The 110,286-nt window shown below is 70.7% G+C and carries 102 protein-coding genes (2 of these 102 cut by a window edge); 45 read left to right on the top strand and 57 right to left on the bottom strand.

What is annotated here, in order from left to right; genetic code table 11:
* The 7 genes from F0Q34_RS07120 to F0Q34_RS07090 form a co-directional block, all read right to left on the bottom strand.
* Window positions 1-11, bottom strand: the 5' end (the start) of a protein-coding gene (locus F0Q34_RS07120; protein WP_149811476.1) for a DUF2093 domain-containing protein. Its footprint begins 211 nt before the window's first position; only the first 11 of its 222 coding nucleotides appear in the window; its start codon is at window positions 9-11; its stop codon lies off the left edge, out of view.
* The gene (locus F0Q34_RS07115) at window positions 11-988 is read right to left on the bottom strand and encodes an SMP-30/gluconolactonase/LRE family protein (RefSeq protein ID WP_149811475.1); all 978 of its coding nucleotides are present in this window, start codon (window positions 986-988) and stop codon (window positions 11-13) included. Before F0Q34_RS07115 ends, F0Q34_RS07120 begins: the two co-directional genes overlap by 1 nt.
* Window positions 989-1,061: 73 nt before the next feature.
* The gene (locus F0Q34_RS07110) at window positions 1,062-1,568 is read right to left on the bottom strand and encodes a YdcF family protein (RefSeq protein WP_149811474.1); all 507 of its coding nucleotides are present in this window, start codon (window positions 1,566-1,568) and stop codon (window positions 1,062-1,064) included.
* Window positions 1,565-2,815, bottom strand: coding sequence for a class I SAM-dependent methyltransferase (locus F0Q34_RS07105; RefSeq protein WP_149811473.1), 1,251 nt, complete (start codon window positions 2,813-2,815; stop codon window positions 1,565-1,567). Before F0Q34_RS07105 ends, F0Q34_RS07110 begins: the two co-directional genes overlap by 4 nt.
* 168 nt (window positions 2,816-2,983) lie before the next feature.
* The gene (locus F0Q34_RS07100) at window positions 2,984-3,361 is read right to left on the bottom strand and encodes a DUF3140 domain-containing protein (RefSeq protein WP_149811472.1); all 378 of its coding nucleotides are present in this window, start codon (window positions 3,359-3,361) and stop codon (window positions 2,984-2,986) included.
* Window positions 3,358-3,861, bottom strand: coding sequence for a hypothetical protein (locus tag F0Q34_RS07095; RefSeq protein ID WP_149811471.1), 504 nt, complete (start codon window positions 3,859-3,861; stop codon window positions 3,358-3,360). Before F0Q34_RS07095 ends, F0Q34_RS07100 begins: the two co-directional genes overlap by 4 nt.
* 88 nt (window positions 3,862-3,949) lie before the next feature.
* Complete coding sequence (locus tag F0Q34_RS07090) at window positions 3,950-4,276, bottom strand: TIGR02300 family protein (RefSeq protein ID WP_149811470.1); 327 nt, start codon at window positions 4,274-4,276, stop codon at window positions 3,950-3,952.
* Window positions 4,277-4,376: 100 nt separating this feature from the next.
* Here F0Q34_RS07090 and aroA point away from each other — a divergent pair, with 100 nt between their 5' ends.
* Together aroA and cmk are read left to right on the top strand one after the other, a co-directional pair.
* Window positions 4,377-5,732 carry a 3-phosphoshikimate 1-carboxyvinyltransferase gene (gene aroA, locus F0Q34_RS07085; protein WP_149811786.1) on the top strand — a complete coding sequence of 452 codons (1,356 nt, stop codon included), beginning with the start codon at window positions 4,377-4,379 and terminating at the stop codon, window positions 5,730-5,732.
* Complete coding sequence (cmk, locus tag F0Q34_RS07080; protein WP_206667964.1) at window positions 5,729-6,364, top strand: (d)CMP kinase; 636 nt, start codon at window positions 5,729-5,731, stop codon at window positions 6,362-6,364. The genes aroA and cmk overlap by 4 nt, the downstream gene beginning before the upstream one ends.
* 93 nt (window positions 6,365-6,457) lie before the next feature.
* Here cmk and F0Q34_RS07075 read toward each other — a convergent pair whose 3' ends face one another.
* Both F0Q34_RS07075 and F0Q34_RS07070 read right to left on the bottom strand, forming a co-directional pair.
* A complete protein-coding gene (locus F0Q34_RS07075) occupies window positions 6,458-9,034 on the bottom strand; it encodes a penicillin-binding protein 1A (RefSeq protein WP_149811469.1) in 2,577 nt (858 codons plus the stop codon).
* A 143-nt stretch (window positions 9,035-9,177) separates the two neighbouring features.
* Complete coding sequence (locus tag F0Q34_RS07070) at window positions 9,178-10,050, bottom strand: VOC family protein (protein ID WP_161600791.1); 873 nt, start codon at window positions 10,048-10,050, stop codon at window positions 9,178-9,180.
* A gap of 181 nt (window positions 10,051-10,231) precedes the next feature.
* Between F0Q34_RS07070 and F0Q34_RS07065 the strand changes: the two genes are divergently transcribed.
* On the top strand, window positions 10,232-11,032 hold the full coding sequence (locus F0Q34_RS07065) for an alpha/beta hydrolase (RefSeq protein WP_161600790.1): 801 nt from the start codon (window positions 10,232-10,234) through the stop codon (window positions 11,030-11,032).
* Window positions 11,033-11,110: 78 nt separating this feature from the next.
* Here the strand turns inward: F0Q34_RS07065 and F0Q34_RS07060 are convergent, their stop codons facing one another.
* The 5 genes from F0Q34_RS07060 to F0Q34_RS07040 form a co-directional block, all read right to left on the bottom strand.
* Entirely contained in the window at window positions 11,111-11,536 is a 426-nt protein-coding gene (locus F0Q34_RS07060; protein ID WP_149811466.1) for a hypothetical protein, read from the bottom strand.
* A gap of 121 nt (window positions 11,537-11,657) precedes the next feature.
* A complete protein-coding gene (locus F0Q34_RS07055; protein WP_149811465.1) occupies window positions 11,658-13,250 on the bottom strand; it encodes an ABC transporter ATP-binding protein in 1,593 nt (530 codons plus the stop codon).
* Window positions 13,251-13,499: 249 nt separating this feature from the next.
* Entirely contained in the window at window positions 13,500-14,534 is a 1,035-nt protein-coding gene (locus tag F0Q34_RS07050; RefSeq protein WP_149811464.1) for an ABC transporter permease, read from the bottom strand.
* A gap of 14 nt (window positions 14,535-14,548) precedes the next feature.
* Window positions 14,549-15,646 carry a microcin C ABC transporter permease YejB gene (locus tag F0Q34_RS07045; protein WP_149811463.1) on the bottom strand — a complete coding sequence of 366 codons (1,098 nt, stop codon included), beginning with the start codon at window positions 15,644-15,646 and terminating at the stop codon, window positions 14,549-14,551.
* 36 nt (window positions 15,647-15,682) lie between these two features.
* Complete coding sequence (locus tag F0Q34_RS07040) at window positions 15,683-17,563, bottom strand: extracellular solute-binding protein (protein WP_149811462.1); 1,881 nt, start codon at window positions 17,561-17,563, stop codon at window positions 15,683-15,685.
* Window positions 17,564-17,754: 191 nt separating this feature from the next.
* Here F0Q34_RS07040 and F0Q34_RS21740 point away from each other — a divergent pair, with 191 nt between their 5' ends.
* Window positions 17,755-19,113 carry a calcium-binding protein gene (locus F0Q34_RS21740; RefSeq protein ID WP_161600789.1) on the top strand — a complete coding sequence of 453 codons (1,359 nt, stop codon included), beginning with the start codon at window positions 17,755-17,757 and terminating at the stop codon, window positions 19,111-19,113.
* A gap of 22 nt (window positions 19,114-19,135) precedes the next feature.
* On the opposite strand, the gene hisN is transcribed toward F0Q34_RS21740, so the two are convergent.
* Together hisN and F0Q34_RS07025 are read right to left on the bottom strand one after the other, a co-directional pair.
* The gene (gene hisN / locus F0Q34_RS07030; RefSeq protein WP_174242014.1) at window positions 19,136-19,906 is read right to left on the bottom strand and encodes a histidinol-phosphatase; all 771 of its coding nucleotides are present in this window, start codon (window positions 19,904-19,906) and stop codon (window positions 19,136-19,138) included.
* Window positions 19,906-20,442, bottom strand: coding sequence for a c-type cytochrome (locus F0Q34_RS07025; protein ID WP_149811460.1), 537 nt, complete (start codon window positions 20,440-20,442; stop codon window positions 19,906-19,908). Before F0Q34_RS07025 ends, hisN begins: the two co-directional genes overlap by 1 nt.
* A 173-nt stretch (window positions 20,443-20,615) precedes the next feature.
* Between F0Q34_RS07025 and F0Q34_RS07020 the strand changes: the two genes are divergently transcribed.
* Window positions 20,616-21,488 carry a prephenate dehydratase gene (locus tag F0Q34_RS07020; RefSeq protein ID WP_149811459.1) on the top strand — a complete coding sequence of 291 codons (873 nt, stop codon included), beginning with the start codon at window positions 20,616-20,618 and terminating at the stop codon, window positions 21,486-21,488.
* Between the two features lie 41 nt (window positions 21,489-21,529).
* Here F0Q34_RS07020 and F0Q34_RS07015 read toward each other — a convergent pair whose 3' ends face one another.
* Window positions 21,530-22,186: a glutathione S-transferase family protein gene (locus tag F0Q34_RS07015; RefSeq protein WP_149811458.1), complete on the bottom strand. Its 657-nt coding sequence runs from the start codon at window positions 22,184-22,186 to the stop codon at window positions 21,530-21,532.
* A 149-nt stretch (window positions 22,187-22,335) separates the two neighbouring features.
* Here F0Q34_RS07015 and F0Q34_RS07010 point away from each other — a divergent pair, with 149 nt between their 5' ends.
* Complete coding sequence (locus F0Q34_RS07010) at window positions 22,336-22,761, top strand: DUF3830 family protein (RefSeq protein ID WP_149811457.1); 426 nt, start codon at window positions 22,336-22,338, stop codon at window positions 22,759-22,761.
* 10 nt (window positions 22,762-22,771) lie between these two features.
* On the opposite strand, the gene F0Q34_RS07005 is transcribed toward F0Q34_RS07010, so the two are convergent.
* Together F0Q34_RS07005 and F0Q34_RS07000 are read right to left on the bottom strand one after the other, a co-directional pair.
* Window positions 22,772-23,212: a GNAT family N-acetyltransferase gene (locus F0Q34_RS07005; RefSeq protein WP_149811456.1), complete on the bottom strand. Its 441-nt coding sequence runs from the start codon at window positions 23,210-23,212 to the stop codon at window positions 22,772-22,774.
* Window positions 23,213-23,295: 83 nt separating this feature from the next.
* Window positions 23,296-26,145 carry an SLBB domain-containing protein gene (locus F0Q34_RS07000; protein ID WP_241665373.1) on the bottom strand — a complete coding sequence of 950 codons (2,850 nt, stop codon included), beginning with the start codon at window positions 26,143-26,145 and terminating at the stop codon, window positions 23,296-23,298.
* 86 nt (window positions 26,146-26,231) lie between these two features.
* Between F0Q34_RS07000 and F0Q34_RS06995 the strand changes: the two genes are divergently transcribed.
* From F0Q34_RS06995 to F0Q34_RS06940, 12 genes are all read left to right on the top strand, one after another.
* Window positions 26,232-27,944 carry a heparinase II/III family protein gene (locus F0Q34_RS06995; RefSeq protein ID WP_241665372.1) on the top strand — a complete coding sequence of 571 codons (1,713 nt, stop codon included), beginning with the start codon at window positions 26,232-26,234 and terminating at the stop codon, window positions 27,942-27,944.
* A gap of 16 nt (window positions 27,945-27,960) precedes the next feature.
* The gene (locus F0Q34_RS06990; protein WP_149811454.1) at window positions 27,961-28,884 is read left to right on the top strand and encodes a hypothetical protein; all 924 of its coding nucleotides are present in this window, start codon (window positions 27,961-27,963) and stop codon (window positions 28,882-28,884) included.
* Window positions 28,881-30,125, top strand: coding sequence for an O-antigen ligase family protein (locus tag F0Q34_RS06985; protein WP_149811453.1), 1,245 nt, complete (start codon window positions 28,881-28,883; stop codon window positions 30,123-30,125). Before F0Q34_RS06990 ends, F0Q34_RS06985 begins: the two co-directional genes overlap by 4 nt.
* Window positions 30,115-30,747: a sugar transferase gene (locus F0Q34_RS06980; protein ID WP_206667963.1), complete on the top strand. Its 633-nt coding sequence runs from the start codon at window positions 30,115-30,117 to the stop codon at window positions 30,745-30,747. Before F0Q34_RS06985 ends, F0Q34_RS06980 begins: the two co-directional genes overlap by 11 nt.
* A gap of 69 nt (window positions 30,748-30,816) precedes the next feature.
* Window positions 30,817-32,064, top strand: a complete 1,248-nt coding sequence (locus F0Q34_RS06975) for a DegT/DnrJ/EryC1/StrS family aminotransferase (RefSeq protein ID WP_241665371.1) — start codon at window positions 30,817-30,819, stop codon at window positions 32,062-32,064.
* 7 nt (window positions 32,065-32,071) lie between these two features.
* A complete protein-coding gene (locus tag F0Q34_RS06970; protein WP_149811452.1) occupies window positions 32,072-33,328 on the top strand; it encodes a glycosyltransferase family 4 protein in 1,257 nt (418 codons plus the stop codon).
* On the top strand, window positions 33,325-34,515 hold the full coding sequence (gene wecB, locus F0Q34_RS06965; RefSeq protein ID WP_149811451.1) for a non-hydrolyzing UDP-N-acetylglucosamine 2-epimerase: 1,191 nt from the start codon (window positions 33,325-33,327) through the stop codon (window positions 34,513-34,515). The genes F0Q34_RS06970 and wecB overlap by 4 nt, the downstream gene beginning before the upstream one ends.
* Entirely contained in the window at window positions 34,515-35,666 is a 1,152-nt protein-coding gene (locus F0Q34_RS06960) for a glycosyltransferase (protein WP_161600788.1), read from the top strand. Before wecB ends, F0Q34_RS06960 begins: the two co-directional genes overlap by 1 nt.
* A gap of 122 nt (window positions 35,667-35,788) precedes the next feature.
* Window positions 35,789-37,756, top strand: a complete 1,968-nt coding sequence (locus tag F0Q34_RS06955; protein WP_149811449.1) for a polysaccharide biosynthesis protein — start codon at window positions 35,789-35,791, stop codon at window positions 37,754-37,756.
* Window positions 37,757-37,799: 43 nt separating this feature from the next.
* Window positions 37,800-39,239: a nucleotide sugar dehydrogenase gene (locus tag F0Q34_RS06950; RefSeq protein WP_149811448.1), complete on the top strand. Its 1,440-nt coding sequence runs from the start codon at window positions 37,800-37,802 to the stop codon at window positions 39,237-39,239.
* Window positions 39,240-39,293: 54 nt separating this feature from the next.
* A complete protein-coding gene (locus F0Q34_RS06945) occupies window positions 39,294-40,451 on the top strand; it encodes a DegT/DnrJ/EryC1/StrS family aminotransferase (RefSeq protein WP_149811447.1) in 1,158 nt (385 codons plus the stop codon).
* A 128-nt stretch (window positions 40,452-40,579) separates the two neighbouring features.
* The gene (locus F0Q34_RS06940) at window positions 40,580-41,821 is read left to right on the top strand and encodes a matrixin family metalloprotease (protein ID WP_149811446.1); all 1,242 of its coding nucleotides are present in this window, start codon (window positions 40,580-40,582) and stop codon (window positions 41,819-41,821) included.
* A 108-nt stretch (window positions 41,822-41,929) separates the two neighbouring features.
* Here the strand turns inward: F0Q34_RS06940 and F0Q34_RS06935 are convergent, their stop codons facing one another.
* Both F0Q34_RS06935 and F0Q34_RS06930 read right to left on the bottom strand, forming a co-directional pair.
* On the bottom strand, window positions 41,930-42,799 hold the full coding sequence (locus tag F0Q34_RS06935) for an aldose 1-epimerase family protein (RefSeq protein WP_149811445.1): 870 nt from the start codon (window positions 42,797-42,799) through the stop codon (window positions 41,930-41,932).
* The gene (locus F0Q34_RS06930) at window positions 42,796-43,761 is read right to left on the bottom strand and encodes a ketopantoate reductase family protein (protein ID WP_241665370.1); all 966 of its coding nucleotides are present in this window, start codon (window positions 43,759-43,761) and stop codon (window positions 42,796-42,798) included. The genes F0Q34_RS06935 and F0Q34_RS06930 overlap by 4 nt, the downstream gene beginning before the upstream one ends.
* Window positions 43,762-43,798: 37 nt before the next feature.
* On the opposite strand from F0Q34_RS06930, the gene F0Q34_RS06925 reads away from it, so the two are divergent.
* The 4 genes from F0Q34_RS06925 to F0Q34_RS06910 all read left to right on the top strand — a co-directional run bounded on the left by F0Q34_RS06925 (window position 43,799) and on the right by F0Q34_RS06910 (window position 48,667).
* Complete coding sequence (locus F0Q34_RS06925) at window positions 43,799-45,796, top strand: potassium transporter Kup (RefSeq protein WP_149811444.1); 1,998 nt, start codon at window positions 43,799-43,801, stop codon at window positions 45,794-45,796.
* On the top strand, window positions 45,774-46,421 hold the full coding sequence (locus F0Q34_RS06920; RefSeq protein WP_241665368.1) for an acetyltransferase: 648 nt from the start codon (window positions 45,774-45,776) through the stop codon (window positions 46,419-46,421). Before F0Q34_RS06925 ends, F0Q34_RS06920 begins: the two co-directional genes overlap by 23 nt.
* Window positions 46,422-46,501: 80 nt before the next feature.
* A complete protein-coding gene (locus tag F0Q34_RS06915) occupies window positions 46,502-47,875 on the top strand; it encodes a GDSL-type esterase/lipase family protein (RefSeq protein ID WP_149811443.1) in 1,374 nt (457 codons plus the stop codon).
* 30 nt (window positions 47,876-47,905) lie between these two features.
* Complete coding sequence (locus F0Q34_RS06910; protein ID WP_149811442.1) at window positions 47,906-48,667, top strand: alpha/beta fold hydrolase; 762 nt, start codon at window positions 47,906-47,908, stop codon at window positions 48,665-48,667.
* A 135-nt stretch (window positions 48,668-48,802) separates the two neighbouring features.
* Here F0Q34_RS06910 and F0Q34_RS06905 read toward each other — a convergent pair whose 3' ends face one another.
* From F0Q34_RS06905 to F0Q34_RS06890, 4 genes are all read right to left on the bottom strand, one after another.
* A complete protein-coding gene (locus tag F0Q34_RS06905; protein WP_149811441.1) occupies window positions 48,803-49,474 on the bottom strand; it encodes an amino acid ABC transporter permease in 672 nt (223 codons plus the stop codon).
* 14 nt (window positions 49,475-49,488) lie between these two features.
* A complete protein-coding gene (locus F0Q34_RS06900) occupies window positions 49,489-50,169 on the bottom strand; it encodes an amino acid ABC transporter permease (RefSeq protein ID WP_149811440.1) in 681 nt (226 codons plus the stop codon).
* Window positions 50,170-50,180: 11 nt separating this feature from the next.
* Window positions 50,181-50,927 carry an amino acid ABC transporter ATP-binding protein gene (locus F0Q34_RS06895; protein WP_149811439.1) on the bottom strand — a complete coding sequence of 249 codons (747 nt, stop codon included), beginning with the start codon at window positions 50,925-50,927 and terminating at the stop codon, window positions 50,181-50,183.
* A 144-nt stretch (window positions 50,928-51,071) separates the two neighbouring features.
* On the bottom strand, window positions 51,072-52,688 hold the full coding sequence (locus F0Q34_RS06890) for a bifunctional metallophosphatase/5'-nucleotidase (protein ID WP_149811438.1): 1,617 nt from the start codon (window positions 52,686-52,688) through the stop codon (window positions 51,072-51,074).
* A gap of 150 nt (window positions 52,689-52,838) precedes the next feature.
* On the opposite strand from F0Q34_RS06890, the gene F0Q34_RS06885 reads away from it, so the two are divergent.
* The 10 genes from F0Q34_RS06885 to F0Q34_RS06840 all read left to right on the top strand — a co-directional run bounded on the left by F0Q34_RS06885 (window position 52,839) and on the right by F0Q34_RS06840 (window position 59,490).
* Entirely contained in the window at window positions 52,839-53,753 is a 915-nt protein-coding gene (locus tag F0Q34_RS06885; RefSeq protein WP_149811437.1) for a sulfite exporter TauE/SafE family protein, read from the top strand.
* Window positions 53,750-54,559: a TIGR02186 family protein gene (locus tag F0Q34_RS06880; RefSeq protein WP_149811436.1), complete on the top strand. Its 810-nt coding sequence runs from the start codon at window positions 53,750-53,752 to the stop codon at window positions 54,557-54,559. Before F0Q34_RS06885 ends, F0Q34_RS06880 begins: the two co-directional genes overlap by 4 nt.
* A complete protein-coding gene (locus F0Q34_RS06875; protein ID WP_149811435.1) occupies window positions 54,560-55,039 on the top strand; it encodes a universal stress protein in 480 nt (159 codons plus the stop codon). It begins immediately after the preceding gene.
* A gap of 97 nt (window positions 55,040-55,136) precedes the next feature.
* Entirely contained in the window at window positions 55,137-55,706 is a 570-nt protein-coding gene (locus F0Q34_RS06870) for a NifU family protein (RefSeq protein WP_149811434.1), read from the top strand.
* A gap of 137 nt (window positions 55,707-55,843) precedes the next feature.
* Window positions 55,844-56,449 carry an imidazoleglycerol-phosphate dehydratase HisB gene (gene hisB / locus F0Q34_RS06865; protein ID WP_149811433.1) on the top strand — a complete coding sequence of 202 codons (606 nt, stop codon included), beginning with the start codon at window positions 55,844-55,846 and terminating at the stop codon, window positions 56,447-56,449.
* Window positions 56,446-56,874 carry a DUF2628 domain-containing protein gene (locus F0Q34_RS06860; RefSeq protein ID WP_149811432.1) on the top strand — a complete coding sequence of 143 codons (429 nt, stop codon included), beginning with the start codon at window positions 56,446-56,448 and terminating at the stop codon, window positions 56,872-56,874. Before hisB ends, F0Q34_RS06860 begins: the two co-directional genes overlap by 4 nt.
* Entirely contained in the window at window positions 56,871-57,524 is a 654-nt protein-coding gene (hisH, locus tag F0Q34_RS06855; protein WP_149811431.1) for an imidazole glycerol phosphate synthase subunit HisH, read from the top strand. The genes F0Q34_RS06860 and hisH overlap by 4 nt, the downstream gene beginning before the upstream one ends.
* A 1-nt stretch (window position 57,525) precedes the next feature.
* On the top strand, window positions 57,526-58,095 hold the full coding sequence (locus F0Q34_RS06850; protein WP_149811430.1) for a GNAT family N-acetyltransferase: 570 nt from the start codon (window positions 57,526-57,528) through the stop codon (window positions 58,093-58,095).
* 10 nt (window positions 58,096-58,105) lie between these two features.
* Complete coding sequence (gene hisA, locus F0Q34_RS06845; protein ID WP_149811429.1) at window positions 58,106-58,831, top strand: 1-(5-phosphoribosyl)-5-[(5-phosphoribosylamino)methylideneamino]imidazole-4-carboxamide isomerase; 726 nt, start codon at window positions 58,106-58,108, stop codon at window positions 58,829-58,831.
* A gap of 95 nt (window positions 58,832-58,926) precedes the next feature.
* On the top strand, window positions 58,927-59,490 hold the full coding sequence (locus F0Q34_RS06840; RefSeq protein WP_149811428.1) for a DUF1269 domain-containing protein: 564 nt from the start codon (window positions 58,927-58,929) through the stop codon (window positions 59,488-59,490).
* Window positions 59,491-59,517: 27 nt separating this feature from the next.
* On the opposite strand, the gene F0Q34_RS06835 is transcribed toward F0Q34_RS06840, so the two are convergent.
* The 13 genes from F0Q34_RS06835 to F0Q34_RS06775 all read right to left on the bottom strand — a co-directional run bounded on the left by F0Q34_RS06835 (window position 59,518) and on the right by F0Q34_RS06775 (window position 73,377).
* Window positions 59,518-60,108: a malonic semialdehyde reductase gene (locus tag F0Q34_RS06835; RefSeq protein WP_149811427.1), complete on the bottom strand. Its 591-nt coding sequence runs from the start codon at window positions 60,106-60,108 to the stop codon at window positions 59,518-59,520.
* Window positions 60,109-60,269: 161 nt separating this feature from the next.
* Complete coding sequence (rpsA, locus tag F0Q34_RS06830) at window positions 60,270-61,991, bottom strand: 30S ribosomal protein S1 (protein WP_149811426.1); 1,722 nt, start codon at window positions 61,989-61,991, stop codon at window positions 60,270-60,272.
* A 311-nt stretch (window positions 61,992-62,302) separates the two neighbouring features.
* Window positions 62,303-63,172 (bottom strand): tryptophan synthase subunit alpha, encoded by an 870-nt coding sequence (gene trpA / locus F0Q34_RS06825; RefSeq protein ID WP_149811425.1) that lies wholly within the window; start codon window positions 63,170-63,172, stop codon window positions 62,303-62,305.
* Complete coding sequence (gene trpB, locus F0Q34_RS06820; protein ID WP_241665367.1) at window positions 63,169-64,413, bottom strand: tryptophan synthase subunit beta; 1,245 nt, start codon at window positions 64,411-64,413, stop codon at window positions 63,169-63,171. Before trpB ends, trpA begins: the two co-directional genes overlap by 4 nt.
* Before the next feature lie 170 nt (window positions 64,414-64,583).
* The gene (gene ahcY / locus F0Q34_RS06815) at window positions 64,584-65,894 is read right to left on the bottom strand and encodes an adenosylhomocysteinase (RefSeq protein WP_149811424.1); all 1,311 of its coding nucleotides are present in this window, start codon (window positions 65,892-65,894) and stop codon (window positions 64,584-64,586) included.
* A gap of 114 nt (window positions 65,895-66,008) precedes the next feature.
* Window positions 66,009-66,632, bottom strand: coding sequence for a hypothetical protein (locus F0Q34_RS06810; RefSeq protein WP_149811423.1), 624 nt, complete (start codon window positions 66,630-66,632; stop codon window positions 66,009-66,011).
* A gap of 49 nt (window positions 66,633-66,681) precedes the next feature.
* Window positions 66,682-68,538 carry a phosphoenolpyruvate--protein phosphotransferase gene (gene ptsP, locus F0Q34_RS06805; RefSeq protein ID WP_149811422.1) on the bottom strand — a complete coding sequence of 619 codons (1,857 nt, stop codon included), beginning with the start codon at window positions 68,536-68,538 and terminating at the stop codon, window positions 66,682-66,684.
* On the bottom strand, window positions 68,528-68,896 hold the full coding sequence (locus F0Q34_RS06800) for an HPr family phosphocarrier protein (RefSeq protein ID WP_306419382.1): 369 nt from the start codon (window positions 68,894-68,896) through the stop codon (window positions 68,528-68,530). The genes ptsP and F0Q34_RS06800 overlap by 11 nt, the downstream gene beginning before the upstream one ends.
* Window positions 68,897-68,931: 35 nt before the next feature.
* Window positions 68,932-69,387: a PTS sugar transporter subunit IIA gene (locus F0Q34_RS06795; protein WP_149811421.1), complete on the bottom strand. Its 456-nt coding sequence runs from the start codon at window positions 69,385-69,387 to the stop codon at window positions 68,932-68,934.
* Window positions 69,388-69,400: 13 nt separating this feature from the next.
* Window positions 69,401-70,390, bottom strand: coding sequence for an RNase adapter RapZ (gene rapZ, locus F0Q34_RS06790; RefSeq protein ID WP_241665366.1), 990 nt, complete (start codon window positions 70,388-70,390; stop codon window positions 69,401-69,403).
* Entirely contained in the window at window positions 70,387-70,833 is a 447-nt protein-coding gene (locus F0Q34_RS06785; protein ID WP_149811420.1) for an HPr kinase/phosphorylase, read from the bottom strand. The genes rapZ and F0Q34_RS06785 overlap by 4 nt, the downstream gene beginning before the upstream one ends.
* 126 nt (window positions 70,834-70,959) lie before the next feature.
* Window positions 70,960-72,645, bottom strand: a complete 1,686-nt coding sequence (locus F0Q34_RS06780) for a stimulus-sensing domain-containing protein (RefSeq protein WP_149811419.1) — start codon at window positions 72,643-72,645, stop codon at window positions 70,960-70,962.
* Between the two features lie 30 nt (window positions 72,646-72,675).
* Window positions 72,676-73,377: a response regulator transcription factor gene (locus F0Q34_RS06775; RefSeq protein WP_120007191.1), complete on the bottom strand. Its 702-nt coding sequence runs from the start codon at window positions 73,375-73,377 to the stop codon at window positions 72,676-72,678.
* 133 nt (window positions 73,378-73,510) lie between these two features.
* On the opposite strand from F0Q34_RS06775, the gene F0Q34_RS06770 reads away from it, so the two are divergent.
* The 6 genes from F0Q34_RS06770 to F0Q34_RS06745 all read left to right on the top strand — a co-directional run bounded on the left by F0Q34_RS06770 (window position 73,511) and on the right by F0Q34_RS06745 (window position 81,854).
* Window positions 73,511-74,245, top strand: a complete 735-nt coding sequence (locus F0Q34_RS06770; RefSeq protein ID WP_241665365.1) for a HugZ family pyridoxamine 5'-phosphate oxidase — start codon at window positions 73,511-73,513, stop codon at window positions 74,243-74,245.
* 222 nt (window positions 74,246-74,467) lie between these two features.
* On the top strand, window positions 74,468-76,078 hold the full coding sequence (locus F0Q34_RS06765; protein WP_149811775.1) for a phosphoenolpyruvate carboxykinase: 1,611 nt from the start codon (window positions 74,468-74,470) through the stop codon (window positions 76,076-76,078).
* A 71-nt stretch (window positions 76,079-76,149) separates the two neighbouring features.
* Entirely contained in the window at window positions 76,150-76,329 is a 180-nt protein-coding gene (locus F0Q34_RS06760) for a DUF2256 domain-containing protein (RefSeq protein WP_149811418.1), read from the top strand.
* Between the two features lie 396 nt (window positions 76,330-76,725).
* Window positions 76,726-78,927 carry a polyribonucleotide nucleotidyltransferase gene (gene pnp, locus F0Q34_RS06755; protein ID WP_149811417.1) on the top strand — a complete coding sequence of 734 codons (2,202 nt, stop codon included), beginning with the start codon at window positions 76,726-76,728 and terminating at the stop codon, window positions 78,925-78,927.
* 141 nt (window positions 78,928-79,068) lie between these two features.
* Window positions 79,069-80,469: an NAD(P)H-dependent flavin oxidoreductase gene (locus F0Q34_RS06750; RefSeq protein WP_149811416.1), complete on the top strand. Its 1,401-nt coding sequence runs from the start codon at window positions 79,069-79,071 to the stop codon at window positions 80,467-80,469.
* Between the two features lie 254 nt (window positions 80,470-80,723).
* Window positions 80,724-81,854, top strand: coding sequence for a 2-aminoethylphosphonate--pyruvate transaminase (locus F0Q34_RS06745; RefSeq protein WP_149811415.1), 1,131 nt, complete (start codon window positions 80,724-80,726; stop codon window positions 81,852-81,854).
* Window positions 81,855-81,941: 87 nt separating this feature from the next.
* Here the strand turns inward: F0Q34_RS06745 and F0Q34_RS06740 are convergent, their stop codons facing one another.
* Window positions 81,942-82,637 (bottom strand): exopolysaccharide biosynthesis protein, encoded by a 696-nt coding sequence (locus F0Q34_RS06740; protein ID WP_241665364.1) that lies wholly within the window; start codon window positions 82,635-82,637, stop codon window positions 81,942-81,944.
* A gap of 174 nt (window positions 82,638-82,811) precedes the next feature.
* Here F0Q34_RS06740 and F0Q34_RS06735 point away from each other — a divergent pair, with 174 nt between their 5' ends.
* A complete protein-coding gene (locus tag F0Q34_RS06735) occupies window positions 82,812-83,429 on the top strand; it encodes a DUF1194 domain-containing protein (protein ID WP_149811414.1) in 618 nt (205 codons plus the stop codon).
* Window position 83,430: 1 nt separating this feature from the next.
* On the opposite strand, the gene F0Q34_RS06730 is transcribed toward F0Q34_RS06735, so the two are convergent.
* The 5 genes from F0Q34_RS06730 to F0Q34_RS06710 form a co-directional block, all read right to left on the bottom strand.
* Complete coding sequence (locus tag F0Q34_RS06730; RefSeq protein WP_206667962.1) at window positions 83,431-84,555, bottom strand: mechanosensitive ion channel family protein; 1,125 nt, start codon at window positions 84,553-84,555, stop codon at window positions 83,431-83,433.
* Window positions 84,556-84,727: 172 nt separating this feature from the next.
* Complete coding sequence (locus tag F0Q34_RS06725; RefSeq protein WP_149811413.1) at window positions 84,728-85,243, bottom strand: GNAT family N-acetyltransferase; 516 nt, start codon at window positions 85,241-85,243, stop codon at window positions 84,728-84,730.
* A gap of 106 nt (window positions 85,244-85,349) precedes the next feature.
* Complete coding sequence (locus F0Q34_RS06720) at window positions 85,350-86,768, bottom strand: esterase-like activity of phytase family protein (protein WP_149811412.1); 1,419 nt, start codon at window positions 86,766-86,768, stop codon at window positions 85,350-85,352.
* 100 nt (window positions 86,769-86,868) lie between these two features.
* Window positions 86,869-87,894, bottom strand: coding sequence for a YihY/virulence factor BrkB family protein (locus F0Q34_RS06715; protein ID WP_149811411.1), 1,026 nt, complete (start codon window positions 87,892-87,894; stop codon window positions 86,869-86,871).
* 108 nt (window positions 87,895-88,002) lie between these two features.
* The gene (locus tag F0Q34_RS06710; protein ID WP_149811410.1) at window positions 88,003-88,719 is read right to left on the bottom strand and encodes a GNAT family N-acetyltransferase; all 717 of its coding nucleotides are present in this window, start codon (window positions 88,717-88,719) and stop codon (window positions 88,003-88,005) included.
* 122 nt (window positions 88,720-88,841) lie between these two features.
* Here F0Q34_RS06710 and F0Q34_RS06705 point away from each other — a divergent pair, with 122 nt between their 5' ends.
* Window positions 88,842-89,648, top strand: coding sequence for a ferredoxin--NADP reductase (locus F0Q34_RS06705; RefSeq protein ID WP_149811409.1), 807 nt, complete (start codon window positions 88,842-88,844; stop codon window positions 89,646-89,648).
* A gap of 71 nt (window positions 89,649-89,719) precedes the next feature.
* Here F0Q34_RS06705 and F0Q34_RS06700 read toward each other — a convergent pair whose 3' ends face one another.
* Window positions 89,720-91,315: a catalase gene (locus F0Q34_RS06700; RefSeq protein WP_149811408.1), complete on the bottom strand. Its 1,596-nt coding sequence runs from the start codon at window positions 91,313-91,315 to the stop codon at window positions 89,720-89,722.
* 217 nt (window positions 91,316-91,532) lie between these two features.
* Between F0Q34_RS06700 and F0Q34_RS06695 the strand changes: the two genes are divergently transcribed.
* The gene (locus tag F0Q34_RS06695) at window positions 91,533-91,898 is read left to right on the top strand and encodes a hypothetical protein (RefSeq protein WP_149811407.1); all 366 of its coding nucleotides are present in this window, start codon (window positions 91,533-91,535) and stop codon (window positions 91,896-91,898) included.
* 35 nt (window positions 91,899-91,933) lie between these two features.
* Here the strand turns inward: F0Q34_RS06695 and F0Q34_RS06690 are convergent, their stop codons facing one another.
* The 4 genes from F0Q34_RS06690 to mbfA form a co-directional block, all read right to left on the bottom strand.
* The gene (locus F0Q34_RS06690; RefSeq protein WP_149811406.1) at window positions 91,934-93,370 is read right to left on the bottom strand and encodes a chlorohydrolase family protein; all 1,437 of its coding nucleotides are present in this window, start codon (window positions 93,368-93,370) and stop codon (window positions 91,934-91,936) included.
* Between the two features lie 433 nt (window positions 93,371-93,803).
* Entirely contained in the window at window positions 93,804-94,655 is an 852-nt protein-coding gene (locus F0Q34_RS06685; protein WP_161600787.1) for a DMT family transporter, read from the bottom strand.
* 371 nt (window positions 94,656-95,026) lie between these two features.
* The gene (locus F0Q34_RS06680; protein ID WP_149811404.1) at window positions 95,027-95,524 is read right to left on the bottom strand and encodes a nucleoside deaminase; all 498 of its coding nucleotides are present in this window, start codon (window positions 95,522-95,524) and stop codon (window positions 95,027-95,029) included.
* 41 nt (window positions 95,525-95,565) lie between these two features.
* Entirely contained in the window at window positions 95,566-96,522 is a 957-nt protein-coding gene (gene mbfA / locus F0Q34_RS06675; RefSeq protein WP_149811403.1) for an iron exporter MbfA, read from the bottom strand.
* Window positions 96,523-96,803: 281 nt separating this feature from the next.
* Here mbfA and F0Q34_RS06670 point away from each other — a divergent pair, with 281 nt between their 5' ends.
* On the top strand, window positions 96,804-97,028 hold the full coding sequence (locus tag F0Q34_RS06670; protein WP_149811402.1) for a zinc-finger domain-containing protein: 225 nt from the start codon (window positions 96,804-96,806) through the stop codon (window positions 97,026-97,028).
* Between the two features lie 121 nt (window positions 97,029-97,149).
* Window positions 97,150-100,014: a DNA polymerase I gene (gene polA, locus F0Q34_RS06665; RefSeq protein WP_149811401.1), complete on the top strand. Its 2,865-nt coding sequence runs from the start codon at window positions 97,150-97,152 to the stop codon at window positions 100,012-100,014.
* 267 nt (window positions 100,015-100,281) lie between these two features.
* Here polA and purH read toward each other — a convergent pair whose 3' ends face one another.
* Together purH and F0Q34_RS06655 are read right to left on the bottom strand one after the other, a co-directional pair.
* A complete protein-coding gene (gene purH / locus F0Q34_RS06660; RefSeq protein ID WP_149811400.1) occupies window positions 100,282-101,859 on the bottom strand; it encodes a bifunctional phosphoribosylaminoimidazolecarboxamide formyltransferase/IMP cyclohydrolase in 1,578 nt (525 codons plus the stop codon).
* A gap of 83 nt (window positions 101,860-101,942) precedes the next feature.
* On the bottom strand, window positions 101,943-103,085 hold the full coding sequence (locus F0Q34_RS06655) for an ABC transporter substrate-binding protein (RefSeq protein WP_149811399.1): 1,143 nt from the start codon (window positions 103,083-103,085) through the stop codon (window positions 101,943-101,945).
* 76 nt (window positions 103,086-103,161) lie between these two features.
* Between F0Q34_RS06655 and F0Q34_RS06650 the strand changes: the two genes are divergently transcribed.
* Window positions 103,162-105,315 carry a TonB-dependent siderophore receptor gene (locus F0Q34_RS06650; protein ID WP_161600786.1) on the top strand — a complete coding sequence of 718 codons (2,154 nt, stop codon included), beginning with the start codon at window positions 103,162-103,164 and terminating at the stop codon, window positions 105,313-105,315.
* Window positions 105,316-105,358: 43 nt separating this feature from the next.
* Here the strand turns inward: F0Q34_RS06650 and F0Q34_RS06645 are convergent, their stop codons facing one another.
* From F0Q34_RS06645 to F0Q34_RS06620, 6 genes are all read right to left on the bottom strand, one after another.
* A complete protein-coding gene (locus tag F0Q34_RS06645; protein WP_149811397.1) occupies window positions 105,359-106,354 on the bottom strand; it encodes a tripartite tricarboxylate transporter substrate binding protein in 996 nt (331 codons plus the stop codon).
* A gap of 14 nt (window positions 106,355-106,368) precedes the next feature.
* Window positions 106,369-107,727 carry an LLM class flavin-dependent oxidoreductase gene (locus tag F0Q34_RS06640; RefSeq protein WP_149811396.1) on the bottom strand — a complete coding sequence of 453 codons (1,359 nt, stop codon included), beginning with the start codon at window positions 107,725-107,727 and terminating at the stop codon, window positions 106,369-106,371.
* Between the two features lie 88 nt (window positions 107,728-107,815).
* The gene (dmeF, locus tag F0Q34_RS06635; RefSeq protein ID WP_149811395.1) at window positions 107,816-108,736 is read right to left on the bottom strand and encodes a CDF family Co(II)/Ni(II) efflux transporter DmeF; all 921 of its coding nucleotides are present in this window, start codon (window positions 108,734-108,736) and stop codon (window positions 107,816-107,818) included.
* Between the two features lie 9 nt (window positions 108,737-108,745).
* Window positions 108,746-109,018 carry a metal/formaldehyde-sensitive transcriptional repressor gene (locus F0Q34_RS06630; RefSeq protein ID WP_149811394.1) on the bottom strand — a complete coding sequence of 91 codons (273 nt, stop codon included), beginning with the start codon at window positions 109,016-109,018 and terminating at the stop codon, window positions 108,746-108,748.
* Between the two features lie 65 nt (window positions 109,019-109,083).
* A complete protein-coding gene (locus tag F0Q34_RS06625) occupies window positions 109,084-109,596 on the bottom strand; it encodes a GNAT family N-acetyltransferase (protein WP_149811393.1) in 513 nt (170 codons plus the stop codon).
* 10 nt (window positions 109,597-109,606) lie between these two features.
* Window positions 109,607-110,182: a helix-turn-helix domain-containing protein gene (locus F0Q34_RS06620; RefSeq protein ID WP_149811392.1), complete on the bottom strand. Its 576-nt coding sequence runs from the start codon at window positions 110,180-110,182 to the stop codon at window positions 109,607-109,609.
* A gap of 99 nt (window positions 110,183-110,281) precedes the next feature.
* On the opposite strand from F0Q34_RS06620, the gene rmuC reads away from it, so the two are divergent.
* Window positions 110,282-110,286 carry the 5' end (the start) of a DNA recombination protein RmuC gene (gene rmuC, locus F0Q34_RS06615; protein WP_149811391.1) on the top strand. The gene runs 1,312 nt beyond the window's last position, so 5 of the gene's 1,317 nt are visible here — the first part of the coding sequence; the start codon lies at window positions 110,282-110,284; the stop codon falls past the right edge of the window.

Raw genomic sequence — 110,286 nt, 5'->3', positions numbered from 1 at the left:
CCTTCGCTCATCAGCCGCCCGCCACGCCCTGAACCGTCAGCATGACGGAATAGACGGAGCGTGAGGCCGCCATGAACAGCCGGTTGCGGTTGCGCCCGCCGAAGCAAAGATTGGCGCAGCGTTCCGGCAGGTCGATATGGCCGAGCGCCGCGCCGGCGGCGTTGAACACCCGCACGCCGTCGAACTCCGCGCTGCCCATGCCCCAGCCGCACCAGAGATTGCCTTCGGTGTCGACGCGGAAGCCATCCGGCGTTTCCCCCGGCTCGCCCTGCACGACCGTGCGGCGGTTGGAAACCCGGCCATCCTCCGCCACGTCATAGGCGACGATGCGGCGCGGCTCGGCGCGGCTTTCCACCACGTAAAGGAGCTTCTCGTCCGGCGAGAAGGCGAGGCCGTTCGGCCCGGCCAGCTCATCCGTGACCATGCTCAGCCTGCCGCTCTGCCCGTCGATGCGCCAGACGGCCTGGGGCAGCTCCGGCTCCGCCTTGTCCCCCTCGACATGGCCGGAAATGCCGAAGGGCGGATCGCTGAACCAGATCGAGCCATCCGACTTCACCACCACGTCGTTGGGGGAGTTCAGCCGCTTGCCCTCGAAATTGTCGGCCAGCACGGTGATTCGGCCGTCATATTCGGTGCGGGTGACGCGGCGCGTCAGGTGCTCGCAGGTGACCAGGCGGCCCTGGCGGTCGCGGGTGTTGCCATTGGCGTAGTTGGCGGATTCGCGGAACACGGTGACGGCGCCGCTGCGCTCGTCCCATCGCAGGATGCGGTCATTCGGGATGTCGGACCACAGCAGCGCGCGATGATCGCCGAACCACACCGGGCCTTCCGCCCAGCGGCAGCCGCCGGCGAGCTTCTCCACGGTGCCGTTCATGGCGCGGAACCGCAGGAAGGAAGGGTCGAAGGCGCGGAAGCGCGGCTCGGGATAGCGCTGGCTCGGCTCCCACGGCGTTTCGTTCCGGCCTTCCCAGGCGATGGGGTGGCTCATGCGGCGTCTCCTGGACTGTCCCTTTGCGGCGAAACACTGGCATGGCCCCGCCGATCCGGCCAGATCGCGGCGATCAGCGGCGGAACAACCGTTCCGCCCCGGCCAGCATGGCGTCATAGGGCAGGGCGGCGCCTTCCCGCAGGCGCCAGTACCAGCGTTCCATCAGCCCATGCGCCGCTTCCGGCGGCGGCACAGCCCCGGCGGGCAGGCCGAACAGGCGCAGAAGCATCCGGCAGCGCGGCAGGTGGTAGCCGCTGCTGCAGGCATAGACCGGCCCCTGGTGGCCGCGCAGCATGGCGGCGCAGGCCCGGGCGGATTCCAGCGTGTCCCGGGCGGTGGCTTCCTCCCGGATGGCGTCTCCCGGCACGCCGAGATCCTGCAGCAGCCGGCGCATCACCTCCGATTCGGGCGGGCCGTGGCGGCCCTGGCCGCCGGTCGGAATGTAGAGGGGGCCTGGCAGCGTGCCGCCGAACGCCACGGCGGCCATGACGCGGCGGCGCATGGTCAGGCTGGGGCCGCCATCGGCGCGCACGGCGGCGCCGAAGATGATGATGACGGGGCGGGCGGCGGCCCCGCTCATCCGCCCCGTGCCGTCGCGGGCGCCGCCAGCAACAGCCGGTTCAGCGGCTCCAGCGCATCGCGCAGCAGGGCGAAGTCGCGCCGGAAGCTGTCCTCGCGGATGCCCCGCCCGGCCAGCACCGCGCCAATGGCGCCGATGCTGCGCGTCCCGTCCACCAGGGGCAGGATGGCGGAAGCCAGGCGCGGCATCGGCACGCCGAGGCGCAGCCCGTCATAGCTGACGCGCAGCACCCCGTCGGCCGGGATGCCCTTGCCCAGCGCGGCGCCATCCAGTTCCCGCAGCAGGGGGATGGCGTTGTCGTCGGACCAGTCGGGCAGCGGCGCCGGGTCGCGCGTGCAATAGGCGATGTGGATGCCCATATTGCCGCAGATCGCTTCCGCCAGGGCGGCGCGGGCCAGCGGGTCCAGCCCGGCGGTGCGGGCCCGCAGCTTCGGGTCGTTGAGGTAGCGGTCCGGGTCGTAGCGCAGCGGCTCCACGAAGCAGCGCAGCCGCAGTCCCGCCCCCTCGATCAATGCCGCCAGCTGCGGCACGGTGAAGGACACGTCGCGCGGGTTGAGCAGCAGGTCGTACAGCCCCGCATCGCCGCCATCGAGATGGTCGGTGATCCAGGCGTTGCGGCGCAGCCAGGCCGTCTCGGGCGCCTGCTTCCACAGCCGCCTCGCGATCTCGACGCGGGCCGGCGGGGCTTCCGAATCGGGCGCCAGCAGGCGCAGCGCGTCCTGCAGCATGTAGACGCCGGTGCGGCCATGCGGCGCATACACCATCAGCCCGATGCCGCCCCCCGGCGCCAGCGCGCCCGCCAGCGCGGCCAGGCCTGCCGCCGGGTCCGGCAGGTGGTGCAGCACGCCGCAGCAATCGATGTAGTCGAACTGGCCGAGGCCAAGCTTGGGCAGGTCCAGCAGCGAGCCCGATTCGAAGCGGATGTTGGACAGGCCACGCTGTGCCGCCCGCGCCTCTGCCACCTGCCGCGCCGCGGCAGAACGGTCCAGCCACACCACCTCGCCGGGGCGGCCGGCCCAGGCCATCTGCTGCGCCAGCATCATCGTGCCGTCGCCGCTGCCACCTCCTGCCATCAGCGCACGCAAGGGGGCCGAGGCGGGGCGGCGCGCGCCGAAGATCCAGTGGTCGATCTCGCGCAGGTGGCTGGGGCTGCCGACGATCAGCCGCTTCGCCTCATCGCGCGGGTCGCGCTGCGGATAGGGATAGGCTTCGTACTGGCTGGCGAGGCGGGCATCGGTGGCATCCATGGCCTTCCGCATTAGGCGATGCGCCCCGCCCTTGCCAGGGGGCGGGGCCAGGGGCCATCTGCCGGCCATGCCAACCATCCCGACCCTGTCCCGCATCATCCTGGTGCTGCTGGTGGTCAGCGCCCTGGTGCGGATCGCCGCCTATGCCTGGGGCTATTGAGCCGCGGCTCAGTCCCGCAGCGGATCGTGGCCCCAGTTCATCAGCGATTTGCGCCAGCGCGTATCCGTGACATCCCCGCCGGGGCGCTGCCTGATGTGCCGGTGGACATAGCCGATGACCTTGCGCATCGCGGCGTAGTCATCCGCGTCGAGATCGACCTTCTTCTTGGCTCTCAGCGCCAGGATGCGCTCGCCCATCCGGTGGCCCACCGCCTCGCCATCGCCCCTGCCGGTGACCTTCTCCCCCTCAGCGGTCATGCCAACGGAGCGGCTGTCCTCGCTGGCGAGCCATTCGCGCAGCATGGCGGGGGGCATGTTCACCACCTTCTTGAACTCGGCCAGCGTTTCGGCCCGGTTATCCCCCTGGTCATTCCCGGCGCCGCTCATGCGGCGCGGCCCAGCGCGTGGGCAAGCTGCGACTTGTTCATGCGGGAACGGCCGGGAATGCCGCGCCGACGCGCCTCGGCCATCAGGGATTGCTTGGTGTCGCCGCCGCGCCGCGCGCTGGCGGCCTTGCGCGCCACGTCGGGCGGCTGGGCGCTGAACTGCTTGCCCTTGCGGCTGTCGGCCCGCTTCCTGGCGGTGGAGCGGGCATATTCCTCGTCCGAGAGCTTGTCGCGCGCCTTTTTCGGCAGGTATCGCTCGCCCGTCTTGCCGCTTTCCTGGCCGGATCTGGTGCCCCAATCCTCCTCCGTCCATTGTTGGAGGTGGTTGTCGGCGCTCTTGCCGCCCTGGTAGCCGCCGCCTTCCTTCTTGTATTCGGCGCTGGCCATCTGCGCCTTGCGCGCCGACCATTGGCCGGGCTTGCCACCCTTGTCACCCTGGGTGACGGCGCGCTTCACCTTGTCCCACAGCTTGGGGTCGGCTTTTTTCGCCGTGGCGGCCATGCGTCGCTGCTCCACCTGATGCGTGGAGCCAGAACGCCAGGGGCCGGAAGCCGGTTGCCGCGCGGGAAATGCGCCCGCGCGGCGCCGATCAGTTTTCTTCCTCGCGGTCGGTCTCGACCTCGATCTCGGCGTCCAGATCGTCCTCGGCATCCTCGAGGTCGTCGGCATCCTCCAGGGCGTCGTCGTCGCTCACATCCTCGATCTCGACATCGTCATCCGTGTCGGGATCGGCGGCGACAGGCACCCGCTTCTTCACCTTCTCCTCCACCGGCGCGGCGGCGCGGCGGGCGCGGGGCTGCTCAGCCGGTTGCTCGGTGCCGCATTTCGGGCATGCGGCCGGCTGGCGCGTCATGTCGTAGAACTTCGCACCGCAGGCGACACAGGTGCGTTTCAGACCCAGTTCGGGCTTGGCCATCAGCGTGATTATCCCGGGAAAGGCGGGCCAGGGACGGGCCGGCCGAGAAGCACCGGCGCATTGCCACGCACCCCGGCCCCATGTCAAACCCTTGCGCATCATGGGCCACCACACCTCCGCGCGTCCGCTGCGCGCTTCCCGCCCGCCGCAGGGCCTGTCCGGCCGCCTGCGCGTCGCCGGCGACAAGTCGATCAGCCATCGCGCGCTGATGTTCGGCGCCCTGGCCGTTGGCCGCACCGAGATCACCGGCCTGCTGGAAGGCGAGGACGTGCTGCGCACCGCCGCCGCCATGCGCGCCCTCGGCGCCACGGTGGAGCGGCTGGGGGAAGGGCACTGGATCGTCGCCGGGCGCGGCGTCGGCGGCCTGACCGAGCCGGCCGACGTGCTGGACATGGGCAATTCCGGCACCGCCGCGCGGCTGATCTGCGGCCTGCTGGCCGGCCACCCGATCTTCGCCGTGCTGACTGGCGACGCCTCTCTCCGCTCCCGCCCGATGAAGCGGGTGATGGAGCCGCTGGCGGCCTCCGGCGCGCGCTTCACCGGGCGGGCCGGCGGGCGGCTGCCGCTGGCGGTGGAAGGCGCCGCCGAGCCGATGCCGCTCGACTACACCCTGCCCATGGCCTCGGCGCAGGTGAAGTCGGCGGTGCTGCTGGCGGGGCTGTGCGCGCGCGGCACCACCCGCGTCGCCGAGCCGCAGGCCAGCCGCGACCACACCGAGAACATGCTGCGCCATTTCGGCGCCACCGTGCGCGTCACGTCGCAGGGCGAGGGGCGGCTGATCGAGCTGGAAGGCCAGCCGGAGCTGGTGGCGGCGCCAGTGGTGGTGCCGGGCGACCCGTCCTCCGCCGCCTTTCCGCTGGTGGCGGCGCTGATCGTGCCGGGCTCGGCGGTCACGGTGGAGGGCGTCGGGCTGAACCCGCTGCGCACCGGCCTGTTCACCACGCTGCGCGAGATGGGCGCCGAGCTCGTCGTGTCAAACGAGCGGGTCGAGGGCGGCGAGAAGGTGGGCGACATCACCGCCCGCTCCGGCGCGCTGCGGGCCGTGGACGTGCCGGCCGCCCGCGTGCCCTCCATGGTGGACGAATACCCGATCCTGGCGGTCGCCGCCGCCTGTGCCCGGGGCACCAGCCGCTTCCGCGACCTCAGGGAATTGCGCGTCAAGGAAAGCGACCGCGTCGCCGCCACCGTGGCCCTGCTGGAGGCGAACGGCGCCAGCGTCACGGTGGAAGGCGACGACATGCTGGTGCATGGCACGGGCGAGGCGCCGGCCGGCGGCGGCACGGTGGCGACGCATATGGACCACCGCATCGCCATGAGCGCGCTGGTGCTGGGCCTCGTCACCCCGCAGCCGGTGGCGGTGGACGATGCCAGCTTCATCGACACCTCCTTCCCCGGCTTCGCCGCGCTGATCAACCGCCTCGCCGGGGCGGAGGCGCTGGGAGACCTGCCGGCGTGAAGCCCGGCCTGGTGATCGCGGTGGACGGCCCGGCGGCGGCCGGAAAGGGCACGCTGGCGCGGCGCCTGGCGGCCGATCTCGGCCTGCCCTATCTCGATACCGGGCTGCTCTACAGGGCCACGGGGCGGCGCGTGCTGGATGCGGGCGCCGACCCGCGCGACGTCGTGGCGGCCGAGGCCGCCGCCCGCGCCCTCGCCCCTTCCGACGTCACCCGCCCCGACCTGCGCGGGCCGGAGGCCGACATGGCCGCCAGCGCCGTCGCCGCCATCCCGGCGGTGCGCGCGGCGCTGCTGGAATGGCAGCGCGAATTCGGCCGCGCCCACGGCGCCGTCCTGGACGGGCGCGACATCGGCACGGTGGTGTTTCCCAAAGCGCCGCTGAAGCTGTTCGTGACCGCCAGCGCCGAGCAGCGGGCGCATCGCCGCTGGCTGGAACTGCGCGGCCGCGGCGTCACCGCCGACCTGCAGGCCGTGTTGTCCGAGTTGCGGGCGCGCGACGCGCAGGATGCCGGCCGCGCCGTGGCGCCGCTGAAGCCCGCCGCCGACGCGTTGACGCTGGACACCACCGAACTGGATGCCGAGGCCGCCTTCCAGGTGGCGCGCCGCCTGGTGGCGGAACGCCTCGGCCTCTGACCCCGCTGGCCATCCGGACGGGATGGCCGCCTTTCCACATGAAGGCAGGGCGCCGGCCGGATCACCCGGCGCCCTGCACCTGAACGGCCCGCCTTAGTACAGGCCGCCCAGGCTGTTGTCCGTGCCGCTCGGGGTCGAGGTGGAGATCTGGTCTTCGCCGATTGGCGGGCGGGCGGCGTTCTCGGTGCCGGGGCGGAAGGCTTCCAGGATGGTCTGGCCGCTGTCGATCCGCGTGCGCACCAGCGCCACGCCGGGCGGGGCGCGGAACGGCACCGGCGGGCTGTCCTTCAGCGCCGCCTCCACCACGTCGTGGAAGACCGGCGCGGCATTGGTGCCGCCAACCTCGCCGGAACCGAGCGAGCGTGGCTCGTCGAAGCCCATCCAGACCGCCACCACGACATCCGGCGTGAAGCCCACGAACCAGTTGTCCAGGTAATCATTGGTGGTGCCGGTCTTGCCGGCCACCGGGCGGTTCAGGCCCTCGCCGGCGCGCCGGCCGGAGCCGTACTGCACCACGCCCTGCAACAGCGACACCATCTGATAGGCGGCGATCGGATCGGTGACCTGCCTGCGCTCATCGACGAGGCGCGGCGGCTCCTCCTCCGGGCCGCTGCCGCAACCGTCGCAACGGCGGTTGTCGGCGCGCCAGACCATCTTGCCGAAGCGGTCCTGCACCGTGTCGATCAGCGTGGGCGTCACTTCCTTGCCGCCATTGACAAAGGAGGCATAGGCTGCCGCCATCCGCATCACCGTGGTTTCGCCGGCGCCCAGCGCCATGGACAGCACGCGCGGCATGTTGGGGATGACGTGGAAGCGCGCCGCGGCATCGGCCACGCGGTCGATCCCCACCTCCTGCGCCAGCCGGATGGTGACGAGGTTGAGCGATTGCTGCAGCGCGGTGCGCATGGTCACCCAGCCGCGCGGCTGGCCGCTGTAATTGCCGGGCTTCCACAGCCCCTGCGGCGTCATGATCTCGATCGGCCCGTCCAGCAGGCGCTGGTTGGGCGGGATGCCCATCTCCAGCGCCGGCAGATACACGAAGGGCTTGAAGGCGGAGCCGGGCTGGCGCAGCGCCTGGGTCGCGCGGTTGAACCACGACTTCTCGAAGTTCCAGCCGCCGGCCATCGACATCACGCGCCCGGTGGCGGGATCGAGGGCGACAACCGCGCCCTCCACCAGCGGGATCTGGCGCAGCGAAACCCGGGCCGGGCCATTCCCGGCGCCGCTTCCCCGCGGCTCCACCAGCACCACGTCGCCCGGCTTCAGCACGTCCTGCATGCGGCGGGGCAGGGCGCCGAGGCGACCCTGGCTGTTCACCGGCCTCGCCCAGCCGGACACGTCGGACAGCGCCAGCGTCCCCTGGCGCGGCTGCGCCTGGGCCCGGCCATCGGGGCGCTCCAGCCACGCTACCCGCGCCTCGCCTGGCTGGACGGACAGCGCCACCGCCAATTGCCACTCGGGCAGGGCGCCGGCCGGGCGGTTGACCTTTTCCAGCGCCGGCATCCATTCGGTGCTGTCGGCGGAAATGCTCGCCACCGGGCCGCGCCAGCCGCCGCGCCGGCGGTCATAGGACATCAGCCCGGCCCGCAGCGCCTTCTCGGTTTCCCCCTGCAGCACCGGGTCCATGCTGGTGCGCACCACGAGGCCGCCCATGGTGGTCTGGTCCTGGCCGAAGCGGGCCACCAGCTCGCGCCGCACCTCCTCGGTGAAATACTGGCCGGTGGCCAGCAGGTCGGGGCGGACGCGGCCGCGCGGCACGATCGGCTCCTGCTTGGCGGCATCGGCCTCGGCGCGGCTCACCACGCCATCCTCCGCCATGCGGTCCAGCACCCAGTCGCGCCGCGCCTTGGCCGCCTCGGGGTAGCGGGAAGGGTTGTAGTTGTTGGGCGCCTTGGGCAGCGCGCCGAGGAAGGCCATCTCGCCCAGCGTCAGCTCGTCCAGGCCCTTGTTGAAATAGTTCATCGCCGCGGCGGCGACGCCATAGGCCTGCTGCCCCAGGAAGATCTCGTTCAGGTAGATCTCCAGGATCCGCTCCTTGGGCATGGCGGATTCCAGGCGGAAGGCCAGGATTGCCTCCCGCACCTTGCGCATCACCGTGCGGTCATTGCCCACCAGCATGTTCTTGGCGACCTGCTGGGTGATGGTGGAGGCGCCGAGGGCGCGGCGCCCGGTCAGCAGGCCTTCCACGTTCATCACCATGGCGCGGCCGAGCGCCAGGAAGTCGACGCCGGGATGGCTCCAGAAATTCTGGTCCTCGGCGGACACGAAGGCGGCCTGCAGGCGCGGCGGAATGGCGGCGATCGGCAGGAAGACCCGGCGCTCCGTCGCCAGTTCCGCCATCAGGCGCGAATCGGCGGCATAGATGCGGCTCATCTGCGGCGGCTGGTAGTCGGCCAGCCATTCATGCTCCGGCAGATCGCCCGCGGCCTCGCGGTACAGCCCATAGGCGCCCAGCGAGGCGATCACGCCGCCGGCCACCACCACCACCATGCCGAGGCCGGTCAGCCGCACGATCCAGCGCCCGATGCCGCGCCCGCCGCCGCCTGAGCCGGCGCGGCCCTTGCGTGGCGGCCTGGGCGGCCGCCCCGGCGGCGCGGCTTGCGGGGAGGAGGATGCGGGAGCGCGGCTCCCCACCAGGGGACGGTCAGCGCGGAGATCATTCGGTGCCATGGCGCGCTTCCCTTACACCGATGGCCGGCGGGAGGCGAAGCACCGAGTGATGATGCGACGCACATCGGCGTGTATTCCGCGCCCGGCACAAGGCGGGGCGCGTTCCCGCCGGCGAAGATGTTGCTTTCCGTTACTTTTTCATGTCAGCGCGCGGTTTCCAGCCGCAGCAGGTTGCCCGAGGGATCATGCGCCTCGCGCCCGCCGCCCGCCGGATCGGCGGCCAGCAGCGCCGCCCTGGCCTGGCGCTCCGCCGCCGCCTCCGTGGCGCGCAGGGACAGCCAGGCGAGGCCGCCCAGCCCGGCCGGCCGCATGCCGGCGCTGTTCCAGGCATTCAACGCCAGATGATGATGGTATCCGCCGCTGCCCAGCCAGCTGGCCTTCGGCACGCGCTGCGTCACCTCCAGCCCCAGCGCGCGGTAGAAGGCTTCGGTGGCGGCAAGGTCGCCGGCGCGCAGATGCACATGGCCGATGCGGGTTTGCGCCGGGTCCAGCGCGGCGCCCGGGGCCTCCGACAGCAGGGCCTGGAGGTCCAGCCGCTCGGTCATCATGGCCAGCCCGCCGGCCGCGTCGCGGGGCCAGGCGTCGCGCGGGCGGTCGGCATACACCTCGATGCCATTGCCTTCCGGGTCGGACAGGTAGAGCGCGTCGCTGACCCCATGGTCAGACGCGCCCTGCAGCCGCAGCCCGAGGCCAAGGGCGTGATGCAGCCAGCCCGCCAGCGCGGCACGGTCCGGCAGCAGGAAGGCGGTGTGGAACAGGCCGGGCTCGTTTCCGCGCCCGGGCGCGGCGCCGGGGCTGGGCAGCAGGCGCAGCGCCGCGGCCTTCAGGTCGAAGCGGAGCGCGCCCGGCACGGCGTCGTCCGCCACCGGCTCCGCACCCAGCAGCGCCGTGTAGAAGGCTGCCAGCTTGTCGATGTCCCGGGCGGCCAGGGCCAGCTCCGCCACGCAAAGCGGCGCGGCTTCGGGAGGAAGATCCCCGGCTGGGGAAGGGATCGCGGCTTTTCCGGCGTCGGACATGGGGCGCCTCCGGTTGCTGAGGCCTTGATGTGGGGTCGGGGGACGGCAAAGGGAATGTCCGGCCCGGACTGCCGGCTTCATGGGCGAAATGATATGTTGCGCTGCAACATATCCCTGGCATGGGCAGGGGCATGACCGTAATGTCGCGTCCCATGCGCCTTCTGCCCCGGCTGCCCCGCTGATGCCTGACATCCTGCCGCCCTCATCCCCGCCCGGAGCACCCCTGCGCTTCGCGGCCGGCGCCGCCATTCCCGGCAACCCCACCCTGATGTTCCTGCATGGCGCCGGCTGCGGCGCCTGGGTCTGGGACGAAGGCTTCGCCGCCCGCTGCGCCGTGGCCGGGCTGGCCAGCCTGGCGCCGGACTTCACCCGCCGCCGCCGCGGATCGGAGGCCGGGCTGGCCGACTACCTGGCCGAGGCCCGGGCGCTGCTGCGGGGCATCGAGGGGCCGGTGGTGCTGGTGGGCCATTCCCTGGGTGCCCTGGTGGCGCAGCACCTGCTGCTGGAGCCGAACATCCGTGGCGCGGCGCTGCTCACCCCCGTGCCGCCGGAAGGGCTGTGGCTGTCCAGCGCCCAGCTGGCCCTGGCTGACCCATCTTTGTGGGCCGAGGCCGCGCGAATGGACGCCCCGGTGGGCAGCGCGCCGCTGGAGCTGGCCACCTCCCTGTTCGGCGCCGGCATGCCGGGCGCCGAGGCGCGCCGCTTCCTGGCGCGGATGGGCGGCGAATCGCGGGCCGCGCTGCTGGAGGCGCAATGGCCGCAGCCCGTGCCGATGGGCTGGCTGCATGGCCGCCCCATGCTGGTGCTGGGCGCCGCGGAGGACCGGCTGATCACCCAGGACGCGGTGCATCGCTGCGCCCTCTGGCATGGCGTCGCGGCCGAGATCCTGCCCGGCCATGGCCACCTGCTGATGCTGGAACCTGGCTGGGAAAAGGTGGCGGACCGCATCGCTGCCTGGGCGGCTGCCCTGCCGGCGCGCTGAGCCGGAACCAGGCCAGCCGGCGTGGCGGCATTGCCGGGAATGGAAGCCTTCCCGGACAGGCGCGCCGGGATCAGGCGCTCAGGGACCGTCCTCGGCCGCGCGGGCGCGCACAAAGGCCCGCCAGTCATGCTTGCGGGTGGCGGCATGGCGCTGGCCGTCGGGCCGCTCCACATACAGCGTCAGCGCGCCCTTGGCCCACAGCCCGTCGAAGATCTGCTCATCCGACAGGGCGAACACGGCGCTGCGCTCGAACACCGCGTCCTTCACCCGGGGATGCACCTTCCACAGCCACCAGACGATGCCGGCCGACATCAGCGCCATGCCAACATGAACATTGGCCAGCAGCATTCCCAGGATGGCCACCGTCACCAGCCCCAATGGCCAGACGATGTTCTCGGAATAACGGTAAACCGGCGAGCCGGGCGTGTTCATCTTGCGGATGTGCACGCCGAGCTGAAGGCGCTTTGACTCGATCTGCTGCCGCAGAAGCTCGAACTCGTTCATGCCTGGGTGTCGTATCCTGCCTTGGGGCATGACCGCCTGGGTGACATCACCGCCAAGCACGGATCATGCGGTCGAACAAAGGCATGGGGCATGCCCCGCCCGCAATGTGACGGATCGTGCCCTATGCCGGCGCGCCATCGGGAAAGGCGGCGCGCATCAGCGCCCTTGTATAGTCGGCGGCGGGCGCGCGCATCACCGCATCGGCTTCCCCCGTTTCCACCACGCTTCCGCCCTTCAGCACCATGATCCGGTGTGCCATGGCGCGCACCACCCGCAGGTCGTGGCTGATGAACAGGTAGGCGAGGCGGTGCCTTGCCTGCAGGCCGCGCAGCAGATCCACCACCTGCGCCTGCACCGAAACGTCGAGCGCGCTGGTCGGCTCGTCCAGCACCAGCAGGCGCGGCTGCAGCACTAGAGCGCGGGCGATGGCGACGCGCTGCCGCTGCCCGCCGGAAAATTCATGCGGGTAGCGCTGCGCCGTGGCGGGATCGAGCCCGACTTCCTCCAGCGCGGCGGTGACCCGCTTTTCCCGCGCCGCGCGGGACAGCTCGGGCGCATGCACCGCCAGCCCCTCGCCGACGATTTCCGCCACGCTCATGCGCGGCGACAGCGAGCCGAACGGGTCCTGGAACACGACCTGCATGCGCGCGCGCAGTGGCCGCAGCGCCCGGCGCGTCAGGCCCTGGATCGGCTGGCCCTCGAACCGGATCTCGCCTTCCGAGCGTTCGAGCTGCAACAGTGCCAGACCCAGCGTGGTCTTGCCGCTGCCGCTTTCGCCCACCAGCCCGAGCGTCTCGCCTTCGCGCAGCTCGAGCGACACGCCATCCACCGCCCGCACCGCGCCCACCTGGCGGCGCAGCAGGCCGCGGCGGATGGGGAAATGCACCTTGACCGCCGAGGCCTCCAGGATGCGCGGCGCGTCCGGCGCCACCGGGGCGGGGCGGCCGCGCGGCTCGGTGGCCAGCAGCATCCTCGTGTAGTCGTGGCGCGGCGCCGCCAGCACCGTGCCCGCCGGGCCCTGCTCCACCACCTCGCCATGGCGCATCACCACCACGCTGTCGGCATGGGCGCGCACGATGGACAGGTCATGGGTGATCAGCAGCATGGCCATGTTGAGCCGCCGCTTCAGCTCGCCCAGCAGGTCGAGGATCTGCGCCTGGATCGTCACGTCCAGCGCCGTGGTGGGCTCATCCGCGATCAACAGCTTCGGGTCATTGGCCAGCGCCGCCGCGATCATCACGCGCTGGCGCTGCCCGCCGGAAAGCTGGTGCGGAAAGGCATCCAGGCGCTCGGCCGGGCTGGGCAGGCCGGCGCGCTCCAGCAGCTCGATGATCCGCGCCCGCAGCGCCGCGCCGCGCAGCGGCCGGTGCAGGCGGATGGCCTCGCCCACCTGGCGCCCGATGCTGTGCAGCGGGTTCAGGCTGGTCATCGGCTCCTGGAACACCATGCCGGCGACGCCGCCGCGCAGCCGCCGCAGCTCGGCCGGGCCGGCGCGCAGCACATCGGTGCCGTCCAGCAGGATGCGGCCCTTCGGGTTGGCGCCGGCGGCCGGCAGCAGCCGGAGGCAGGACAGCGCCGTGACGCTCTTGCCGCTGCCGGATTCGCCGACCAGCGCCACCGTTTCCCCCGGCTTCACCGCGAAGGACACGTCCCGCACCACCGTCTGGCCGCGAAAGGACACGGACAGGTCCTCGACGCGCAGGATGCCGGTCATGCGCCGGGGGCTCCGCCCCTGGACCCCGCCGGGGTGGTTGAACCACCCCGGACCCCGACATCTGATGGCGCCGGTACTGAACGGTTGGCGCGGCGGCGGGGCGGGAGAAGGTTTATGATCATGGTCTCCGTCAAGGCTGGCACTGCATTGGCGGGGTGATGCGCAGGAATGTCGGGGCCTGGGGTGGTTCAACCACCCCGGCGGAGCGAGTCCGGGCAAGGCGGCGCCTTTCCTGGTCCCGGCCAATCGTCATCGCGCGCCCCCCGGCAGCTTGCGCGGATCGAATGCATCCCGCACCGCCTCGCCCACGAAGATCAGCAGCGTCAGCACGCCGCCCAGCACCACGAAGGCGGTAATGCCAAGCCAGGGCGCCTGGAGGTTGTTCTTGCCCTGGCTGACCAGTTCCCCCAGCGAGGGGGAGCCGGGCGGCAGGCCGAAGCCCAGGAAGTCCAGGCTGGCCAGGATGGTGACCGAGCCGGACAGCAGGAAGGGCAGAAAGGTCAGCGTCGCCACCATGGCGTTGGGCAGGATGTGGCGCCACATGACGCGCGTGTCGGACACGCCCAGCGCCTTGGCAGCGCGGACGTAATCGAGGTTGCGGCCGCGCAGGAACTCGGCGCGGACCACGCCGGTCAGCGACATCCAGGAAAACAGCAGCAGGAACAGCAGCAGGGTCCAGAAGCCCGGCTCGATGACGCTGGCCAGGATGATCAGCAGGAAAAGCTGCGGCATGCCGGACCAGATCTCGATGAAGCGCTGGAAGCCGAGATCCACCCAGCCGCCGTAATAGCCCTGCACCGCCCCGGCCGCGACGCCGATGACGGAGGAGGCGATGGTCAGCGCGAAGCCGAACAGCACCGAAACGCGGAAGCCATAGATCACCCGCGCCAGCACGTCCCGCGCCTGGTCGTCCGTGCCGAGCGGGTTCTTCCAGGAGGGCGGGGACGGTGCCGGCTGGCCGAGGTCGCGGATGATGGTGTCGTAGCGGTAGGGCAGGGGCGGCCACAGCACCCAGCCACCCTTGGCCGCGATCTCCTCCCGCAGGGCGGGATCGTGCCACATGGCGGCGGTGGGGAAGCCGTCCTCGATGATGTCGCTTTCGGCGTATTCCACCGCGACGGGGAAGAACCAGCGATCCTCGACCCGGGCCAGCAGCGGGCGGTCATTGGCGATCAGTTCCGCGAACAGGCAGCACAGGAACAACAGCAGGAAGACCCACATCGACCACCAGCCGCGCCGGTTGGCGCGGAAATTGGCCAGCCGGCGCTGCGTGATCGGGCGCATCCAGGCCGCCCGGCTCATCGCCTGGCCTCGAAATCGATGCGGGGGTCGATCAGCGTGTAGGTGACGTCGCCGACGATCTGCATGACAAGGCCCAGCAGGGTGAAGATGTAGAGCGTGCCGAACATGATCGGGTAGTCGCGCCGGATCGCCGCCTCGAAGCCGAGCAGGCCGAGCCCGTCCAGCGAGAACACGATCTCCACCAGCAGCGCCCCGGTGAACAGGATGCCGATAAAGGCCGCCGGGAAGCCGGCGATGATCAGCAGCATGGCGTTGCGGAACACATGGCCGTACAGCACGCGGTTCTCGTCCGCCCCCTTGGCGCGGGCGGTCAGCACGTATTGCTTGCCGATCTCCTCCAGGAAGGAGTTCTTGGTCAGCATGGTGAGGCCGGCGAAGCCGCCGATCACCAGTGCCGTGGTCGGCAGCACCATGTGCCAGGCATAATCCAGCGCGCTCTGCCAGAAGGGCCAGTCGGCGCTGCCGGAGGAGCCGAGCCCGCGCAGCGGGAAGACCTGCAGGAAGGAGCCGCCGGCGAACAGCACCACCAGCAGGATGGCGAACAGGAAGCCCGGCACGGCATAGCCCACCAGCACCACGCCCGAGGTCCAGGCATCGAAGCGCGTGCCGTCCCGCACCGCCTTGTGGATGCCGAGCGGAATGGAGACGAGATAGATGATCAGCGTGGACCAGAGGCCGAGGCTGACGGAGACCGGCAGCTTCTCCAGCAGGAGATCGATCACCTTGCGGCCCTGGAACAGGCTTTCGCCAAAATCGAAGGTGAGATAGCCCTTCAGCATGGTCCAGAAGCGTTCATGCGCCGGCTTGTCGAAGCCGAAGGCCCGCTCGATCTCGGCCACCACGGCGGGGTCCATGCCGCGCGCGCCGCGGTAATTGCCGGCGGGCCCGTCACCGCCCTGCGGGCTGGCGGTGAACTCGCCCTGCCCCTCGCCCGAAACGCGGCCGATCACGGTGCCGCCCTGGCCGCGCAACTCGGCCAGCATCTGCTCCACCGGCCCGCCGGGGGCGAACTGCACCACGACGAAGTTGATCAGGATGATGCCGAACAAGGTCGGCACCAGCAGCGCCAGGCGCCGGAGCAGATAGGCGCCCATGCGCTACACGATCCCCGGGCCGGTGGGCGGCCGCATCTAGTTGGCGGTGCTGCGGTCGGCGGGCAGGGCGCGGTCGCGCGCCGCATCCACCCACCAGCTCTGGATGTCGAGCGCGTAGCGCGGATTGCGCTCCGGCTTGCCGAACTTGTCCCACCAGGCGAGCCGGAAGGAGCGGCTGTGCCAGTGCGGGATGACGTAGTGGCCCCAGAGCAGCACGCGGTCGAGCGCGCGGGTGCGGTCGATCAGCGCCTGCCGGTCGGGGGCGGACACCACCAGCTCCACCAGCGCGTCGATGATCGGGTCGCTGATGCCGATGGTGTTGCGGCTGCCCGGCTCCTTCGCCTTGGCGGAGGTCCAGAAATCGCGCTGCTCATTGCCGGGGGACAGGCTTTGCGGGAACACCTCGGTGGTCATGTCGTAGTCGAAGGCATCCATCCGCACCTGGTACTGCGCCGGATCGACGGTGCGCGGCCGCGCCTCGATGCCGAGCCGCTGCAGCGCCTGGATATAGGGCAGGGCGACCCGCTCGAAGGTGGGGCCGTTCATCAGGATCTCGAAGGTGAAGGGCTCGTTCTTCTCGTTGACGAGGCGGCGCTCCTTCACCGTCCAGCCGGCTTCCTTCAGCAGGGCCAGGGCACGGCGGGCATTTTCACGGTTGGCATTGCCGCCATCCGAGCTGGGCACGCGGAACTCCGTGGTGAACAGCGACTCCGGCAGCCGGCCGCGGAAGGCCGACAGCACCATCAGCTCCCCCTCGGAGGGCAGGCCCGTCGCCGCCAGCTCGGAATTGGAGAAATAGGAGGTGGTGCGCGTGTAGGAGCCGTAGAACAGATTGGCGTTCATCCACTCGAAGTCGAACACCAGCCCCAGCGCCTCGCGCACTCGCACATCCTGGAAGATCGGCCGGCGCAGGTTCATGGCGAAGCCCTGCATGCCGGTCGGCAATTCGTGGCGGATCTCCTCCCGCTTCACCTTGCCGGATCGCACGGCGGGGAAGTCGTAGGCGGTGGCCCAGTCCTTGGCCACGTTCTCGGTGCGCAGGTCGATCTGCCCGGCCTTGAACGCTTCCAGCGCCACGGTGGTGTCGCGGTAATATTCGTAGCGCATCACATCGACATTGTGCGTGCCCCTGCGGGTCGGCAGGTCGCGGCCCCAGTAATCGGCCACGCGGCGGTAGGTGATGCTGCGCCCCGGCTCAAAGCTCTCGATCCGGTAGGGGCCGGAGCCGAGCGGAACGGTGAGGCCCGGCTGGGCGAAATCCTTGTTCGCCCACCAGTGCTGCGGCAGCACCGGCATCTGCCCCAGGATCTGCGCCAGCTCGCGGTTGCCGTTGCCGCTGAAGCGGAAGGTGACGCGGTGGTCGCCTTCCGCCACCACCTCGGCCACGTCGCCCCAATAGGCGCGGTAGAAGGGGCGCCCGCTTTGGCGCAGGGTGTTGAAGGTCCAGGCCACATCGGCGGCGGTGATCGGCTTGCCGTCATGCCATCGGGCCTTCTCGTTCAGGATGAAGGTCACGCCCCGGTTGTCGCGCGGCAGCTCCGCCTGGATGGCGATGTGGCCGTATTCGGTGGATGCCTCGTCGCCGCTCGGCACCATCAGGGTGTCATAGAGGAGGGTGGTGCCGACGGCGGGCGTGCCGCGCAGGATATAAGGGTTGAAGCTGTCGAAGCTGCCCAGCGCCGTCAGCGTCATGCTGCCGCCCTTGGGGGCCTCGGGATTGACCCAGGGCCAGTGCTTGAAATCGGCCGGCAAGGCGGGCTCGCCCAGCAGGGACAGCGCATGGGTGCGGCGCGGCGCTTCCGCGGCGGCTGGTGCCGCCTCGGCGGCAGGCTGGGTCGCGACCTGCGCCTGGGCGCGGGTCAGCATGGAGCCCGAGGCGAGGGCAAGGCCAGAGGTCAGCAGATGTCGGCGGCGCATGGCCCTAGGATGAGGGTTCCGCCCGGCCGCGACAACCATCCCGTGGCGACGCTTGCGTTTTGCAATGCGCCAGCGCGGTGAGGCATGGATATGCTGCCCTTGATGTTGATTTTTGTTGTATGAACTCAACCCATGAGTTTTTAGAGTGAGGGCTGGGCGTGGCTGTTGTTCGTTCGGGCACCAGGTTTTCGATGGATTTCGCCGCCAGCGATATCGGCGGCTGGGCCTGGCTGCTGCCCACGATCCGCAGCCCCGACCGCTTCGCGGGCGATTACCGGGTGGCCGGCAATCCCGGCGGCTTCACGGAATTCCTCGGCCGCGACATCGCCTATGACTGGCAGGGGCTGCCGGTCAGCGGAACGGTGAACGCCTACCGCGAAAGCCAGGATGGCGCGCTGATCGTGGAGGTCAGCAACCTTTCCATTTCCGTCCAGCAGCTGAATTCCTGGACGGTGCGCAACGCCACGGACGAAGCGATGCGCACCATGCTGGCCGGGCCGGACCACATCACCGGCTCCCCCTTCGGTGACCGCCTCCGTGGGTATGGCGGGGATGACGTCATGCTGGGCGGCGCCGGCGATGACATGCTTCGCGGCGATGCCGGAAACGACCTGCTGGATGGCGGAGCGGGCCGGGATGTCGCGGTGTATGACGGGGCGGCGGCCGATTACGCCGTGATCGTCGCGCCCGGCGTCACGGGCGTTGTCGCCGCCCGCCCCGCGCAAAGGCTGCAGGACGGGATCGACAAGCTGCTCTCGGTGGAGGTCCTCGGCTTTTCCGGGGGCTGGGACGTCCAGGCGGTCGGGCCCGTCAATTTCCGGCCGCTATCCTACATCGCCTCCCATCTCGATCTGGGCATGGCCTTCGGGCTCGATGCCGGGGCCGCTTTCGATCATTACCTTTACCATGGCTGGGACGAAGGGCGGGCGGTCAGCTTCCTGCCCCTCAGCTATGTGGCCAGCCATGCCGACCTGATGGCGGTGCTGGGAGCCGATGCCGATGCGGGAGCGCGCCATTTCATCCAGGCCGGCCGGTCGGAAGGCCGCCATGTCGGCTTTGACGGGCTGGACTACATCGCCGCCTCCAGCGACCTGATCCGCGCCTTCGGCACCGATGCGGAGGCGGGGGCCGGGCACTACATCCAGTTCGGCCGGATGGAAGGCCGCCCGACCCATTTCAACAGCCTGGACTACATCGCGTCCCACCACGACCTGATCCACGCCTTCGGCACCAACCAGCAGGCCGGGACGCGGCACTACATCGCGAATGGATGGCAGGAAGGGCGCAAGGTCAGCTTCGACGGGCTGGGCTACATCGCCTCCCACCGCGACCTCGCGCTGGTGCTTGGCACCGATGCGGAAGCCGGGGCGGTGCACTACATCCGCTACGGAGCGGCCGAGGGCCGCGCGACGCATGATTTCGACGCGCAGCAATACTTGGCCAATTATGCCGATCTGCGCGCGGTCCTCGGCGCCGACCAGCACCAGGCGACCCTGCACTGGATCCGCCACGGCCTGGCGGAGGGCCGCAGCGACGACTTGTTCGGCTGAACGGCAATGGGCGGCGTAGCGCTCAGCCCAGCAGCGCCACCGCTTCCGGCAGCAGGGCGGGATCGCCCACCGCGATGACCTGGCCCGGCCCGTCCAGCCGCAGCGGCTGGCCCTGCCAGTCGGTCATGGCGCCGCCGGCGGCTTCCACCACCGGCGCCAGCGCCACCCAGTCCCAGGGCTTCAGGTCGGATTCCACCACGATGTCCACCAGGCCCAGCGCCAGCAGGCCATAGGCATAGCAATCGCCGCCCCAGGTGACGCGCCGGCAGCTCTGCTTCAGCCGGGCGAAGCGCGGCGCTTCCGCCGGCGTGAACATCTCGTGGCTGGTGCAGGACAGCTCGGCCTCGGCCAGGGCGGCGCAGCGGCGGGTGTGCGGCGTGCCGCCCATCGGGCTGCGGAAGCGCAGGCCTTCCCCGGCGGCGCCGATCCAGCGCTCCCCCGTCGCCGGCTGGTCGATCAGGCCCAGCACCGGGCGGCCATGGCGCATCAGCCCGATCAGCGTGCCGAACACCGGGCGTCCGGTGACAAAGGCGCGGGTGCCATCGATCGGATCGACCACCCAGACGAACTCGGCCCCGGCGCGCTCCTCCCCGTATTCCTCACCGATCACGCCGTGATCGGGGAAGCGTTCGGCCAGCAGGGCGCGGATGGTGCGCTCGGCCGCGCGGTCGGCCTCGGTCACCGGGCTGGCATCGCCCTTGGCCTCGACCAGCAGGCTGGAACGAAAAAGGGGGCGGATCACCGCCCCCGCCGCATCGGCCGCCGCCTCGGCGGCGGCGATGAGGTCCTGCATCACGGGAGCGGCTGCGGGCTGTCCGACAGCGAGCGCAGATAGGCGACCACGTCGGCGCGCTGCTTGACGTCGCGGATGCCCGCGAAGGCCATGCGGGTGCCGCGGATGGCCTTGGCCGGAGCGGCCAGGAAGGCGTTCAGCGACTCGTAGTCCCACGGCTTGTCGGCCAGCGCCTTCATGGCCGGGGAATAGTTGAAATTGTCCAGATGGCCATGGTGGTTGCCGACCACGTTGTACAGGTTGGGGCCGACCTTGTTGGCGCCGCCCTGTTCAAAGGTGTGGCAGGAGGAGCAAAGGCGCCCCGCCACCTGGCGTCCCGTATCCACGCTGGCGGCGGCCAGCAGCGGCGAAACCGCCTCCAGCTCCGGCTCGGCGGCCGGTGCGGCGCCCGTGGTTTCCCCCACGCCCTCAATGGTGATCGCGGCTGTTTCCAGGCGCTTCGGATGAATCACCGTTTCACCGACGAAGCCCGCCACCATGAACACGACGCCCGCCGTCAGAACGGCCGCGAACGCCTTGTTGACCTCCAAGCTCATGCTGCAGACCTCATCCCTGAACGTAGTCGTCCACGATCCAAACCGACCGGAGGGCGCATTTGCACGCGACCTTGGCCTCCACTAGAAGCGCAGGGACCATAAGGGGTGGCGGCTGGCGCATCAATACGCTGCGCCGCACGCTCGGCCCGAACCCAGCATGGATGACCCGCGCAATGATCGATGGCGGCAAAGGTGTGATCGCTTTCCAGGGCGTGCCTGGCGCTTATTCCGATCTGGCGTGCCGCAGCGCCTATCCCGGCTGGAGCACCTTGCCCTGTGCCTCCTTCGAGGCGGCGATGGAGGCGGTGCGCGAGTCGCGGGCCGATCTGGCCATGCTGCCCTGCGAGAACTCGCTGGCCGGCCGGGTGCCGGACATCCACCGCATGCTGCCCGATTCGGGCCTGTTCGTGGTCGGCGAGCATTACCAGCGCGTCGAGCACTGCCTGCTGGCGCACAAGGGCGCCACGCTGGAAGGGCTGAAGCGCGCCCACAGCCATCCCGTGGCGCTGGGCCAGGTGCTGAACCTGCTGCGCGAGCGCAAGCTCCAGCCGGTGATCGAGGCCGACACCGCCGGCGCGGCCAAGCAGCTGGCGGAAGCGCACAGCCTGGAGGACGCCGCCATCGCCTCCTCCCTGGCCGGCGAGATCTACGGGCTTGAGATCCTGCTGCGCAATGTCGAGGACGCGGCGCACAACACCACCCGCTTCTATGTCATGGCGCGGCAGCCGCGGATGCCTCCGGTCGGGGCGCCGGACTCGGTCACCACCTTCGTGTTCCGTGTCCGCAACATCCCCGCGGCGCTGTACAAGGCGCTGGGCGGCTTCGCCACCAACGGCGTCAACATGACCAAGCTGGAAAGCTACATGCTGGACGGCCATTTCACCGCGACGCAGTTCCTGTGCGACGTGGATGGCCATCCGGAGCACCCGCCGCTCAAGCGCGCGCTGGAGGAGCTGGCCTTCTTCTCGCGGGAGCTGAGCATCCTGGGCACCTACCCGGCGCATCCCTACCGCCTGGGCCAAGCCGCGACGCAGGCCGCGGAATAACGGGGAGGGGCGCGCGCCCCTCCCCCCTTCGCATCCCCGGCTCAGGCCGGCTCCTTTTCCCGCTCGGCCATCATCGCCTTGAAGGCGGGGCGGGACTGGCAGGCGGCGATCCAGGCGCCGACCGCCGGGTATTTCGCGAACAGGCCGGCATCGGCCTGGGCGTAGCGCAGGATCTCGGCGGTGTTCAGGTCGGCCACGGTGAAGCGGCCGCCCACCAGCCAGCCACCGCCCGCCCGCAGCGCCGCTTCCAGCGCGGCGAGGGGGCGCGCCAGCGTGGCCGCAGCCGCCTCGGCGCGGGCCATGTCATGCTTCGGGCCGGCCGGGCGGTGGGTCTGGATCTGCAGGCTGAACGGCTCCACCTCGGTCGCCGCCCAGAAGCCCCATTGCGTCATCAGCGCATCCTCGGCCGCGTCGCGCGGGGCAAGCTCGCCGCCATGCTTGCGGGCCAGGTGCAGGTTGATCGCCAGCGACTCGAACAGCACCAACCCGTCATCGACCACCACCGGCACGCGCCCGTTCGGGTTCAGCTTCAGGAAATCGGGGGAAGCGGTGTTGAACGGCGCATCCGCCGCCCGCGGGTCCGGCAGGCGGTAGGACTGGATCACCGGCACATGCTCGAAGGGAATGCCCAGTTCCCGGGCCAGCCACACGGTGCGCGTCGCGCGGGAACGCAGCACGCCATAGATCTTCAGCGCCATTCTCGGCCTTTCCTGCCTGCATCGGGAAGGCCAGCCTGCTCCCGCCCGCCCCCGGCGGCAACACCCCTCAAGGCGCCGGGGAAGGGGGGCCTCGCCCCGCCTGGCGCTTTCTGGCAAGCAGGACGCTCCATTCGCTTCGGGAGCCCGGCATGGCCGACATCGCCATCGACATCGGCGGAGAAACCTTCCACGCCTTCTTCGAGGACAAGGACGCGCCGCAGACCTGCGCCCGCTTCCGCCAGCTCCTGCCCTACCAGGACCGCATCATCCATGTGCGCTGGAGCGGCGAGGCCTGCTGGATCCCGATGGGCGACCGGGACCTGTCCATCGGCTATGAGAACGCCACCTCCTATCCGGCGCCGGGGCAGATCATCGTGCATCCGGGGCAGATCACCGGCGTGTCCGAAACGGAGATCCTGGTGGCCTATGGCCCCTGCTGCTTCGCCAGCAAGGCGGGGCAGCTCGCCGGCAACCATTTCCTGACCATCCGCGAAGGGCTGGACCGGCTGGCCACGGTGTGCCGCTCCGTGCTGTGGGACGGCAACAAGCCGATCGTGTTCCGCGCCGGAAGCTGAGCCGCCCGCCTCAGCGGAGCTTGCGCATGAAGCGGTGCGGGATGCCGGCATCGAGGTATTCCCCGCCTTCCGCCGCATAGCCGAGCTTCTCGTAGAACGGGATGGCGTGGGTTTGCGACTCGAGCACGAACTCACGCACCCCGGCCAGCGAGGGCTCAGCCTCGATCGCCCGCATCAGCGCGGCGCCCGTGCCGGTGCCGCGCGCTTCCCGCCGCACCGCGACGCGGCCGATCTTGGCCGTGGCACCCGCATCCTTCAGCAGCACGCGGGCGGTGGCGACCGGCCGCCCGTCGCGCAGCGCCAGCAGGTGCAGGGCGATGTCGTCATGCTCGTCGATCTCGATGTCGGCCGGCACGTTCTGTTCCCGCACAAAGACGTCCATGCGGATCTCCATGCAGGCGGCGCGCTGTTCGGGCGCCGTGGCGCGCCCGATGGTCAGGGTGGTGCTCATCCCCGGGGGCATGCACCGAAGCGGCGCCGTGGAAAAGGGGAGGGGCGCCCCCTGCGGCCGAACCCGCATCATTTCCCCCTGGCTCAGCGCGAGGATGAGCGGGTGATCACCGACAGCGCCGCGGCGCTGAGGGAAAGCTGCCCCAGCGTTTGCGTCAGGTCGCGGATGAAGCCCCAGGTCTCGTAGGGGCTGGGGTCCTGCGGCACCACCACCAGGCTGCCCGGCGGGATGGGCGGCCCGCCAGCCTGCCAGGCGCCGAGCCCGGCCGGCACGCTTTGCCCGTTCGGCAGCACCACAAAGGCCCGCGCCCCGTCGGCGAAGCGCTGCGCCCCGCCCGAGGCGCGGACATATTCATTCGCCTTCCAGCCCGTGGTGAACTGAAGGCTGCCGGGGTTCAGCACGGCGCCCACCACCGTGACCTCGTTGGGGCGCTTCGGGATGGCGATCAGGTCGCCCGGCTCCAGCAGCACGTCGAGTTCCGGCCGGGCGGCGAGGATGACAGGGTTGGCCTCCACCACCATGCGGCCGGCGGCGCGCGCCTCGCGCAGCGCGCCGGCCATTTCCCGCCCCGCCGTGATGGCGCCGCCGAGATCGAGCCCGCCGGCCTTGCTGCCCGCCACCGCCTGCCCGGCGGCGACCTGGATCAGGCTCTGCTCCAGTTCCCGCGCGGTGCGGTTGAAGCCATCCTGCTGCTTCTGCCGGACGCTTTCGCGGGAAAACACGGCACCATAAGGATAGGCCTGCGGCGACAGCCCGCCGGCCCGGGCGATCAGCTCCGACAGGCGCTCGCCCCGGCGGATGTCGTAGATGCCCGGGCGCAGGAACTCGCCCATCAGCGTCACCGGGCCGCTGTCGCGGTCGCCGAAGCCGCGCGGGATGCGGATGCCGTCGCGCGGGGACAGCCGCACGGCGGCGAAATTGCCCGAGCGCAGGTCCAGCAGGGTGCGTTGCAGGGCGATCGCCCCGGCCTGCTCCAGCGGCTCGCGCGAAAGCTCCACCGCCGACAGGTCCGCCGTGTCGGTGTGCCCGCCCGCCGCCGCCAGCACCTGGTCCAGGCCGGTGTTGTCCAGGATCGGATACAGCCCGGGCAGCCGCGCCTCGCCCGACACCAGCACCGCCTGATCCAGCAGAAAGGGCAGCAGCGCCGGGTAGTCCAGGAACACCTGCGGGCAGGGCGGCGCGCCGAGATCGGGGAAGCCGGCGCCACGCACATGGGCGAAGCGCACGGGGGAGGAGCGCGCGGCGATGGCCAGGGATTGCAGCGCCGGGCATTCGGCGGCGGCCGCCATGGCCCCGGGACCGGCCGGGGCCAGCTCGCCGCGCAGCGCCCGCTGCACCGGCGGGCTGGCCAGCCACAGCACGTCGGTTTGCGACAACAGGATGACCTCGTCATCCTCGCGCAGCGGCAGCTCGGCCTGGCCTTGCAGGAGCCGGCCCAGGTCGAAGGCGCCGAAGCGCCGCACCCGGGTGGCGGGGTCGACCCGCCAGACCGCGCCCAGCCGTACATAGGGGTCGGGCCGCACCAGCCGCGAATCGGCCAGCAGCGCCCGCAATCCGCCGCCATGGGCGGGGCGCAGCATGGGCTGCGCCACATGGCCGACCACCCGCACCTGCCCGGCCGCCACGTTCAGCGCCGCCTGCGCCACCACCGCGTCGCCCCGCCGCAGCCGGGCCTGGAGGCCGATCTCCGACAGGCTGCGGCGGCCGCCATTGTCGGTGCCGTGCAGCAGGAAGCGGTTGCCGGCGGGGCGCAGCGCTTCCCCCGCCAGCCGCAGCAACGCCGCCAGAGGCTGCGACGCGGTGCCGGCGGGCAGCTCATAGATGCCCGGCCGCGTCACCTCGCCGGCCATGGCGATGGTGGGGCCGAGCGGCGGCACCACCACCCGCTCGCCTTCGCGCAGCCGCAGGTCGGGCTGGCCCGGCTCGGAGCCGATGACGCTGTAAAGGTCGATCACCCGGCTGCCGCGCGGCCCTTCCACGCGGATGGCGCGCAGGGAGCCGCTGCGCTTCACCCCGCCCGCCTGGGCCAGCACGTCCAGCACCGAGGCCAGGGCGGGCAGGGATTGCAGGCCGGGCCGCACCACCTCCCCCGCGACGAACACGCCGATCTGCCGCAGCTGCCCCACGGACACAAAGGCTTCCGAACCGCCCAGCTCGCGCGCGACCCGCTCCTCGATCTCCACACGCAGCTCGCGCAGGGCGCGGCCGGCGGCAGGAAAGGGAGCGAGGTCGGGCAGCAGCACCGTGCCGTCCCGGGTGATGCGCAAGGTCTGGTTCTGCCGCGTGCGGCCGCGGATCGACACCAGGATCTCGTCGTCGCGGCCCAGGATGTAGTCGTCAGGCAGGCCGCCCGATGCCGGCGGGGCGGCCGGCGCAGCCAGCAGGTCGCGGAAGGTGTCGTAGCCGAATTGCCGCAGCGGCGGTCCCGGCGGCAGCCCGGTGGCGTCCAGCCTGGTGGCGAAAAAGGCTTCCACGGGGGAAAGCGGATCAGCCAGGGGCTGCGGGAAGGGCGGAACCGCCGGGCGCTGCGGAGGCGGCGCCGCCCCGCTGGGCAGGGCCTGGGCCGGCAAGGGCGGAGCGGCCGGCATGGGCGCGTCGCGGGGGCCCGCGGCCTCCATGATCCGCTGCATGATGTCCTGCTGCAGGGCGGGCGGCAGGCTCGGCAGCGGCATGCCTCCCGGCAGGGGGACCGGCAGGGTGGAAGGCAGGGCAGGCGGCGACAACCATGGGCTCGGCACCGCGCCGCCCGGAGCGGGCTGGGCATGGCCCGGCGCGACCTGGCCCGCCAGCAGCATCCCCGCCATCAGCAGGCGGGCGAGGCGCGGCGGCCGGAAGGCCCGGGATGCGGCCGGCGCCCCGTTCTGGAACAGCCTGGCCGATGCGGCGGGGCGGGACACGATTTCGACGCCACCTTGATGATCGAGCTGCGTCATGCCGCTCGCAAAAACGTGATTGTTATCTTACCATTTCGTTTATGGTGATCCAAGAACGCAATTCACCCAGGGCGCGAATGCTACTGATGGTCGATGCCGCGCGGCGGATCGGCCCCCGTCCGCTGGCGTTCTATGCGCTGCACCGGCTGAGCCACGCCGCCGGCCTGCCGCAGCGGCGGCTCCGCGCGGCTCCCTGCTCATGGCCGGCCGGCGACCTGCTTCCGACGACGCTGCCGCCTCCGCCGCTGCTGACGCCGGGGGACATGGCACGGCTGCGCGCCGCGCTGGCCGCCCTGCCGCCCGTCCGTTGGCACGGCTCCTTCGATGCCACGGCGCCCGCCATTGGCATGGACCTGTTTCATCCCGGCGATGTGCGTCCGGTATGGGAGGCCAACCGCCTCGGCTGGGTGCCGCTGCTGGTGCAGGCCGCGCGGCTGTGGCCGGAGGAGGGCCACCGCGAAGCCCTGGCCGCGCGGCTGCGGGAATGGAGCCTGGCCAATCCCGCCTTTCGCGGCCCCAACTGGGCCTGCGGGCAGGAAGCGGCGCTGCGCGTGCTGCATCTGGCCCTGGCTCTGGTGCTGGCGGGCAATGCCGGGCATCCGCCGGACGCAATCCGGCACCTGCTGCGGCGCCATGCGCGTCGCATCGCCGCCACCCGCGCCTATGCCCGCGCGCAGGACAACAACCATGCGATCAGCGAGCCTGCCGGCCTGCTGGCCTGCGGCTGGCTACTGGGTGAGCGCCGCATGGCGCGCGGCGCGGCGCGGGACCTGTCCGCGGCGCTGGCGCGGCTGGTGGCGCCGGATGGCGGCTTCGCGCAGCTTTCCACCGGCTATCACCGGCTGCTGCTGGACACCCTGTCGGTGGTCGAGCTGTTGCGCCAAGCCCTGCGCCAGCCCCCCCTGCCGTCGCCCTTCGCCACCCGCGCCATGGCGGCGGCGCGCTGGCTGGCGCGGCTGGTGGCGGATGATGGCGGGCTGCCGCGACTCGGCCACCAGGATGGCTCCGCCCTGGCCGACCTGTCCTGCTGCGGGGAAGCGGATGCGCGGGGCAGCGCCGAGCGGGCGCTGCGTCTGTTCGCCGGCGAATCGGCCGGCTTCGGGGCGGAGCCGGGCTGCCTCTGGCTCGGCCTGCCCGCCGCACCGGCCATGCCCCGCCCGGCCGCCTGGCGGGCCAGCGGCAGCATGGGCTGGGAAAGCGCCGGCGCCCGCGCCCTGCTGCGCGCCGGCCCGCTGCGCTTCCGCCCCGGCCAGGCCGACCTGCTGCATTTCGAATTGTGGGACGGGAGCCGGCCGATCCTCGCCGATGGCGGCACCGGCGCCTACAACCCGGCCGCGGCGGAGCGCTGGTGGCTGGATTACTTCCCCGCCGCCGCCGCGCACAACACGATCACCTTTGACGGGCGGGAGCCGATGCCGCGCCTGTCCCGCTTCCTGCTCGCCCGCTGGCCCCGCCTGTGGGCGGTGGCGGGGGGCGCGGCGCTGCGCGACATGCATGGCAACGGCCACCGCCGCGCCATCCGCGCCGAAGGCCGCGTCTGGACGGTGGAGGACGAGGTTTCGGGCCGCTTCCACAGGCTGGAGCTGCGCTGGCGCCTCGGCCCCGGCGCCTGGCGGCTGGAGCCGGATGGGGCCAGCGGGGCCGCGCGGTTGCGGCTGGAAGCCGACGCGCCCTTTCTCCTGGCGCTGGAGCAGGGCTGGGAAAGCCCGGCCTATGGGGTGGTGCGGCCCTGTTCGGTGTTGGTGGCGCGCATCGCCGCGCCGGTGCGGCAGTTGCGCACCACCGTGATGTTGCCGTGACCGGCACGCCGCGCTGATGCCGCTCGACCAGCTTCTGCGGGGCGTGCTTCGGCTGTGGCGCTGGCTGCTGCCAGCGGTGCTGCTGCTGCTCGGCGCCGGCGGCGCGCTGATCCTGAACTGGCCGCGCGCCCATCTGGCCGAGGCGGTGGTGGCGCCGGCGGAAACCAGCGGCGTCGCGGTGTCCACGCTGATCTCGGCCAATGCGCTGTCCCCCGGAAGCCTGCTGGACACGCGGCCCAGCGGCAATTTCGCCATCTACCTGTCGGCGCTGCGCAGCCCGGAAGCGGCGGCGATGCTGGCGCGCGACACCGGCATCCTGACCGACCTGGCAGCGCGGCAGGCGGCGGGGCCGCTGGCGCCGGTGAAGCAGGCCCTCGGCCTGAACCGCGCCCCGGACGCGGATGACGTGGAACGCTGGCTGGAGCGCAACCTCGCCGTGACGCAATCCCTGGCCTCGGTCACCTGGACCCTGGCGCTGGCGCATCCGCGGCGGGAGGCGGCGCTGGATACGCTGCTGCGCCTGCACGCCTTCGCCGAGGCACGGGTGCGGCAGGACCTGCTGGCCCTGGCGCAGCGCCGCATCGCCGCCCTGGAGGCAAGGCTGGCGCAGGAGCGGGACATCTACCTGCGCACGCCGATGTTCGAGCTGCTGGCGCAACACCAGCGCGTCGCCCTGGTGTTGCGCGCCGATGAGGTGGTGGCGGCCCGCCTGGTGTCGGGCCCGGGCGCGCCGCTGCGGCCTTCCCTGCCGAACCGGCCGCTGCTGCTCGCCCTGCTGGCGGTGGCGGCGCCGCTGGCCGGCCTGTTCCTGGCCGGCTGCTGGGTGCTGCTGCGCGGTTCCCGCCATTCCGGGGGAAGCCGTTGGCCGGCTTCCGGCGCGGCGCGTGGCGAGGTTCGCCGGGATGCCCCCCCGGATGCCGCGCGGGCACCTGGCCGATGAAGAACGGGCAACCGCTGGGCGCCATCCGCGTCGATGCCGCAGGCATCGGCAGCCTGGCCGGGCTGGCGGGCGCGGCGCTGCATTTCGCCGGTGCGCTGAAATCCACCCCGCCGGGCGCCGCCTTGCCGGTGGACCTCACGCTGCTGGCCGCCGCGCTGCTGCCGCCGCTGCTGGCGGTGCTGCTGCTGACCCGCCGCTGGTGGCTGCATGGCGCGCTGGCCCTGCCGCTGGCGGGCGCCGCGCTGCTGTGGCTTTGGCTGGTGCTGGCCGGCGTCTGGAGCCGCTCGGCGGTGATCCTGCCGCAGAAGCTGCCGGAAATCGTGCTGGTGGCGCCGCCGATGCTGGTGGCCGGCATGCTGCTGGGCGCCGATGCGTCGGCCCGGCGCTGGCTGGTGCGGGCCACGCTCGGCGCCGGCCCGCTGGTGGCGGCGTCGGTGGCCTGGGGGCTCGCCACCGGCAACATCGTGCTGGGCGGCATGGTGGGTGCCCAGCCCGACCTGCTGCGGGTCCAGTACCAGCTGGCCGGGCTGGCCATCGCCTGCGCCGCCGGGCTCGGCGCGGTGCGCATCGTGGAGGCGCCGGCCTGGCCGTCCCGCCTGTTCTGGAGCGCCTACACCCTCGGGCTGGCCGCCGCTGCCCTGCTGCCGGGCGGCCGGATGGGGCTGATCTCGCTCGGCCTGTCGGTGCTGCTGACGCCGGCGCTGCGCTGCTGGTCCGCCGGCCGCACCGGGCTGGCGCTGCGCTGGAGCCTGGCGGCCGCGCTGGCCGCCATGCTGGGGGCGGGGCTGCTGCTGCTGCAATTCCAGGCCATGGAGGGGCTGCGCACGCTGGAACGGTTCACCGAAGGCGGGATGGAAGCCTCGGCCCGGCCGGCGCTGTGGCGGGCGGCGCTGGACTGGGCGGGCGCGGCGCTGCCGCTCGGCCTGGGAACGGGCGGCTTCACCATCGCCGCCGGCCATGGCGAGCGGCGCGGCCTTTATCCGCACAACCACGCGCTGGAAGCCTTCGCCGAGGGTGGGCCGCTCGGCCTTGTTCTGTGGCTGTGCTGCTTTGGCGGCGGGGCGGTGCTGCTGCTGCTGCGGGCGCGGCACGCGGCGCCGGCGCGGGTGGCGCAAATCGCCGCCCTGGTGCTGCCGGTGGGCCTCGCCGCCATGGTTTCGACAGATCTCGGCAACCGGATGGTCTGGTTCGCCCTGGGTCTGGCGCTTTCAACGGGAATGGTGGCGAAGCGTGTTGCATGAAGGCTGGTACCGCCGCCGCGGCAAGCGGCTGGTGGATGTGGCGGGTGCCTTGCTCGGCCTCGTGCTGTTGTCGCCCCTGCTGCTGGGCACGGCTGTGGCGGTGCGGCTGGCGCTGGGGCGCCCGGTGCTGTTCCGGCAGGAACGCGCCGGGCAGGGGGGCGGCCCCTTCACCCTGCTGAAGTTCCGCTCCATGCGGGATGGCCCCGGGGAGGACGCGGCGCGGCTGACGCCCTTTGGCCGCCGGCTGCGCGCTTCGGCCCTGGATGAGCTGCCGCAGCTGTTGAACGTGCTGCGGGGGGAGATGAGCCTTGTCGGCCCCCGCCCGCTGCCGGTGGCCTATGCCGCGCGCTATTCCCCCCGGCAGCGGCTGCGCCTGATGGCGCGGCCGGGACTGGCAGGCATCGCTCAGGCGGCGGGGCGGAACGCCCTGCCCTGGGAGGAGCGGCTGGAGATGGACGCGACCTATGCCGAGGCGCTGTGCTTCCGCACCGATTGCCGGGCGCTCCTGGGCACGTTCGGCATCCTGCTGAGCGGGCGCGGGGTTCATGCGCCCGGCCATGTCACCATGCCTGATTTTCAACCTTTCATTGATAATTCTCCGGAAAAGTCCAGCAGAAAATAGTAACTTCTGGTTGATTTGTTGACTTGTCGGATCATCCGGAACCTGTTTCGCTAGTGTCATCAATTCAGCGTGAAGCAGGTCATGGTGGCCATCTCCCTCCGCAGCGGCAGCGACGATCGGCAGCGGGCAGGGGATGCTTCCGCCACGGCGGTGCTGGTGTTCCCGAACCGCTCCCACCCCGCCAAGGCGCCAAGGCTGCGCCTGCACCTGTCCCCGCCCAGCCTGGTGGGGGGCGAGCTGGCGGTGCTCAGCCGGACCCTGACCGATGGCTGGATCGCCCCCGCCGGGCCGGTCCCCGAGCAGTTCGAGCAGGCTGTGGGGGAGGCGGCGGGCTTCGCCCACACCGCCGCCGTCGCTTCCGGCACGGCCGCGCTGCATCTCGGCTTCCGCGTGCTGGGGGTGGAGCGCGGCGACGAGGTCTGGACCCAGAGCCTGACTTTCGTGGCGACGGTCGCGCCCGCCGTGCAGATGGGCGCCCGCCCGCGTTTCCTGGACGTTTCCCCCGAAAGCTGGACGCTGGACCCCAACCTGCTGGAGGACCAGTTGCAGAAGGCCGCCACCAAGGGCCGCCTGCCGCGCGCCGTGGTGCCGGTGGACCTGTATGGCCAGCCCTGCGACCTGGACGCCATCCTGGCGGTGTGCGGCCGCTGGGGCGTGCCGGTGCTGTGCGACAGCGCCGAGGCGCTGGGCGCGCGCTACCGGGACCGCCCGGTGGGCAAGGGCGCGGCGCTGGCCGCCTTTTCCTTCAACGGCAACAAGATCATCACCGCCGGCGGCGGCGGCGCGCTGGTGTCGGACGACCCGGCGCTGATCGCCCGCGCCCGCCACCTGGCCACCCAGGCCAAGGAAACCGCGCCGCACTACCAGCACGAGACCACGGGCTATTCCTATGGCCTGTCCTCGGTGCTGGCGGCGGTGGGGCTGGCGCAGATCGGCGCGCTGGAAGCCCGCGTCGCGGAACGCCGGCTGGTGTTCGACCGCTATGCCGAGGCGCTGTCGGGCCTGCCCGGCGTCAGCCTGATGCCGGAGCCCGCCTGGGCGCGATCCTCCCGCTGGCTGTCGGTGATCCAGATCGACCCCAAGGCGTTCGGCACCACGCGGGAAGCGGTGCGGCGCGCCCTCGACGCCGCGCAGATCGAGAGCCGCCCGGTGTGGAAGCCGCTGCACATGCAGCCCGCCTTTCGCGGCGCCCGGTTCCATGGCGACGGCCTGTCGGGCCGGCTGTTCGAGCGCGGCCTGTGCCTGCCCAGCGGCAGCATGACCGCCGAGGAGCAGGCGCGGGTGACCGATGTCATCCGCGCCTGCTGCAAGGGCTGAGGACGCCATGCGCCTGCTTTACCTGCACCAGCATTATTCCGCGCCCGAAGGCGCCACCGCCACGCGCAGCCATGCCCTGGCCCACGCGCTGATCCGGCGCGGCCATTCCGTGACGCTGGCCTGCGGCCGCTATGAGGGGGCGGTGACCGGGCTGGAGGGCGGGTTCCGCCATGGCCGGCGCGAAGGCGCATCGGAGGGCCTGCGCTTGGTGGAGTTCGACATCCCCTGCGGCAACGCCCAGGGCTTCGCCGCCCGCGGCGCCGCCTTTGGCCGCTACGCCGCCCGGGCGGCAAGGCTGGCGCTGGCGGGCGAGTGGGACCTGGTGATCGCCTCCTCCACGCCGCTGACGGTGGCGCTGCCGGCGCTGCTGGCCCGCCGCCTGCGCGGCACGCCCTTCCTGTTCGAGATCCGCGATCCCTGGCCGGAGCTGCCGCGCGCCATGGGCGGCGTGCCCGGCTGGGCGCTGGCCGGCATGGAGCACCTGGCCAACGCCGCCTGCCGCCGCGCCGCTGCCGTGGTGGCGCTGAGCGAGGGCATGGCGCAAACCGCGCTGAACCGCGGCGCCGCACCGGAGCAGGTGCATGTGGTGCCGAATGGCTGCGACCTCGACCTGTTCGGCCCGCACATCCCCGCCTGGCGCCCTGTGGAGGCCGCGCCGTGGGAGATGCTGGCTGTCTATGCGGGTGCGCATGGCCGCGCCAACGGCCTCGAACAGGTGCTGGACGCCGCCGCCCTGCTGATGGCGCGCGGCGAGCACCGCATCCGCCTGCTGCTGGTGGGGGAGGGCAGCGAGAAGCCGCGCCTGCAGGCCGAGGCCACGGCGCGCGGGCTGCACAACGTGTCCTTCATGCCGCCGCTCGGCAAGCGCAGGCTGGCCAGCCTGCTGGCCGGGGCGCAATGCGGCATCCATTGCCTGGCGCCGGTGGCCGCCTTCGCCGAATGGACCGCGCCCAACAAGCTGATGGACTACCTGGCCGCCGGGCTGCCGGTGGTGTCCAACCTGCCCGGCCAGGGCGAGCGGCTGCTGGCGTCGCAGGGCCCGATGGGTCCCTGCGGAATGGCCACGCCGCCGGGTGATGCCACCGCCCTGGCGGATGCGCTGGCCTGGATGGCGGCCAATCCTTCGCAGCGCCTCGCCATGGGCCATGCGGCGCGGGACCAGGCGGTGCGCCGCTGGGACCGCCGCCTGCTGGCCCGCCATTTCGTCGCCGTCGCGGAAGCGGCCGCGCGACCTTCTCCCCTGCCATCCCTGGTTGCCGCATGAGCCTGCCCGAACTGCACCTGGTCGCCGCCGCGCGGCCCAACCTGCCGAAGCTGGCGGCGCTGTGGCATGCCCTGGCGGCGCAGCCCCGCTTCTGCCGGCCGGCGCTGCTGCACACCGGCCAGCACCAGGACCCGGCGATGTTCGGCGCCCATCTGGCCGATCTCGGCCTGCCGCAGCCGGACGTTTCGCTGGGCGTGCTGGCGGGTGGCGGCCACGCGGCGCTGACCGGCCACACCATGATGGCCTGCGCCGAGCTGTGGTCGCGCCGCCGCCCGGCCCTGGTGGTGGTGGCGGGGGATGTGGATGGCACGCTGGCCGCCGCCCTCGCCGCCCGCAAGCTCGGCATCCGGGTCGCGCATCTGGAGGCGGGGCTGCGCTGCGGCGACCGCGACATGCCGGAGGAGATCAACCGCCGCGCCGTTGATGCCATCAGCGACCTGCTCTGGGCGCCGGATCACGACACGGCCGCCCGCCTGGTGGCGGAAGGGCACGATCCCCGCGCGGTGCGCGCCGTCGGCAACGCGATGATCGACACGCTGCTGGCCCGCCTGCCCGCCGCGCTGGCGCAGGAACTGCCGCAGGGCCTGGGCGAGCATCTTTCCGCGGGCGGCTATGGCGTGGTCACGCTGCACCGCGCCGCCAATGTGGATGACCCCGCCGCCCTGTCGGTGCTGCTGGCGGCGCTGTCCCGCGTCACCGCGCGGCTGCCCCTGGTCTGGCCGGTGCATCCGCGCACGGCGGTGCGGCTGAAGCAGTTCGGCCTGGCCGTGCCGCCGGGGGTGCGGGTGCTGCCGCCGCTCGGCTACCTGGATTTCGCCGGGCTGCTGGCGCGCGCCTGCCTTGTCGCCACCGACAGCGGCGGCGTGCAGGAGGAGGCGGCGGTGCTGGACGTGCCCTGCCTGACGCTGCGCCCCTCCACCGAGCGCCCGGCGACGCTGCGATGCGGCGCCAACCGCCTGGTCAGCGCGGCCGCCCTGCCGGAGATGGTGGGCGAGGTGCTGGCCGGTGGATGGCCGGCGACCCAGCCCATCCCGCTGTGGGACGGCATGGCCGGCGCGCGCATGGTGGCGCATCTGCGCGAGGTGCTGGAGCCGCCGCCCACCCCCGTCACCCTGCGCGAAGCGGTGGCGGCGGCCAGCGCCTTCGCCGCCGGCCGGCCGGCGGTGGCGTTGCAGGGCGGGCATTGATGCCCGGTTCCGCCACCGCGCCGCTGGTCTGCATGCTGTCGGCGGCGCATCCGCCGGCCGATGTGCGGGTGGTGGCCAAGGAAGGCGCGGCGCTGGCCGAGGCCGGCTGGCGCGTGCTGCATCTGTGCCCGGCCAACGGCGCCGCGGCGCCGGGCAGCCATGCCGGCGTCGCCATCCGCACCTATGCCCGGGGCGGCGGCTGGCGCGGGCGGCTCGGCAACATCCCGGCCCTGGCGCGGCGCGCGGCGGCAAGCGGCGCCGCCGTGCTGCATGCCAGCGAGCCGGATGCCTGGCTGGCCGCCATCCTGGCCGCCCGGCGCAGCGGCGCGCGCGTGGTGCTGGATGTGCATGAGCATTACCCTTCCCGCCTCGACGGCCGGCTGCCGAAGCCGCTGCGGCCGCTGGGCCGCGCCGCCATCCGGCTGGCCTGCCGCGCCCTGTCGCGCCGCGCCGACGCGGTGGTGGTGGCCAAGGACGGGCTGGATGGGGACTTCGCCGATCCGGCCCGCATCGTTCCCGTGCGCAACTACGCGGCGGCGGAGCCGGTGGAGCCGCGCCGGCACGGGCCGGGGCCGCTGACGCTGGTGCATCTGGGCGCGCTGGGCCGGTCGCGCGGCGCCCTGGAGATGCTGGAGGCCCTGGCGCTGTGCCCCGGGGAAACCCGGCTCAGCCTGATCGGCCGCTTCACCGACGGGTCGGAGGCGGATTTCACCCGGCGCGCCGCGCAGCTCGGCCTGGAAGCGGCGGTGGCGCGGCATGGCTGGATGCCCCACCGCGCGGCGCTGGACCTCGCCGCCACGGCCGATATCGGGCTGGTGCTGTTCCAGCCGGGGGTGGAGAACCACCGCCTCGCCCTGCCGCATAAGCTGTTCGACTGCATGCTGGCCGGCCTGCCGGTGATCGCCCCCGCCTTCGCGGAGGAGGTGGCGGCGGTGATCCGCGAGGCTGGCTGTGGCCTGCTGGTGGACACCGCCGACCCCGCCGCCATCGCCGGCGCGGTGCGCGAACTGGCCGATCCGGGGCGCCGCGCCGCGATGGGCGCCGCCGGCCGCGCCGCGGCGCTGGGCCGCTTCGGCTGGGGGGCGGAGGCCGCGCGCCTGGTCGGGCTGTACCGGCGCCTCGCCCCGCTGCCGGATGAAGCCGCCGCATGATCGGCGGGGGCGCCACCCTGCCGCGCCGCGCCGCCGGTTCCCGTGGCGGCCGCCGGGCCGGAAGGAGGCAGGCCACACGGCATGCTTCACCGGGCCGGGCCGGGCGCCTATACGCGGCCATCATGGCCCTTCCCCGCATCCTGCTGAACCTCGGCCTCGATTCCCTGCTGGCCGCCCTTGCCCTGCCTCCCGCCTTGTGGATGGCCTCCCCCGGGCAATGGCCGCCCGCCTCCTGGTGGGTGGCGGCCATTCCCGGCGCGGTGGCCGCGCTGCTGGTGGCCGGCCTGCCGGTGCGGCTGCCTCAGCAATACTGGCGCTTCGCCGGTTTGCGGGACCTGGTCGCCGTGGTCGGGGCGGGGATCGGCGGGGCGCTGCTTTTCGCCCTGGGGCTGCACGCGGCTGATGGCTGGGCGCCGGACAACGTGGCCTTTCCGCTGATCCACGCCTTCAGCCTGACCGCCTTTCTGCTGGCGCCCCGCATCCTGGCGCCGCTGAAGCAGGCGCACCGCGTCGGCCAGCCTTCCGAGGAACCGTCCCGTCCGGTGCTGCTGGTGGGCACGGGGGATGCCGCCGACCTGTTCATCCGCGCCCTGCAGCAGCAGCGCACGCCGGATTACCGGGTGGTCGGCATCCTGGCGCGCTGGCCGCGCTCGGCCGGCCGGCGCATCCATGGCCATCCGATCCTGGGCGGGCTGGAGGAGGCGGGCGACGTGCTGGAGCGGCTGCGCGCCGAGAACCGGGTGCCTTCCGCCATCGTGCTGGCCGATCCGGACCTGCATGGCCCGGCGCTGGAGGAACTGCTCGACGCCGCCGACCGCAACGGCGTGGTGGTGAAGCGCGCCCCGCGGCTGACCGCGCTCGATCCGGCCCGGCGCCAGACCCAGGTGGCGCGGCGCGTCGACCTGCGGCCCGTGGCCATCGAGGACCTGCTGGACCGCCCGCAGGTGCCGCTGGACCGCGAGGGCATGGCGCGGCTGGTGCAGGGCCGCCGCGTGCTGGTGACCGGCGCCGGCGGCACCATCGGGGGCGAGCTGGCGCGGCAGGTGGCGGCGCTCGGCCCGGCGCAGCTCGCCCTGCTCGACCATGGCGAGTTCGCGCTCTACGGCATCGACCTGGAGCTGGCCGAAAGCCATCCCGGCGTGAAGCGCCGCGCCCTGCTGGCCGATGTGCGCGACGCTGCCCGAATCGCCCGGCTGATGGAGGATGTGCGCCCCGAGCTGGTGTTCCATGCCGCCGCGCTGAAGCATGTGCCGATGGTCGAGAACGACCCGCTGGAAGGGCTGCTGACCAACGCCCTCGGCACGAGGGTGGTGGCCGACGCGGCGCGCGCGGTGGGCTGCCTGGCCATGGTGTTCATCTCCACCGACAAGGCGGTGAACCCGACCAGCGTGATGGGCGCCTCCAAGCGGCTGGCCGAGATGTACTGCCAGGCGCTGGACGTGCAGGCCCGCCACCATGCCCAAGGGGGCAGCCAGGGGAGTGGCCAGGGGGGTATCCAGGGCAACACCATGCGCTGCATCACGGTGCGCTTCGGCAATGTGCTGGGCTCCACCGGCTCGGTGGTGCCGCTGTTCCGCCGCCAGCTGGAGCGCGGCGGCCCGCTGACCGTGACCCATCCCGACATGCGCCGCTACTTCATGACGGTGCGGGAAGCGGTGGGCCTGGTGCTGCAGGCCAGCGTGGTCGGCGCCGAGGACAGGCAGGACCAGCCGCCCGAGCTGGCCGATGGCGGCATCTTCGTGCTCGACATGGGCAATCCGGTGAAGATCGTGGACATGGCGCGCCGCATGGTGCGCCTGGCGGGCCTCCGGCCGGACGAGGACATCGAGATCCGCTTCACCGGCCTGCGGCCGGGCGAGAAGCTGTACGAGGAATTGTTCCACGGCCAGGAGCCGCCGCGCCCGACGCAGTTCCCGGGCCTGCTGGTGGCGACGCCCCGCACCGCGGATGCCGCCCTGGTCGGGCGCGCCATCGACGAGATCGCCCAGGCGGCGCGCCTGGGCCATGCCAAGGCGGCGCTGGCGCAGCTTGCCCGGCTGGTGCCCGAATTCGACCACAACCCCGGCACGGCGCCGGCGGCGAAGGCCTGAACATGCCTCTGCCGGCCCGCCCTGCCTCAATGGATGTTGAGACATGGAAGGTCCGGCCTTGCCCGCGCGCTGGTGGGGGCGCGCCCGCGCCCTCGACCCTGCCGCCCCGCTCGCCCCGGCGCTGATCGAGCGGATCGAGAGCCGCGCCGCGCGCATCGGCGTGGTGGGGCTGGGCTATGCCGGCCTGCCGCTGGCGCTGCGCTTCGCCGAATGCGGCTTCGCCGTGTCCGGCTTCGACATCGACCCGGCCAAGCGCGCCGCCATCGCCGCCGGACGCAGCCCGGTGCACGGCATCGAGGATGCGCGCGTCGCCGCCGCCGGCATCGCCGCCGAGCATGACGCCGCCGCCATCGCCGATTGCGACGCCATCCTGATCTGCGTGCCGACCCCGGTCGGGCCGCACAAGGAGCCGGATCTCGGCCCGGTGCGCGACACGGTGGCGGCGCTGGCGCCTTACCTCCGCCCCGGCCAGGCCATTGCCCTGGAAAGCACCACCTATCCCGGCACCACGGAGGAATTCGTCATTCCGGCCCTGCGGGCCGCCGGGCTGGCGGTGGGCCGCGACGCCTTCGCCCTTTACAGCCCCGAGCGCGAGGACCCCGGCAACCCGGAAGGCACGGTGGGCCGCGTGCCCAAGCTGGTGGCCGGCCACACCCCGGACTGCCTGGAGGTCGCCCGGGCGCTGTATGGCCCGGTGGCGGGCAGGCTGGTGCCGGTGTCATCGCTGAAGGCGGCGGAGCTGGTGAAGCTGTACGAGAACGTCTTCCGCGCCGTGAATATCGGGCTGGTGAACGAGCTGAAGCGGATCAGCCACGCCCTCGGCCTCGACGTGCATGAGGTGATCGACGCCGCCTCCACCAAGCCCTTCGGCTTCATGCCGTTCCGCCCCGGCCCCGGCCTCGGCGGCCACTGCATCCCGGTGGACCCCTACTACCTGGCCTGGAAGGCGCGCGAGCTGGGCGTGCCGAGCGACTTCGTGGAACTGGCGGGGCGGGTGAATGACGCGCAGCCCGGCTATGTGGTGGGGCGGCTGCGCGATGCCCTGGATGCGCGCGGCAAGGCGCTGCGCGGCGCCCGCATCCTGCTGGTGGGCCTGGCCTACAAGCCCGGCGTACCCGACACCCGCGAAAGCCCGGCCGCCGAGATCTTCCGCCTGCTGGAGGAGCGCGGCGCCCGCATCGCCTATCACGATCCCCTGGTGCCGCAATTCCCGGCCACGCGCCGGCTGAACGGCGCCGCGCCCCCGCTGCGCAGCCAGCCGCTGACGGAGGATCTGGTGGCGGCGCAGGATGCCGTGCTGATCGTGACGCCGCAGCCCGGCATCGATTTCGCGGCGCTGCGGCAACAGGCGCGGCTGATCATCGACACCCGCGGCGTGTACCGCGATGCGGCGGTGCGGACCGCGCCCCCGTTGCCGGCTGAAACGTCCGGTGATTTCACAGGAATGGGCGAACCGGCCTATCACGCCGTCATTCAGGCCTGATCCCCCGGCTCATCCGGGCGGACCGGGCGCCTCCTTTCCGGAGCGATCCGCAGAATGCCCGACACCACCCCACGCCCGATCAACCTGTTCGACATGAAGGCGCAGCAGGCGCTGATCCGCCCGGAAATCGACCGCCGCATCGCCGCCATCCTGGACAGCGGCGCCTTCATCAACGGCCCCGATGTGGCGGAGCTGGAAGCGATGCTGGCCGGGTTCTCCGGTGCGAAGCATGCCGTGGGCGTGTCCTCCGGCACCGACGCGTTGCAGATCGCCATGATGGCGGAAGGCATCGGGCGCGGCGACGCGGTGTTCCTGCCCGCCTTCACCTACACCGCGACGGCCGAGGTGCCGCTGGTGCTGGGCGCCACGCCGGTGTTCGTCGATGTGGCGGAGGACAGCTTCAACATCGACCTCGGCGACCTGAAGCGGCGCATCGCGCTGGTGAAGGCGGAGGGGCGGCTGCGCCCGCGCGCCGTGGTCGGCGTGGACCTGTTCGGCCGCCCCGCGGACTGGCCCGCCATCCAGGAGATCTGCCGCGCCGAGGGGATGTTCGCCCTCGACGACGCGGCCCAAGCCTTCGGCGCGTCGCTGGACGGCAAGCGCCTCGGCCAGTGGGCCGACGCTGCGGCGCTGAGCTTCTATCCCACCAAGACGCTGGGCTGCTATGGCGATGGCGGCGCCATCCTGACCAATGACGGCGACCGTGCCGAGCTGTATCGCTCCCTCCGCACGCATGGCGAGGGCAAGACCCGCTACGCCGTGGAGCGCACCGGCATGAATGGCCGGCTGGACACCATCCAGGCCGCCATCCTGCTCTGCAAGCTGCCGCTGCTGGAACAGGAGCTGAAGAACCGCGCCCGCATCGCCGGCTGGTATGCCGAACGGCTGCGCGGCCATGTGGCGGTGCCGGGCGAGCAGGACGGCGCCACCAGCGCCTGGGGCCTGTATTCCGTGCTGCTGCCCGATGCCGGCCGGCGCGAGCGGGTGCAGGCGGCGATGAAGGAGCGCGGCGTGCCGAGCGCCATCTATTACCCGAAGCCGCTGCACCACCAGCCGGCCTATGCCGGCGCCCATGCCGAGGGGCTGCGCCAGGCGCCGCCGCTGCCGGTCAGCGAGGCGCTGTGCGGCCGCATCCTGGCCCTGCCCATGCATCCCTATCTGGACGAGGCGCAGGTGGCGCGGGTGTGCGAGGCCCTGATCGCCGGGCTGTGATGCCCCCCAGCATCCCGTTCCCCGGCATCCTGCCCCTGTGGCGGGGCGCCGGAACGGGTTCCGCCCGCCGATCTTGATGCGAAGGCCCGCCCCCGGGCGCGCCCTGACGGGAAGGAAGCAGCCACATCATGGCCTATGCACTGACGGGCCAGCGCTGGCCGGACGCGGTGGTCACCTGGTCCCTGGCGCCGCCAGCCGCCGCCACGGACGGCTATCCGGCGTTGACCGCCCCGCTCGACGACGCGCGGGAACAGGCGCAGCTGCATGATGCCCTGGCGGACTGGAGCGAGATCTCGGGGCTGAGCTTCGTGCAGGTGCCGGACAATGGCGCGGCGACGCCCGACATCCGGATCGGCTTCTTCGATACCACCAATGGCGGCCGCGACCTGTCCGGCGACCGCAGCGTCGGCTACAGCTATTGGCGCTATGAGGGCGGGACCCTGCTGCCCGGCGTGCTGGTGGTGGCGCAGGACCTCGCCTACTGGCCATGGAGCACCTCCCCCGACGGGGAGATCCTGTATTCCGGCGGCTTCACCCTCCGCCAGGTGCTGGCGCATGAGGTGGGCCACGCCATCGGCCTGAACCATTCCGACACGCCGGACGACCTGATGTATGCGCGGACCGGCTCGGCTAATCGATCGCTTTCGCCCGATGACGTGGCGGGCGCGCGGGCGCTGTATGGTACCCCGTATGATGGCGAGGCCCCGCTGCCGCCCGGAATTGCGGCCGGGCCGGGTGGCGTGGCGCAGGGCGCGGCGGTGCAGTTTTCCGCCGCCGGATACCTGGCGGCGCAGCCGGACGTGGCCGCCGCCGGAATGAATCCCCGCATGCATTTCGAGGCCACGGGCTGGCGCGAGGACCGCGATCCGTCCGCCGATTTCGACCTTCGCCATTATCTGGCGCGCAACCCGGACGTGGCGGCGGCCGGCAACAACCCGTTCACCCATTACCTCCTGCACGGGCGGGAGGAAGGGCGCCAGGCCGCCGCCGCCGTGGGAACGGTGGCGGAGGACGGCTTCGATGCCGCCTATTACCTCCTCGCCAATCCCGACCTGGCCGGGAGCGGCGGCGATGCCCGTGCCCATTACACGGCCTTCGGCTGGCGGGAGGGCCGCGATCCGAACGGTTATTTCGATGCCTCGGCCTATCTGGCGAACAATGCCGATGTCGCGGCCGCGGACATGGACCCGCTGCAGCACTACATGGCGCATGGCTGGCGGGAAGGGCGCGGCGGCAACCCGGATTTCAACGGCGCCGCCTATCTCGCCGCCAATCCGGACGTGGCCGCGGGGGGCGTGAATCCCCTGCTGCACTACATGCTGTTCGGCCTGTATGAGGGCCGCGCGGCGGGGGCGGAATGGGGCGCCTAGAGCGTGGCCGCAGAGGGCTGGAACAGCCGGAACGCGAGCCACGCGACGCGATAAGGATTCGTGGGGCGATCACCGCTTCCGCCGGCCGTAATTACGCCCCGGCGCCGCTCAGGCCTCGATCGCCACGGACCAGGTGAAGGCGCGGCTGGCGCCGGGCGGCAGGGCGATCACGCCCGGCTTCCGGCTGAACTCGCCATCCCATCCGGCGGGGCTGGCCGTGCCGTGCCAGGGCTCGATGCACAGGAAATCCGCGCCATCCGGCTTCGACCAAAGGCCAAGGTCGCGATATCCCTCCCAGGACACCACCAGGGCCGGGCCCCCCTTGGCGGCGTAGCGCACCGACCGGCTGGCGACGCCCGGGAAGATCAGGGCGTCGCGGGCGAAAAGCCCCGGCGCCAGGGGCAGCGCCCGCTCCTGGAGGGGGGAAGCTTCCGCCGGCCCGAGCAGCCCGCCGGACAGGTAATGCACGCCGCCGGACTCGTTCTCGGCGAAGAACAGGCTGTGCGCCTCCTTGGCCAGGTCCGGGCGCAGCGGCCAGCGAAAGGCCGGATGCGCGCCGAGGCTGAAGAACAGCGCCGAAGCGCCCGGATTACGCACCGTGACGGTGCAGCGCAGCCCGGCCGCGCTGGCGGCGTAATCCACCTCCAGCCGGAAGGCGAAGGGGAACAGGGCGCGGCTTTCCGCGTCATCCTCCAGCGCCAGCCCGGCCCGGCCCGCTTCCCGCGTGGTCCAGGCGAAGCGGCGGTCGCGCGCGAAGCCATGCTGGGTCATGCGATGGGCATGGCCCTGGTGGCGCAGCGTGTCTTCCGCCAGCTTGCCGACGATGGGAAACAGGATGGGCGCGTGGCGCGGCCATTCGGGGCCGGCATCCCAGAGGTATTCCGTGCCATCCGCCCCGCGCAGCCCGCACAGCTCCGCGCCGTCGGCCTTGATGGTGGCGAACAGGCCGCCCCCGGCGATGTCGTGGCGTCCGGTCATGCGGGCTTTTCCTCGGCGCGCCGCTGCTCATAGGTCTTGGCGTGCAGATAGGCCACGGCGTGCAGGGTGGTGTCGAGGCCGGCCTCCCCGGCTTCCTGCAGCAGGAAGCCCAGGATGGGATCGGCCTCGATGCGGTTGCCGGCCTCCAGGTCGCGCAGCATGGAGGCGGTGTAGCGGCTCTCCGGGTCGGACAGCAGGGCGCGGTATTCCGCCAGGAATTCCGGCGTCATGGGGAAGCCGCGATGGGCGGCGATGGCGGCGTTGCGTTCCAGCAGGGTCAGCATGAAGGCGGTGCCGCCCGGCGCGCGGGCGATCTGCCCGGTGGAGCCGCGCAGCAGCACCGTGCCCGCCGCCACCGTGCCCAGATGCACCAGCTTGGCCCACAGCACATGGCGGATGTCGGGCACCGCCTTGGCCAGCAGCCCGCCCCGGCGCGCCAGCTCGGCGAAGGCGGTGGCGCGCGGCGACAGGGTGCCGTCCAGCTCCCCCAGGGTCAGGCTGCGCCAGTCGGACAGGTTGCGCACCACGCCCGCGGAATCCAGCGTGGCGCGGATCTTCGCCACCCCGCCCAGCACCGCCGCCTCCCCGAAGGCGGCCTGCAGGGTGGCGATGTGGCCGATGCCGTTCAGCACCGGCAGGATCGCCGTGTCCGGCCCGATGGCGGGGCGGAGGGCGGCGATGGAGTCCTCGAGGTCATAGGCCTTGCAGCTCAGCAGCACGACATCCCAGCCGGGCCGGACCTCGTCGGCCAGCAGGGCGGTGACCGGGCGCCGCCAGGTGCCGAAGACCGGGCATTCGATGGACAGCCCGTCGCGCTGAAGCTGCTGCTGCCGGCGCGGCCGCACCAGAAAGGCCAGCTCGGCCCCGCCCTCGATCAGCCGCGCGCCGAAATAGCCGCCAAGCGCCCCCGCGCCGAGAACCAGCACCCGCATCGCCTGCCCCCCATGTCCGGCCCCGATCATGCCCCGCCCCGGGCCCCCTGCCGAGAGGCTTTCGCGGATGCGGCCCGGCGGGAGCAGCGCGCGGCGTGACGCCGCATGCCCCGGCGATGCCTCTTGCACCGCAGCACCGCCGCGCCCTACTCCTTGCCGCCGGCATCAACACGGCACGGCAGTGACGAATCAGATCCATCATCCGGGCGCTAAGAACACCTTGGCTCCCGGCCTTCTGCTCGGCGTGCTGGGGGTGGTGTATGGGGATATTGGCACCAGCCCCCTTTATGCCCTGCGCGCCTCGCTGCTCCACTTCTCGGCCGACGGCCTGGAGCGGTGGGAGATCCTGGGCGTGCTCAGCCTGATCTTCTGGTCGCTGGTGCTGGTCGTGACCGTGAAATACGTGCTGCTGATCCTGCGCGCCGACAATCGCGGGGAAGGCGGCATCCTGGCGCTGATGGCCCTGGCGCAGCGCGTCGGGCGCGGCCAGTCGGGGCGGCACCTGGTCATGCTGATCGGCATCGCCGGCGCCTCGCTGTTCTTCGGCGACGGCATCATCACCCCCGCCATCTCGGTGCTGTCGGCGGTGGAAGGGCTGAAGGTCATCTCCCCCGCCTTCACCGACGCGGTGATCCCGATCTCGCTCGCCGTGCTGCTGGCGCTGTTCCTGGTGCAGTACAAGGGCACCCACAGCATCGGAAAGGTGTTCGGCCCGGTCACGGCGCTGTGGTTCGGCAGCCTTGGCGTGCTGGGGCTGGTGGAGATCGTGCGGGAACCGGCGGTGCTGGCCGCGCTGTCGCCGCACTACGCCATCGAGTTCTGCTTCCGCTACCACCTGGCTGCCTTCATCGCGCTCGGCTCCGTGGTGCTGGCGGTGACGGGGGCGGAGGCGCTGTATGCCGATATGGGCCATTTCGGCGCGCGGCCGATCCGGCTGGTCTGGCTGTGGGCGGTGCTGCCCGCCCTGACGCTGAACTATTTCGGCCAGGGCGCGCTGCTGCTGGCCGACCGGGCGGCGCTGGAGAACCCGTTCTACCTGCTGGCCCCTGAATGGTTCCGCCTGCCGCTGGTGGTGCTGGCGACCGGGGCCACCATCATCGCCAGCCAGGCGATGATTTCCGGCGCCTTCTCCATCGCGCGGCAATGCGTGCAGCTCGGCTTCCTGCCGCGGATGACCATCACCCACACCTCCGAAACGGAGGAAGGGCAGATCTACATGCCGCAGGTGAACATCGCGCTGCTGATCGGCGTGGTCATCCTGGTGCTGTCCTTCCACGATTCGGACAGCCTGGCCGCGGCCTATGGCATCGCCGTGACCGGCACCTTCCTGTGCACCACCTGCCTTGCCGGGCTGGTGTTCCGCCGGCAGTTCGGCTGGTCGCGTCCGGCGGTCGCGGCGGTGGTCGCGCCCATGCTGGCGCTGGATGCGGCCTTCTTCATCTCCAACGTGCTGAAGGTGCCGGATGGCGGCTGGGTGCCGCTGCTGCTGGGCGCCTGGCTGTTCACCGTGATGCTGACCTGGCGGCGCGGGCGGGACCTGCTGTTCGCCCGCTTCCGGCAGGACAGCCTGCCGCTGAAATCCTTTCTGGCCCGGCTGCCGCAGTCGCGCACCATCCGTGTGCCTGGCATCGCCGTGTTCATGACCAGTCAGGCCGACTACGTGCCCAACGCCCTGCTGCACAACCTGAAGCACAACAAGGTGCTGCATGAGCGGGTGCTGTTCGTCACGGTGGAGAACCTCGACGTGCCGCAGGCGCCGCAGCGGCGGGAGGTGGCGGAGCTGGCGCCCGGCATCCACCGCGTCATGCTGCGCTACGGCTTCCAGGAAACGCCCAACATCCCGCGCGAGCTGGAAGCGCTGCGCGAATACGGCGTCGCCTTCGAGCCGATGCAGGCCAGCTACTTCCTGGGCCGCGAAACGCTGGTGGCCGCCTCCGTGCCGAAGATGGCGGGCTGGCGGCAATGGCTGTTCTCGGCGATGAGCCGCAACGCCATGCCGGCCACCGAGTTCTTCCGCATCCCCAGCGACCGGGTGGTCGAGCTTGGCGTCCGCATCGCCATCTGAGGCGCTGCCGCGCCTGCTGCTGATCGGGGCGGGCGGGCATGGCCGGGCGGTGCTGTCCGCCCTGCGCGATGCCGGCTGGCCCGAGCCGGCGGGGGTGCTGGATGATGGCGGCGGCGCCCTGCCGGGGGTGCCCTGCCTCGGGCCGGTGTCGCGCGCCGCCGCGCTGTGGCGGGACGGGCTGCGGGCGGCGCATGTGGCGCTGGGCCGCAACGCGCTGCGCCGGGACATCGGCGAATCGCTGCTGGCCATCGGCTTCGCCTTGCCGCCGATCCTCCATCCCTCGGCCGTGCTGGCGCGGGACGCGGCACTGGGGGAAGGCGGCGTCGCCATGCCGCGCGCGGTGCTGGGCGCGGCGGCGCGGGCCGGGCCGCATGCCATCCTGAACAGCGGCTGCATCGTCGAGCATGATTGCGTGATCGGCCCCGCCTGCCATGTGGCGCCGGGCGCGGTGCTGGGCGGCGGGGTGCGGCTCGGCGCCGGCGTGCTGATCGGCCTCCAGGCCGGGGTGGGGCCGGGCCTGCGCATCGGGGATGATGCCATTGTCGCCCTGGGCGCCGCGGTTGTGGCCGATGTGCCGGCCGGCGCCACGGTGGCGGGCGTGCCGGCGCGGCCCCTGCCGGGCTGATCCGGGCCGCTTCGCAAGCCGCCCAGCGCATGGAATGCTGCGCCCACGCCCACAAGGGGCGGAACGCAGGAGGAAGCGGCATGAACCGCAGGGAATTGGCGCAGGGCGCCGTGCTGGCCACCGTGCTGGGGCTGGCGGGTGGAACGGCAGAGGCCCAGGGGCAGGCGCAAGGCCAGGGGCAATCGCGGCCGGGCGGCCAGGAAGGCTGGGTGACGGCCTGGACCGGCTCGGCGCAGGGGCCCTACCCGGTGGGCAATCCCTCGGCCCAGCCCAACCAGTCCTTCGCTTTTCCCCAGCCGGAGGAAGGCGCGCGCGACCAGACCTTCCGCCTCGTGCTGCGCCCGGACCTTTGGGGCCGCCGGGCGCGGTTGCGCTTCTCCAACGCCTTCGGCACCCGCCCGCTGCAACTGGCCGGGGTGCATGCCGGGCTGCAATTCGGCGGCGCGGCGCTGCTGCCGGGCAGCAACCGGCCCGTGCGCTTCGGCGGCGCCGATTCCGTCACCGTGCCGCCGGGCGGGCAGGTATGGTCGGACGCGGTGGAGCTGCCCTTCGCCGCCGAACCCGATTCGGCGCTGCTGATGGGCCGCAAGATGGCGGTTTCCTTTCACGTCGCCGGGCCGTCCGGACCGATGACCTGGCATGCCAAGGCGCTGCAAACCTCCTATGTGACCCCGCCCGGCGCCGGCTCGCGCGGCGCGGAGGAGGGCGAGGCGAGCTTCCCCTTCTCCACCGCCTCCTGGTTCTTCCTCGACGCGGTGGACATGACGGCGCCCGCCGGCACGCCGGTGGTGCTGTGCTTCGGCGACTCGATCACCGACGGCACCGCCTCCACCATGAATGGCGATGACCGCTGGCCGGACGTGCTGTCCCGCCGGCTGCACGCCACCCTTGGCAACCGGGTGGCGGTGGTGAATGCCGGCATCGGCGGCAACCAGGTGGTCGGCCCGGCGGAATACGGGCCGCAGAAGCCCTTCCCCGGCGGGCCCTCGGCGCTGGCGCGGCTGGAGCGGGACATCATCTCGCTGTCCGGCATCCGCGCCGTGGTCTGGCTGGAAGGCACCAACGACTTCAGCCGCAACGGCAATGCCAGCTTCGAGGCGGTGCGGGACGGCATGCGCCAGGGGGTGGAGCGGCTGCGCGCCGCCATCCCCGGCATCCGGGTGGTGGGCGCCACGGTGACATCGGCGCTGGGCAGCACCAGCGCCGCCCATGGCCATGCCGAGCAGGACGGGAAGCGGAAGGCGCTGAACGCCTTCATCCGCGAGGGCGGGCTGTTCGACGCGGTGGTGGATTTCGACGCCGCCACGCTGGACCCCGCCACGGGCGGGCTGCGGCCGGAGATGGTGCCGGATTCCACCATCGGCGGCCCGGGCGACAAGCTGCACCCCAACCGTGCCGGTTATCTGGCGATGGGAATGGCGGTGGAGCCGCGGGCGGTGCTGCCGCCCGCTTGATCCGGCGGGCCGGGAGCCAATCTGCCATTTATGCCCCTCGAATCCCGGCCCATCCTGTTCGCGCTGCATTTCCTCGGTGGCAGCGCGCGCGAATGGCAGGAGGTGGCGGAGCACCTGCCGCCCGCCCTGGCCTTCGCGCCGCTGGACCTGCCCGGCTTCGGCGACGCGGCGGGAATGGGCGGCCATGATGTCGCCGCCATGGCCGCCTGCATCGCCGGGCAGATCCGCGCCCGCTCCCCGCGCCGCTGGTGGCTGGCCGGGCACAGCATGGGCGCCAAGGTTGCCACCGCCATCGCCCGCCAGGCGGAGGATGGCGCGCCCGGCCTGTCCGGCCTCGCCGGGCTGGTGACGCTGGCCGGCTCGCCGCCCTCGCCGGAACCGATGGCGGAGGAACGCCGCCGCCGCATGCTGGGCTGGTTCGCCGGGCCGGCGGAACAATCCTGCGCCGAGGCGGAAGGCTTCATCGACGCCAGCACCGCCGCCCCGCTGCCGGAGAAGCTGCGCGCCCTTGCGGTGGAGGACGTGCTGCGCGCCGACCGTGCCGCCTGGACGGCCTGGCTGGAGCGCGGCAGCCGGGAGGATTGGTCCCGCCGCATCGGGCTGCTCAACGCCCCGGCGCTGATCCTGGCGGGGGAGAAGGATGGCGACCTCGGCCTGGACGCGCAGCGCCGGCTGATGGCGCCGCATTTCGCCGACCCGAAGCTGGCCGTGGCGCCGGGGGCGGCGCACCTGCTGCCCCTGGAAGCGCCCCGCTGGGTGGCGGAGCGGATCGCGGGCTTCGTCCGGGTCTAGCGTCCTGCCCGCGAACGCCGCGGGAAGGACGCCAGGGCATTTTCCATCCGCCCCGGCTAACGCCCCATGCCCTGGTTCGCCGTTTTTTCCGGCACCTTCACCCGATCAGGCGATCCCACCCAACCGGGATCTGCTTCAGCGCCCCGCCATGGCCCGGTTCTCCAGCCGCGACACCAGCCGCACCAGCGGCCACAACAGCAGGAAATAAGCGATGGCGGCGGCGACGATGGGCGTCGCGTTGTAGGTGGCGTTCTGCGCCTGCCGCGCCTGGAACAGCAATTCCGGCAGCGCCACGACGGAGGCGATGGAGGTCAGCTTCACCACCTCCAGCGTGTTGCTGACCAGGTCGGGCAGCACGTTGCGCACCGCCTGGGGCAGCACGACATGGGCCAGCGCCTGGCCACGCGTGAGGCCGGTGGAGCGCGCCGCCTCCATCTGGCCGCGCGGCACGCTTTCGATGCCGGCGCGCAGCACCTCCCCGTAATAGCTGCCGGTGTTGAGCAGGAAGCCCAGCGCGACCGCGCCCCAGGCGCCGACATCGATGCCGGCGAAGGGCAGCCCGGCATACAGGAACACCAGCAGCACCAGCGGCGGGATGGCGCGAAAGAAATCGGTCCAGCCCGCCGCCAGCAGCCGCACCCACCACGGGCCGGAGGTGGCGAGCAGCGCCAGCGCCACGCCGCCCGCCAGCCCCAGCGGCACCGTCATCGCCGACAGCGCCAGGGTGTAGGCGAAGCCGCGCCACAGGATCGGCCAGGCCTGGGTCACGATGTCCCAGTTGAGGAAGGCGAACAGGAAGTCTTCCATGAGCGTGCGACCCCTTACCGCTTCCAGGCGAAGCGCGTCTCGATCCAGCGACCGAGGGCGACAACGGGAACAAACAGAACCAGATAGGCGATCGCCCCCAGCGTCAGCGGCGAAGGGTTGGCCGAGAAGGACATGGCGCTCTGCGCGGCGCCCAGGATCTCCGCCACGCCCACCACGGAGCCGAGGGCGGTGCCCTTGGTGATGGCGATGGTGCGGTTGGTCAGCGGCGGGATGGTGATGCGCAGCGCCTGCGGCAGCACCACCATGCGCAGCGTTTGCAGGAAGGTGAGGCCGGTGGAGCGCGCCGCCTCCCACTGGCCCTTGGGCACGGCGGTGATGCCGGCCCAGAAGATTTCCTCGGCGAAGGCCATCAGCACCAGGGTCAGGGACAGCCAGGTGGCGGCAAAGCCGGACACCGACATCCCCGCCGCCGGCAGGCCGAAGAACAGCAGCACGATGATGACCAGCGGCGGCAGGGCGCGGAAAACGTCCACGGTGAAGATGATCAGCCAGTTCAGCGGCCGGATGCCGAAGGAACGCAGCACCGCCAACAACAGCCCGAGGGCGAGGCCGCAGACCACGATCAGCAGCGCCAGCACCACCGTCAGCGCCAATCCCTGCGCCACCAGCGGCAGGTATTGCGCCATCACCTTAAGGTTGAAGAAGGAAAAGATGAAATTGTTCAGGCCATCCATGGCGGGCGGCCTCAGTGCCGGTCGATCTGGCGGATGAAGGCCCGGGTGCGCTCGTGTTGCGGCGCCTCGAAGATCTGCGCCGGCGGGCCTTCCTCCAGCTTCTGGCCATCGGCCATGAACACCACGCGGTCGGCGGCGGCCTTGGCGAAGGCCATCTCGTGGCTCACCACCACCATGGTCATGCCGTCCTGCCGCAGCTCCCGCATCACGTTCAGCACGCCGCCCACCAGCTCGGGGTCGAGGGCGGAGGTCGGCTCGTCGAACAGCATCACGCGCGGCTCCAGCGCGATGGCGCGGGCGATCGCCACGCGCTGCTGCTGGCCGCCGGAAAGCTGCGCCGGGTAATGGTCCATCCGCTCGGCCAGGCCGACGCGGTCGAGCGCGCGGGCGGCGACCGTGGCCGCCTGGTCCTTGTTCTGGCCCAGCACCTTGCGCAGCGCCAGCATCACGTTCTGCCGCGCCGTCATGTGCGGGTACAGGTTGAAGCTCTGGAACACCATGCCGATGCGGCGGCGGGCGGCGTTGATGTCGGTCTTCGGGCTCAGCAGCTCGATCCCGTCCACCTGGATGGAGCCGTCATCCGGCTCCTCCAGCCGGTTCAGGCAGCGCAGGAAGGTCGATTTGCCGGAGCCCGAGGGGCCGATCACGAAAACCAGCTCGCGCTCGGCGACGCTGAGATCCACGCCTTTCAGCACCGCCAGCCCGCCGAACCGTTTCCAGACGCCGCGGGCGTCGATGATGGGGGCCGTGCTGGTCATCAGCTCTCCTGGGTATGGGTCGGATGCCGGTCATAACCGTGCCGGGAAAGGCGCGGAATGGCCAAGCACAAGGTTTTTCGGATTCCGGCCCGGGTGCCGGGCGCCGCTGGGCGCGGAAGCCGGACGCATCCCGCCGCGGCGGCGTCAGCCACCCTGGCGCCGTTCGATCCGCCCGTCGAGCCGGGAACGGGACGCACCGCCCATCCGGATATAGGCCGCCACCACATCCTCCAGCGGCGGGCCGTTGTCATAGGCGTCGAGCGCCTTGTCGCGGAACGGCGTGTAGCCATCGCCGCCGCGCCGGTTGAAGTTGTTGGTCACCACGCGATAGGCCCGTTCCGGGTCGAGCGGACGGTAGCCATCGCCCTCGCGCACGCTGATGGCGGTGACCCGCCGCCCGGCCGGCGCGCCGGGGTCGAAGCCGTAGCGCAGCCCCGCCACCTGGGCGAAGCCGCCGCCATTCTGCTCGTAGCGGCTGAGCCCGATCTCCAGCGCTTCCCGCAGGTCGCCGCCGCGGATGGTCATGGTGGCCAGGGTGTTGCCGAAGGGCAGCACCTCCAGCACGTCGCCCAGCGACACGGCGCCCTGCGGCAGCCCGGCGCGCAGCCCGCCGCCATTGGTGACCGCGATCTCGGCGCCCGGCACGGCGGCCAGCATGGCATCGGCGACAAGGTTGCCGAGGCCGCATTCGCCCTTCCGGCAATCATTGTTGGGCAGGGCCACCGGGCTTTGCCCGACCGGCCGGGCGCGCAGCTCGGCCAGCGGCGCGCCATAGCCGGCCAGCAGGGCGGCGACGGAAGGATCTTCCGGCAGTTCCGGCGTGACCGGCAGCACCCGCCCGCCATGCGCCAGGATCGTTCCGTCCGCCGCCAGGTCGAGGTCGAGCCGCCCCAGCCACCGGCCATAGGCGCCGGCCTGCACGATGCGCACCGGGCGGTCCGGCCCGTCCACCAGCAGGGGGGAAGGGCCCTCGGCTTCCGGCAGTCCATTGGCCAGCAGGGTGTGGGAATGGCCGCCGATGATCAGGTCCACGCCGGGGATGGCGGCGGCGAGCTGCTGGTCCGGCACCACGCCCAGATGCGACAACAGCACAATGGTCGCCGGCCCTTCCGCGCGGATGGCGGCGATGGCGCGCAGCGCCGCTTCCCGCGCATCGGTGAAGGCGACGCTCGGCCCGGGGGAGGAGGCTTCGGGCGTGGTTTCGGTGGTCAGGCCGATCAGGCCGATGCGCTGCTCCCCGTGGCGGAACACGGCATGGCTGCCGATCCGGCCCCGCAGCAGCGGCTCGCGGCGGGCATCGAGATTGGCGCAAAGCAGCGGGAAATCGACCAGTGCCGCGTAATCCGCCAGGCGCTCCGGCCCGCCGTCGAATTCATGGTTGCCGAGGGTCATCGCATGGATGCGGGTGGCGCGCTGCACCGCCGCCTCGGTCCGGCCGCCATGCGCGGTGTGGTAAAGGCTGCCGGTGAACTGGTCCCCCGCATCGAGGCGCAGCACGCCGCGGCCATCGGCGCGGGCCTCCGCTTCCAGCAGGCTCCAGCCGCTGGCGAGTCGCGCCGAGCCGCCGGTGCAGGGGCGGTCGGCCCGGCAGGTGCCGCCGGTGGGCTGCTGCCCGTCATGCTTGGCGTGGAAGTCGTTGAGGTGCAGCAGGCTGACCCGGGAGCCGAGGCCCTGCGCCCGGGCGCCGCGCAGCGCCGGAGCGGCCAGGGTGGCCGCCAATGTTGTGGCCAGCAGGGCACGGCGGGACATGGAGGCGTGCATCGGCGGCGATTCCCGGTTGGAGGCACCGAACTCTCTTTGTAGGCATGCTTTAGCCCAAGACTTGCCGTATTCGGAATGTCCCTTGTGCGAACCGGCCGGCGGGCGGCAGCCCGGCGGACGTCCTGTGACTGGCTGCGGACTGGAATCTCGATGCAGGTCTATCTGCCGATCGCCGAGATGTCGGTCGATGCGATGTTGCTTCTGGGCATCGGCTTCGGCGTGGGATGGCTTTCCGGCCTGTTTGGCGTGGGCGGCGGCTTTCTGCTGACCCCGCTGCTGATCCTGGTGGGCATCCCCGCGCCGGTGGCCGTGGCCTCGGGCGCCAACCAGACGCTGGGCGCCTCGGTGTCCGGGCTGATCGCGCAATGGCGGCGCGGCAATGTCGATCCGCGCATGGGGCTGGTGCTGCTGGCCGGCGGCTTCCTGGGCTCGGCGCTGGGGGTCACGCTGTTCGCCTGGCTGCGCCGCCAGGGTCAGGTCGATCTGGCGGTGTCGATCTTCTACATCGTGGTGCTGGGCAGCGTCGGCGGGCTGATGGTGCGTGAAAGCGTGCGCGCCATCCTGCGCCGCCGCCGCTCCGGTGGGCCGGCCCGGCTGCACGCGCATCTCTGGATGCACGGGCTGCCCTTCAAGCTGCGCTTCCGCAAGTCCCGGCTCTACATCTCGGTGATCCCGCCGATGGTGGTGGGGTTCGGCATCGGCGTGCTGTCGGCGGTGATGGGCGTCGGTGGCGGCTTCATGCTGGTGCCCGCCATGATCTACCTGCTCGGCATGCCGACGGCCGTGGTGATCGGCACCTCCCTGTTCCAGGTGGTGTTCGTCGCCGCCAACGTCACGCTGCTGCAGGCGGTGCAGACCGGAAGCGTGGACATCGTGCTGACCCTGCTGCTGCTGGTGGGGGGCGTCGCGGGCGCGCAGTTCGGCGCCTCCATGGGCACGCGGCTGCGCGGCGAGGAAACCCGCGCCCTGCTCGGCCTGCTGGTGCTGGGCGTGGCGCTCAGCCTGTTGTGGGGGCTGGTGGCGACGCCGGAGAGCCTGTTCGCCATCGGCCCGATCCCGACATGAGGCGGTGGCAGGCGGTTCTGCTGGCGCTGGGGCTGTTGCTGCCCCTGGCGGGCGGCGCGGCCCATGCCCAGGCGCCGCTGCCTCCGCCGCCGCCGCCCGCCCCCGGCAACCCCGCCGCCGCCCGCCCGCCCCTGGTGGCCGAGCTGTCGCACCAGCGGGTGGACATCACCACCGGCTTCAGCGGCACCGAGCTGCTGGTGTTCGGCGCCACAGAGCGCCTCCTGGGCGGTGAAGGCGGCGACGACGTGCTGGTGGTGGTGCAGAGCGGCGCCGAGCCGATGATCGTCCGCCGCAAGATCCGCGTGCTGGGCCTCTGGTTCAACGGGCCGTCCGCCCGGTTCCGGCAGGTGCCCGGCTTCTACCTGATGGCGGGCACCCGGCCGCTGCGCGACATGCTGCCGCCGGAGGAGCGCGAGGCGAAGCGGCTGGGCCTGGAACATTTGCCGCTGCAATCCCTCGGCATCCAGGACCCGGATTACCGCCAGGCGCTGATGAAGCTGAAGCAGGATGCGCGGCTGTGGCATGAGGAGGAGGAAGCGGTGCAGATCTCCGGCGCCCGGCTGTTCCGCGCCCGGCTGCCGCTGCCCGCCACCACCGATACCGGCGACTACCAGGTGCAGGTGATGCTGGTGCGCGCCGGCCGCGTGGTGGCGCGCCAGGAACTGGGCTTCCGGGTGGAGCGCGTCGGCGCCGCCGCCCGCATCGCCGATGTGGCGGCGGCCCAGCCGGTGCTGTACGGTTTCGCCTGCATCCTGTTGGCCGCCTTCGCCGGCTGGTTCGGCAGCGTGTTGTTCCGGAGGGGATGAATGCCCGAGGCCGCGCGCCGCGACCGTGTTTTCCTGGTGATGGTGGATGACAGCGCGGAACGGCGCGTCGCCATGCGCTATGCCTGCCTGCGCGCCCGCAATGGCGGCGGCCGCGTCGCCCTGCTGCGGGTGATCGAGCCCGAGGGCACGGTGGAATGGGCCGGCGTCGGCGCCATGCTGCAGGAGGAACGCCGGGAGGAAGCCGAGAAGCTGCTTTCGGGACTCGCCGCCGAGGTGCAGGAGATCACCGGCGGCCTGCCGATCCTGCTGATCCGGGAAGGCGAGCCGCGCGATGAGCTGCTGGCCCTGCTGAAGGAGGACCCGCGCCTGTCGATCCTGATCCTGGCCTCGGGCGTCAATGGCGGCGGGCCGGGCCCGCTGATCACCGCATTGACCGGGCGCTACGCGCCGCAGCTTCGGGTGCCGCTGACCATTGTGCCGGGCAATCTGGACGATGCGGAGCTGGACCGCGTCACCTGAAGGGCGGCGGGGGGCGTTTGCGGTTGCAGCCGGGCACCGGATGGCCCACATCCGCTTCAAACGGATAACCGACCACCACGCACGGAAAAGCGCCGCCATGTTCATCGAAACGGAATCCACGCCAAACCCCGCCACGCTGAAATTCCTGCCCGGACAGGATCTGCTGGGGGCCGGCGCCACCGCCGACTTCACCTCCGCCGAGGCCGCTTCCCGCTCGCCCCTCGCTGAGCGCCTGTTCGGCCTCGACGGCGTAGCGCGGGTGTTCCTGGGGGCGGATTTCGTCACCGTCACCAAGGCCAGCGACACGGAATGGGAGGCGCTGAAGCCGCAGGTGCTGGCGCTGCTGATGGAGCACCTGATGGCGGGCCGCCCGGTGCTGCTGGCCGAGCATGCCGACAGCGACGACGCGCTGGAGGACAGCGACCCGGCCGATGCCGAGGTGGTGGCGCAGATCAAGGAACTGCTCGACACCCGCGTGCGCCCGGCCGTGGCCGGCGATGGCGGCGACATCGTGTTCCGCGGCTTCCGCGACGGCATCGTCAAGCTGCATCTGCAGGGCGCCTGCTCGGGCTGCCCGTCTTCCCGCGCCACGCTGAAGCATGGCGTCGAGAACATGCTGCGCCACTACGTGCCCGAGGTCGTCGCGGTGGAACAGGTCGAGGTCTGATCCATTCCGGCGCGGAGCGGCCGGGCAGGCGCCCGGCCGCTCCGCGCCGCCTGTGCCGGCGGGCCGCCCCGGCGGCGCGCCACAATCCGTGCCGCATCCCCTGGGCAACCCTTGGCCGCCGGTCTAGGAAGCCCCCCATGGACAGCAAGCCGCGCACCGCCGACATCGCTCGCAGCACCAGCGAAACGCAGATCCGCCTGCAGCTTCGCCTGGATGGCGCCGGCCAGTCGCGCATCGGCACCGGCATCGGCTTTCTCGACCACATGCTGACCGCCCTGGCCCGCCACAGCCTGATCGACCTGGAGATCGAGGCGAAGGGCGACCTGCATATCGACTTCCACCACACCACCGAGGATGTAGGCATCGTGCTCGGCCAGGCGGTGAAGCGGGCGCTGGGCGACAAGCGCGGCATCCGCCGCTACGGCGCCGCCACGGTGCCGATGGACGAGGCGCTGGTGGAAGCCGCCATCGACATTTCCGGCCGACCTTTCCTGGCCTGGAGCGTTGTGTTTCCGCGCGACAAGGTGGGCGAGATGGACACCGAGTTGTTCGAGGAATTCTTCCGGGCCTTCGCCATCAATGCGGGCATTACCCTGCATGTGGTCCAGAAGGCCGGCACCAATGCGCATCACATCGCCGAGGCCGCCTTCAAGGCGCTGGCCCGCGCGTTGCGCGAAGCGGTGGAGCCGGACCCGCGCGCGATGGGCGCGATCCCTTCCACCAAGGGCTCGTTGGACGGATGAGCCGCGCCTGGACCGTGCATCCGCCTCCGCGCCGCCCGGCCTCCGTGCCCGCAGCCGGCGCCGCGCCCGCCCGCAGGCTTCCAGGCGGGCTGGTGCTGATCCCCGAGCGCTTCTCGATGCTGGCGGCGCTGCTGCCGGCGCCCTGGTTCCTGGCGCACCGGCTGTGGTGGCCGCTGCTGGCCTATCTGGCCTTTGCCGTGGCGCTGATGCTGCTGGCGCCGGCGGGTGTCGGCCTGCCGCTGGGCGTCGCGGCGCATCTTCTGGCCGGCCTGCACGCGCAGGATCTGCGCCGCTGGCAATTGGCGCGGCGCGGGCGCCCCGCCGCCGCCGTGGTGCTGGCGGCGGACGAGGAAACCGCGCTGCGGCGCGCGCTGGAGGCCCGGCCGGACTGGGCGGTTCTGGAAGCAGGAGGGCCGGCGGCATGAAGGTGGCGGTTGTGGACCCGGGTTCGGGCAACCTGGCCTCGGTGTTGCGGGCCTTGCACCGCGCGGCGCGGGATGCCGGCCTCCAGGCCGACATCGCGGTGGAAACCGGGGCCGATGCCGTGGCCCGCGCCGACCGGATCGTCATGCCTGGCCAGGGCGCCTTTGCCGCCTGCCGCCGCGGGCTCGACGCCATGCCGGGCATGGTGGAAGCGGTGCAGGAAGCGGCGATCCGCCGCGCCGTGCCTTTTCTGGGCATCTGCGTCGGCATGCAGCTGATGGTGGAGCGCGGGCTGGAGCATGGCGTCACGCCCGGCCTCGGCTGGATCGGCGGGGAGATGGCGCCGATGGACCCGCGCGACGAGGCGGGCGCGCCGCTGCCCTTGCCGCAGATGGGCTGGAACGCGCTCGACTTCGCCCCCGATCCGCATCCGGTACTGGCCGGCGTGGCGCCGGGCGACCATGCCTATTTCGTGCATTCCTACGCGCTGTCCGGCGGCCGCCCGGGCGAAACCCTGGCCACCACCGATTATGGCGGGCCGGTTGCCGCCATCATCGGCCGCGACAACCTGTTCGGCACGCAGTTCCATGTCGAGAAAAGCCAGTTCACCGGCCTGCGCATGCTGGCCAACTTCCTCCGCTGGTCGCCCTGACATGGCGGCGCTGGATCACGAGCTGCTGGTCGAGCGGACCGAGGCCCTCGACGAGGCCGACCTCGCCGACCTTTGCGAGGCGACGGATGCCGCCATCATCGAGGGCGGCGGCTTCGGCTGGGTGGAGGCGCAGGGGCGCGAAGCGCTGGCGCGGCATTTCCGGGGCGTGCTGCTGGTGCCGGCGATCGAGCTGTTCATCGCGCGGCTGGACGGCGTGCCGGTGGGCTCCGCCCAGCTGATCCGCCCGCCGCGCAACAACGAGGCGCAGGCCTTCGGGGCGCAGCTGACCCATGCCTACATCGCCCCCTATGCGCGCGGGCATGGTCTCGCGCGGCTGTTGGTGCGGCGGGTGGAGGAACGCGCCGCCTCGCTCGGCCACCGGGTGCTGAACCTCGACGTGCGCGAAACGCAAAGCACCGCCATCAACCTGTTCGAGGGGCTGGGCTATACCCGCTGGGGCACCCATCCGGCCTATGCGCGGGTGCGCGGCCGCACGGTTTCCGGCCATTATTATTTCAAGCTGCTGGAGCCGCCGCATGGCCGCCCGCTCGACATGCGGGCCGGCGGCTGAGGAACTGACGATGACCTTCACCCTTTACCCCGCCATCGACCTCAAGGCCGGCCAGGTGGTGCGCCTGAAGCGCGGCGACATGGCCCAGGCCACCATCTATGGCGACCCCGCCGCCCAGGCCCGCGCCTTCGACGAGGCGGGCTTTGAATGGCTGCATGTGGTGGATCTCGACGGCGCCTTCGCTGGCCGCCCGGCGAATGCCGAGGCGGTGGCCGCCATCCTGGCCAGCACCACCCGTCCGGTGCAGCTCGGCGGCGGCATCCGCGACATGGCGACGGTGGAGGCCTGGCTGAGCCGCGGCATCGCCCGGATCATCCTCGGCTCGGCCGCGGTGAAGGACCCAGATTTCGCCCACGCCGCCTGCCGCGCCTTTCCGGGCAAGGTGGCGGTCGGCATCGATGCGCGGGACGGCATGGTGGCGACCGAGGGCTGGGCCGAGACCAGCGGCGTGTCCGCCCTCGACCTGGCGCTGCGCTTCGAGGATGCCGGGGCGGCGGCCATCATCCACACCGATATCGAGCGGGATGGCATGCTGGGCGGCGTCAATGTGGAGGCCACGGCGGAGCTGGCGCGGCGGCTTTCGACGCCGGTGATCGCCTCCGGCGGCGTGGCGGGAGCGGCGGACATCGTGGCGCTGAAGGCGGCGGGCGGCATCGCCGGCACCATCATCGGCCGCGCGTTGTATGATGGCCGGGTGACGCCGGCAGAGGCGATGGCGGCCGCCAGCCGCGCCTGAGCGCCGCCCGCCGCCATGGAACCGCTTCTCCCGCAGGCGCGTTAAGCGGCTGTCGGCCCTCCGCGAGGAGGGCGCGGGAAAAGGAACCAAACGGCATGTCGGAACTCGTGGTGGTCGGCTTCGATGATCCCGGCCAGGCCGACCAGGTGCTGGCCAAGCTGGCCAAGCTGCGCCAGGAATACCTGATCGACCTTGAGGACGCGGTGATCGCCGTGCGCGATGCCGAAGGCGAGGTGCGCCTCAAGCAGAGCATCAACCTGACCGCGACCGGCGCCGCCTCGGGCGGGCTTTCGGGCGCGTTGTGGGGATCGCTGGTCGGGCTGCTGTTCCTGAACCCGCTGGCCGGCATGGCCATTGGCGGGGCGATCGGCGCCGGCACGGGCGCGTTGTCGGGCTCGATGGTCGATTACGGCATCAATGACGACTTCATCAGATCCCTGGCGCAAACCATTCCCAACAATTCGTCGGCGCTGTTTGTGCTGATCCGCAAGGTGCAGCCGGAAAAGGTGATGGCGGAATTCGCCGGCCTCCAGGGGCGGGTGATGCGCACCTCCCTGTCGCCGGAACAGGAAGCGCGGCTGCGGGAAGCCCTGGCCGACCGGCAGGCCAGCGCCGGGGCGCCGCCGCCGGCCAGCGCCATGCCGCCGCCCGGCGGCTGAGGCCGCGGGCGGGCGCCGCGCCGCCGGTCAGGCGAGGGTGACGGCCTCGTCGAAATCCAGCCGCGGCAGGCGGCCGAACAGGCCGCTTTCATCGCCATGGCCGAGATTGACCAGCATGTTGGTCTTGCAGCCGCCATCTGGGAAAAAGGCCGCATCCACCTTGGCGGCGTCGAAGCCGCTCATCGGGCCGGTGTCCAGCCCCAGGGAGCGCGCGGCCAGAATCAGGTAGGCGGCCTGCAGGGATGAGTTGCGGAACGCGGTCGCTTCCGCGAAGGCGGCGCTGCCGGTGAACCAGGACTTGGCGTCGGCATGCGGGAACAGCACCGGCAGCTTGTCGTAGAACTTCACCTCCCAGGCGACGATGGCGACCACCGGGGCCGTCATGGTCTTCTCCAGATTGCCGGAGGACAGTGCCGGGCGCAGCTTCTCCTTGCCTTCCTCGGTGCGGATGAAGACAAAGCGCGCCGGCGCGCAATTGGCACTGGTGGGGCCCAGCTTCACGAGGTCGTAGAGCGTGCGCAGCGTTTCGTCGGAGACCGCCCGGTCCTGCCACTTGTTGTGCGTGCGGGCGGTGCGGAACAGCTGGTCGAGCGCGGCGGCGCCAAGGGGTTCGGCCATCGGGAATCACTCCTGTGCAGTGCAGCACAGAATGGGCCGCCGCCGGCATGATGCCAATCCCGTCCGAAGGCAATGGCGCCGGCGGGAAAGGCCGCCACGAAAAACGCCCCGGATGGCGGACCATCCGGAGCGCTTCATGTTCCCAGCGGGAGCGGCGAGGATTACTCGTCGCTGGCCATCTGGTTGCGGCGGCGGATGGCCGCGCCGAGGATATCGCCCAGCGAAGCGCCGGAATCGGTGGTGCCGTATTCCTTCATCGCCTCGCGCTCCTCCTCCACTTCCTTGCCCTTGATGGTCAGGGCCAGGCGGCGGGCGGCGCGGTCAACGGCCGTCACCTTCGCATCGACCTTCTCGCCGATGGCGAACTTGTCGGGGCGCTGGTCGCCACGGTCACGGGCCAGCTCGGCGCGGCGGATGAAGCCCGTCAGGACCTCGTCGACCTTCACCTCGATGCCGTTCTGCTCGACCTTGGTCACGGTGCAGGTGACGACATCGCCCTTGCGGACGCGGTCCAGCACCTCGGCGGCCGGGTCGGCGGCCAGCTGCTTGATGCCGAGGGAGATGCGCTCCTTCTCGACGTCAACATCCAGCACCTTGGCCTTGACGACCTGGCCCTTCTGGTACTCGGCCATCGCCTGCTCGCCGGCGACGTCCCAGGACAGGTCGGACATGTGCACCATGCCGTCGATCTCGGGAGCCAGACCCACGAACAGACCGAACTCGGTGATGTTGCGGATCTCGCCCTCGACGATCGAGCCGGGGCCGTGGCTTTCCAGGAACAGCTCCCAGGGGTTGCCCTGGGCCTGCTTCAGACCGAGCGAGATGCGGCGCTTCGGCTCGTCCACGTCCAGGATCATCACGTCGACTTCCTGCGAAGTGGCGACGATCTTGCCCGGGTGGACGTTCTTCTTGGTCCAGCTCATCTCGGAGACGTGGACCAGACCCTCGACGCCCGGCTCCAGCTCCACGAAGGCGCCGTAGTCGGTGATGTTGGTCACGCGGCCGGAGAACTTCGCACCCACCGGGTACTTGATCGCCACGCCTTCCCACGGGTCGGACATCAGCTGCTTCATGCCGAGCGAGATACGCTGCGTCTCGGAGTTGAAGCGGATCACCTGCACGCGGACCTGCTGACCGATGGTCAGGGCCTCGCTCGGGTGATTGATGCGGCGCCAGGCGATGTCGGTGACATGCAGCAGGCCGTCCACGCCGCCGAGGTCCACGAACGCACCGTAATCGGTGATGTTCTTGACCACGCCGTCGAGGATCATGCCTTCCTTCAGGCCCTGGATCAGCTCCGAGCGCTGCTCGGCGCGCGTCTCTTCCAGCACAGCGCGGCGCGAAACCACGATGTTGCCGCGGGCGCGGTCCATCTTCAGGATCTGGAAGGGCTGGGGCGAGCCCATCAGCGGGCCGACATCGCGCACGGGGCGGATATCGACCTGGGAGCCGGGCAGGAAGGCCACGGCACCGCCGAGGTCAACCGTGAAGCCGCCTTTGACGCGGCCGAAGATCACGCCGTTCACGCGCTGCTGCGCGTTGAAGGCCTTCTCCAGGTTGGTCCAGGCTTCCTCGCGGCGGGCCTTCTCGCGGGACAGGACGATGGAGCCGTCACGGTCCTCGTAGCGCTCGACGAACAGCTCAATGACGTCGCCGGGCTTGACCTCGGCCTTCTGGCCCTGCGGCGCGAATTCCTTGAGAGGGACGCGGCCCTCAGACTTCAGCCCGACATCCACGACCGCAAAATCGTCGTCAACGCGGATGACCTTGCCGGTAACGACGGAGCCGGCGAAGCCGGTATCGGCGCCCAGAGTGGCGTCGAGCAGGGCGGCGAAGTCTTCCATGCCACCCTGGGTCGTGGAAAGGCTGTTGGCATTTGCCATGAAGTGCGATGTTCCTGATCCGCCGCAACGAGCCGTCGCGGAGGGTTCCTGCGCCCCCATTCGCATGGGCACGGCTTGACCGGGCACCCTGTGGCGGATGCTGCTCAGCCCTTATATGACAGGCGGCGTGTCGGCCCGCCTATTCCGGTCCGGCCATAGGCCGAACGCCCTGCAGCCATATGGCTCCAGGGTGCAACGATCGCCTAGGACAGTGCCGCCCAGGCGTCAAGGGGAATCGACTCCGCCGCATTCGCGACGGCCAGGCCGGGGGCACCCGGCGGCAATCGCCCGCCGCCGGGCACGCGCCGAATTCAGCTTGTGACCCGCGCGCCGCGCACCGCTTCCGCCAGTTCCCGCACCTGATCCAGCACGCGGCGCAGCGTGTCCGGCCGTGCCCGGCCGCGTTCGTCCAGGCAATCCGCCAGGGTCGCGATCAGCGCCGAGGCCACCACCGCGCCATCGGCGAGCTGCACCGCTTCCGCCGCCTGCTGCGGCGAGCGGATGCCGAAGCCGATGGCGATCGGCAGGTCGGTGTGGCGGCGCAGGCGCGGAATCGCGTCCGCCAGGGCGTCGCGCGTGGCGCTGCGCGTGCCGGTCACGCCGGCGATGGAAACGTAGTAGATGAAGCCGCTGGTACCTTCCAGCACGCGGGGCAGGCGTTCCTCATCGGTGGTGGGGGCCACCAGCCGGATCAGGTCCAGCCCCTGCTCGCGGGCGGGCACCGCCAGCTCGGCGGCTTCCTCCGGCGGCAGGTCCACCACGATCAGCCCGTCCACGCCGGAACAGGCGGCCTCGGTGCAGAAGCTTTCGATGCCATAGGAGAGGATCGGGTTCAGGTATCCCATCAGCACGATGGGGGTGTCGTCATCCTCGCGCCGGAAGTCGCGCACCATGGCCAGCGCGCCGGCCAGGCTGCCGCCCGCCTTGAGCGCCCGCTGCGCCGCCAACTGGATGGTCGGCCCGTCCGCCATCGGGTCGGAAAACGGTACGCCGATCTCGATCAGGTCGGCGCCCGCGCCGGGCAGGCCCCGCAGCAGCGCCATGGAGGTGGCGGGATCGGGGTCATAGGCTTCCACGAAGGGCATCAGCGCGCCGCGCCCTTCGGCCTTCAGCTTGGCGAAGCGCGCGGCGATGCGGCCCTTGCGGTCAAAGCATTCCTGCGTGGAACCGGACGCGCTCACAGCTGCTCTCCCAGGTGCTTGGCGACGGTGAAGATGTCCTTGTCGCCACGCCCCGACAGGTTGAGGATGATGGTCTGGTCGCGCCGCAGGGTGGGCGCCAGCTTCAGCACATGCGCCAGCCCATGCGCCGATTCCAGCGCCGGGATGATGCCTTCCAGGCGCGAGCAGAGCTGGAACGCCGCCAGCGCCTCGTCATCGGTGGCGCCGACATAGGTGACGCGGCCGATCTCGTGCAGCCAGGAATGCTCCGGGCCGATGCCGGGGTAATCGAGCCCGGCCGAGATGGAATGCGCCTCCTGGATCTGCCCGTCGCCATCCTGCAGCAGGTAGGTGCGGTTGCCATGCAGCACGCCGGGGCGACCCCGGTTGAGGGAGGCCGCGTGCTCCGCCGTGTCCATGCCGCGCCCGGCGGCCTCGACGCCGTAGATCGCCACGTCCTTGTCATCCAGGAAGGGATGGAACAGCCCCATGGCGGAGGAGCCGCCGCCCACCGCGCAAACCAGCGCGTCCGGCAGGCGCCCCTCGGCGGCCAGGATCTGCTGCCGCGTTTCCTCGCCGATCACGCACTGGAAGTCGCGCACCATCTGCGGGAAGGGGGCCGGGCCGGCCACCGTGCCGATGCAGTAATAGGTGTCCGCCACATTGGCGACCCAGTCCCGCATGGCGTCGTTCATCGCGTCCTTCAGCGTGCCGGCACCGGAGGTGACGGGGATCACCTCGGCGCCCAGCAGCTTCATGCGGAACACGTTGGGCGCCTGGCGCTCCACATCGGTGGCGCCCATGTAGACGACGCATTTCAGGCCGAACAGCGCGCAGGCCGTGGCGGTGGCGACACCGTGCTGCCCGGCGCCGGTTTCGGCGATGATGCGCGGCTTGCCCATGCGCCGGGCCAGCAGGATCTGCCCCAGCACGGCGTTGATCTTGTGCGCGCCGGTGTGGTTCAGCTCCTCGCGCTTGAAGTAGATCCTGGCGCCGAGGTCGTCGCGGCCGCTTTCCGCGGCGCAATGCGCCGTCAGCCGCTCGCACAGCCAGAGCGGGCTGGGGCGGCCCACGTAATCCTTCAGCAGCCTTCGCCATTCCGCCATGAAGGCCGGGTCGTTGCGCGCGGCGTTGTAGGCCTGCTCGACCTCCTGGATCACCGGCATCAGGGTTTCGGCGACATAGCGGCCGCCGAACTCACCGAAGCGGCCACGCAGGTCGGGGCCTTGGCGGAGGGAATTGGGCAGGGGCTGCTGGTTCACGGTTGCCTCCGTATTCGAAGGCCAGTGTTAGCGCGGGTCGCCCGGAACGGGTAGGGGCCGGATTTCCGCCACCCCTTCAGGAAGGGGGGACGGCGGAACAACTTGCCGGGCGCCGCTTCCTGGTGGCGCCAGGGTGCGGGCGGGATGGACCACCCCCGCCCGCCTCATGCTCAGTAGCGGTATTCTTCGTGCTTGAAGGGGCCGCTCACCGGCACGCCGATATACTCGGCCTGGGCCGGGGAAAGCTTGGTCAGCTTGGCGCCGACCTTGGCGAGGTGCAGCATCGCCACCTTCTCATCCAGCTTCTTCGGCAGGGTGTAGACCTTGCACTCGTAGTTCTTGTGGTTGGTCCACAGCTCGATCTGCGCCAGGGTCTGGTTGGAGAAGCTGGCGGACATCACGAAGCTCGGATGGCCCGTGGCGTTGCCGAGGTTCACCAGCCGGCCCTCGGACAGCACGATCAGGCGCTTGCCGTCGGGGAACACCACCTCGTCCACCTGCGGCTTGACGTTGTCCCACTGGAAGTTGCGCAGCGCGCCGATCTGGATCTCGGAATCGAAGTGGCCGATGTTGCAGACAATGGCGCGGTGCTTCATCGCGCGCATATGGTCCAGCGTGATCACGTCCACATTGCCCGTGGCGGTGACGAAGATGTCGCCCTTCGGCGCGGCATCCTCCATGGTCACGACCTCATAGCCTTCCATGGCGGCCTGCAGGGCGCAGATCGGGTCGGCCTCGGTCACCATCACGCGGCAGCCGGCATTACGCAGCGACGCCGCCGAGCCCTTGCCCACATCGCCATAGCCGGCGACGACCGCGACCTTGCCGGCCATCATCACGTCGGTGCCGCGGCGGATGGCGTCCACCAGGCTCTCGCGGCAGCCGTAGAGGTTGTCGAACTTCGACTTGGTGACGCTGTCGTTCACGTTGATGGCCGGCACCTTCAGCGTGCCCTTCTTCGCCATCTCCCACAGGCGGTGCACGCCGGTGGTGGTTTCCTCCGACAGGCCGCGCACGTTCTTCAGCAGCTCGGGATACTTGTCGTGCATCAGCACGGTCAGGTCGCCGCCGTCATCGAGGATCATGTTGATGTCCCAGCCATTCGGGCCGCGGACGGTCTGCTCGATGCACCACCAGAACTCTTCCTCGTTCATGCCCTTCCAGGCGAAGACGGGGATGCCGGCGGCGGCGATGGCGGCCGCGGCGTGGTCCTGGGTGGAGAAGATGTTGCAGGAGGACCAGCGGACCTCGGCGCCGAGCGCGGTCAGCGTCTCGATCAGCACGGCGGTCTGGATGGTCATGTGCAGGCAGCCGGCGATGCGGGCGCCCTTCAGCGGCTGGGAAGGGCCGTATTCCTCGCGGATCGCCATCAGGCCGGGCATCTCGTCCTCGGCCATGGAGATCTCCTTGCGGCCCCAGGCGGCCAGGGAGATGTCCTTCACCTTGTAGTCGTGAAAGCCGGTCGGGTTCGTATCGGGCATGGGTGCTCTCCAGGCAATGACGCGCCGGGTAGCACGGGCCGCCGCCACAGGGCCAGCCCATACGGAAAGACATAAGAATATCTTTATGTCTGCCGGCGCTGTCCGGCGGATCTGTCAGCCAAAGGTCAGCAGGTGGCGCAGAAAGGCCGTGAGCAGGCGCATCGGGTCCGGCCGGGGCAGCGGCCGCAGCACCCAGAGCGACTGCGCCTTCGCCTCGGCCTCGTAGAATTCCAGCACCGCGCCATAGCCGCGCAGGCGCTCGGGCAGCATGTCGTGCATCATCAGGCGGGGCGGGGCATCGGGGCAGGCCAGCAGCGCGGAAAGGGCGCAGGCCACGCGGAAACGCCCATCCACGAAAAGCAGGTCGGGCGATTCGCCGCGCTCCGCCCAGGCCTTCCATTGCGTCGCCACATAGTTCGGCCATTGCTTCATGGTGTCGGTGCCCACCGGGCCGCCCCAGGCGCCGGTCGGGCCGATCTGCCCATGCAGGATGCTGAGCCGCCCCGCCCGGATGGCCGGGCGCAGCTCATCATGCCGGGACAGGGCCTGCACCCAGTTGCGGTCCGAATCGACCGCCACCACCGTATCGAAGCCGCTGCGCACCGCCTCCAGGGTGGAGCCGCCGGTGCCGAATTCCGCATAGCGGCGATGGCCTTCCGCCAGCACCTGCCGGAACAGTTCCAGCTCCTCCACCGACATGTGGGGAGCACCGATGACGGGGGCGGCGGCTTCGGGCATCGGCTTCCTTTTTGGAAAGCGGGTTCGGTCTGAAAAGCGGCCGGCGCGGTCAGTGCCTGTCCGGAGCGCCCTCGCCAAAGCCCATCACCAGTTCCTGGATCCGCTTCGGGTCGCTTTGTTCCATGACGCGGCGGGCGAAGCGGGCGCAATCGTCGATCTTGAGGGTGCGGACCACCTGCTTCACGCGCGGGATGGCGCTGGCATTCATCGACAGGGTGCGGATGCCCAGGCCCAGCAGCAGCGGCACCAGGCGCGGATTGCCCGCCATCTCCCCGCAAATGGAAACCGGCATGCGCAGCCGCAGCGCCGCCTCGGTGGCGAACTGCACCAGCCGCAGCACCGCCGGGTGCAGGGGGTCGTAGAGATGGGCCACCTCGGCATCGGCGCGGTCCACGGCCAGGGTGTACATAGCCAGGTCGTTGGTGCCGATGGCGAAGAAATCCGCCTCCAGCGCGATGGCGTCGGCGGCAAGCGCCGCACCGGGCGTTTCGATCATGGCGCCCAGCAGGGGCAGCTTCTCCGGCAGCGCCACGCCCTTGCGCCGCAGCCGCCGGATCACGCGGTCATAGATCTCGCGCGCCTGCCGCACCTCCTCCGGCACGGTCACCATGGGAAGCAGCACGCGCACCTGGCCGGCCGCGCCGCCGGCCACGCGCAGGATGGCGGCGAACTGCGCTTCCAGCAGCTCCGGCTTCTTCAGCAGCATGCGGATACCGCGCAGGCCCAGCGCCGGGTTGGGCCCGGCATGGAAGGGCTCGATGCCTTCCGCCAGCGCCTCCATGTCCTTCTCGCCGCCCCAGTCCAGCACGCGGATGGTGACGCAATCGCCCGCCATCGCCTCGACCACCTGGGTATAGGCGACGACCTGCGCTTCCTCGTCCGGCAGATCCTCCCGGTTCATGAACAGGAACTCGGTGCGCAGCAGGCCAATGCCCTGGGCGCCCGCCTGGGCGATCAGCGGCAGCTCGGCCGGAATCTCCAGATTGGCCTGAAGCTCCACCTCCTCGGCATCCACCGTGACGGCGGGCAGGCGGCGCAGCTTGGCGAGGCGGGATTTTTCCCGCGCATAGGCGGACAGCGCTTCCCGCCCGGCCCCCAGCGCGGCGGCGCCGGGGCGCAGCACGACGGTGCCGGTGCCGCCATCCAGCACCGCCTCGTCGCCGCGCCGCGCCGCCTCGGTCAGGCCGGCGCAGCCCAGCACGGAAGGAATGCCCAGGGCCCGCAGCATGATGGCGGTGTGGCCGTCGGCGCCGCCTTCCTCCGTGGCGACGCCGGCAATGCGGGTCGGGTCCAGCAGGGCGGCATCGGCCGGGGTCAGCTCCTCCGCCACCAGGATCGAGCCGGCGGGCACCTCCTTCAGCGCGCGGAAGGGGGTGGCGGTCAGGTTGCGGGTCAGGCGGCGGGCGATCTCCCGCACCTCGCCGGCGCGGCGGCGCAGCCCGGCCTTGTCGTCGTCCTTGGCGGCAAGGATGGCGGCGGCGATGGCTTCGGCCTCGTCATTCACCGCCGTCTCGGCCGCCAGCAGCTCCTCGGCGATGCGGCGGCGGGCGCCGCGGATCAGCCGGCTGCCGCTCAGCATCATGGCATAAGCGTCGAGAAGCGGCTCCAGCTCCTCCTGCGCTTCCTCCGGCAGGACGCCCAGCCGCGCCTTCAGCTTGGAGATCTGCTTGCGGCTGGCGGCGACGGCCTCGTCCAGGCGCTGGCGCTCGCCTTCCACCTGGGCTTCGGCCACGGCGCGGCGGGGCGCCTCGGCCGGCGGCTCGCTGGTGTCGAACACGGGGCCGATGGCGACGCCCGGGCAGATGGGGATGCCCCACAGCCTGGCTTCGCGCGACTTCCGGGCGAGGCGGCGGGCAGGCTCGGCGGCGGGGGCTTGGCTGGCTTTCTCGCGCTTCTCAGTCTTCATGGAATCCGGCCTCGATCAGGCCGGCCACCGCATCCAGCGCTTCCCTGGCATCCCATCCCTCGGCTTCCACCACGACCTCGCTCCCCTTGCCGGCGCCCAGCATCATCAGCCCCATAATGGAGCATGCGGGCACCTTCTGACCATCGCGCCCGACGGTCACGCAGGCGGAAAAGCGCTCGGCCAGCGACACCAGCTTGGCGGCGGCGCGGGCATGCAGGCCGCGGCTGTTGGTGATCGGCACCACGCGGCGCAGCAGCAGCGGATTGCCTGCCTCGGCCGCGGGGGGCAGGGGCGCGTCGCTCCGGAACACGTCGGAGGGGGCGAAGGCGGGGCTGGGGCGCCGGAACGGGCTGTGCATCTCGGGTTTATCTCCGGTAGGGCGCGCCCGCCGGCTCAGACCGGCTTGGCGCAGGTCAGCGCGTCAACCGGGGGCGGCGGGGCGCAGCGCGCCGGGGTGGCGCAGGCGATATATTTGCGGCCCGCCATCATGGCGTGCTCCACCGCCGGGCCCAGCGCCTCGGCGCTGCGGATCTTCGCCAGCTTGACCAGGAGCGGCAGGTTCAGCCCGGCGATCACCTCGATCGGGCAGCCGGGATGGCCATCCCCCTGCGCCACCGCGGTGGCCAGGTTCGAGGGCGTGCCGCCGAACATGTCGGTCAGGATCACCACGCCATCCCCCTGGTCCACGGCGGCCACGCGCCCCAGGATGTCGCGCTTGCGCGCTTCCATGTCGTCATCGGGGCCGATGCACACCGTCTCGACCTGCGGCTGCGGGCCGATCACGTGCTCCATCGCCAGGCGGAATTCCTCGGCGAGCTGGCCGTGACTGACCAAAACCATGCCGATCATGATGGGTACGCCATTAAAGAGTGCAAGTAGAAGGGGCCTCCCGACCCGTTGTGCTGAGCGGCGGGGCGATATTCAGTTCGCCGCCTCCTGCAGCCATGGCCCCCGTGCTGGAAGCCTGCACGGCGCGCAGTTCACGATGTGTCAGATCGACGCGCCAACCTTGTTCGGCAAGATGCGCGGAAAGCAACTCCGCCATCAGCACGGAGCGGTGCTTGCCGCCCGTGCAGCCAAGAGCAACCGTCAGGTATTTCTTGCCCTCCGCCGCGTAGCGCGGCAAGAGCGGGTCCAGCAGCGCCGTCATGCGTTGCCAGAATGGAGCGAAATCCGGGTCCTGCCGGACAAACGCCGCCACCGCGGGGTCCTGGCCGGTTTTCGGCCGCAGAACCGGATCGTAATGCGGGTTGCGCAGGAAGCGCAGGTCGAGCACCAGATCCGCCTCCCGCGGCAGGCCGCGCGGAAAGGCAAAGGACATCACCGCGACGGCGAGGCCCTGCGGCGCCTCGCCTTCGGGGCGGAAATGCCGCTCCACCAGCCGGCGGAGGTCGGGCAGGGGGCGGTCCGTGGTGTCCACCACCCAGTCCGCCGCGTCGCGCAGCGGCGCCAGCAGCGATTGTTCCCGGGCGATGCCATCCGCCACCGAGCCGCCGAGGGAGCCGCCCGGCGCCATCGGATGCCGCCGCCGCGTTTCCGAGAAGCGGCGCAGCAGCACCGCATCCTCCGCGGTGACGAACAACAGCTGCGGCGCGGTGCCCGGCACCGCCCGCAGGCGGCGCAGCAGCGCCTGCAGCTCGGCGGCGTCGAAGCCGCGCGTGCGGGCATCCACGCCGATCGCGAGCGGCACCGTGCCGCCTTCGCCCACCAGCTCCTCCAGCACCGAAAGCGGCGGGTTGTCGATGCTTTCGAAGCCGAGGTCTTCCAGCATGCGCAGCACGGTGGCCTTGCCGGCGCCCGACAGGCCGGTGACCACCACCACCGGCCGGCATGAGGGAATGGCCGGGCTCACGCCGCGAAGGCCCCGGCGCGCTGGCTCATCCGGGCCTCGGCGGCGGCAAGGGCGAGGCTGAGCTTGGCCGGCGCCGAAGGCTCGAAGGCATGCAGCGCCAAGCGGGGCAGGCTGCACCCGGACAGGGCGAAGCGCTGCGGCTCCGGCAGGCGGGGAATGGCGGCCTGTGGCGCCAGATCCACCACGAGGCGGAGCGGCGCGGGGCCGTGCGGCAGGTTCTGGAAGATGCCGACGCCGCGAACCTCCAGCAGGCCGGCCAGCGCCGCCGGCGCCTCCGCGACGGCGGCGCCATTGGCCTCGCGCAGCGCCACCTGGTCATCGGCGACAAGGTCCCAGCCCAACTGCATCAGCCGGAGCACCAGGTCAGACTTGCCGGATCCCGGGGGACCCAGGAACAGCACGCCGGCCCCTTGCGAGGCTGCGCAGCTCCCATGCAGCAACATATCGAATTCCGGCTCCGCTCGGGGGACTGGACGCTGAAATCTGCTGAAATATGGCAGTTATTAGGCGGGTGTGGAAGCTTAACAATATTCAGCCAGAGGCTGCACCCGGAGGTGCGAGCCCTACCCTCAGCCCAGCGGCAGCCGCACCACAAAGCGTGCGCCGATCACCTTGCCGCCCTCGTCGCGCCGGTTCTCCGCAGCGATGCGGCCGCCCAGGCCCTCGACGATCTGCCGGCTGATCGACAGCCCCAGCCCCGAATGCTTGCCGAACTGCTCGCCTTCCGGCCGCTCGGAATAAAAGCGGGCGAAGATGCCGTCGAGCTTGGCCTCGGGGATGCCGGGGCCCTCATCCTCGACGGAAAATTCCATCACGCCACCGGTTGGCCGGGCGCGCAGCCAGACCTTGCCATTGGGCGGGGAAAAGGAGATCGCGTTGCCCAGGAGGTTGCGGAACACCTGCACCAGCCGCCCCTCCACCCCGCGCACCACCAGCGGGCCAGGCGGGATCTCCAGCACCACCTCCGGCCCGTCGGGCTTGCGGGTGGCGTTGTGCAGCTCGGCCAGGGCCGGGAGGATGGCGCCGATATCCACCGGCTCCGACGCGGTGCGCGACAATTCGGCATCCACGCGGGATGAATCGGCGATGTCGGCGATCAGCCGGTCCATCCGCACCGCATCGTCGGCGATGATGGCAAGCAGGCGTTTCTGCTGCTCCGGGTTCTCGATGCGGCGCAGCGTTTCCATGGCCGAGCGCACGGAGGTCAGCGGGTTGCGCAGCTCATGCGCCACATCGGCGGCGAAGCGCTCATTCTGGTCGATCCGCGCCCACAGCGCCGTGGCGGAGGATTGCAGGTCGCGCGCCAGGATGCCGATCTCGTCGGTGCGGGCCAGCAGCGGCACCGGCACCGAGCCGGCGCGGCCCTTGCCCTGCCGCATCGCCGCCGCCGCCCCCGCCAGCGCCAGGATGGGCGAGGCGATGGTGCGCGCCAGATAAAAGGAGGCCGCCACGGTCAGCAGCAGCGCCAACAGGAACAGCCCGAGCACGGAGGAGCGGATCTCCAGCAGCCTGTCATCGACCTGCCGCGCTTCCCGCGTCAGCAGCACGATGCCGACGCTCTGGTTGCCGCGCCGCGCCGGCTCGGCCACGGAGACCAGCAGCCGGCCTTCATTGGTGCGGCGGATATAGGGGCGCACGCCGCCTTCCAGCGCCAGCCGCAATTCCTGCTGCCGGTCGGGGCCGAGGGCGGGCTGCCAGTCGAAGGAAGGCGCGCCGGGCGTGACGTCCACCACCACGTCGCCATCGCCGGCGGTCCAGCGCGGCAGCACGGTGAGGATGCGGTCGTAAACGCTGGCCAACGTGCCGGAAAAGGCCGAATGCGGCTCGGGCGGGGGCAGCGGCTCGGTGACGATGGCGCCGCCCTGGCCTTCCCGCACCCGGCTATCGGCCACCAGCAGGCCGGTGGTGTCGAACAGCTTGGCCTGGGTGTTGGGGCTGGGTTCCACCAGGCGGCGCAGCAGGGGGCGGGCGATGTCGGGCACCAGCACGGGCCTGTCATCCTGCACCCGCGCCGCCGCCTCGGCGATGCCGCCGGCATAGATGCGGGCCTGGGTGCGCAGCGCCTCCACCTCGGCCGCGAGCAGCCCGTTCTGGTATTGGTCAAGATACAGCAGGGAAGCGGCCAGCAGCGCCGGCGCCACCGCGTTCAGCAGCAGGATGCGCCGCAGCAGCGGCGAGCCGCGCAGCCGCGTCGTTTCCGGTCGCGCGGCCGCGGGCAGGACGGATCCGGCGGGGCGGCCGCTGGCGTCAGGCATCGATGTTTCCTGGACTCGGAGCCCGCGGCATCAGCCCTCCTTGTAGCGGTAGCCGATGCCGTACAGCGTCTCGATCATCGAGAAGTCGTCGTCCACCTGGCGGAACTTCTTGCGCACGCGCTTCACATGGCTGTCGATGGTGCGGTCATCGACATAGATCGCCTCGCCATAGGCGGCATCGATCAGCTGGTCCCGGTTCTTCACCATGCCGGGGCGCTGGGCCAGCGTCTTCACCAGCAGGAACTCGGTCACCGTCAGCTGCACCGGCTGGCCCTTCCAGGTGCAGGTGTGCTTGGTTTCGTCCAGCACCAGCTCGCCGCGGGTGATGACGCCGGAAGGCGGCGCGCCGGAGCCCTCGGCCCGGCTGGCCTCGTTGCGGCGCAGCAGGGCGCGGATGCGCTCCAGCAGCAGGCGCTGGGAAAAGGGCTTGGTGATGTAGTCGTCGGCGCCGAGGCGCAGCCCCATCAGCTGGTCCAGCTCCTCGTCCTTGGAGGTCAGGAAGATCACCGGCATGGAGGAGCGCTGGCGCAGCCTTTGCAGCAGCTCCATCCCGTCCATCCGGGGCATCTTCACGTCCAGCACCGCGAGGTCGGCGGGGCGGGACAGCAAGCCCTGCAGCGCGCTTTCGCCATCGGTGTAGGTGCGCACCTGGAACCCTTCCTGCTCCAGTGTCATGGAGACAGAGGTCAGGATGTTGCGGTCATCATCGACCAGGGCGATCGTGGCGGGCATGTGTTGCGGCTCCTGACGTCCTTCTGCGGCGCCGGGCATCGTCCGGCCCCCGGCGGCCCTTTATCGCAAGGGGATATGCGCGGAGATTGTGGCACGGGCCGGGCCGCAACATGGTGGATAAGGGGTGATCTGGATGGTGGACAAGGCCGAAGCGGGCTGGATGGCCAGGGCATTGCTGCGCGGGGCGCGTTCCGCCGTGCTTGCGACGCAGCGGGAAGGGCAGCCTTTCGCCAGCCTCGTCACGCCCGCCATGGCTCCGGACCTGTCGCCGCTGATGTGGCTGTCCAGCTTGTCCGAGCACACCCGCCAGTTGCTGCGCGAGCCGCGATGCGCCCTGTTCGTCCAAGGCGCGGCAACCGAGGCGAACCCGCAGACCGCCCCTCGCGTTACTGTGACCGGGCTGGCCGAGCGGGTTGAGGACCATCACATTCCCGCGCTGAAGGCACGCTGGCTCGCCCTGCATCCCTATGCCGAGCTTTACGCGGGGTTCAGCGACTTCGCCCTGTGGCGGATGAAGCCGGAAGGGTTGCAGGTGGTGGGCGGCTTCGCCGCGGCGTTCCGCCTGCGCCCCGCCGAATGGCTGCCGGACGCCGCCTCGGTCCATGCCGTCGCCGAGGCGGAAACGGCCGCATGTGAGCACATGAATGTGGATCACCCCGATATCCTTGAAAACATGGCGATTTGTTTGGCAGGGCAGCAGCCTGGACCGTGGCGCATGGTGGCGGTGGATGTGGATGGCTGCGACCTGATCGCCGATGATCACCGGCATTGCCGGGTGGCGTTCAAGCTGCCAGTGGTGGATGCGGCGAGCCTACGGGATGCCTTGGTCGCGGCATCGGCGGAAGCCCGGGCTCGCATCAAAAATTGAACTTCGTCCAGGCGGAAGCGGGAATTCGTATGATAATATGACGACAACGCGAACGTTGACCGTGCCGGTTTCGCTGCCTTAGGGTTCCGCCCGCCAGCCGGGAACGGTGCCCATGCGGTACGATTGTGTGCGAGATGCGGACCTTCCGGGAGGACAATCAATGGCCACTGCCCCTGCGCGCCGCGCTGGAGGAACAGCGCCTTGACCGGAGATGACCGACTGATGAACACGCCGCAGACCGTTCCCGCCCAGGCTCTCGCAGGGACGGGCGTGACCGCTTCCTTTGATGTCCATGCCAACCTGACCGCCGCCGGTCTGTATGCCCATGCGCTGCGCCGCGGTGAGGGCCGCCTGTCGGCCGATGGCGCCTTCATGGCGGTGACCGGCGTGCATACCGGCCGCTCCGTGGCGGACAAGTTCGTGGCCGACGACCCCGAGGTTTCCAAGGAGATCTGGTGGGGCAAGGTCAACCGGAAGCTGGACCCGGCCAAGTTCGACGCCTTCACCGCCGATGTCCGCAACTGGCTGGGCGAGCGGCAGGAGCTGTTCACCCAGGACCTGTATGCCGGCGCCGACCCGGAACACCGCATCAAGGTCCGTCTGGTGACCACCAATGCGTGGCACGCGCTGTTCGCCCGCAACATGTTCATCCGCCCGCCGGTCGAGGAGCTGGAAGGCTTCACCCCGGACTTCACCATCCTGCACGCGCCGGAGATGGAAGCGCGGCCGGAGCATGGTGGCCGCCCGGATTCCGGCACGTTGATCGCGCTGAGCTTCGCCAAGAAGATCATCGCCATCGCCGGCACCTCCTATGCCGGCGAGATCAAGAAGAGCATCTTCACCGTCATGAACTGGCTGCTGCCGGCCAAGGGCGTGCTGCCGATGCATTGCTCCGCCAATGTCGGAGAAAAGGGCGACACGGCGCTGTTCTTCGGCCTGTCCGGCACCGGCAAGACCACCCTGTCCTCCGACCCCGAGCGGGCGCTGATCGGCGATGACGAGCATGGCTGGTCGGACAAGGGCGTGTTCAACTTCGAGGGCGGCTGCTACGCCAAGGTCATCAAGCTTTCCCAGGAAGCCGAGCCGCAGATCTGGAACGCATCCCACCGCTTCGGCGCGGTGCTCGAGAACGTGGTGGCCGATGAGCGCGGCAATCTCGACCTCGACAATGGCAGCCTGACCGAGAACACCCGCTCCTGCTACCCGATCGAGTTCATCCCCAACACCGCCCCTGGCGGAATGGCGGGGCTGCCGAAGAACGTGGTGATGCTGACGGCCGACGCCTTTGGCGTGCTGCCGCCCATCGCCAAGCTGACCCCGGCCCAGGCCATGTACCACTTCATGTCGGGCTACACCGCCAAGGTGGCCGGCACGGAGAAGGGCCTCGGCAAGGAGCCGCAGGCCACCTTCTCCACCTGCTTCGGCGCCCCCTTCCTGCCGCGCCACCCCGAGGTGTACGGCAAGATGCTGGCCGACCTGATCGCCAAGCACGGCGCCCAGGTGTGGCTGGTGAACACGGGCTGGACCGGTGGCGCCTATGGCACCGGCCACCGCATGTCCATCAAGCACACCCGCGCCCTGCTGCGCGCCGCGCTGGATGGCTCCCTGGCCCAGGCCCAGTTCGTCACCGATCCGTTCTTCGGCCTCGCCGTGCCGCAGAACGTGCCGGGCGTGCCGGCCGAGGTGCTGAACCCGCGCGACTCCTGGGCCGACAAGGCGGCCTATGACAAGCAGGCCAAGCATCTGGTGTCGCTGTTCGAGAAGAACTTCGAAACCTTCGCCGGCGCGGTCAGCGACGAGGTGAAGGCTGCGGCGCTCAAGAGCGCGGCCTGATCCGGCCCGGGCGGCATTGAAACGGGGGCGGGGCCGCGAGGCTCCGCCCTTTTTCGTGGAAAGGGGTCTGCATGGCGCACAAGAAGCCGCACCTGCCGCAGAAGATCTGCGCCGCCTGCGGCCGCCCCTTCGCGTGGCGGCGCAAATGGGCGCGCGACTGGGAGCAGGTGCGCTACTGCTCCGATGCCTGCCGCTCCGAGCGATTTCCGGCGTCCCGGGGGTCGGCCGGACCCGTGCCGCCGCGGCGCTGAAAACGGCGCGGGCTTGGCCGTGAGGGAATGGTCCCGCCAGGCGGGCGGCGATTTTTCCGTGGCATCGCGGTGAATGTGCGTCCATAACGCCGCCCGGGCGGCCCGACTCGGGCAGGCCCGGACCCGCTGGCGAGCGGGAAGCACGAGGCTGCACCGGGCGCGACCCTTGCAAGGGGAGCGTGGCGGCGTTTCCGGCCACATGGTGCGTTCCGCGGTTCCCGCGGCCACCCCATGCCGCCCGAGACGCCGATCGCCCCCATCGGGGGCGAAATCCTGGTCCGGCGTTCGAGGCTGTTCCGCATCGCCCCATGAGACCCCGCGCGCGGCACCGCCCGGCGGGGGGGACGCAAGGCCCGCAGGTAGGAATGCCGCGGGCCGCGATGCCAAGGACGATTCATGTTCGACAACTACTTCCGCAAGGACATCGACTGGGCCGGCAAGACGCTGACGCTGGAGACCGGCAAGGTCGCCCGCCAGGCTGATGGCGCGGTGATGGCCCGGCTCGGCGACACCATCGTGCTCTGCACCGTGGTCGGCGCCCGCAACGTGAAGCCGGGGCAGGATTTCTTCCCGCTCACCGTGAACTACCAGGAAAAGGCCTTCGCGGCCGGCAAGATCCCGGGCGGCTTCTTCAAGCGCGAGGGCCGTCCTTCCGAGGCGGAGACCCTGATCTCCCGCCTGATCGACCGCCCGATCCGCCCGCTGTTCCCGGAAGGGTTCCGCAACGAGGTGCAGGTCATCGCGACGGTGCTGTCGCATGACATGGAGAACAGCCCGGACATCGTGGCGCTGGTCGGTTGCTCCGCCGCGCTGACGCTGTCGGGCATTCCCTTCTTCGGCCCGGTGGGTGCTGCGCGCGTCGGCCTGATCGAGGGCGCTTTCGTGCTGAACCCGACGCTGGAGCAGATGAAGAGCTCCAAGCTCGACTTGGTCGTCGCCGGCACCGCCGAGGGCGTGCTGATGGTGGAGTCGGAGGCGCAGGAGCTGTCCGAGGACGACATGCTGGGCGCCGTGACCTTCGGCCACAAGGGCTTCCAGCCCGTGATCGAGGGCATCATCGAGCTGGCCGAGCGCGCCGCCAAGGAGCCCTGGGACCTGCCCGAGGAAGCGGCCGAAACGGCGGCGCTGAAGAAGAAGCTGGCCGAGCTGGGCAGCGCCTCCATCGGCGAGGCCTACAAGGAAACCCAGAAGCTGCTCCGCCAGCAGAAGGTGGGCGCGGCCAAGAAGGCGCTGCTCGAGCAGCTTTCCGAGGATGAGGCCGCCGCCGCCAAGGGGCTGCTGAAGGAGCTGGAAGCGGACGTCGTCCGCAACGCCATCCTCGACACCGGCATGCGCATCGATGGCCGCGACACCAAGACCGTGCGCCCGATCGTGGCCGAGGTCGGCGTGCTGCCGCGCTCCCATGGCTCGGCGCTGTTCACCCGTGGCGAAACGCAGGCCTTCTGCGTGGCGACGCTCGGCACCGGCCAGGATGAGCAGATCATCGACCAGCTCGCGGGCGAGTACCGCGAGAACTTCATGCTGCACTACAACTTCCCGCCCTATTCGGTGAACGAGACGGGCCGGATGGGCAGCCCCGGCCGCCGCGAGATCGGCCATGGCAAGCTGGCCTGGCGCGCCATCAAGCCGCTGCTGCCGGAGAAGTCCACCTTCCCCTACACCATGCGCGTAGTGTCCGAGATCACCGAGTCGAACGGCTCCTCCTCGATGGCCACCGTTTGCGGCACCTCGCTGTCGCTGATGGATGCCGGCGTGCCGCTGAAGCGCCCCTGCGCCGGCATCGCCATGGGCCTGATCAAGGAGGAGAAGGGCTACGCGGTCCTGTCCGACATCCTGGGCGACGAGGACCATCTCGGGGACATGGACTTCAAGGTGGCCGGCACGGAGGAAGGCATCACCGCCCTCCAGATGGACATCAAGATCACCTCCATCACGCCCGAGATCATGAAGATCGCGCTGGAGCAGGCCAAGGGCGGCCGGCTGCACATCCTGGGCGAGATGGCGAAGGGCCTGACCGGCGCCCGCACCGATGTCGCCTCCAACGCGCCGAAGATCACCGTGATCAACGTGCCGAAGGACAAGATCCGCGAAGTGATCGGCACGGGCGGCAAGGTGATCCGCGACATCGTGGAGACCACCGGCACCAAGATCGACATCGAGGATGACGGCACGATCAAGATCGCGTCCACCTCCCCCGAGGCGACGCAGGCCGCGATCGACCGCATCCGCGGCATCACCGCCGAGCCGGAGGTCGGCGTGATCTACAACGGCACCGTGGTGAAGACCGCCGATTTCGGCGCCTTCGTGAACTTCCTCGGCGCCAAGGACGGCCTCGTCCACATCTCCGAGCTGTCGAATGAGCGCGTCAACAAGACCACCGACATCGTCAAGCAGGGCGACAAGGTGAAGGTGAAGGTGCTGGGCTTCGACGACCGCGGCAAGGTGAAGCTGTCCATGCGGGTTGTGGATCAGGCCACGGGTGCCGATATCAGTGAGCAGGTCGGCGCCCGCCGCCCCCGCGCCGAAAGTGAGGGCGAGGGCGAGGGCGGCGAGCGCCGGGAGCGCCGTGAGCGTCGTCCGCGTCGCGACCACGACTGAGTTGAGCCGGAAGCGGCGGGGACCCCTCCCCGTCGCGCTCACGCCAGATTTCAAAAAATTTCAGGCGTGGGGCTCGGAATGGGTGTGGCCCATTCTAAATGACGCTATCGTGAAATCAGTTTCGGGAACGGTAAGGCTGCGGTGAAGGCAATCAACGCGATCCGGATGGGCGGTGTGGACGTGCTTCCGCTGGTGGAAGGCGGCAAGGGCGTCGCCGTCTCCACGGGGGCATCCTGTGGCGAATGGGCGGGCGCCGGTGGCATCGGCACCTTCTCCGGCGTCAACGCCGACAGCTACGATGCGGATGGCAATGTCATCCGCCAGGTCTATCACGGCCGCACCCGCCGCGACCGCCACGAGGAGCTGGTGGCCTATGGCATCGCCGGCGGCATCGCGCAGGCGCGCGAGGCGCATGAGCGGGCCAATGGCCGCGGCCGCATCCACATCAACGTGCTATGGGAGATGGGCGGCGCCGAGCGCGTGCTGCGTGGCGTGCTGGAAGGCGCCAAGGGGCTGATCAACGGCGTCACCTGCGGCGCCGGCATGCCCTACCGGCTGGCCGAGATCGCCCGCGAGTTCAACGTCTTCTATTACCCCATCGTGTCCTCCGGCCGGGCCTTCGCGGCGCTGTGGAAGCGTTCCTACAGCAAGGCGGCGGAGCTGCTGGGCGGCGTGGTCTATGAGGACCCCTGGCTGGCCGGCGGCCATAACGGCCTGTCCAATTCCGAGGACCCGAACAAGCCCGAGGCGCCTTATGAGCGCGTCCGCAAGCTGCGCGAGCAGATGCGCGCCTTCGGCCTGGGCGACGTGCCGATCATCATGGCCGGCGGCGTCTGGTGGCTGGAGGAATGGGAGGACTGGATCGACAACCCCGAGCTGGGCCCGGTCGCCTTCCAGTTCGGCACCCGCCCGCTGCTGACCCAGGAAAGCCCGATCAGCGAGTCCTGGAAGCAGCGCCTGCTGACGCTGAAGCCGGGCGACGTGCTGCTGCAGCCCTTCTCGCCCACCGGCTTCTATTCCTCGGCCGTGCGCAACGACTTCCTGCGCGACCTGGAGGCCCGCAACGAGCGCCAGGTGGCGGTCAGCCCCGAGCCGGTCGGCGAGCACACCGCCGAATACGGCGTGGGCCCGCGCAAGCGCCTGGTCTGGCTGGCGCCCGGCGACCTGGAGCGCGTGCATCACTGGGAAGCCCAGGGCTACACCGAGGCGCTGCGCACCCCCGACAGCACCCTGGTCTTCGTGACGCCCGAGAATGCGCGGGAAATCCTGAAGGACCAGACCGACTGCATGGGCTGCCTGTCCCATTGCCGGTTTTCCAACTGGACCCAGCACGGGCCGGACTACACCAACGGCAAGAAGGCCGATCCGCGCTCCTTCTGCATCCAGAAGACGCTGCAGGACATCGCCCATGACGGCGCCATCGAGCACAACCTGATGTTCGCCGGCCACAACGCCTATCGCTTCGGCGCGGACCCGTTCTACTCGAACGGCTTCATCCCCTCGGTGAAACAGCTGGTCGAGCGGATCATGTCCGGCCGCTGAGGCCGTTTCAGGAAAAAGGGCGCTGCCGGCCACCGGCAGCGCCCTTTTCTGTTTTCCGGGAATGCAAAGGCGGCCCGCTGCCGCGCGGCATGGTTTCGCGCCTCCTTTCCCACGGGTTGCATTTCCCGGCGTATCTCCCCTTTCCTTTGCCGGGTGGCGGAGGCAGCCTGTGGTTGGCTGTTTGTGCAGAGGCGCGGGTCGGGCCCGCCGGCTTCCGAATGGCCCTCCGAAACGCCTGAACAGGAACAGCCAGAATGTTGTTGTTGATTCCCGGTCCCGTGCAGACCCGTCCCGAAGTGCGGGCTGCCATGGCGGTGGACATCGCCCCCTGGGACCGTGACTTCTTTCCCGAATACATCGCCATCCGCGAGAAGCTGCGCGACATCGCCGGCGGCGTGGCCGGCCAGCATGCCTGCCTGCCATTGCAGGGCGCCGGCCATTTCATCACCGAGGCGGCGATCCGCACCTTCATCCCGGCGCAGGACCGGCCCGGCGCGGGCAAGCTGCTGATCCCGATGAACGGCGCCTATGCCGAGCGCATGGCCCGCCTGGCGCGCGAGGCGGGCCGCGCCATCGTGGCCCTGCCCTGCACGGACAAGCGCAGCATCGCCCCGGCCGAGATCGGCGCGGCGCTCGCCGCGGACCCGGCGATCAGCCATGTCGGCATCGTGTATTCCGAAACCGGCAGCGGCATCGTCAACGACGTACCGGCGATCGGCGCCGTGGCGCGGGAGCATGGCCGCCGCATGATTGTCGATGCCGTCTCGGCCTTCGGCGCGCTGCCCTTCGACCTGAAGGCGCAGCCGGAGGTGGATGCGGTGGTGTTCACCTCCAACAAATGCATCGAGGGGCTGCCGGGTCTCGGCTTCGCCATCTGCCCGATCGGGCGGGTCGAGGCCTCGCGGGGCAACGCCCAGTCCTGGTCCTTCGACCTGGCCGATGTGTTCGACACGGCGCAGCGCACCAGCTGGGGCAGCTTCCGCTTCACGCCGCCGGTGCAGGCGCTGCACGCCTTCGGCATCGCGCTGGACATCTTCCTGGTCGAGGGCGGGCAGCCGGTGCGGCTCGCCCGCTACCGCGAGAATGCCCGCATCCTGCATGAGGGCGGGCAGGCGCTGGGGCTGAAGCCCTATCTCGACCGGGAGCAGCAGGGGCCGGTCATCGTGCTGTTCCACCAGCCCGACCATCCGGCCTTCGAGCTGCAGCGCTTCGTGGATGCGCTGAAGCGGCGCGGCGTGCTGATCAGCAACTTCCACAACACGGCCGAGCCGACCTTCCGCGTCGGCTGCATCGGCCATGTGGGGCCGGACGAGATCCGCTTCGCGCTGGGCGCCATGCGCGGCGCGCTGGAGGAGCTGGGCGTGCGGCTGCGCGAAGCCGCCTGAAAGGGGGCGCGGGCGGCCGTCGTCAGGCCCCCGTTCCGCCCCGGCCGCCGGGCCGCTCGCGGGAACGCCCTGTTCCCGCGCATCCTGTCAGAAGATGAACCCGACCGCCTGCCAGCCGAACCAGCACAGCGCCACCAGCACGCCGGCGGCGAACAGGCAGCCGGCGATGGTCACGACCAGGCCGATGCCGGTGACGCGGCTGTCCTGCTCCACCACGCCCAGGGCCATGATGATGGTGCCGAAGGCCGGTGGCCCGTTGGTGCCCGGCCCGGGCAGGATCAGCATCAGCGCCGCCAGCACGGTCATCCAGCCCACCAGCCGCTCTCCCGCCGGCTCGATGCACCAGCCGGGGCGGGGGCGCACGAAGCGCTCCACCGTCTTCAACCCGCGGGACGACGCGTTCGCCAGCCGCATCAGGTCCGTCCGCTTCACCGTCCTGGCGGCCAGGAAGCGCGGCAGGGAAGGGCGGGTGCGGCCCAGCCCCATCTGCAGGCCCAGGATCAGCATCGGCAGGCCGAACACGCTGGCCATGCCGGGCAGCAGGCTGGGCAGGCACAGCAGCAGGATCAGCAGGCCGAAGGCGCGCTCGCCAAAGGCTTCCGCCATCTCGCCCAGGGTGATGCGCTCCCCGGGAAAGGTGGCGGCGACCTGGGCGATGATGCGGGTGATCGGGGCTGCGGCTGGACCGTGGGATGGCCCGGGAGAGGAGCCACGGGAAACGGCATCGGGCGCGAACTGATCCATCGTGGCGTCCGGCGATGCGGTGCCGGTTCGTCCGTCCATTATCCATCCTCAGAAGCGGGTGGCGGTTGGCCGCGCCAAACCTTACCGGAAAGTTAGGAGCACGAAAGGTGAGCACGCTGCGCGGAGGGTTCAATGCCAGGGCGCGGTTTTCCGCCCTTTCTCGCAGCGCCGGCGCATCCTAACGCGGCAAGGCCGGCAAGGGGAGAAGAATGCATGGACCCGGTGGATCTGGCGCTATGCCTTGCGGTGGATGTGTCCGCCAGCGTGGACTTCGCCGAGTTCGGGCTGATGATCGGCGGCCTGGCCGGGGCCTTCCGGGAAGCGGACATCGCCCAGGCCTGCGCCGCCGGGCCGCGCGGGGCGGTGGCGGTGGCGGTGCTGTTCTGGTCCTCGGCGCAGGAGGTGGCGGTGCCGTGGATGCGGGTGGATGGCGCGGCCGCCGCCGCCGCCCTGGCCGATGCCATCGAGAACGCCCCGCGCCTGCCGCAGCCCGGCGTCACGGCGCTGGGGCCCGGCATGGCGGCCGGGCTGGCGCTGCTGGCGCGCTGCCCGGCCCAGGCGGCGCGGCTGGTGCTGGATGTGTCGGGCGATGGCGCGCACAACCGGGGCCGCGCTCCCGGCGGTGTGCGCGACATCGGGGTGGCCGCCGGCGTCACCCTCAACGCGCTGGCGGTGCTGAACGAGGAGCCCGGCCTGCTGGCGCATTTCGAGGCGGAGGTGATCGGCGGCCCCGGCGCCTTCGCCATGAGCTGCGCCGATTACGTCGATTTCGCCGATGCCATCCGCCGCAAGCTGCGGCGGGAGATCGGCGGCGGCCTGCTGGTGGCGTGAGCTATTCCGCCGCCACCGCTTCCTCCATCCAGGCGGCATCGCGCGGCAGGCGGCGGATCTCGGCCCGCTGGCGCGGCAGCGCCCCGGGATGCTCGGCCTGCAGCCACCCGATCATCTGTTCCCGCACCCAGCAGCGCAGGTCGAAGGCCCGGCCGGCGCTGCTGGCGGAAACCAGCATGCGGACCTGCATGGTGTCGGGGGTGAAATCGGTGACCTGCATGTTCACCACGCGGCGGTCCCAGAGCGGGGTTTCCCGCGCGACCTCCTCCAGCTTGCGCCGCATCGCCTCGATCGGCGCCGAATAATCCACATACAGCATCACCGTGCCGATCAGGGAGGCGCTTTCCCGCGTCCAGTTCTGGAACGGCTTCTCGATGAAATAGGATAAGGGCAGCACCATGCGCCGCCAGTCCCACAGCCGCACCACGACATAGGTGGCGGTGATCTCCTCCACATTGCCCCATTCGCCTTCCACGATCACCGCATCCTCCAGGCGGATCGGCTGGGTGACGGCGAGCTGGACGCCGGCGATCAGGTTCTTCAGCAGGGGCTGCAGCGCCAGGCCCATCACGATGCCCGCGGCACCGGCCGAGGCCAGCAGCGACACGCCATATTGCCGCACCCCGTCGAAGGTCATCAGCGCGACGGAAGCGGTGACCAGCACGATCAGCACGCTGGCGACGCGCTTCAGGATGCGCGACTGGGTGGTGTGCTTGCGGGCGAGGAGGTTGTCCTCGGAATCCAGCTTGAACTTCCGCAGATACACGGTGGTCCAGATGTGCAGCGCGGTCAGCGCCACCCAGCCCACCAGGCAGATGAAGCAGATCGCCAGGGCGTGCCGCGCCACCGCCGCCTGCCCCGCCGAAAGCGGCGCGATGGCCGCGCCGAGGCTGAGCGCCACCACGATCAGGCCGAGCCGGACCGGCCCTTCGGTGCGCTGCACCAGGGACCGCCAGAACAGGTCGCGGCTCTGCACCAGCCGGCTGATGATGCGGAACAGGATGCGGTGCGCCAGCAGGGCGGGCAGCAGCGCGGCCATGAGGACGGCGATGCTGAGCAGCCAGTCCGGCGCCCAGGTGGCGGACGCCACGATGTCCCGCGCGGTTTCGTCGAACTGGTCGAGCAAGAGCTCCTCCGTTTCGCCAGGAACCTCGGTTCAGGGGCAGGAAGGAAAACGCGATTTTCGCGCCGCGGCATGAATGCCGTTCAGGTGGAAAGCATGACGGCGCGGATGGTTACCCGATTCTGCCCGGCTGTCGCGGAAGCGGCCGGGGCGGGACACCCGGCCCTGTATGACGCTAGGGCAGGGTGCGGTCGGCGGCGCCCAGGCCCCGCTGCATCTGCACCACGTCCAGCCAGCGGCCGAATTTCAGCCCGGCGGCGCGCAAGGTGCCGACCTGCCGGAAGCCGAGCGACAGGTGCAGGCCGATGGAACCCACATTCTCCGAATCGCCAATATTGGCGAAGATCTGCCGGTAGCCCGCCTGCTCCGCGCGTTGCAGCAGGGCGGCCACCAGGCTCTTGCCCAGCCCCTGGCCATGCACGTCATGGCGCACATAGATCGAATCCTCGGCCGAGTGGCGATAGGCCGAGCATTCGCGGAACGGGGTGAAATAAGCGAAGCCCAGAACGGCATCCGCCTCCTCCGCCACCAGCCAGGCGCAGCCACGCTCCTGCACGCGCCGCAGCCGGGCGGCCATCGCGGCCTCGTCCGGCGGCTCCTCCTCGAAGGTGCCGGTGCCGTGCAGGACATGGTGGGCGTAGATCGCGGTGATCGCCGGCAGGTCTGCGGGGGTCGCGTCACGCAACGGCATGCAGTCAGTCTCCACCAGGGTCTTCCCCTAGGGGTAGGGTGGGCGGCGGCGGACGGCAAGCGGTCAAGGGCCGCGCCCCGGGCGGGCAGGGGCGCGGGTGGCGGGATCAACGCGCGCGCAGCAGGTCCGGCACGTGCAGCAGGATCATCTCATTGTCATCGGCGCGGGCGAGGTGGCGGCCGGCGCTGAAGGGCAGGTTGTTGTCATTGCCGACAATGATGTGCTCCGCATCCACCATCGCCACGTCCTCGATGGTGAAGAAGGGGAAGCTGAAGCGGTCCCTCGGCACGGAGGCGGCGCGGTCGCCGCTCTGCCGCGACAATCCTTCCGGGTCGCGGATGTCCAGCAGGTCGATATGGGCGAGCTTCCGCACGAAGCCCTCCGCATCCGCGGCGCCGAGATCCACCAGCGAGACGCGCTTGACCCTGGCCGGGGCGGGGAAGCAGCCGGGCGGGTTCCGCCCGTCGGCGCAGGCAAGGGAAGCGTCGCCTTCGCCATTGTCCCGCTCGATCACCAGGGCGCGGCGCTCGTCGATCATGTTGAAATCGCCGATGGCGGTGGCACCGGGCTCCAGCCGCAGCTTCAGGGAGCGGCCGGTCCAGTCGCCCTTCGCCGTGTCAAACTCCATCATCCGCAGGAAGCCGCCCTCGGCCTGGTCGCTGTTCGGCTGGAACAGCGGCTGCTCCAGCAGCGCCCAAAGGCGGGAGCCGTCGGGCAGCATGGCCATGCCCTCATAGCCGCCGGAGCGGCGGACGCGGAAATCGGCCCCGGCGGCCGGCGTGGCGCCCACGGAAACCGCCGGATGGTCCGGGCCGCGCAGCACCTGGCCATCAAGCCGGGTTTCCACCACCTGCCGCACGCGCCCCCCGGCATCGACGCGGATCAGGAAGGGGCCGAATTCCTCGCCGATCCAGAAGCCGGAGCCATCGGGGATGGGCTCGATGCTTTCCGGGTCGAAATCGGCGCCGGTCAGGTAGCGCTCGGCGGTGCCCTCATGGGCGATGCGGAAGGGCACGCGCCGGTCCGGGTCGGACAGGAAGACGGTGCGTTCCACCGCCACCTGGCCGCCCGCCTGCCCGGCGCGGAAATCGGGACGGACCTTGTGGAACATCAGCAGGGCGTCGCCGCTGTTGCGCTTGTTGCCGAAGCCATTGTCCGTCAGCACCCAATAGGCGCCCGGATCGCTGGCCACCGGCTTGATGCCGGAAAAGCCCTGCACCGGCTGGCCGATGAAGGGCAGGGAGATGCCGGTCGGGCGGCCGGACGGCGCAGGGCCGGTGGTGCCGGGCAGGGCGCCCGGGCGGTCCTGGCGCGCGGCGGCGGTGAACTTGCCCGACACCAGCGCATCGCGCGGCGCGTCGGCCGGCGGCAGGGCCATGGTGAAGGCGGGCAGGATGGCGTGGCCGGCCAGCCGGGCCTCGACCTTGCGGTCGGAACCGGCCTGGCCTTGGGCCGGGGCTGTCTGGGCCAGGGCGGCGCCGCCCAGCCCGATCAGGGCGGTGGCGGCCAGCAACAGGGTGCGCATGATCCATCTCTCCGTGCGCCCCGTCCGGGGCGGATGCGATGGGCTGCGCTGATACGGGGCCTGTGTTGCCGCCGCTTGACGGCCGGATGACGAAACCGCGTCAGGGGGCGCGCGCCACCGTGTCCGCCATGCGGGCGCCGCGCTGGCCCAGCTCCAGCTCGGGGCCGGTGGTGCTGTCGCGCCTCGTCTGGTGTTCCATCTCGGCGTTCAGCTCGGCACCCAGCAGCACCACCATGGAGGACAGCCAGATCCAGGTCATGAAGCCGATCACCGCGCCGAGCGAGCCATAGGTCGCGTCGTAATTGCTGAACCGGCTGACATAGATCGAGAAGCCGGCCGAGATCAGCACCCACAGCACCGCCGCGACCATGCCGCCCCAGCTGACCCAGCGCCAGCGGGCCCGTTCCCGGCTGGGGCCATAGCGGTACAGCACCGCCAGCAGCCCGGTGATGATGGCCAGCAGCAGCGGCCAGCGCGCCAGGCGCAGCATCAGCTCGGTGGAGCCGCCCAGCCCCACGAAGGTCAGCGCGACCGGCAGCACCACCACGGCCGCCAGGGCCAGCATCATGAACACCAGCGCCCCCAGGGTGAAGCTGAGGGTCACCACCGTCAGCTTGAGGAAGGAGCGCTTCTCCTTTTCCTCGTAGACGATGTTCAGCGCGTCAAACATCGCCTTGGTGCCCTGGTTGGCGGACCACAGCGCCACCAGCAGGCCGGTGACGGCGCCGAAGCCCAGCGCGCTTTTCTCGCCGGTGGTGAGGCGGGTCAGCTGCTCGTCGATCAGCCGCACGCCACTATCCGGCACGAAGCCGCTGAGCAGCTGCAGGTGCTGCCCGACGATCTGCGGGTCGGCCACATAGCCGTAGAGCGACACCAGCGCCGTGATGGCGGGAAACATCGACAACAGCGCGTAGAAGGTGATGCCGGCGGCCTCGGTCATCACCCGGTCGTTATAGGCCTCGATGAAGGCCCGCTTGATGATGCTCCACCAGCCGCGCGCCGGGATCTGCGCCGGATGCGTCGCGCCGCGGCCCACATCCGAGACCGGGGGCGGCGGCTCCGGCAGGGTGCCCTTGGCCTTGAGGATGGTTTCGCGGACCTGATGCAGCCTTTCGGAGGGGGGCATGAACGTTCCTGGGGTTTTTCCTTGGGGCGCGGCGGCCTGGGGCGCGGGGCGGGAGCGGGCGCCGGTGCGAAAAGCTCCGGCTCAACAACGACCGAGCCCCGGACCGGGTTACGCGGGCCGCGCGCCGAGGCTGGCGCGCGCGCGCCCCAGATGGTCGAAATTCTTCTCCGCCAGCCAGGCGGCGATGGCATCGCGCCGCGCCGGCCATTCATCCTCCAGGATCGAGAACCAGACGGTGTCGCGCCGCCGCCCCTTCACCACCATATGCGCGCGGTGCTCCCCCTCGAAGGTGAAGCCGAGGCGGGCGGCGGCGCGGCGGGAAGGCGCGTTCAGCGCGTTGCACTTCCACACCAGGCGCCGGTAGCCGAGATCGTCCATGGCATGCCGCATCAGCAGGAACATCGCCTCGGTGGCGGCGCGCGAGCGCTGCATGCGGGGGGAGAACCAGATGTTGCCCAGCTCGATCGCGGCGTTGGCGGGCTGGATCTCCATCAGCGTCAGCCAGCCCAGCGCGCGGCCGGAGATGTGCGGGCGCACGGCCCAGGCGATCGGGTCGTGTGTGGTGGCGAAACCGCCCAGGAAGCGGCGGAAGCTGACGGCATCCGGGAAGGGGCCGTAGCCCATATAGGCCCAGCTGTCCCCGGCGCCCTGCACCGCCTCCCACAGCTCCTCCGCATGGCGGATGCCGAGCGGCTCCAGCGTCACCGAGGCGCCGCGATGCGGCACCCGCGCCGGCAGCGGCCGCGGCGTCGGATCGACCTCCGGCCCGACGGGCGGGGGGGGCAGGGATGCGGGTTGGGGTGTGGCGTCGGACGGCTTGCTCATGATAGGCGAAGGCTCACCGCAACCGCGGCCGCATGCAAGCCGTGTCATGGTCCCGTCCCCGGATGTCGCCCCTGGGGCCTCCGTGACTTGCCCGGCGCCCTGGAAAGGCCATCTCTCCGCCGATGAACGCCGAAACCCGACCCGCCTGGAAATCCGCCCACCCGGCCTATTCCACCGAAACGGTGGAGCAGGTGCATCATTGGACGGACCGCCTGTTTTCCTTCCGCTGCACCCGCAGCCCGACGCTCCGCTTCACGGCCGGGCAGTTCGTGATGCTGGGGCTGATGGTGGAAGGCAAGCCGCTGGTGCGCGCCTATTCCGTGGCCTCCCCGCCCTGGGACGAGGGGCTGGAATTCCTGTCGATCAAGGTGCAGGACGGCCCGCTGACCAGCCGGCTGCAGCATGTCCGCGCCGGGGACGAGATCCTGATCGGCCGCAAGCCGGTCGGCACGCTGGTGATGGACGCGCTGCTGCCGGGGCGGACGCTGTGGCTCTACGGCACCGGCACGGGCCTCGCGCCCTTCCTGTCGCTGATCCGGGAACCGGAGGTGTATGACCGGTTCGAGCGGGTGGTGCTGCTGCATGGCGTGCGGCAGGTGGCGGAGCTGGCCTATGCCGACATGATCGAGGCGCTGCCGCAGGACGAGGCGTTGGGCGAGCTGGTTGGCGGCAAGCTGCTCTACTATCCCACCGTGACGCGGGAGCCGTTCCGCAACCAGGGCCGCGTCACCGACCTGATCCGCTCCGGCAAGCTGTTCAGCGATCTCGGCCTGCCCGCCTTCAGCCCGGCGGAGGACCGCGTCATGCTGTGCGGCAGCCCGGAAATGCTGGTCGAGACCAAGGGCCTGCTGGAAGGCATGGGCTTCGAGGAAGGCGCCAACAGCCGCCCCGGCCACTACGTGATCGAAAAGGCCTTCGTCGAGAAATAGGAGAGGGCGGCATTCCGCCGGGAATGCCGCCCCCCTGACCCTGCTGGAGGGGCATCGCCCCTCCCGCGCATTCAGTTGGCCGCTTGGCTGTGCGACGCCTCTTCCTTCTTGCCGCTGGTATAGGTCGGCCCCTGCAGCTTCTCGCCCGGCGCCGGGCGGTTGGGCAGCGGCGGCAGGGCCAGGGCCTTTTGCAGGTCGATGCCCGCCCCTTCCGCGACGCGGCGGCCATAATCCTCGTCGCAATGCCACCAGTGCCAGATCATGCGCAGCGCGATCGGCTCCGGGCATTCCTTCATGTCGGCCACCATGTTGGCGATCAGATCGTCCCGCTCCCAGTCCTCGAAGGAGCGGTAGCGGTCGCCGGCCTGCTTGTAGTCGTCCTGGGTGCGGGCGGTCTGGTAGCGGCCGAGATGGCCTTCCACCCACTGGTGGTATTCCTTGGCCGGGCGCGGCGCTTCCTGCAGCCCGCCCATCATGCTGGGCTCGTAGTTGACGTGCTTGTTCTGCCCACCACGATCCACATGGTAGGCCATCACGCCATCCCGCTGGTTGGTGTGAGCGCGGGCCTTTTCCTGTGGCGCATTGATCGGCAGCTGCAGGTAGTTGGCGCCGACGCGGTAGCGCTGCGTATCCGAATAGGACAGGGTCCGGCCCTGCAGCATCTTGTCGTCCGAGAAGTCGATGCCGTCCACCAGAACGCCGGTGCCGAAGGCGGATTGCTCGACCTCGGCGAAGAAATCGTCCGGCGCGCGGTTCAGCACCATGCGGCCCACGGGCAGCAGCGGGAACTTGTCTTCCGGCCAGCGCTTGGTGTCGTCCAGCGGGTCGAAATCCAGCTCGTCATGCGGATCGTCCGACATGAGCTGCACGCAGAATTCCCATTCCGGATATTCGCCGCGCTCGATCGCGTCATACAGGTCGCGCGTGGCGTGGCCGGTGTCCTTGGCCTGGATCTCGGCCGCCTGCTGGCTGGTGAGGTTCTTCACGCCCTGCTTCGGCACCCAGCTGAACTTCGCCAGATGCGCCACGCCCTCCGCGTTCACCAGCTTGTAGGTGTTGACGGAGGAGCCTTCCATGTGCCGGTAGCTGGCGGGGATGCCCCAGGGACTTTTCACCCAGGTCACCATGTGCAGCGCCTCGGGGTGATGCGCCACGAAGTCGTAGAAGCGCCAGGCCTCCTGCCGGTTGGTCACCGGGTCCGGCTTGAAGGCGTGGATCATGTCCGGGAACTTGATGGCGTCGCGGATGAAGAAGATCCGCAGGTTGTTGCCCACCAGATCCCAGTTGCCGTCCACCGTCTTGAACTTCACCGCGAAGCCGCGCGGGTCGCGCGCCGTTTCGGGGCTGTCCTTGGAGCCGATCACGGTGGAGAAGCGCACGAAAAGCGGCGTCTTCACCCCCGTCTCGGTCAGCACGCGGGCCTTGGTGTACTTGCTGGCGGGCTGGTCGCCGATCTTGCCATAGGCCTCGAAATAGCCATGCGCGCCGGCGCCGCGGGCATGCACCACGCGCTCGGGGATGCGCTCGCGGTCGAAATGCGTGATCTTCTCGATGAACTGGTAGTTTTCCAGCGTGGCCGGGCCACGCTCGCCGACGCTGCGCAGGCTCTGGTTGTCGTAGACGGGGTGGCCCTGCCGCGTCGTCAGCACCTTGCGGTCTTCTGCCATTCTGGTGACGTCCCTTTCGTGTCGGTAGAGGTTCCTGGGTGGAACAGCCGGGCGGGGGATCGGTTCCCTTCTTCCCGGAAGACCGCCGCGCAGGGACGGCGGTGAAACCCAGCAGGCCCGCTACACTTGGTTGCTGAGCGAGCGACACTGTTATGCGCCGCCGCCCTACAAGTGTGGGGTTCCGGGGTCGTCCGGGCAACAGGATAAGGATCGAGCGATGCGCAAATGGCTGATGCTGGGCGTGGGTGCCGCGTGGCTGGGGGCTGCCGGGCTGGCTGCGGCACAGCCGGCGCCCTCCACTGCGCCCCCTCCCGCGCCGCCGGCCGCGGAAGCCGGCCGCCCCGGCCCCGGCGAGCGCCCGGACGGCCCCCCGCATGGCGCCGGCCCGCGGGACGGGATGCGCGGCATGCACGGGATGATGCATGGCCGGCACCGCCCGCCGGCCCCGCCGCTGGGCTCCAGCTTCACCTTCCGGCGGGGCGACACGGAGGTGCGGGTCCGCTGTTCCGACAAGGAGCCGGTGCAGGCCTGCGTCAACGCGGCCAACGCCCTGTTCGACAAGTTCAACGCCACGCCGCGCTGAAGCCGCCGGGGCTGGGCCAGGGCGGCCGCCCTGGCCTAGCCCGCGAAGGCCGGGAAGGAGGAAGGCGAAAGCTGCTCGATGTCCCGCCCGGCCCAGTCGCGGCGCTGCATGCCGTCCCACATGGCCTGCGCCCCTTCCTGCACGGCGCGGCCGAGCTCCACCGGGTCATAGCCCGGCACCACGCCACCCTGCATGACGACGCGGCCATCGATGATGGAGATGTCCAGGTCCTCGGCGGCGGCTGAGAACACCAGGTTGCGGATCGGGTCGCGCAGCGGCGTCATGAACAGGCTGTCGCTGCGCCACAGCAGCAGGTCCGCCTTGGCCCCCGGCGCGATGCGGCCGAGGTCGTCGCGCCCCAGCGCCCGCGCGCCGTTCAGCGTGGCGGCGTTGAACATATCCGCCGCCGTGGCCACCTGCGTCCGCCGGTCCTGGATCTTGGACACCACCGAGGTCCAGCGCATCGCCTCGATCATGCTTTGCGGGCAGGTGTCGGTGGCGAGCGTCATGTTCACCCCGCGCGCCTGATACCGGGCGAAGCTTTCCATGGCGATGCCGCGCCGGGCGAACACCCACACCGCGTGGGCCACATTGGCGCCGCTGTCGGCCAGGATGCCGATGTCGTCGGCGTGGTAATTGGCCCAGGAGCTTTCGCCCGGGATGATGCAATGGCCGAGGATGCAGCGCTCCGACAGGAAGCCGATCTTCTGCAGCCATTCGATCGGGGTGCAGCCATGGCGCCGCGCCATCTCCTGGAATTCCGGCACCGACTGGGAAACATGCAGCGCCAGCGGCACCTTCATGGCCTTCGCCGCCTCGGCCGAGCGGCGCAGCAGCGCTTCCGAGCAGGTGTCCACCTGCATCGGCGTCAGGAAGCCCTTGATGCGGCCATTCTCCCGCCCGTCCACGCGCTCGATGAAGTCGATGGCGGCATCCATGGCGCCGACGCCGTCATCTTCCGACCATTCGTAATCCACGGTGCGGCCATTGTCGGTGAACCAGCGTCCGGAGCGGTAGCCCTGGCCGATATAGGCGCGGAGGCCGCAGCGCGCCGCATGCTCGGCCACCACGTCCCCATGCCAGCCGATCTCCATGATGGTGGTGGTGCCGGTGCGCAGCAGCTCCGGCATGGAATAGGCGATGCAGGCGCGGCGGGTTTCCTCGGTGATGGCGCCATCCCGGGCGGACAGGAACTCGAACAGGCCGGACAGATAGAATTGCCGCGGCCCGCGATCCTCCACGAAGCTCTTGTCCAGCGGGCTCTCGGACAGGTGGGCGTGGGTGTTGATGAAGCCCGGCGTGACCACCTTGTTCGTGGCGTCGATGGTGGCATCCACCGTGCCTTCGAAATCGCGGCCGACATGCAGGATCTTGTTGTCCTCGATCACCACCACGCCATCCCGAAGGTGGCGGTGCCCGCCATTCTGGAAGCCGATGATGTGGGATGCGCGGATCAGCGTGCGTTGCGGCAAGGGATCGTTCCTCCGTCGGGCCTGGAATGGAGCCTTCGGCAGGGCCGGGGCAGCGTCAAGAGCGCAGCTCCCCAGAGCGCGGTCCAGGCCTGCCGGGGAGAGGCCCCGCCCCTTCAGGACCCTCCCTGCCAAAGGCCTGAGGCCTTTGGGAACCCGTCCGGGGGTGCCGGCATGCAGCGGACCCGGTTGGCGGGTCTGTTCAGGGTGGGAAGCGGACATGGAAGGCGCTGCATTCCGGCTGCCGCTCGGCGCCCATATCAGCCATCCAGATCGTTCAGCAGCTTCCTGCAATCCGGAAGTCGCTTTTGACTGCTTCTGGGCCGCAGAGTCAGGGCCAACGAAAAGTGGCCTGGCCGGGCACCGCTCGATGAAGCATCTCAGCTTGGTTGAGCGATCGCCGGATGCACCGGTTGTGCTTCGCCACTGTGTCCGCTCATCGTCCGAAGCGAAGCTGCGCCAGAACGCCGCCACCAATGATCAGAACGCCTCCGAGGATCGAGTAGGCGCTCGGCACCAGCGAGAACATCACCGCGTCGATCAGCATGGCCCACAGAAGGCCGGAGAACTGCCAGGGTGCCAGCTGCGAGGCTTCGCCACGACGTAGCCCGGCCGCAAGGCTGGCCAAGGCTGCCGTCTGGATAAGGGTGCACAGCGCCATGATCGCGAGGGCCCCGAGGCTGAGGGATCGCCAGAAAACCATCATCGGTCCGGCCAGCAATACGGTGCCGACCAGCGCGACCTGCAAGGCGGTGTCCAGGCTGGAGGCCACGGCGCGCAGGCGGCGGATCAGGATCTGGTACAGCGAGTAGGCCACGGCGGCGCCCAGCGCGGCCACGATCCCAAGGCCGACCGGACTGGCACCTGGCCGCACGATCAGCAACATCCCGGAGAAGCCGATGCCGGTGCCGAGCCAGCGGACCCAGGATGCGCGCTCACCGAGGAACAGGCTGCCAAAGGCAGCCAGCAGCAACGGTGTAGTGAAGCCAAGGGCGGAGGCGGTGGTCACCGGCATCAGGCTGTAGGAGACGATCGCCAGGGCATTCGACACCACAAGCGCGGTTGCGGCAGCCCGTTGCTCCCATGCCCGCGGCGGGACAAGAAGGCGCGCCAGGCTGATGCCGGAGCCGGACCATGGGAGCAGGCACAGACTGCCACCAAGCACCATGGCGCAACGAAGAAAGGTCACCTGAAGTGCCGTGAGGCCGTAGCTCTCGACCAGCACCTTGGACAGAGAGTAGCCGACCACGTACAGCAGACTGGAGAACAGTATCAGGCTGATGGCCAAGAGTGGTGCAGAACGGAAGTTCTGCTCTTCTGATGCCTGGGACACAGCCTGCCCTTCTCCTGGATCTCCAAGAGGATGCCCTGCCAATCGGCCGCTGGCCATGCCCTCAAGGAGCCTGCTTCGGGCCGTGTGTGGCAGTGCGGCAACCGCTGCCGAGTGTTTGCTCCTCCCTGCTGTGGTTCGGCAGCGGCCAGGCCGCTTCCAAACCACGCTCGATCATTCAGATGGCCCTGAGACGAGTCCCCTTTGGGTCGAAAGCAGCCTCTCGCCGACTGGGCATCACCCCAAGGGGTGCAGAGGAGGACGCTCTCCTTCCAGTGGAGCTTGAGGGGGGAGGAAACCCCCCCTTCCCATCAGCCAGCCCGGTCGCCTCAGGCCCCGTCCCAGGGCGCGTCCCACGGAAACGCCTTGAGGATACGCGCCGCTTCCTCCCGCCGGAAATCCGTGACCACCTCGACCGGCGCCCAGCCCTGCTGCCGGTTCACCCATTCCGCGACACCGGGCATCCCGGTGCCAAGCACCGGGCGGGAGCCTGGCACGTCGCTGGCCCGTGCCGCGATCACCACGCGCGGAATGCCGAATTGCGCGATCACGGTGCTGCACATCAGGCAGGGTTCGCAGCTGGTGTAGAGGGTGCATCGCTTCAGCGCGGCGGCACTGCCAAGGCGCTTCCAGGCGGCGCGCAGCGCGGTCATCTCGCCATGGGCGGTGGGGTCGCGGTCGGCGCGGACTTGGTTGTGGCCCTCGCCCACCATCTGGCCGTGCTCATCCACCACCACGGCGCCGAAGGGCGCTTGTCCGCGCGCGGCCGCCAACTCGGACTGCGCCAGCGCCAGCCCCATGAACTCCGTGTCCCGGTTCCCGGTCATTCCTGTTCCTCCCTTGATGGCACGGACATGCCGGCCATGGCCTACCCGCCGCCGATCAGAATGCCGGCGGCCAGCACCAGCGCGCCACCCAGCATCACCTTGGCGGTGGCGGCCAGTGGCGGGGTGTCCATGAACTTCCACTGGATCCAGGCGATGGCCAGCAATTCCAGAACGGTGACGATCACCGCCAGGACCGTGGCGGTCCAGAAATCCGGCAGCAGGTAGGGCAGGGTGTGGCCGATGCCGCCGGCCATGGTCATCAGCCCCGACACCAGCCCGCGCAGCAGCGGCGTGCCGCGCCCCGACAGCCTGCCGTCATCGGCCAGGGCCTCGGCGAAGCCCATGGAGATGCCGGCGCCGACACTGGCCGCCAGCCCGACCAGAAAGGCGTCATGCGAGTTCTGCGTGGCGAAGGCGGCGGCGAAGACGGGGGCCAGGGTGGAAACCGAGCCATCCATCAGCCCGATCAGCCCCGGCTGCACGATCTGCAGCACGAAGCGGCGGCGGGCGCTGTCATTCTCGGCCTCGCGCACGCCGCCGGCGAGGTGCTGGCGCTCCATGGCGTCGATGCTGTGGGTGTGGCTGGTCTCAGCCGTGGCCAGGTCGCCCAGCAATTTGCGGATGCCGGCATCAGTGCTGCGCGCCGCAGCGGCGGTGTAGAAGCGGCCGGCATCCTCCTCCATCTGCCGGGCGTGGCGCCGCACCGCCTCAATGCCCAGCGGCAGCACCTGCCAGGCCGGCCGGCGGCGGATCCAGCCGCGGATGTCCTGCCGGCGGATCAGCGGGATATGCGTGCCGAAGCGCTCCACATACAGGTCGATAAGCTGGCGGCGGTGGCCGCTTTCCTCCAGCGCCATTTCCTCGAACACGGCGGCGCTGGCCGGATACTGGGCGCGCAGGCTTTCCGCGAAATCGGAAAAGATGCGGCCATCCTCCTCCTCGTTGGAGATGGCCAGGGCGAGAAGCTCGCGCTCGGAAAGGTCCTTGAGGCTCGGCATGGACGCAGCATGCCCTGGTTACCACAAAAATCAAGTAATTCCAAAATGATGAGAGCAGTTCTTAATCTCATTCGCAATAATGGGGTAGGGTTTTACTGTTCTTCCTGGGTGCGGTGGGCAAGGCTCAAGAAAAGGCGGCGGGCATTTCCTGATCCCGCCCCGCCGGCGGCCGCGCTTCGCGCCCGGCCGGGCCGGACCAGGCAAGGCCCCGCCCGCGCTGGCCTCGCGCCGCACTTGCCCTTATCTTCCGCCGCACCCGAGACGGACGGAACTTCACCCCGATGCGCGACGAGAAGCTGACCGGCTACACCCCGACCCTGATCCCCGGCGTAACGCCGGAGGAGAAGACCATCGTCCAGAGCCGCAAGGTCGCCTGCAACAATGGCGGCGGCACGATGGGCCACCCCATGGTCTATCTGCGCATCGAGGACACCCAGGTCACCTGCCCCTATTGCTCCCGCACCTATGTGCTGGCCGAGGGCGCCGGGGATGACGGCCACCACTGAGGCACCCGCCGCGCCGCGAGGCGCGGGGCACGCTTCGGGATTTTGTTTCGCGGGCATCGCGGCCCGGCCAGGCATCGGCGCCTGACCGGGCGGCGGCGCCCAGGCAGGAAAGGCGAACACCATGGCGGATGCGGCGGTCAGCCCCGAGATCCTGGCCGAACCCGTGAAGGAGGCCGAGCCGCATCTGATCCTGGTGGATGGCTCCGGCTACATCTTCCGCGCCTTCCACGCCCTGCCGCCGATGACGCGGCCGGATGGCGTGCCGGTGAACGCGGTGTTCGGCTTCACCAACATGCTGGGCCAGTTCCTGACCCGTCATGCCGGCACCCATATCGCGGTGGTGTTCGACGCCTCCCGCGTCACCTTCCGCAACGCCATCTACGACCAGTACAAGGCGCACCGCCCCGAGGCGCCGCCCGAGCTGGTGCCGCAATTCGCCCTGATCCGCGAGGCCACCGCCGCCTATGGCGTCGCCTGCATCGAGCTGGACGGCTACGAGGCGGATGACCTGATCGGCGCCTATGCCAAGGGCTTCGAGGCGCTGGGCGGGCAGGTCACCATCGTCTCCTCCGACAAGGACCTGATGCAGCTGGTGCGCCCCGGCGTGCAGCTGCTGGACCCGATCAAGCAGAAGCCGATCCGCGAGCCGGAGGTGCTGGAAAAGTTCGGCGTCACCCCCGACAAGGTGGTGGACGTGCAGGCGCTCGCCGGCGACAGCACGGACAACGTGCCCGGCGTGCCCGGCATCGGCATCAAGACCGCCGCCGCGCTGATCAACGAATATGGCGACCTGGAAGGGCTGCTGGCCGCCGCGCCGGGGATCAAGCAGCCGAAGCGGCGCGAGGCGCTGCTCAGCAACGCCGAGCTGGCGCGCATCAGCAAGAAGCTGGTGACGCTCGATTGCGACGCGCCGCTGCCGCGCCCGATCGACGAGCTGCTGGCCCGTCCGCCGGAGCCGGGGCGCCTCGCCGGCTTCCTGCGCGAACAGGGCTTCCGTTCCCTGCTGCACCGCATGGGCCTTGATGGCGACGCCGCGCCCGAGACGGCGCCGGTCAGCCGCCCGCGCTTCGCGCCGCAACTGCCCGAGGCCGCGCCCGGCACCGTCACCGAGATCACCCCCGCCGCCGACGAGGCCCCCTTCGGCCCGTATGAGACGGTGGTGGACGAAGCAGGCCTCGCCCCCTTCATCGCCGCCGCGCGGGAAGCCGGGGTGGTGGCGGTGGACACCGAAACGGACAGCCTGGACGCGCTGCACGCCAACCTGGTGGGCATCTCGCTGGCCGTGGCGCCAGGCAAGGCCTGCTACATCCCGCTACGGCACGGCCCGCCGCCTGGAACGGGCGACATGCTGCAGGAAGCGCCCGTCGCCCCCGCGCAGATGAGCCAGGAGGCTGCCATCGCCGCGCTGAAGCCGCTGCTGGAGGACCCGGCGGTGATGAAGGTGCTGCACAACGCCAAATACGACCTGGAGGTGCTGTGCCGGGCGGAGCATGGCGGCATCGCCGTTTCGCCGGTCGATGACACCATGCTGATCTCCTACAGCATGGATGCCGGCCGGCACGGCCATGGCATGGACGAGCTGTCGCTGCGCCATCTCGGCCACAGGCCCATCACCTATGACGAGGTGACGGGCACCGGCCGCGCCCGCATCCCCTTCGGCCAGGTGGCGCTCGACAAGGCCACCGCCTACGCCGCCGAGGATGCCGATGTCACGCTGCGGCTGTGGCGCGCGCTGAAGCCGCGCCTGCGCCCCGATCAGGCCCTGGCGCTCTACGAGCAGGTGGAGCGCCGCATGATCGCCGTGCTGCGCGACATGGAGATCGCCGGCATCAAGGTGGATGGCGCCGAACTGACCCGCATCGGCGAGGATTTCTCCGCGCGCATGGTGGTGCTGGAGAAGGAGATCCACGAGCTGGCCGGCAAGCCGTTCAATGTCGGCTCCCCCAAGCAGCTTGGCGAGATCCTGTTCGACGAGCAGAAGCTGCCGGGCGGCAAGCGCGGCAAGGCGGGCGCCTGGGGCACCGATGCGGCGGTGCTGGAGGACCTTGCCTCCCGCGGGCACGAGCTGCCGCGCAAGGTGCTGCACTGGCGCCAGCTGGCGAAGCTGAAATCCACCTATGTGGAAGGGCTCGCCGCGCAGATCGACCCGCGCGACAAGCGGGTGCACACCGATTTCTCCATGGCCATCACCTCGACGGGGCGGCTTTCCTCCACCGAGCCCAACCTGCAGAACATCCCGATCCGCACGGAGGAAGGCGCGCGCATCCGCCGCGCCTTCGTGGCCGAGCCGGGCCATGTGCTGCTGGCCGCCGACTATTCGCAGATCGAGCTCCGGCTGCTGGCGCATCTGGCCGACGTGCCCTCGCTCCGCGAAGCTTTCGAGAAGGGCGAGGACATCCACAGCCGCACGGCGGCGGACATCTTCAACCTCGCGCCCGACCAGGTGGACCGCGAGGCGCGGCGGCGCGCCAAGACCATCAATTTCGGCATCATCTACGGCATGTCGGCCTTTGGCCTGGCCTCCCGCCTCGGCATCCCGGCGGCCGAGGCGCGCTCCATCATCGAGGCCTATTTCTCCCGCTATCCCGGCATCCTGGAGGAAATGGAGCGGCTGAAATCCGAGGCGCGGGAGAAGGGCTACGTCACCACGCCCTTCGGCCGCAAGCTGTGGATCGACGGCATCCAGGCCAAGGAACAGGCCCGCCGCGGCAATGCCGAGCGCGCCGCCATCAACGCCCCCTTCCAGGGCGGCGCCGCCGAGATCATCAAGCGCGCCATGGTGCGCATGCCGCGCGCCCTCCGGGAAGCCGGCCTGTCCGCCCGCATGCTGCTGCAGGTGCATGACGAATTGCTGTTCGAGGTGCCGGAAGCGGAAATCGAGGCCACCGCCGAATGCGTGCGGCAGGTGATGGAAAGCGTGGCCGAACTGCGCGTGCCGCTGAAGGCCGAGATCGGGCACGGGCCGAACTGGGGCGTCGCGCACTGAGGGACGTGTTCCGGCGTGGTTGAACCACCCCAAGGGAGCAAAAGAATCTGGGGTGGTTGAACCACCCCAGACCCTGACATCAACGGCCTTTGCGGAGGTTGCGCGCCGGAGGTCCATGACCTCCGGCGACCGGAGCCTCAGCCCTCGTGGCCTTTGTTGAATCTCATGGCGCCGTCCTTGGGGTCTTGTCCCAATTGAAGGCGGGGTCCGGGGTGGCCCTTGCCACCCCGGCGGAGGGTTCCAGGGAGGCAGCGCCTCCCTGGCGTATCAGTGCCGGAAATGCCGCATCCCGGTGAACACCATCGCCAGCCCGGCCTCGTCCGCCGCCGCGATCACCTCGTTGTCGCGCATCGAGCCGCCCGGCTGGATCACCGCCGTGGCACCCGCCGCCGCCGCCGCCTGGAGGCCATCGGCGAAGGGGAAGAAGGCGTCGGAGGCGACCACCGAGCCATGCACCAGCGGCGCTTCCAGCCCGGCCGCCTTGGCCGCCTCGGCCGATTTCCAGGCGGCGATGCGGGCGGAATCGACGCGGCTCATCTGCCCGGCGCCGACGCCCACCGTGGCGCCGCCCTTGGCATAAACGATGGCGTTGGACTTGACGTGCTTGCCGACGCGGAAGGCGAAGATCAGGTCGGCCATTTCCTGCGCCGTGGGCGCGCGCTTAGTGACCACCTTCAGCGCCGCCTCGTCGATGCGGCCCGAGTCGCGCGACTGCGCCAGGAAGCCGCCCGAGACGGAGCGGATGATGCGGCCCGGCGCCGCCGGGTCGGGCAGGCCGCCGGTCAGCAGCAGGCGGAGGTTCTTCTTGCGGGCGAAGATGGCGCGGGCTTCCTCATCCGCGTCGGGGGCCACCACCACCTCGGTGAAGATCGCCGTGATGCGCTCGGCCGCGGCGGCGTCCAGGGTGCGGTTGGCGGCGATGATGCCGCCAAAGGCCGAGACCGGGTCGCAGCGCAGCGCCAGGTCCCAGGCATTGGCCAGGCTCGTGCCCTGGGCCACGCCGCAGGGATTGGCGTGCTTGACGATGACGATGGCGGGCTCGTCGAACTCGGCCACGCATTCGAAGGCGGCGTCGGTGTCGTTCAGGTTGTTGAAGGACAGTTCCTTGCCCTGCACCTGCGTCGCCGTGGCGATGCCGGGGCGGTTGGAGCCGTCGGTGTAGAAGGCTGCGCGCTGATGCGGGTTCTCGCCATAGCGCAGCGTCTGCTTCAGGCCGCCGGCCACGGACAGGGAGGGCGGGAATTCCTGCTCCAGCTTTTCCGCGAACCAGGTGGAGATCGCCGTGTCATAGGCGGCGGTGCGGGCGAAGGCGGCGGCGGCCAGAGTCTTGCGGGTGGCGAGGGAGGTGCCGCCCGAGGCCTCGATCTCCGCCTGGACCTGCGCCATCTGGTCCGGATGCGTGACCACCGCCACATCGGCATGGTTCTTGGCCGCCGCGCGGGTCAGGGCTGGGCCGCCGATGTCGATCTCCTCGACGGTTTCCCCGTAGGAGGCGCCCTTCGCGACCGTTGCCTCGAAGGGGTAGAGGTTGGACACCAGCAGGTCGATCGGCGCGATCCTGTGGCTTTCCATCTGCGCCACATGCTCCGGCAGGTCGCGCCGGCCGAGCAGCCCGCCATGGATCTGCGGCACCAGCGTCTTCACGCGGCCATCCAGGATCTCGGGGAAGCCGGTATGGTCCGAAACCTCCACCACGGCCAGGCCGTTTTCCCGCAGCAGGCGGGCGGTGCCGCCGGTGGACAGGATCTCGACGCCCTTGGACGCCAGGAAGCGCGCGAATTCCAGCAATCCGGTCTTGTCATAGACCGAGATCAGGGCGCGGCGGATGGTCACGATGTCGGCCATGGCGGAGGGGAACCTTCTCACGCAGTCTCGTCGCGGGCGGGATAGACCCTCAGGGCCGAAGCCTCAACCGGGGACCGCGCGGGTCAGCGCTGCGCGGCTGGCGGCAGGCTGACCCAATAGGTGCCGGTGAAGGGCAGGGCGGCGAAGCGGCGGTTGATCTCGGCCAGGGTGGCGCCCGGATCGAGGGTGGCGAACAGGTCGGGGCGGCTCCAGCGGGCCAGCGCCTCCACCGCCAGGATGTTCAGCGGAACGGCGTTGAAGAAATTCCACAGCCCATGGGCGCGGCCGCCCCGCACCGCCGCCAGGGCGGCGAGTCCCGGCGCCTCCAGCACGCGGGCCAGGGAATCGCGCGCCACGTCCTCCGCTATGCCGGGGCCGATCGAGAAGCCGCCCACCCCCAGCCCGTTCTGCAGGCCGGTGGCGATATAGACATCCGGCTGCTCGGTGATCAGCCATTCCAGGTTGAGCTGGCCGCCGCTGCCGCCGGGGAAGCGTTCCTCGCCGATGTTGCGGCCCCCGGCGGCCGCCAGGAAGCCGCCCACCCCGCTGCTGCCTGCCACCCAGCAGCAATCGCCGCCGCCCGGGAAGGCATGCAGCAGGACGCGCGGCGTCGGGCCGGGTTCGGCCGCCAGCTTGTCCCGGATCGCCGACAGGCGGCTTTCCCAGAAGCCGGCCAGGGCCTCCGCCTGTTCCCGCCGCCCCAGCACCTGCCCGAGCAGCCGCAGGGAGGCGGGGGTGTTGCGCAGCGGGTCCTGGTTGAAATCGGCCACCAGGGCCGGCACGCCCGCCGCCGCCAGCCCGCCCAGCAGGGTGCTGTCCCCGGCCTGCCAGCCCGCCAGGATGACGAGGTCCGGCGCCGCGGCCAGCACCGGTTCCAGCGGCAGGGTGCCGCCGCCGCCATCGCCGGTGCGCGGCAGCGCCCGCAGCCGCGGGAAGCGCGCCGCGAAGGCCTCGGCGAGGGCGGGGCTGTAACGCGCCAGGTCCGGCGCCCAGCCGGCCAGCCGCGCCACCGGGTCCGGCTCGATCAGGGACAGCGCCACAAGGTCGAAGCCGGAGCCGAGCAGCACCGCCCGGGGTTCCCGTGGGATGGTGACGCGGCGCCCTGCGAGGTCGGTCACGGTCAGCGGCCAGCCGGAAGGCGGCGCCGCCGCGGCCGGGGCCAGGGCGAGCAGGCCCAGGCTGGCCAGGACATGCAGGCTGGCCAGGACATGGCGGCGGGGCGTCATGCGGCCAGCTAGACGAGAATGCAAATCAATGTCAACAACTCGGCCCTTCTCCTCGAACGGCACAAAGACATTGCCCATGCTCCCTCCGCTTGCTCCGGCCTTTCGCCGGGTCGCCTGGCTGCTGGCCGGCACTGCCCTTGTTCCCCTGATGCCCGCTTTCCCCGCCCATGCGCAGGATGCGGCGGGCCCGGTTCTGCAATTGCCGGCCGTGGATGTTTCCGCCCGGCGCCCGCTGCCAGGCACCGAATCCCGCCGCTTCACGCCGGAAGCCGGCAGCGCGGCCACCAAGACCGACACGCCGGTGCTGGAAACGCCGCAATCGGTGTCCACCATCACGCGGGAACAGCTGGATTCCCGCAACGTGCAATCCTTGCAGGAGGCGCTGAGCTACAGCGCCGGGGTGCGCGTCAACACCTTCGGCTTCAGCCCGCGCTTCGACGATTTCGTGATCCGCGGCTTCGACGCCGTTTATACGGGGCTGTTCCGGGACGGGCTGCGGCAGGCGGCGAATTCCTTCGCCATCTTCCGCACCGAGCCCTATGGCCTGTCCGCCGTCAACGTGCTGCGCGGGCCGAGTTCCGCGCTGTATGGCCCCTCCACCGCCGGCGGGCTGGTCAACATCGTCACCAAGCGCCCGACCGACACGCCCTTCGGGGAGCTGGAACTGCAATACGGCACGCATGACCGGAAGCAGGCGCAGTTCGATCTCGGCGGCCCGCTGGGCGAGGATGGCCACTTCGCCTATCGCCTCACCGGGCTGGTGCGCGACGCCGACACGCAGAATGACAGCGTGCCGGACAACCGCCTCTACATCGCCCCCGCCTTCACCTGGCGCGCGGATGACCGGACAACGCTGACGCTGCTCGGCGCCTATCAGAAGGACAGCACCGGGGGCACCGTCACCTCCCATTACGACCCGCTGATCGGCATGACGCGCCTCAACAGCGGCGATCCCGCCTATAACGACATGAATGTCGAGCATTGGCGACTGGGCTACGAACTGGCGCATCAGGTGAACGACGCGCTGACGCTGCGGCAGAACCTGCGCTTCGGCCATGTCGATACCGACCTTGAATACAGCTACATCTACGGCATCTCGCCCGATGGGCGCTCGGCGCTGCGGGGCGCCGGGGTGCGGCGTCAGCAATTGAACACCCTGGCCGTGGACAACCAGGCGGAATGGCGCTTCGGCACCGGCCCTGTCAGCCACCAGGTGATGTTCGGCCTGGACTACCTGTATTCGTCCTTCCGCTCCAGCGGCGGCGACGCGACGGATTTCCCGTCGCTCGACCTCGCCACGCTGAACTACGGCACGCAGCCCTACAGCGATCCCGCCATCACCCTGCGCACCGCGCAGCGGCAGGACCAGCTCGGCCTCTACCTGCAGGACCAGATGCGGCTCGACAACTGGATCCTGACCTTGTCCGGCCGGCATGACTGGGTGGAGACAACCACGCGGAACCGCGCCGCCGGCAGCAAGGACACGCAGTCGGACAGCGCCTGGAGCGGGCGGGCCGGCCTGACCTATGTGTTCAACAACGGCATCGCGCCCTATGTCTCCGCCAGCAGCAGCTTCATCCCGGCCCTTGGCACCAACAGCGAGGATGGCAGCGCCTACAAGCCGATCACCGCGCAGCAATACGAGGCCGGGATCAAGTTCCAGCCGCCGGGGCGCAACAGCCTGGTCACCGCGAGCGTGTTTCACATCACGCAGCAGAACGGCATCTTCGGCGACCCGGTTTCCTTCGGCTTCACCGGGCAGCGCGGCGAGGTGCGCTCGCGCGGCTTCGAGGTGGAAGGGGTGGCGGATCTCGGCCGCGGCCTGAAGCTGCTGGCCAGCTACACTTATCTGGATGCCAAGGTGACGGAAGCGGAGGACAACACCGAGGGCCAGGTGCCCTCCGGCCAGCCGCGCCACCTGATCTCCGGCTGGGGCGACTACACGGTCACCGAGGGGCCGCTGCGCGGGCTCGGCTTCGGCCTCGGCGCCCGCCATATCGGGTCGAGCTACATCGATGACGACAACAGCGGCGGCAAGGCGAAGGCCGTGACGCTGCTGGACGCCGCCATCCGCTACGACCTCGACGCGGTGGCGCCGGCGCTGCGGGGCATGCGGGTCGCGGTGAACGCCACCAACCTGACCGACAAGGACTACTACACCTGCGCCCAGAGCTATTGCTACTGGGGAACGGGACAGACGGTGATCGGCAGCCTGCGCTATCGCTGGTGAGCGCGGGGCCGGAGGGAGGATCGCCGCTCCTTCCGGCGTTTGTTCAGCTTTCGACCTCGATCCTCGCCGCCGTGACCACGCCTTTCCACAGCGCGATCTCGCCGGCGAGGTAAGGCGCGAATTCCCTCTCCGGCAGCGCCGCGGCGGTGAAGCCGGAGGCGGCATAGGCGTCCCGCACCCGGGGCAGCGCCAGCGCCTTCGCCGCCTCGGCTTCCAGCCGCGCCAGGATGGCGGGCGGCAGGCCCGGCGGCGCCACCAGCCCGTACCAGTTGTTGACGCGGAACTCGCCGGCCTTGCCGTCCAGCACGGGCGTCCCGGGCGAGCGCGCCCAGGGCTCGGCGGTGGACACGGCCAGCAGCCGCAGCGTGCCCTGGTCGATCATCGGCCACACCGCCGCGTCGCTGAAGCCCACATCGACGATGCCGGCGGCAAGGTCGGTCAGCAGCGGCGCCGTGCCGCGATACGGGATGTGCAGCATGTCGGTGCCGAGCCGGATGTTCAGCAGCGCCTGCGCCAGATGCGTCGATGAGCCGATGCCGCCGGAGCCGAAGCGCACCTCCCGCGGCTTCGCCCGCGCCCAGGCCAGGAAGGCATCGAGGTCGGCCGCCGGCAGGTCCTTGCGCGCCACCAGCAGCAGCGGGCTGGTGGTCATCCGGCTGACATGGGTCAGCGCCATCGGGTCATAGGGCGTTTTGCGCAGCAGCGGGCCGATGGTGACGTTGCCGGCGGAGGTGATGCCCAGGGTGTGGCCATCCGGCGCGGCGCGGAACACCTGCTCGATGCCGAGCGCGCCGGCGGCGCCGGCCTTGTTTTCCACCACCACCGGCTGGCCGAGGACCGGGGACCAGGCCTCGGCCAGCACGCGGCCGATCAGGTCGAGCCCGCCCCCCGCCGGGAAGGGCACGATGATGCGGACCGGATGGCTTGGCGCCCAGGCGGGGGAGGCGGGCGGGGAAGCGGCGCGGGCGGCGCGGGGCGGGGCGAGGAGGGCGGGCGCGGCCAGCAGGCCCAGCGCGGCGCGGCGGCTGATGCGGTTCATGGTGATGTTCCGGTTCAGGCGGGGGGCAGCGCGACATGGCCGCGCGCCGCGTGCGGGGGGCGGGCCAGCCCCAGATGCTCACGCAGCGTGGCGCCGCTGTATTCGGTGCGGAACAATCCGCGCCGCTGCAATTCGGGCACGACAAGCTCGGTGAAGGCGCGGAAGCCCTCCGGGAAGGTGGGGGGCATGACGTTGAAGCCGTCCGCCGCGCCACCCTCGAACCATTCCTGCATGCGGTCGGCGATCTCCGCCGCGCTGCCCACCACCATGTGGTGCCCGCGCGACACGGCGATGCGCTCGTAAAGCTGGCGGATCGACAGGTTCTCGCGCTTCGCCAGGTCGGCGATCACCTTCAGCCGCGCCTTGCCCACATCGGTGTCGGGCAGCTCCGGCAGGGGGCCGTCCACGTCATAGGGCGAGAAGTCGAAGCCGCCGGTCAGGAAGGACAGCAGCGACAGGCCGACATCCGGGTGCAGCAGGCGTTGCAGCTCCGCCATGCGGTCCTCCGCCTCGGCGCGCGTGCGGCCTACCACGGGGAACAGGCCGGGCATCACCTTCACCGCCTCGGCGTCGCGGCCATGCGCGAGGAGGCGGCGCTTGATGTCGGCGTAGAATTCCTGCGCGTCGGGCAGCGCCTGGTTGACGGCGAAGATCACCTCGGCGGTGCGGGCGGCGAGGTCGCGGCCGGCCTCCGACCCGCCGGCCTGCACCAGCACCGGGTGGCCCTGCGGCGGGCGCGCCAGGTTCAGCGGGCCGCGCACGGTGAAATGCTCGCCCTGATGGTCCAGCACGCGCAGCTTGCCGGCGTCGAAGTAGATCCCGCTTTCCACGTCGCGGACCAGGGCATCATCGGCGAAGCTGTCCCACAGCCCCTTTGTCACCTCCACGAACTCGGCGGCGCGACGATAGCGGTCGGCATGCGCCATGTGGCTGTCGCGGCCGAAATTCCACGCCTCGTTGCTGTTGGAGGTGGTGACGATGTTCCAGCCGGCCCGCCCGCCCGAGATGTGGTCCAGCGTGCCGAAGGCGCGGGCGATGTGATACGGCTCGGAATAGGTGGTGGAGCCGGTGGCGACGAGGCCGATGCGCTCCGTCACCACCGACAGGGCGGAGAGCAGCGCGATCGGCTCGAAGATGTTGGCGCGGGTGGTGCGGCGCACCGCCGGCCAGTCGGTCTGCGGCACGCAGTTGTTGTCGGCCAGGAACAGCATGTCGAAGCGCGCGGCCTCGGCCATGCGGGCGATCTCCGCGAAGGCGCGGATGCTGGTGGGCATGTCGGCCTGCGCGCCGGGATGCCGCCAGCCGGCGATGTGATGCCCGGTGGAAAGCAGGAACAATCCAAGGCGCATCTGGCGCGGGGAGGAAGCAGGCATGCGGCGGGAATCCCGGAAAAGGGGCGTCTCGCTCCCCTTCGATCAACAATCCGCCGCTAGATACCGTGATAGATATGATTGCACAATATCAAGTCGCGGATTGGCCCCGGCATTCCACCGTGACATGCGCCAGCCCGTGGATCGGCGCCAGCCGCCCGCGGACGGCCTCCACCGCCAGACCGCCGCTGACGCTGACGATCGCGGCATGGGCCTCCGGCCCGACGCGCCAGACATGCAGGTCGGTGATGCGCGTCCCGCCGCCATCGTCGAGGCGGGCGCGGATTTCCGCTTCCAGCCGCGGGTCGGTGACGTCCAGCAGCATGGCGGCGGTGTCGCGCATCAGGCTCCAGGACCAGCGGGCGATCACCGCCGCGCCCAGCATGCCCATGGCGGGATCGAGCCAGGCCCAGCCCAGGAAATAGCCGCCCAGCAAGGCCAGGATAGCCAGCACCGAGGTCAGCGCATCGGCCAGGACGTGCAGATAGGCGGAGCGCAGATTGTTGTCGCCATGCCCGTGGTGGTGATGGCTGTGGTGGCCGTCATGCCCATGGCCGCCCCCGTGATGGCGGTGGCCGCCCGACAGCAGCAGCGCGCTGAGCAGGTTCACCGCCAGGCCGATCACCGCCACCAGCGCGGCCTGGCCGAAGGCCACGTCGCCCGGGCTCACCAGCCGCGCCGCCGATTCGGCCGCGATGCCGAGGGCGAACAGGACCAGCACCAGGGCCGATGCGAAGCCCGCCAGATCCCCCACCTTGCCGGTGCCAAAGGAAAAGCGGCGGTCATGCGCGTGCCGGCGGGCAAAGGCATAGGCGGCGGCGGCAATGGCCAGGGCGCCGGCATGGGTGGCCATGTGAACCCCGTCCGCCAGCAGCGCCATGGAGCCGAAGGCAAGGCCGGCGGCGATTTCCGCCACCATCATGGCCGCGCTCAGCAGCACGACCCAAAGGGTGCGGCGCGCATTCTCGTCATGCGCGCGGCCCAGGAAGACATGGCTGTGCGGCTCGGCCATGGCGGCGTCCTATCTGGAATAGCGGCGGATCACGACGATCAACTCCTCGGCGCCGGCGGCGCGCTGGGCGTCGGACAGGCCGGGCCGGGCGACATGCTCGCGCAGATGGTCTTCCACGATCTCGTCCAGCAGGCCGTTCACCGCGCCGCGCACGGCGGCGACGCGCTGCAGGGTGGTGGCGCAATCGGCCCCTTCCAGCAGGGCGCGCTCCACCGCCTCCAGCTGTCCGGCGATCCGGTGGACGCGGTTAACCAGGGGCTGCCGTTTCTCTTGCAGATGCATATACCCTACCTGGGTAGGGTATGAAGGGCCGCAAGGGCGCCGGTCCCTGGCGCGGTATGCCGGCGTCAGGCGGCGAGCCGCTTGAACATGTAGGTCGTGGCCCCCGTGCCGCCCGGCACCAGGGCGAAATCCGGGATCTGCCCCGCTTCCTGCCAGCCCAGGCTGCGATACAGCGCTTCCCCCGCATCGCCGCTCAGCGTGTCCAGCACCAGCAGCCAGCGGCCATCGCTGGCCGCCATGGCTTCCAGGGCCAGCATCAGCGCCCGGCCGATACCCAGCCTGCGGGCGGCGGGATGCACCATCAGCTTGGAGATTTCCGCCCGGTGGCGGCCATTCGGCAGGCCGGCCGGCACCAGCGATCCCGTGCCGACGACCCGCCCTTCCCGCCGCGCCACCAGCATGCGCCGGCTGCCATCCGACAGGGAAGGGTGCAGCCCCTGCCAGAAGGCGGCGGCATCCCTGGCGGCCAGGGGCGGCAGGAAGCCGATGCTGGCGCCATCGTCGACGCAGGCCTGGAGCATCTCCGCCAGCTCCGGCAGGGCGGCGGGCAGGGCGTCGGCGGACAGTTCCTGGATCATGGCGGGCCTTTCAGGGCGGGCAAAGCGCCAGCACGTAGCGCGCGGGCGCCCCGCCGGCGGGGCAATGGAAGTGGCTGGGGCCGAACAGGCGGTATCGCAGGCAATCCCCGGGGCAGAGGCGGTGCGTTTCTCCTTCCACCGTCAGTTCCAGCCTGCCTTCCAGCATCCAGAGATGATGCTCCAGTCCCGGTTGCGGCGCGGTGTCGTAGGTGACGCTGGCGCCGGCGGGCAGGGTGCCTTCCAGCATCTCCCCGCGCAGCCCGCCGCCAGGCGGCGAAAGGATGCGGCGCCGGAAGCCGCTTTCCGGATCGGTCCAGCAAGGCTGGATGGCGCAGGGGATGAGGCGCGGCGCCGCTTCCTCCACCTCCGTCATCAGCCGGGACAGGGTGCGGCCATAGGCGGTGCAAAGCCGGCCCAGCATGGTGGCGGTGGGGCTGGCCTCACCACGTTCCAGGCGGGACAGGGTGGGGCGGCTGATCCCGGTGCGCTCGGCCAGGGTGTCGAGCGACCAGCCCTGTTCCGCGCGCAGGGCGGCGAGGCGGGCGGCCAGGCGCGCCTCCAGGGGATCGGCGAGGCTCTCTCTCATATTGGAGAGAATTTCTCATCCGAGAGAGCGTCGTCAAGCGGTGTCTCGCGCTGTTTCTGTTTGGTTCCTATCATGGGCGCCTTCTGCCTGGAGTCGCGCATGCC

This window comes from Teichococcus oryzae (genome assembly GCF_008386565.1).
GTDB lineage: Bacteria > Pseudomonadota > Alphaproteobacteria > Acetobacterales > Acetobacteraceae > Pseudoroseomonas > Pseudoroseomonas oryzae.
This window is presented reverse-complemented; position numbering and strand designations above follow the sequence as displayed.

What these genes read in the sequence shown, in the direction of transcription:
- F0Q34_RS06735 (WP_149811414.1), top strand. Translation starts at nt 82,812, where the DNA reads ATGGACCCGGTGGATCTGGCGCTATGCCTTGCGGTGGATGTGTCCGCC.
- hisB (WP_149811433.1), top strand. Translation starts at nt 55,844, where the DNA reads ATGGACAGCAAGCCGCGCACCGCCGACATCGCTCGCAGCACCAGCGAA.
- F0Q34_RS06645 (WP_149811397.1), bottom strand. Translation starts at nt 106,354, where the DNA reads ATGAACCGCATCAGCCGCCGCGCCGCGCTGGGCCTGCTGGCCGCGCCC.
- F0Q34_RS06630 (WP_149811394.1), bottom strand. Translation starts at nt 109,018, where the DNA reads ATGCATCTGCAAGAGAAACGGCAGCCCCTGGTTAACCGCGTCCACCGG.
- F0Q34_RS06915 (WP_149811443.1), top strand. Translation starts at nt 46,502, where the DNA reads ATGAACCGCAGGGAATTGGCGCAGGGCGCCGTGCTGGCCACCGTGCTG.
- F0Q34_RS07000 (WP_241665373.1), bottom strand. Translation starts at nt 26,145, where the DNA reads ATGACGCAGCTCGATCATCAAGGTGGCGTCGAAATCGTGTCCCGCCCC.
- F0Q34_RS07025 (WP_149811460.1), bottom strand. Translation starts at nt 20,442, where the DNA reads ATGAGCTTGGAGGTCAACAAGGCGTTCGCGGCCGTTCTGACGGCGGGC.
- F0Q34_RS06960 (WP_161600788.1), top strand. Translation starts at nt 34,515, where the DNA reads ATGCCCGGTTCCGCCACCGCGCCGCTGGTCTGCATGCTGTCGGCGGCG.
- F0Q34_RS06995 (WP_241665372.1), top strand. Translation starts at nt 26,232, where the DNA reads ATGGTCGATGCCGCGCGGCGGATCGGCCCCCGTCCGCTGGCGTTCTAT.
- F0Q34_RS06770 (WP_241665365.1), top strand. Translation starts at nt 73,511, where the DNA reads ATGGTGGACAAGGCCGAAGCGGGCTGGATGGCCAGGGCATTGCTGCGC.
- F0Q34_RS06945 (WP_149811447.1), top strand. Translation starts at nt 39,294, where the DNA reads ATGCCCGACACCACCCCACGCCCGATCAACCTGTTCGACATGAAGGCG.
- aroA (WP_149811786.1), top strand. Translation starts at nt 4,377, where the DNA reads ATGGGCCACCACACCTCCGCGCGTCCGCTGCGCGCTTCCCGCCCGCCG.
- F0Q34_RS06710 (WP_149811410.1), bottom strand. Translation starts at nt 88,719, where the DNA reads ATGAGCAAGCCGTCCGACGCCACACCCCAACCCGCATCCCTGCCCCCC.
- dmeF (WP_149811395.1), bottom strand. Translation starts at nt 108,736, where the DNA reads ATGGCCGAGCCGCACAGCCATGTCTTCCTGGGCCGCGCGCATGACGAG.
- F0Q34_RS07045 (WP_149811463.1), bottom strand. Translation starts at nt 15,646, where the DNA reads ATGGGCGCCTATCTGCTCCGGCGCCTGGCGCTGCTGGTGCCGACCTTG.
- F0Q34_RS07105 (WP_149811473.1), bottom strand. Translation starts at nt 2,815, where the DNA reads ATGGATGCCACCGATGCCCGCCTCGCCAGCCAGTACGAAGCCTATCCC.
- F0Q34_RS06760 (WP_149811418.1), top strand. Translation starts at nt 76,150, where the DNA reads ATGGCGCACAAGAAGCCGCACCTGCCGCAGAAGATCTGCGCCGCCTGC.
- F0Q34_RS21740 (WP_161600789.1), top strand. Translation starts at nt 17,755, where the DNA reads ATGGATTTCGCCGCCAGCGATATCGGCGGCTGGGCCTGGCTGCTGCCC.
- F0Q34_RS06925 (WP_149811444.1), top strand. Translation starts at nt 43,799, where the DNA reads ATGCGGCCCGGCGGGAGCAGCGCGCGGCGTGACGCCGCATGCCCCGGC.
- F0Q34_RS06880 (WP_149811436.1), top strand. Translation starts at nt 53,750, where the DNA reads ATGAGGCGGTGGCAGGCGGTTCTGCTGGCGCTGGGGCTGTTGCTGCCC.
- F0Q34_RS07075 (WP_149811469.1), bottom strand. Translation starts at nt 9,034, where the DNA reads ATGGCACCGAATGATCTCCGCGCTGACCGTCCCCTGGTGGGGAGCCGC.
- F0Q34_RS07100 (WP_149811472.1), bottom strand. Translation starts at nt 3,361, where the DNA reads ATGAGCGGCGCCGGGAATGACCAGGGGGATAACCGGGCCGAAACGCTG.
- F0Q34_RS06930 (WP_241665370.1), bottom strand. Translation starts at nt 43,761, where the DNA reads ATGATCGGGGCCGGACATGGGGGGCAGGCGATGCGGGTGCTGGTTCTC.
- F0Q34_RS06870 (WP_149811434.1), top strand. Translation starts at nt 55,137, where the DNA reads ATGTTCATCGAAACGGAATCCACGCCAAACCCCGCCACGCTGAAATTC.
- purH (WP_149811400.1), bottom strand. Translation starts at nt 101,859, where the DNA reads ATGGCCGACATCGTGACCATCCGCCGCGCCCTGATCTCGGTCTATGAC.
- F0Q34_RS06795 (WP_149811421.1), bottom strand. Translation starts at nt 69,387, where the DNA reads ATGATCGGCATGGTTTTGGTCAGTCACGGCCAGCTCGCCGAGGAATTC.
- F0Q34_RS06780 (WP_149811419.1), bottom strand. Translation starts at nt 72,645, where the DNA reads ATGCCTGACGCCAGCGGCCGCCCCGCCGGATCCGTCCTGCCCGCGGCC.
- F0Q34_RS06640 (WP_149811396.1), bottom strand. Translation starts at nt 107,727, where the DNA reads ATGCCTGCTTCCTCCCCGCGCCAGATGCGCCTTGGATTGTTCCTGCTT.
- F0Q34_RS06840 (WP_149811428.1), top strand. Translation starts at nt 58,927, where the DNA reads ATGTCGGAACTCGTGGTGGTCGGCTTCGATGATCCCGGCCAGGCCGAC.
- F0Q34_RS06705 (WP_149811409.1), top strand. Translation starts at nt 88,842, where the DNA reads ATGAACGCCGAAACCCGACCCGCCTGGAAATCCGCCCACCCGGCCTAT.
- F0Q34_RS07055 (WP_149811465.1), bottom strand. Translation starts at nt 13,250, where the DNA reads ATGACCGGCATCCTGCGCGTCGAGGACCTGTCCGTGTCCTTTCGCGGC.
- F0Q34_RS06860 (WP_149811432.1), top strand. Translation starts at nt 56,446, where the DNA reads ATGAGCCGCGCCTGGACCGTGCATCCGCCTCCGCGCCGCCCGGCCTCC.
- F0Q34_RS06990 (WP_149811454.1), top strand. Translation starts at nt 27,961, where the DNA reads ATGCCGCTCGACCAGCTTCTGCGGGGCGTGCTTCGGCTGTGGCGCTGG.
- F0Q34_RS07095 (WP_149811471.1), bottom strand. Translation starts at nt 3,861, where the DNA reads ATGGCCGCCACGGCGAAAAAAGCCGACCCCAAGCTGTGGGACAAGGTG.
- F0Q34_RS07110 (WP_149811474.1), bottom strand. Translation starts at nt 1,568, where the DNA reads ATGAGCGGGGCCGCCGCCCGCCCCGTCATCATCATCTTCGGCGCCGCC.
- hisA (WP_149811429.1), top strand. Translation starts at nt 58,106, where the DNA reads ATGACCTTCACCCTTTACCCCGCCATCGACCTCAAGGCCGGCCAGGTG.
- rpsA (WP_149811426.1), bottom strand. Translation starts at nt 61,991, where the DNA reads ATGGCAAATGCCAACAGCCTTTCCACGACCCAGGGTGGCATGGAAGAC.
- F0Q34_RS07115 (WP_149811475.1), bottom strand. Translation starts at nt 988, where the DNA reads ATGAGCCACCCCATCGCCTGGGAAGGCCGGAACGAAACGCCGTGGGAG.
- F0Q34_RS06940 (WP_149811446.1), top strand. Translation starts at nt 40,580, where the DNA reads ATGGCCTATGCACTGACGGGCCAGCGCTGGCCGGACGCGGTGGTCACC.
- ahcY (WP_149811424.1), bottom strand. Translation starts at nt 65,894, where the DNA reads ATGCCCGATACGAACCCGACCGGCTTTCACGACTACAAGGTGAAGGAC.
- mbfA (WP_149811403.1), bottom strand. Translation starts at nt 96,522, where the DNA reads ATGCCGAGCCTCAAGGACCTTTCCGAGCGCGAGCTTCTCGCCCTGGCC.
- F0Q34_RS06695 (WP_149811407.1), top strand. Translation starts at nt 91,533, where the DNA reads ATGCGCAAATGGCTGATGCTGGGCGTGGGTGCCGCGTGGCTGGGGGCT.
- F0Q34_RS06875 (WP_149811435.1), top strand. Translation starts at nt 54,560, where the DNA reads ATGCCCGAGGCCGCGCGCCGCGACCGTGTTTTCCTGGTGATGGTGGAT.
- F0Q34_RS06765 (WP_149811775.1), top strand. Translation starts at nt 74,468, where the DNA reads ATGAACACGCCGCAGACCGTTCCCGCCCAGGCTCTCGCAGGGACGGGC.
- F0Q34_RS06950 (WP_149811448.1), top strand. Translation starts at nt 37,800, where the DNA reads ATGGAAGGTCCGGCCTTGCCCGCGCGCTGGTGGGGGCGCGCCCGCGCC.
- polA (WP_149811401.1), top strand. Translation starts at nt 97,150, where the DNA reads ATGGCGGATGCGGCGGTCAGCCCCGAGATCCTGGCCGAACCCGTGAAG.
- F0Q34_RS07070 (WP_161600791.1), bottom strand. Translation starts at nt 10,050, where the DNA reads ATGTCCGACGCCGGAAAAGCCGCGATCCCTTCCCCAGCCGGGGATCTT.
- F0Q34_RS07010 (WP_149811457.1), top strand. Translation starts at nt 22,336, where the DNA reads ATGGCCGACATCGCCATCGACATCGGCGGAGAAACCTTCCACGCCTTC.
- F0Q34_RS06620 (WP_149811392.1), bottom strand. Translation starts at nt 110,182, where the DNA reads ATGAGAGAGAGCCTCGCCGATCCCCTGGAGGCGCGCCTGGCCGCCCGC.
- F0Q34_RS06955 (WP_149811449.1), top strand. Translation starts at nt 35,789, where the DNA reads ATGGCCCTTCCCCGCATCCTGCTGAACCTCGGCCTCGATTCCCTGCTG.
- hisN (WP_174242014.1), bottom strand. Translation starts at nt 19,906, where the DNA reads ATGCAGGACCTCATCGCCGCCGCCGAGGCGGCGGCCGATGCGGCGGGG.
- F0Q34_RS06740 (WP_241665364.1), bottom strand. Translation starts at nt 82,637, where the DNA reads ATGGACGGACGAACCGGCACCGCATCGCCGGACGCCACGATGGATCAG.
- F0Q34_RS07020 (WP_149811459.1), top strand. Translation starts at nt 20,616, where the DNA reads ATGATCGATGGCGGCAAAGGTGTGATCGCTTTCCAGGGCGTGCCTGGC.
- pnp (WP_149811417.1), top strand. Translation starts at nt 76,726, where the DNA reads ATGTTCGACAACTACTTCCGCAAGGACATCGACTGGGCCGGCAAGACG.
- F0Q34_RS07050 (WP_149811464.1), bottom strand. Translation starts at nt 14,534, where the DNA reads ATGCGCCCGATCACGCAGCGCCGGCTGGCCAATTTCCGCGCCAACCGG.
- F0Q34_RS06835 (WP_149811427.1), bottom strand. Translation starts at nt 60,108, where the DNA reads ATGGCCGAACCCCTTGGCGCCGCCGCGCTCGACCAGCTGTTCCGCACC.
- F0Q34_RS06970 (WP_149811452.1), top strand. Translation starts at nt 32,072, where the DNA reads ATGCGCCTGCTTTACCTGCACCAGCATTATTCCGCGCCCGAAGGCGCC.
- F0Q34_RS06850 (WP_149811430.1), top strand. Translation starts at nt 57,526, where the DNA reads ATGGCGGCGCTGGATCACGAGCTGCTGGTCGAGCGGACCGAGGCCCTC.
- F0Q34_RS06745 (WP_149811415.1), top strand. Translation starts at nt 80,724, where the DNA reads ATGTTGTTGTTGATTCCCGGTCCCGTGCAGACCCGTCCCGAAGTGCGG.
- wecB (WP_149811451.1), top strand. Translation starts at nt 33,325, where the DNA reads ATGAGCCTGCCCGAACTGCACCTGGTCGCCGCCGCGCGGCCCAACCTG.
- F0Q34_RS06935 (WP_149811445.1), bottom strand. Translation starts at nt 42,799, where the DNA reads ATGACCGGACGCCACGACATCGCCGGGGGCGGCCTGTTCGCCACCATC.
- F0Q34_RS07065 (WP_161600790.1), top strand. Translation starts at nt 10,232, where the DNA reads ATGCCTGACATCCTGCCGCCCTCATCCCCGCCCGGAGCACCCCTGCGC.
- F0Q34_RS07005 (WP_149811456.1), bottom strand. Translation starts at nt 23,212, where the DNA reads ATGAGCACCACCCTGACCATCGGGCGCGCCACGGCGCCCGAACAGCGC.
- F0Q34_RS06670 (WP_149811402.1), top strand. Translation starts at nt 96,804, where the DNA reads ATGCGCGACGAGAAGCTGACCGGCTACACCCCGACCCTGATCCCCGGC.
- F0Q34_RS06890 (WP_149811438.1), bottom strand. Translation starts at nt 52,688, where the DNA reads ATGCACGCCTCCATGTCCCGCCGTGCCCTGCTGGCCACAACATTGGCG.
- F0Q34_RS07015 (WP_149811458.1), bottom strand. Translation starts at nt 22,186, where the DNA reads ATGGCGCTGAAGATCTATGGCGTGCTGCGTTCCCGCGCGACGCGCACC.
- F0Q34_RS07090 (WP_149811470.1), bottom strand. Translation starts at nt 4,276, where the DNA reads ATGGCCAAGCCCGAACTGGGTCTGAAACGCACCTGTGTCGCCTGCGGT.
- F0Q34_RS07060 (WP_149811466.1), bottom strand. Translation starts at nt 11,536, where the DNA reads ATGAACGAGTTCGAGCTTCTGCGGCAGCAGATCGAGTCAAAGCGCCTT.
- F0Q34_RS06775 (WP_120007191.1), bottom strand. Translation starts at nt 73,377, where the DNA reads ATGCCCGCCACGATCGCCCTGGTCGATGATGACCGCAACATCCTGACC.
- F0Q34_RS06725 (WP_149811413.1), bottom strand. Translation starts at nt 85,243, where the DNA reads ATGCCGTTGCGTGACGCGACCCCCGCAGACCTGCCGGCGATCACCGCG.
- ptsP (WP_149811422.1), bottom strand. Translation starts at nt 68,538, where the DNA reads ATGAAGACTGAGAAGCGCGAGAAAGCCAGCCAAGCCCCCGCCGCCGAG.
- F0Q34_RS06810 (WP_149811423.1), bottom strand. Translation starts at nt 66,632, where the DNA reads ATGCCCGAAGCCGCCGCCCCCGTCATCGGTGCTCCCCACATGTCGGTG.
- F0Q34_RS06910 (WP_149811442.1), top strand. Translation starts at nt 47,906, where the DNA reads ATGCCCCTCGAATCCCGGCCCATCCTGTTCGCGCTGCATTTCCTCGGT.
- F0Q34_RS06895 (WP_149811439.1), bottom strand. Translation starts at nt 50,927, where the DNA reads ATGACCAGCACGGCCCCCATCATCGACGCCCGCGGCGTCTGGAAACGG.
- F0Q34_RS06785 (WP_149811420.1), bottom strand. Translation starts at nt 70,833, where the DNA reads ATGTTGCTGCATGGGAGCTGCGCAGCCTCGCAAGGGGCCGGCGTGCTG.
- F0Q34_RS06625 (WP_149811393.1), bottom strand. Translation starts at nt 109,596, where the DNA reads ATGATCCAGGAACTGTCCGCCGACGCCCTGCCCGCCGCCCTGCCGGAG.
- F0Q34_RS06700 (WP_149811408.1), bottom strand. Translation starts at nt 91,315, where the DNA reads ATGGCAGAAGACCGCAAGGTGCTGACGACGCGGCAGGGCCACCCCGTC.
- F0Q34_RS06885 (WP_149811437.1), top strand. Translation starts at nt 52,839, where the DNA reads ATGCAGGTCTATCTGCCGATCGCCGAGATGTCGGTCGATGCGATGTTG.
- F0Q34_RS07040 (WP_149811462.1), bottom strand. Translation starts at nt 17,563, where the DNA reads ATGCGCCGCCGACATCTGCTGACCTCTGGCCTTGCCCTCGCCTCGGGC.
- hisH (WP_149811431.1), top strand. Translation starts at nt 56,871, where the DNA reads ATGAAGGTGGCGGTTGTGGACCCGGGTTCGGGCAACCTGGCCTCGGTG.
- F0Q34_RS06715 (WP_149811411.1), bottom strand. Translation starts at nt 87,894, where the DNA reads ATGCCCCCCTCCGAAAGGCTGCATCAGGTCCGCGAAACCATCCTCAAG.
- F0Q34_RS06655 (WP_149811399.1), bottom strand. Translation starts at nt 103,085, where the DNA reads ATGACGCCCCGCCGCCATGTCCTGGCCAGCCTGCATGTCCTGGCCAGC.
- F0Q34_RS06900 (WP_149811440.1), bottom strand. Translation starts at nt 50,169, where the DNA reads ATGGATGGCCTGAACAATTTCATCTTTTCCTTCTTCAACCTTAAGGTG.
- F0Q34_RS06800 (WP_306419382.1), bottom strand. Translation starts at nt 68,896, where the DNA reads ATGCACAGCCCGTTCCGGCGCCCCAGCCCCGCCTTCGCCCCCTCCGAC.
- F0Q34_RS06905 (WP_149811441.1), bottom strand. Translation starts at nt 49,474, where the DNA reads ATGGAAGACTTCCTGTTCGCCTTCCTCAACTGGGACATCGTGACCCAG.
- F0Q34_RS06650 (WP_161600786.1), top strand. Translation starts at nt 103,162, where the DNA reads ATGCTCCCTCCGCTTGCTCCGGCCTTTCGCCGGGTCGCCTGGCTGCTG.
- F0Q34_RS06680 (WP_149811404.1), bottom strand. Translation starts at nt 95,524, where the DNA reads ATGACCGGGAACCGGGACACGGAGTTCATGGGGCTGGCGCTGGCGCAG.
- F0Q34_RS06720 (WP_149811412.1), bottom strand. Translation starts at nt 86,768, where the DNA reads ATGCGCACCCTGTTGCTGGCCGCCACCGCCCTGATCGGGCTGGGCGGC.
- F0Q34_RS06985 (WP_149811453.1), top strand. Translation starts at nt 28,881, where the DNA reads ATGAAGAACGGGCAACCGCTGGGCGCCATCCGCGTCGATGCCGCAGGC.